This window comes from Pseudomonas sp. BNK-45 (assembly GCF_047456255.1).
GTDB lineage: Bacteria > Pseudomonadota > Gammaproteobacteria > Pseudomonadales > Pseudomonadaceae > Aquipseudomonas.
Genome location: NZ_CP179909.1, coordinates 1,529,189 through 1,644,531, shown reverse-complemented (window position 1 = coordinate 1,644,531; position 115,343 = coordinate 1,529,189). Strand labels below are relative to the sequence as shown.

The 115,343-nt window shown below is 60.8% G+C and carries 105 protein-coding genes, 6 tRNA genes, 3 rRNA genes and 1 pseudogene (2 of these 115 running past the window's edge); 34 read left to right on the top strand and 81 right to left on the bottom strand.

Going from position 1 to position 115,343, the window contains the following annotated elements:
- The 6 genes in view from ACMGG8_RS07600 to ACMGG8_RS07575 are tightly spaced (at most 37 nt apart) and all read right to left on the bottom strand, a layout consistent with a single transcriptional unit that may run on beyond the window.
- On the bottom strand, window positions 1–517 hold the 5' portion of the coding sequence (locus ACMGG8_RS07600) for a YfaP family protein (protein ID WP_060841283.1). Its footprint begins 302 nt before the window's first position; 517 of the gene's 819 nt are visible here — the first part of the coding sequence; its start codon is at window positions 515–517; its stop codon lies beyond the left edge, outside the window.
- A gap of 3 nt (window positions 518–520) precedes the next feature.
- Entirely contained in the window at window positions 521–2,164 is a 1,644-nt protein-coding gene (locus tag ACMGG8_RS07595; RefSeq protein WP_060841284.1) for a DUF2300 domain-containing protein, read from the bottom strand.
- A gap of 1 nt (window position 2,165) precedes the next feature.
- Window positions 2,166–6,743 carry an alpha-2-macroglobulin family protein gene (locus ACMGG8_RS07590; protein WP_281063661.1) on the bottom strand — a complete coding sequence of 1,526 codons (4,578 nt, stop codon included), beginning with the start codon at window positions 6,741–6,743 and terminating at the stop codon, window positions 2,166–2,168.
- Complete coding sequence (locus tag ACMGG8_RS07585) at window positions 6,740–7,399, bottom strand: DUF1175 domain-containing protein (protein ID WP_060841286.1); 660 nt, start codon at window positions 7,397–7,399, stop codon at window positions 6,740–6,742. Before ACMGG8_RS07585 ends, ACMGG8_RS07590 begins: the two co-directional genes overlap by 4 nt.
- The gene (locus tag ACMGG8_RS07580; protein ID WP_414159387.1) at window positions 7,384–9,096 is read right to left on the bottom strand and encodes a DUF2138 domain-containing protein; all 1,713 of its coding nucleotides are present in this window, start codon (window positions 9,094–9,096) and stop codon (window positions 7,384–7,386) included. Before ACMGG8_RS07580 ends, ACMGG8_RS07585 begins: the two co-directional genes overlap by 16 nt.
- Window positions 9,097–9,133: 37 nt before the next feature.
- Window positions 9,134–9,925, bottom strand: a complete 792-nt coding sequence (locus ACMGG8_RS07575) for a YfaP family protein (protein ID WP_060844747.1) — start codon at window positions 9,923–9,925, stop codon at window positions 9,134–9,136.
- Window positions 9,926–10,522: 597 nt separating this feature from the next.
- Here ACMGG8_RS07575 and ACMGG8_RS07570 point away from each other — a divergent pair.
- The 9 genes from ACMGG8_RS07570 (at window position 10,523) to ACMGG8_RS07530 (ending at window position 22,967) form a co-directional block, all read left to right on the top strand.
- Window positions 10,523–12,094, top strand: coding sequence for a BCCT family transporter (locus ACMGG8_RS07570; protein ID WP_414159386.1), 1,572 nt, complete (start codon window positions 10,523–10,525; stop codon window positions 12,092–12,094).
- Window positions 12,091–13,392 carry an OprD family outer membrane porin gene (locus ACMGG8_RS07565; protein ID WP_060841291.1) on the top strand — a complete coding sequence of 434 codons (1,302 nt, stop codon included), beginning with the start codon at window positions 12,091–12,093 and terminating at the stop codon, window positions 13,390–13,392. The genes ACMGG8_RS07570 and ACMGG8_RS07565 overlap by 4 nt, the downstream gene beginning before the upstream one ends.
- 49 nt (window positions 13,393–13,441) lie before the next feature.
- Complete coding sequence (locus tag ACMGG8_RS07560; protein ID WP_414159385.1) at window positions 13,442–15,448, top strand: CocE/NonD family hydrolase; 2,007 nt, start codon at window positions 13,442–13,444, stop codon at window positions 15,446–15,448.
- Window positions 15,449–15,526: 78 nt separating this feature from the next.
- Window positions 15,527–16,465: a LysR substrate-binding domain-containing protein gene (locus ACMGG8_RS07555; protein WP_060844752.1), complete on the top strand. Its 939-nt coding sequence runs from the start codon at window positions 15,527–15,529 to the stop codon at window positions 16,463–16,465.
- Window positions 16,466–16,486: 21 nt separating this feature from the next.
- Window positions 16,487–17,656: an MFS transporter gene (locus tag ACMGG8_RS07550; protein ID WP_414159384.1), complete on the top strand. Its 1,170-nt coding sequence runs from the start codon at window positions 16,487–16,489 to the stop codon at window positions 17,654–17,656.
- A 190-nt stretch (window positions 17,657–17,846) separates the two neighbouring features.
- Window positions 17,847–18,089 (top strand): exodeoxyribonuclease VII small subunit, encoded by a 243-nt coding sequence (locus ACMGG8_RS07545; protein WP_011063724.1) that lies wholly within the window; start codon window positions 17,847–17,849, stop codon window positions 18,087–18,089.
- Window positions 18,086–18,973, top strand: a complete 888-nt coding sequence (gene ispA / locus ACMGG8_RS07540; protein WP_414159383.1) for a (2E,6E)-farnesyl diphosphate synthase — start codon at window positions 18,086–18,088, stop codon at window positions 18,971–18,973. Before ACMGG8_RS07545 ends, ispA begins: the two co-directional genes overlap by 4 nt.
- A 101-nt stretch (window positions 18,974–19,074) precedes the next feature.
- Window positions 19,075–20,973: a 1-deoxy-D-xylulose-5-phosphate synthase gene (gene dxs, locus ACMGG8_RS07535; protein ID WP_414159382.1), complete on the top strand. Its 1,899-nt coding sequence runs from the start codon at window positions 19,075–19,077 to the stop codon at window positions 20,971–20,973.
- Window positions 20,974–21,074: 101 nt separating this feature from the next.
- The gene (locus ACMGG8_RS07530; RefSeq protein WP_414159381.1) at window positions 21,075–22,967 is read left to right on the top strand and encodes a TonB-dependent receptor plug domain-containing protein; all 1,893 of its coding nucleotides are present in this window, start codon (window positions 21,075–21,077) and stop codon (window positions 22,965–22,967) included.
- Window positions 22,968–23,034: 67 nt separating this feature from the next.
- On the opposite strand, the gene ACMGG8_RS07525 is transcribed toward ACMGG8_RS07530, so the two are convergent.
- From ACMGG8_RS07525 to nrdR, 12 genes are all read right to left on the bottom strand, one after another.
- The gene (locus ACMGG8_RS07525) at window positions 23,035–23,832 is read right to left on the bottom strand and encodes a cobalamin-binding protein (protein ID WP_060844754.1); all 798 of its coding nucleotides are present in this window, start codon (window positions 23,830–23,832) and stop codon (window positions 23,035–23,037) included.
- Window positions 23,832–24,251, bottom strand: coding sequence for a hypothetical protein (locus ACMGG8_RS07520; protein ID WP_047306283.1), 420 nt, complete (start codon window positions 24,249–24,251; stop codon window positions 23,832–23,834). The genes ACMGG8_RS07525 and ACMGG8_RS07520 overlap by 1 nt, the downstream gene beginning before the upstream one ends.
- On the bottom strand, window positions 24,248–24,865 hold the full coding sequence (gene ribA / locus ACMGG8_RS07515; protein ID WP_060841299.1) for a GTP cyclohydrolase II: 618 nt from the start codon (window positions 24,863–24,865) through the stop codon (window positions 24,248–24,250). Before ribA ends, ACMGG8_RS07520 begins: the two co-directional genes overlap by 4 nt.
- A 113-nt stretch (window positions 24,866–24,978) precedes the next feature.
- Complete coding sequence (locus ACMGG8_RS07510; protein WP_108546144.1) at window positions 24,979–25,734, bottom strand: substrate-binding periplasmic protein; 756 nt, start codon at window positions 25,732–25,734, stop codon at window positions 24,979–24,981.
- Between the two features lie 10 nt (window positions 25,735–25,744).
- Window positions 25,745–26,248, bottom strand: a complete 504-nt coding sequence (locus ACMGG8_RS07505) for a phosphatidylglycerophosphatase A (RefSeq protein WP_060841301.1) — start codon at window positions 26,246–26,248, stop codon at window positions 25,745–25,747.
- Window positions 26,245–27,210 (bottom strand): thiamine-phosphate kinase, encoded by a 966-nt coding sequence (gene thiL, locus ACMGG8_RS07500; RefSeq protein ID WP_060841302.1) that lies wholly within the window; start codon window positions 27,208–27,210, stop codon window positions 26,245–26,247. Before thiL ends, ACMGG8_RS07505 begins: the two co-directional genes overlap by 4 nt.
- Before the next feature lie 18 nt (window positions 27,211–27,228).
- A complete protein-coding gene (nusB, locus tag ACMGG8_RS07495) occupies window positions 27,229–27,729 on the bottom strand; it encodes a transcription antitermination factor NusB (RefSeq protein ID WP_047306286.1) in 501 nt (166 codons plus the stop codon).
- The gene (ribE, locus tag ACMGG8_RS07490; RefSeq protein WP_016968455.1) at window positions 27,726–28,202 is read right to left on the bottom strand and encodes a 6,7-dimethyl-8-ribityllumazine synthase; all 477 of its coding nucleotides are present in this window, start codon (window positions 28,200–28,202) and stop codon (window positions 27,726–27,728) included. Before ribE ends, nusB begins: the two co-directional genes overlap by 4 nt.
- A gap of 91 nt (window positions 28,203–28,293) precedes the next feature.
- Entirely contained in the window at window positions 28,294–29,385 is a 1,092-nt protein-coding gene (gene ribBA, locus ACMGG8_RS07485) for a bifunctional 3,4-dihydroxy-2-butanone-4-phosphate synthase/GTP cyclohydrolase II (RefSeq protein ID WP_060841303.1), read from the bottom strand.
- Between the two features lie 16 nt (window positions 29,386–29,401).
- Window positions 29,402–30,064 carry a riboflavin synthase gene (locus tag ACMGG8_RS07480; RefSeq protein WP_060841304.1) on the bottom strand — a complete coding sequence of 221 codons (663 nt, stop codon included), beginning with the start codon at window positions 30,062–30,064 and terminating at the stop codon, window positions 29,402–29,404.
- 46 nt (window positions 30,065–30,110) lie between these two features.
- Complete coding sequence (gene ribD / locus ACMGG8_RS07475) at window positions 30,111–31,244, bottom strand: bifunctional diaminohydroxyphosphoribosylaminopyrimidine deaminase/5-amino-6-(5-phosphoribosylamino)uracil reductase RibD (protein ID WP_129406566.1); 1,134 nt, start codon at window positions 31,242–31,244, stop codon at window positions 30,111–30,113.
- Window positions 31,241–31,705, bottom strand: coding sequence for a transcriptional regulator NrdR (nrdR, locus tag ACMGG8_RS07470; RefSeq protein ID WP_060841306.1), 465 nt, complete (start codon window positions 31,703–31,705; stop codon window positions 31,241–31,243). The genes ribD and nrdR overlap by 4 nt, the downstream gene beginning before the upstream one ends.
- 129 nt (window positions 31,706–31,834) lie before the next feature.
- Here nrdR and ACMGG8_RS07465 point away from each other — a divergent pair, with 129 nt between their 5' ends.
- The 3 genes from ACMGG8_RS07465 to trxA are packed head-to-tail and all read left to right on the top strand — an operon-like array spanning window position 31,835 to window position 33,904.
- The gene (locus ACMGG8_RS07465; RefSeq protein ID WP_060841307.1) at window positions 31,835–32,293 is read left to right on the top strand and encodes a hypothetical protein; all 459 of its coding nucleotides are present in this window, start codon (window positions 31,835–31,837) and stop codon (window positions 32,291–32,293) included.
- Window positions 32,290–33,000: a class I SAM-dependent methyltransferase gene (locus ACMGG8_RS07460; protein WP_414159380.1), complete on the top strand. Its 711-nt coding sequence runs from the start codon at window positions 32,290–32,292 to the stop codon at window positions 32,998–33,000. Before ACMGG8_RS07465 ends, ACMGG8_RS07460 begins: the two co-directional genes overlap by 4 nt.
- A 31-nt stretch (window positions 33,001–33,031) precedes the next feature.
- Window positions 33,032–33,904: a thioredoxin gene (gene trxA, locus ACMGG8_RS07455; RefSeq protein ID WP_414159379.1), complete on the top strand. Its 873-nt coding sequence runs from the start codon at window positions 33,032–33,034 to the stop codon at window positions 33,902–33,904.
- A 92-nt stretch (window positions 33,905–33,996) separates the two neighbouring features.
- On the opposite strand, the gene ACMGG8_RS07450 is transcribed toward trxA, so the two are convergent.
- Window positions 33,997–34,344, bottom strand: coding sequence for a hypothetical protein (locus ACMGG8_RS07450; protein ID WP_414159378.1), 348 nt, complete (start codon window positions 34,342–34,344; stop codon window positions 33,997–33,999).
- Between the two features lie 134 nt (window positions 34,345–34,478).
- Here ACMGG8_RS07450 and ACMGG8_RS07445 point away from each other — a divergent pair, with 134 nt between their 5' ends.
- From ACMGG8_RS07445 to ACMGG8_RS07425, 5 genes are all read left to right on the top strand, one after another.
- Entirely contained in the window at window positions 34,479–35,087 is a 609-nt protein-coding gene (locus ACMGG8_RS07445; RefSeq protein WP_414159377.1) for a DUF2796 domain-containing protein, read from the top strand.
- A 61-nt stretch (window positions 35,088–35,148) separates the two neighbouring features.
- Window positions 35,149–35,859 (top strand): ABC transporter ATP-binding protein, encoded by a 711-nt coding sequence (locus ACMGG8_RS07440; protein ID WP_060841312.1) that lies wholly within the window; start codon window positions 35,149–35,151, stop codon window positions 35,857–35,859.
- 1 nt (window position 35,860) lies between these two features.
- Window positions 35,861–37,126, top strand: a complete 1,266-nt coding sequence (locus ACMGG8_RS07435; RefSeq protein WP_108546137.1) for an ABC transporter permease — start codon at window positions 35,861–35,863, stop codon at window positions 37,124–37,126.
- A gap of 25 nt (window positions 37,127–37,151) precedes the next feature.
- Window positions 37,152–37,670: a DUF3299 domain-containing protein gene (locus ACMGG8_RS07430; RefSeq protein WP_173655963.1), complete on the top strand. Its 519-nt coding sequence runs from the start codon at window positions 37,152–37,154 to the stop codon at window positions 37,668–37,670.
- Between the two features lie 186 nt (window positions 37,671–37,856).
- Window positions 37,857–38,555, top strand: coding sequence for an OmpW/AlkL family protein (locus tag ACMGG8_RS07425; RefSeq protein WP_060841315.1), 699 nt, complete (start codon window positions 37,857–37,859; stop codon window positions 38,553–38,555).
- A 60-nt stretch (window positions 38,556–38,615) separates the two neighbouring features.
- On the opposite strand, the gene ACMGG8_RS07420 is transcribed toward ACMGG8_RS07425, so the two are convergent.
- Window positions 38,616–39,545: an NAD-dependent epimerase/dehydratase family protein gene (locus ACMGG8_RS07420; RefSeq protein WP_060841316.1), complete on the bottom strand. Its 930-nt coding sequence runs from the start codon at window positions 39,543–39,545 to the stop codon at window positions 38,616–38,618.
- Complete coding sequence (locus ACMGG8_RS07415; protein ID WP_060841317.1) at window positions 39,538–40,422, bottom strand: sugar nucleotide-binding protein; 885 nt, start codon at window positions 40,420–40,422, stop codon at window positions 39,538–39,540. Before ACMGG8_RS07415 ends, ACMGG8_RS07420 begins: the two co-directional genes overlap by 8 nt.
- Window positions 40,423–40,665: 243 nt before the next feature.
- Between ACMGG8_RS07415 and ACMGG8_RS07410 the strand changes: the two genes are divergently transcribed.
- Window positions 40,666–44,949 (top strand): DEAD/DEAH box helicase, encoded by a 4,284-nt coding sequence (locus ACMGG8_RS07410; RefSeq protein ID WP_414159376.1) that lies wholly within the window; start codon window positions 40,666–40,668, stop codon window positions 44,947–44,949.
- A 101-nt stretch (window positions 44,950–45,050) separates the two neighbouring features.
- Here the strand turns inward: ACMGG8_RS07410 and ACMGG8_RS07405 are convergent, their stop codons facing one another.
- Window positions 45,051–45,989: a GlxA family transcriptional regulator gene (locus tag ACMGG8_RS07405; protein WP_414159922.1), complete on the bottom strand. Its 939-nt coding sequence runs from the start codon at window positions 45,987–45,989 to the stop codon at window positions 45,051–45,053.
- Window positions 45,990–46,148: 159 nt separating this feature from the next.
- On the opposite strand from ACMGG8_RS07405, the gene ACMGG8_RS07400 reads away from it, so the two are divergent.
- From ACMGG8_RS07400 to ACMGG8_RS07340, 13 genes are all read left to right on the top strand, one after another.
- A complete protein-coding gene (locus ACMGG8_RS07400) occupies window positions 46,149–46,697 on the top strand; it encodes a cysteine hydrolase family protein (protein WP_060841320.1) in 549 nt (182 codons plus the stop codon).
- 699 nt (window positions 46,698–47,396) lie between these two features.
- Window positions 47,397–49,280: a 3-dehydroquinate synthase gene (locus ACMGG8_RS07395; protein WP_060844762.1), complete on the top strand. Its 1,884-nt coding sequence runs from the start codon at window positions 47,397–47,399 to the stop codon at window positions 49,278–49,280.
- Window positions 49,277–50,161, top strand: a complete 885-nt coding sequence (locus ACMGG8_RS07390; RefSeq protein ID WP_060841322.1) for a UbiA family prenyltransferase — start codon at window positions 49,277–49,279, stop codon at window positions 50,159–50,161. The genes ACMGG8_RS07395 and ACMGG8_RS07390 overlap by 4 nt, the downstream gene beginning before the upstream one ends.
- Window positions 50,158–50,925 carry an EboA domain-containing protein gene (locus ACMGG8_RS07385; RefSeq protein WP_414159375.1) on the top strand — a complete coding sequence of 256 codons (768 nt, stop codon included), beginning with the start codon at window positions 50,158–50,160 and terminating at the stop codon, window positions 50,923–50,925. The genes ACMGG8_RS07390 and ACMGG8_RS07385 overlap by 4 nt, the downstream gene beginning before the upstream one ends.
- Window positions 50,926–50,978: 53 nt before the next feature.
- Entirely contained in the window at window positions 50,979–51,863 is an 885-nt protein-coding gene (locus tag ACMGG8_RS07380; RefSeq protein ID WP_060841324.1) for a TatD family hydrolase, read from the top strand.
- Window positions 51,860–53,098 carry a metabolite traffic protein EboE gene (gene eboE, locus ACMGG8_RS07375; protein WP_414159374.1) on the top strand — a complete coding sequence of 413 codons (1,239 nt, stop codon included), beginning with the start codon at window positions 51,860–51,862 and terminating at the stop codon, window positions 53,096–53,098. The genes ACMGG8_RS07380 and eboE overlap by 4 nt, the downstream gene beginning before the upstream one ends.
- A complete protein-coding gene (locus tag ACMGG8_RS07370) occupies window positions 53,088–54,533 on the top strand; it encodes an alkaline phosphatase family protein (protein WP_060841326.1) in 1,446 nt (481 codons plus the stop codon). Before eboE ends, ACMGG8_RS07370 begins: the two co-directional genes overlap by 11 nt.
- Window positions 54,512–55,699, top strand: a complete 1,188-nt coding sequence (locus tag ACMGG8_RS07365; RefSeq protein ID WP_414159373.1) for a hypothetical protein — start codon at window positions 54,512–54,514, stop codon at window positions 55,697–55,699. The genes ACMGG8_RS07370 and ACMGG8_RS07365 overlap by 22 nt, the downstream gene beginning before the upstream one ends.
- A gap of 11 nt (window positions 55,700–55,710) precedes the next feature.
- Window positions 55,711–58,140, top strand: coding sequence for a hypothetical protein (locus ACMGG8_RS07360; protein WP_060841328.1), 2,430 nt, complete (start codon window positions 55,711–55,713; stop codon window positions 58,138–58,140).
- Window positions 58,141–58,206: 66 nt separating this feature from the next.
- On the top strand, window positions 58,207–59,148 hold the full coding sequence (locus tag ACMGG8_RS07355; RefSeq protein WP_414159372.1) for a hypothetical protein: 942 nt from the start codon (window positions 58,207–58,209) through the stop codon (window positions 59,146–59,148).
- Between the two features lie 13 nt (window positions 59,149–59,161).
- On the top strand, window positions 59,162–60,448 hold the full coding sequence (locus tag ACMGG8_RS07350) for a hypothetical protein (protein WP_108546128.1): 1,287 nt from the start codon (window positions 59,162–59,164) through the stop codon (window positions 60,446–60,448).
- Between the two features lie 3 nt (window positions 60,449–60,451).
- The gene (locus ACMGG8_RS07345; protein ID WP_060844768.1) at window positions 60,452–62,278 is read left to right on the top strand and encodes a hypothetical protein; all 1,827 of its coding nucleotides are present in this window, start codon (window positions 60,452–60,454) and stop codon (window positions 62,276–62,278) included.
- 14 nt (window positions 62,279–62,292) lie between these two features.
- Complete coding sequence (locus tag ACMGG8_RS07340; RefSeq protein WP_414159371.1) at window positions 62,293–63,345, top strand: hypothetical protein; 1,053 nt, start codon at window positions 62,293–62,295, stop codon at window positions 63,343–63,345.
- Window positions 63,346–63,428: 83 nt separating this feature from the next.
- Here ACMGG8_RS07340 and ACMGG8_RS07335 read toward each other — a convergent pair whose 3' ends face one another.
- The gene (locus tag ACMGG8_RS07335; RefSeq protein ID WP_011063767.1) at window positions 63,429–63,938 is read right to left on the bottom strand and encodes a single-stranded DNA-binding protein; all 510 of its coding nucleotides are present in this window, start codon (window positions 63,936–63,938) and stop codon (window positions 63,429–63,431) included.
- A gap of 9 nt (window positions 63,939–63,947) precedes the next feature.
- Window positions 63,948–65,342 carry an MFS transporter gene (locus ACMGG8_RS07330; RefSeq protein WP_060841333.1) on the bottom strand — a complete coding sequence of 465 codons (1,395 nt, stop codon included), beginning with the start codon at window positions 65,340–65,342 and terminating at the stop codon, window positions 63,948–63,950.
- Between the two features lie 178 nt (window positions 65,343–65,520).
- On the opposite strand from ACMGG8_RS07330, the pseudogene uvrA reads away from it, so the two are divergent.
- Window positions 65,521–68,354: pseudogene (uvrA, locus tag ACMGG8_RS07325) on the top strand (excinuclease ABC subunit UvrA).
- A 117-nt stretch (window positions 68,355–68,471) separates the two neighbouring features.
- Here uvrA and bfr read toward each other — a convergent pair.
- The 55 genes from bfr to tyrS form a co-directional block, all read right to left on the bottom strand.
- Window positions 68,472–68,936 (bottom strand): bacterioferritin, encoded by a 465-nt coding sequence (gene bfr / locus ACMGG8_RS07320; protein WP_060841335.1) that lies wholly within the window; start codon window positions 68,934–68,936, stop codon window positions 68,472–68,474.
- A 155-nt stretch (window positions 68,937–69,091) separates the two neighbouring features.
- The gene (locus ACMGG8_RS07315) at window positions 69,092–70,540 is read right to left on the bottom strand and encodes a catalase (RefSeq protein ID WP_016966732.1); all 1,449 of its coding nucleotides are present in this window, start codon (window positions 70,538–70,540) and stop codon (window positions 69,092–69,094) included.
- A 176-nt stretch (window positions 70,541–70,716) separates the two neighbouring features.
- Window positions 70,717–71,103, bottom strand: a complete 387-nt coding sequence (gene rplQ / locus ACMGG8_RS07310; protein ID WP_007924175.1) for a 50S ribosomal protein L17 — start codon at window positions 71,101–71,103, stop codon at window positions 70,717–70,719.
- Window positions 71,104–71,145: 42 nt separating this feature from the next.
- Window positions 71,146–72,147 carry a DNA-directed RNA polymerase subunit alpha gene (locus ACMGG8_RS07305; RefSeq protein WP_007970428.1) on the bottom strand — a complete coding sequence of 334 codons (1,002 nt, stop codon included), beginning with the start codon at window positions 72,145–72,147 and terminating at the stop codon, window positions 71,146–71,148.
- A gap of 22 nt (window positions 72,148–72,169) precedes the next feature.
- The gene (gene rpsD / locus ACMGG8_RS07300) at window positions 72,170–72,790 is read right to left on the bottom strand and encodes a 30S ribosomal protein S4 (protein WP_011063772.1); all 621 of its coding nucleotides are present in this window, start codon (window positions 72,788–72,790) and stop codon (window positions 72,170–72,172) included.
- A gap of 18 nt (window positions 72,791–72,808) precedes the next feature.
- Complete coding sequence (rpsK, locus tag ACMGG8_RS07295) at window positions 72,809–73,198, bottom strand: 30S ribosomal protein S11 (RefSeq protein ID WP_007924177.1); 390 nt, start codon at window positions 73,196–73,198, stop codon at window positions 72,809–72,811.
- Window positions 73,199–73,228: 30 nt separating this feature from the next.
- Complete coding sequence (gene rpsM / locus ACMGG8_RS07290) at window positions 73,229–73,585, bottom strand: 30S ribosomal protein S13 (RefSeq protein WP_003186020.1); 357 nt, start codon at window positions 73,583–73,585, stop codon at window positions 73,229–73,231.
- Window positions 73,586–73,715: 130 nt separating this feature from the next.
- A complete protein-coding gene (gene rpmJ / locus ACMGG8_RS07285) occupies window positions 73,716–73,832 on the bottom strand; it encodes a 50S ribosomal protein L36 (protein WP_002555468.1) in 117 nt (38 codons plus the stop codon).
- A gap of 24 nt (window positions 73,833–73,856) precedes the next feature.
- Entirely contained in the window at window positions 73,857–75,185 is a 1,329-nt protein-coding gene (secY, locus tag ACMGG8_RS07280; protein ID WP_007924182.1) for a preprotein translocase subunit SecY, read from the bottom strand.
- On the bottom strand, window positions 75,186–75,620 hold the full coding sequence (gene rplO / locus ACMGG8_RS07275; RefSeq protein ID WP_007924183.1) for a 50S ribosomal protein L15: 435 nt from the start codon (window positions 75,618–75,620) through the stop codon (window positions 75,186–75,188). It abuts the gene before it with no gap.
- A gap of 3 nt (window positions 75,621–75,623) precedes the next feature.
- Window positions 75,624–75,800: a 50S ribosomal protein L30 gene (rpmD, locus tag ACMGG8_RS07270; RefSeq protein WP_003176408.1), complete on the bottom strand. Its 177-nt coding sequence runs from the start codon at window positions 75,798–75,800 to the stop codon at window positions 75,624–75,626.
- 2 nt (window positions 75,801–75,802) lie between these two features.
- Window positions 75,803–76,303, bottom strand: a complete 501-nt coding sequence (gene rpsE / locus ACMGG8_RS07265) for a 30S ribosomal protein S5 (protein WP_007924184.1) — start codon at window positions 76,301–76,303, stop codon at window positions 75,803–75,805.
- Window positions 76,304–76,306: 3 nt separating this feature from the next.
- The gene (gene rplR, locus ACMGG8_RS07260) at window positions 76,307–76,657 is read right to left on the bottom strand and encodes a 50S ribosomal protein L18 (RefSeq protein WP_003186037.1); all 351 of its coding nucleotides are present in this window, start codon (window positions 76,655–76,657) and stop codon (window positions 76,307–76,309) included.
- A gap of 10 nt (window positions 76,658–76,667) precedes the next feature.
- Window positions 76,668–77,201 (bottom strand): 50S ribosomal protein L6, encoded by a 534-nt coding sequence (rplF, locus tag ACMGG8_RS07255; protein ID WP_016966733.1) that lies wholly within the window; start codon window positions 77,199–77,201, stop codon window positions 76,668–76,670.
- Between the two features lie 12 nt (window positions 77,202–77,213).
- Window positions 77,214–77,606 carry a 30S ribosomal protein S8 gene (gene rpsH / locus ACMGG8_RS07250; RefSeq protein WP_011063773.1) on the bottom strand — a complete coding sequence of 131 codons (393 nt, stop codon included), beginning with the start codon at window positions 77,604–77,606 and terminating at the stop codon, window positions 77,214–77,216.
- A gap of 207 nt (window positions 77,607–77,813) precedes the next feature.
- Entirely contained in the window at window positions 77,814–78,119 is a 306-nt protein-coding gene (rpsN, locus tag ACMGG8_RS07245) for a 30S ribosomal protein S14 (protein ID WP_003228726.1), read from the bottom strand.
- Between the two features lie 13 nt (window positions 78,120–78,132).
- Complete coding sequence (gene rplE / locus ACMGG8_RS07240) at window positions 78,133–78,672, bottom strand: 50S ribosomal protein L5 (protein ID WP_003210069.1); 540 nt, start codon at window positions 78,670–78,672, stop codon at window positions 78,133–78,135.
- A gap of 20 nt (window positions 78,673–78,692) precedes the next feature.
- Window positions 78,693–79,007: a 50S ribosomal protein L24 gene (gene rplX, locus ACMGG8_RS07235; RefSeq protein WP_007896770.1), complete on the bottom strand. Its 315-nt coding sequence runs from the start codon at window positions 79,005–79,007 to the stop codon at window positions 78,693–78,695.
- A gap of 11 nt (window positions 79,008–79,018) precedes the next feature.
- Complete coding sequence (gene rplN / locus ACMGG8_RS07230) at window positions 79,019–79,387, bottom strand: 50S ribosomal protein L14 (RefSeq protein WP_002555479.1); 369 nt, start codon at window positions 79,385–79,387, stop codon at window positions 79,019–79,021.
- Window positions 79,388–79,410: 23 nt separating this feature from the next.
- Window positions 79,411–79,677 (bottom strand): 30S ribosomal protein S17, encoded by a 267-nt coding sequence (gene rpsQ, locus ACMGG8_RS07225; RefSeq protein WP_003194644.1) that lies wholly within the window; start codon window positions 79,675–79,677, stop codon window positions 79,411–79,413.
- 2 nt (window positions 79,678–79,679) lie between these two features.
- Window positions 79,680–79,871 carry a 50S ribosomal protein L29 gene (gene rpmC, locus ACMGG8_RS07220; RefSeq protein WP_002555481.1) on the bottom strand — a complete coding sequence of 64 codons (192 nt, stop codon included), beginning with the start codon at window positions 79,869–79,871 and terminating at the stop codon, window positions 79,680–79,682.
- Window positions 79,871–80,284, bottom strand: a complete 414-nt coding sequence (gene rplP / locus ACMGG8_RS07215; protein WP_003228729.1) for a 50S ribosomal protein L16 — start codon at window positions 80,282–80,284, stop codon at window positions 79,871–79,873. The genes rpmC and rplP overlap by 1 nt, the downstream gene beginning before the upstream one ends.
- Before the next feature lie 12 nt (window positions 80,285–80,296).
- The gene (rpsC, locus tag ACMGG8_RS07210; protein WP_007924192.1) at window positions 80,297–80,983 is read right to left on the bottom strand and encodes a 30S ribosomal protein S3; all 687 of its coding nucleotides are present in this window, start codon (window positions 80,981–80,983) and stop codon (window positions 80,297–80,299) included.
- 13 nt (window positions 80,984–80,996) lie between these two features.
- Window positions 80,997–81,329: a 50S ribosomal protein L22 gene (rplV, locus tag ACMGG8_RS07205; protein ID WP_003103908.1), complete on the bottom strand. Its 333-nt coding sequence runs from the start codon at window positions 81,327–81,329 to the stop codon at window positions 80,997–80,999.
- Window positions 81,330–81,342: 13 nt separating this feature from the next.
- Window positions 81,343–81,618, bottom strand: coding sequence for a 30S ribosomal protein S19 (gene rpsS, locus ACMGG8_RS07200; protein ID WP_002555486.1), 276 nt, complete (start codon window positions 81,616–81,618; stop codon window positions 81,343–81,345).
- Between the two features lie 16 nt (window positions 81,619–81,634).
- A complete protein-coding gene (gene rplB / locus ACMGG8_RS07195) occupies window positions 81,635–82,459 on the bottom strand; it encodes a 50S ribosomal protein L2 (protein ID WP_011063775.1) in 825 nt (274 codons plus the stop codon).
- Between the two features lie 14 nt (window positions 82,460–82,473).
- Entirely contained in the window at window positions 82,474–82,773 is a 300-nt protein-coding gene (gene rplW, locus ACMGG8_RS07190) for a 50S ribosomal protein L23 (RefSeq protein ID WP_002555488.1), read from the bottom strand.
- Window positions 82,770–83,372 carry a 50S ribosomal protein L4 gene (gene rplD, locus ACMGG8_RS07185; RefSeq protein WP_007924200.1) on the bottom strand — a complete coding sequence of 201 codons (603 nt, stop codon included), beginning with the start codon at window positions 83,370–83,372 and terminating at the stop codon, window positions 82,770–82,772. Before rplD ends, rplW begins: the two co-directional genes overlap by 4 nt.
- A 12-nt stretch (window positions 83,373–83,384) precedes the next feature.
- Complete coding sequence (gene rplC / locus ACMGG8_RS07180) at window positions 83,385–84,020, bottom strand: 50S ribosomal protein L3 (protein WP_007924205.1); 636 nt, start codon at window positions 84,018–84,020, stop codon at window positions 83,385–83,387.
- Window positions 84,021–84,100: 80 nt separating this feature from the next.
- Window positions 84,101–84,412, bottom strand: coding sequence for a 30S ribosomal protein S10 (gene rpsJ, locus ACMGG8_RS07175; RefSeq protein WP_003186070.1), 312 nt, complete (start codon window positions 84,410–84,412; stop codon window positions 84,101–84,103).
- A 140-nt stretch (window positions 84,413–84,552) separates the two neighbouring features.
- Entirely contained in the window at window positions 84,553–85,746 is a 1,194-nt protein-coding gene (gene tuf, locus ACMGG8_RS07170; protein WP_060841339.1) for an elongation factor Tu, read from the bottom strand.
- A gap of 34 nt (window positions 85,747–85,780) precedes the next feature.
- On the bottom strand, window positions 85,781–87,928 hold the full coding sequence (gene fusA / locus ACMGG8_RS07165) for an elongation factor G (RefSeq protein WP_060841340.1): 2,148 nt from the start codon (window positions 87,926–87,928) through the stop codon (window positions 85,781–85,783).
- A gap of 30 nt (window positions 87,929–87,958) precedes the next feature.
- Complete coding sequence (gene rpsG, locus ACMGG8_RS07160) at window positions 87,959–88,429, bottom strand: 30S ribosomal protein S7 (protein WP_007925959.1); 471 nt, start codon at window positions 88,427–88,429, stop codon at window positions 87,959–87,961.
- 111 nt (window positions 88,430–88,540) lie between these two features.
- Entirely contained in the window at window positions 88,541–88,912 is a 372-nt protein-coding gene (gene rpsL / locus ACMGG8_RS07155) for a 30S ribosomal protein S12 (RefSeq protein WP_003186084.1), read from the bottom strand.
- A 200-nt stretch (window positions 88,913–89,112) separates the two neighbouring features.
- Window positions 89,113–93,312: a DNA-directed RNA polymerase subunit beta' gene (rpoC, locus tag ACMGG8_RS07150; RefSeq protein WP_060841341.1), complete on the bottom strand. Its 4,200-nt coding sequence runs from the start codon at window positions 93,310–93,312 to the stop codon at window positions 89,113–89,115.
- Between the two features lie 64 nt (window positions 93,313–93,376).
- A complete protein-coding gene (gene rpoB / locus ACMGG8_RS07145) occupies window positions 93,377–97,450 on the bottom strand; it encodes a DNA-directed RNA polymerase subunit beta (RefSeq protein WP_016968678.1) in 4,074 nt (1,357 codons plus the stop codon).
- Window positions 97,451–97,671: 221 nt separating this feature from the next.
- Window positions 97,672–98,037 carry a 50S ribosomal protein L7/L12 gene (gene rplL / locus ACMGG8_RS07140; RefSeq protein WP_060841342.1) on the bottom strand — a complete coding sequence of 122 codons (366 nt, stop codon included), beginning with the start codon at window positions 98,035–98,037 and terminating at the stop codon, window positions 97,672–97,674.
- Window positions 98,038–98,117: 80 nt separating this feature from the next.
- Entirely contained in the window at window positions 98,118–98,618 is a 501-nt protein-coding gene (gene rplJ / locus ACMGG8_RS07135) for a 50S ribosomal protein L10 (protein ID WP_016968679.1), read from the bottom strand.
- Window positions 98,619–98,816: 198 nt separating this feature from the next.
- Window positions 98,817–99,512: a 50S ribosomal protein L1 gene (gene rplA, locus ACMGG8_RS07130; RefSeq protein ID WP_011063782.1), complete on the bottom strand. Its 696-nt coding sequence runs from the start codon at window positions 99,510–99,512 to the stop codon at window positions 98,817–98,819.
- Window positions 99,512–99,943 (bottom strand): 50S ribosomal protein L11, encoded by a 432-nt coding sequence (gene rplK, locus ACMGG8_RS07125; protein WP_003176435.1) that lies wholly within the window; start codon window positions 99,941–99,943, stop codon window positions 99,512–99,514. Before rplK ends, rplA begins: the two co-directional genes overlap by 1 nt.
- Window positions 99,944–100,061: 118 nt before the next feature.
- Window positions 100,062–100,595, bottom strand: a complete 534-nt coding sequence (nusG, locus tag ACMGG8_RS07120; RefSeq protein ID WP_002555501.1) for a transcription termination/antitermination protein NusG — start codon at window positions 100,593–100,595, stop codon at window positions 100,062–100,064.
- Between the two features lie 9 nt (window positions 100,596–100,604).
- Window positions 100,605–100,973: a preprotein translocase subunit SecE gene (gene secE, locus ACMGG8_RS07115; RefSeq protein ID WP_016968680.1), complete on the bottom strand. Its 369-nt coding sequence runs from the start codon at window positions 100,971–100,973 to the stop codon at window positions 100,605–100,607.
- Window positions 100,974–101,018: 45 nt separating this feature from the next.
- Window positions 101,019–101,094 (bottom strand) — tRNA-Trp (locus ACMGG8_RS07110).
- A gap of 54 nt (window positions 101,095–101,148) precedes the next feature.
- The gene (gene tuf / locus ACMGG8_RS07105) at window positions 101,149–102,342 is read right to left on the bottom strand and encodes an elongation factor Tu (RefSeq protein WP_060841339.1); all 1,194 of its coding nucleotides are present in this window, start codon (window positions 102,340–102,342) and stop codon (window positions 101,149–101,151) included.
- 84 nt (window positions 102,343–102,426) lie between these two features.
- Window positions 102,427–102,502: transfer RNA gene (locus ACMGG8_RS07100), tRNA-Thr, on the bottom strand.
- 26 nt (window positions 102,503–102,528) lie between these two features.
- Window positions 102,529–102,602, bottom strand: a tRNA-Gly gene (locus ACMGG8_RS07095).
- 24 nt (window positions 102,603–102,626) lie between these two features.
- Window positions 102,627–102,711: transfer RNA gene (locus tag ACMGG8_RS07090), tRNA-Tyr, on the bottom strand.
- A gap of 142 nt (window positions 102,712–102,853) precedes the next feature.
- Entirely contained in the window at window positions 102,854–103,300 is a 447-nt protein-coding gene (locus ACMGG8_RS07085; protein ID WP_060841344.1) for a hypothetical protein, read from the bottom strand.
- 56 nt (window positions 103,301–103,356) lie between these two features.
- The gene (gene birA / locus ACMGG8_RS07080) at window positions 103,357–104,316 is read right to left on the bottom strand and encodes a bifunctional biotin--[acetyl-CoA-carboxylase] ligase/biotin operon repressor BirA (RefSeq protein ID WP_414159370.1); all 960 of its coding nucleotides are present in this window, start codon (window positions 104,314–104,316) and stop codon (window positions 103,357–103,359) included.
- Between the two features lie 205 nt (window positions 104,317–104,521).
- Window positions 104,522–104,637 (bottom strand): 5S ribosomal RNA (rrf, locus tag ACMGG8_RS07075).
- Between the two features lie 138 nt (window positions 104,638–104,775).
- Window positions 104,776–107,667 (bottom strand): 23S ribosomal RNA (locus ACMGG8_RS07070).
- Between the two features lie 221 nt (window positions 107,668–107,888).
- A tRNA-Ala gene (locus tag ACMGG8_RS07065) sits at window positions 107,889–107,964 on the bottom strand.
- A 10-nt stretch (window positions 107,965–107,974) separates the two neighbouring features.
- Window positions 107,975–108,051, bottom strand: a tRNA-Ile gene (locus ACMGG8_RS07060).
- A 123-nt stretch (window positions 108,052–108,174) separates the two neighbouring features.
- Window positions 108,175–109,713: ribosomal RNA gene (locus ACMGG8_RS07055) — 16S ribosomal RNA — on the bottom strand.
- The 16S, 23S and 5S rRNA genes sit together here with 2 tRNA genes alongside, the layout of an rRNA operon.
- A 552-nt stretch (window positions 109,714–110,265) precedes the next feature.
- Complete coding sequence (gene tyrS / locus ACMGG8_RS07050) at window positions 110,266–111,465, bottom strand: tyrosine--tRNA ligase (protein ID WP_414159369.1); 1,200 nt, start codon at window positions 111,463–111,465, stop codon at window positions 110,266–110,268.
- A gap of 209 nt (window positions 111,466–111,674) precedes the next feature.
- Here tyrS and ACMGG8_RS07045 point away from each other — a divergent pair, with 209 nt between their 5' ends.
- Complete coding sequence (locus ACMGG8_RS07045; RefSeq protein WP_060841347.1) at window positions 111,675–113,096, top strand: peptidoglycan DD-metalloendopeptidase family protein; 1,422 nt, start codon at window positions 111,675–111,677, stop codon at window positions 113,094–113,096.
- Between the two features lie 3 nt (window positions 113,097–113,099).
- Entirely contained in the window at window positions 113,100–114,191 is a 1,092-nt protein-coding gene (locus ACMGG8_RS07040) for an anhydro-N-acetylmuramic acid kinase (RefSeq protein ID WP_414159368.1), read from the top strand.
- Window positions 114,192–114,261: 70 nt separating this feature from the next.
- Here the strand turns inward: ACMGG8_RS07040 and erpA are convergent, their stop codons facing one another.
- Both erpA and argC read right to left on the bottom strand, forming a co-directional pair.
- A complete protein-coding gene (gene erpA, locus ACMGG8_RS07035) occupies window positions 114,262–114,612 on the bottom strand; it encodes an iron-sulfur cluster insertion protein ErpA (protein WP_011063789.1) in 351 nt (116 codons plus the stop codon).
- Window positions 114,613–114,781: 169 nt separating this feature from the next.
- On the bottom strand, window positions 114,782–115,343 hold the 3' portion of the coding sequence (argC, locus tag ACMGG8_RS07030; protein ID WP_108545156.1) for an N-acetyl-gamma-glutamyl-phosphate reductase. Its footprint extends 473 nt past the window's final position; the window shows 562 of its 1,035 coding nt (coding positions 474–1,035); its start codon lies beyond the right edge, outside the window; the stop codon is at window positions 114,782–114,784.

Here is a 115,343-nt window from a genome sequence, read left to right as displayed (position 1 = left end):
GATCGCCGTACCAGATGTGCGCGCCATCGGGGGTCACCAGGTGCAGGTCGAGGTCGGTGTTGTCGCTGTCCCAGGACAGCAGCACGCGCAACTTGGGCGGGGTCACGCCACCACCGGTATTGAGGAACTGCACGCGCTTGCGCTGCTGACCGTCGGGGCTGCGCACCTCCACGCTGTTGCTGCCGTTGGGGAAGGCGTAAGGCCGGTCGAAACCGCCTTGTTCATCGAACTTGAGCGGCATGCTGACGCCGTTGACGATCAGCTTGCCTGGCGCCTTGTTGGCCTTCGGCGCGCCTTTTATCTGCCCGCTGATGCGCGCGCTATCGGCCTGGCCCTGGGGCGTGTTCACCGAGGAGGCCGGGTAATTGACCTCCTGCATGTATTGCTCGCCATCGACGGCGCGGGTCCGCCAGCCGCCTTTGGGCGTGTCGAGCCGAATGCCGCTGTCGGCCAGAGCCATGGGCAGGCTGAACATTCCACAAAGGAACAGGAGGACCGGGGGAGCAGGAAGTTTCATGGCCTATTCCAATAAAAGATGACGGGCGAGCCCTTCGATGTAGGTTTCATCCTGGCCGTTGGGATGAGCTTCAAAGGCCAGGTGCAGGTATTCGTGAGTCAGGTCGAGGCGGTCTTGCAGCGAGAGCACGCCACGCACGTAGATGCGCTGCCGTTCACGGTCGACGTAGGGCCGGCCGAAGCTCAGGCGGCACACCGCGAACTGGCTGATTTCGTTGTAGCCGACCTCCTGTTCCAGGGGCTGGCGCCAGCGCCGACGCTGGTTCAGCAGCCAGTCCTGAGCGGCCGGCAAGGGCTCACAGGAAGCCTGTGGATTGTCCCAGCGACTGAGGCTGGCCCGCGGGTAAGCGTGGAGCAGGATCGCGTCGTAGCCCTGGCCGGCCCGGGCCTGTTCCACCGCCTGTTGCCACGACAGTTTGTCCGGCGCCTGCAGATCCGAATGGTAGGTGACCTGGGTTCCGGCCAGCACCAGATCGGCAGTCCAGGCGGCGATGGCCCGCGCCTCGGCGGTGGCCGGACGCGGGGCGACCCGCTGGCGGTTGCTGCTGTCATCGATGCTCAGGCATTCACCACTGCGCCCGGCGTTCTGCAACAGATAGGTACGTATGGCCACAGCCAGGGCCTTGGCGGCTTCCCGGGGTTCGCTGGAGGCCTCGCGCTGCAGCACCCGGGCCACGTATTCCTCGCGGTCCAGGCGGGCCACCAGTTGCAGGGCCGAGGCGTCAGCTTGCAGGAAAAGCTCGCCGCCACTGTGGATATCCAATTGATTGCCATTGGCGAATTCCACCTGGTAATCCCCTTGCAGGGCACCTGGCCTGGCGGCCCGGGCATTCTGGCTGACGCTTTTGAGCGGATAGCGGGAGAACAGGCTGACCTCCACGCAACGGCCTTTGTCCAGGGCCGGACGCTGCGGCAGTACCTGGTCCAGAACCTGGGCGTAATCCTTCAACACCCGCTGACTGGTGCCTCGTCCCCCCACCCACAGGGGTGTGCCGTCCACCAGCCAACCGGCAAAACCGCCCTGGCGCGACTGCGGGTCCTGGTCCGCCAGCCAGCTCCAGGTCTTGACCCGCAGGCGCCCGCCCAAGGCTCCCAACACCGCGCCATCGGAGGCGTTGAGCACCACATCCAGCAGCACCCGGCGTGCCGTCTCCTGAGCCGGCAACTGCGCCAGCACCTGCAACAGCTCCGCCACCGGCACCCGGGTCTGCGGCTGCAGGCGGTCGAGATCGCGCAACCACTCGGGCGCATGGCGGGCTTGCCAGTACTGGCGCCAGTCGGCGCTGGACAGCTGCAAGCGTTGCGGCTCGAAGTACAACCCGCAGGAACGGACCAGGGCCTGATCCCGGGCGATGCTGCCACCGGCCGTGCAGCAATAGACCTCGTCCTTGGATTTGCCCTGGCAGGCATAGGCCGGCTCTTGCGCGCCGGTGTCCGCCAACCAGGCATAGACAAAGAGCTTCCAGACACTGCCCAGGGGTGCCTGCAGGTCCTGGGGCAACGGCTCGCGAGCCAGCACCTGGGTCTTGCTCAGGCTCACCAGCTCGCTGTCCGGGGCGGTTTTCCAGGCCAGGCGCAGAGGCTCGTCCTGGGCTGTCACCAGCCCAGGGAGTAGACACAGGCACAACCAGGCCCAACACCGCGTCATGTTATTTGACCGTGACCTGACCCAGTGCCGGCGTGCGCTCCCGAGCCTGATGCTCCGGCGCGTAGACCTGATAGAAACGTGCCGCAGGCAGGTTGAACTGGCCCTTCTGGGAGAAGCGGATCAAGTGCCGCAGACGCACTTCGCTGCTGTCGTTCAAGGCATCCAGCGGCACCGCGTAGCTCATCTGCCCGGGTTCGAAGCGGGCCTTCTCCAGGGACGCCGCTTCCGTGCCCGCAGGACCGGCCAGCTTGATCCCCCAGGTGGTGCGCTCGACATCGGCACCCGGCGGCAGCGGCACTTCCAGCATGCCGTACAGCAGCGGCCGCTTGCTCTCGTTGGCGATGATCACTTCGTCCAGGTACAGGCCGTCACTGGCGATCGGCTTGTTGCCCACCGGTTCCAGCTTGAAGGTGAACGCCTCGTCGCCCGGCACCAGGCGCAACAGACGACGGGTGATGTTCACCGGCAAGGGCGTACCCGCCTCCAGTTGGCTCTGGTAGCTGAGCGACGCACGCAACGGCCGCTCCGGCAACGGGTCCAGGGTCAGCACCGCAGGCACCTGCGGCCCCTGCCACAGCCAGTAGCGTTCGCCGCTGGCGCCTTGCTGCTGTTGCCAGCCCTGCCCCGGGTTCAGGGCCACGGCCGGTGCGGCCTGAGCCACGCTGCGCTGCAGCCAGGTCAGGGCCAGGGCCCGGTCCAGGGTCGGTTGCGATGGCAGCAGGCGTTGCAGCAGGGCGCGCGCCGTCGCTTGATCGAAAGGCTTCAAGGACAGGTTGAGGGCCTGAGCGAACGGCTGCGAACTGAGGTCGAGCTGTTGCTGGGCCGCGTCCAACTGCGCCACGAAGGCCGGTGGCGGGGTGACCTTGGCGTCCCGCGCCAGGGCCGCGGTCAACACCCGGGCAGCGGCCAGACCGAGGGCCGAATCCGCATCCGCCATCACCAGGCTGTCGCTGCTGCCAGCGTCCACGCTGTCAGCCGGACCGCTACCGACCTTGGCCAGATCATCCATCAGGCCCCTGACCAGCGTCGCGATCGGCAGGTTCATCTCACGGGCGAAGGACAGGATCAGCGCCCGTTGCAGCAACGGCGTATTGCCGGCCTGCTTGGCGTAGACCTCCAGCACCCGCTGCCAGTGCTCCGGCGGCAGGTTCAGGTCCATGACCTTGCTGGCATGCCAATCGGCGTAATAGGCGTAAGCAGTGAGGAAGGCATCGGCATCGGCGTCTTCACCCCACCAGGTGAACGCCGCTTCCGGCCCGGCCATGTGCACCAGGCGCAGGCGACTGTTCTGCATGATCAGGCGCAAGCGATCGCGAATCTGCGGGTTGCTGGCCAGCGCCGGGTAGGCAACGCTCAACGGCAGCAGTTGGCTGGCGGTCTGTTCGACGCCGCCATAAGGGTATTCCAGCAGGTCGTCCAGGGCCGAACGGAACAGCGCTTGCGGGCTGTCGTCCAGGCGCAGGCGGATCTGCGCGGCATCGGCCGGCAGGCCCAACGGCGTGCTGGTGCCGGCCACGTCCAGGCTCTGGGTCTGCACCGTCTGCCAACCGGCGGCACTGCTGAGCAGGCGCACGGCCAGGGCATCCACGGTCTTGCCGCCTTGCACCAGCTCGGCGCTCCACTCGCCGTTGCCCGGGGCAATGGCCGGCAGGGCCACGTAGTTGATACCGCTGTTGAGGGTCAGCGGCAGACGCTGGGACTCCCCGGCATAACGAACCACCAGCTCGGCCTTGGCCGTCTGCTCGGACTGGCTGAAGACAAACACCCCCAGCTCCGGCTTGTCGCCACTGCGGAAGCGGGTCGGGCCGCTCCACTTCAGGTACAGGGCTTTTTCCGAGCGCACGAACTGCTTCTTCTGCCCCACCTGGCCGTCATCGGCGATGGCCCGGGCAGTGATGCGCCAGCGGGTCAGGGAGTCGGGCATGCGGAAGGTGAAACGCGCCTTGCCGCTGCCATCGGTCACCAGCTCCGGCTGCCAGGCAGCGGTGTCAACGTCTTCGCGCCGTGGTCGCTCCAGCACCTTGACCCCGCGTTCGCTGCGGTTGGCCTTGCCTGGTGCGGTGGGGCTGCCCGGCAGGGCCACGTCGTAGCTGATGAACGACAGGCTGGCGCTGGTGCGCACATTGTTGCGCCGTGGGTGATAGAAGAACTGGTCGATGCTTGGCGCCACTTCCGGTTGCAGGGCGTAGACCATTTCGTCCACCACGCTGACTGTCAGGTGCGCCGGCACCGGCTTGCCGGCGAACTGGGTGGACAGGTCCACGGTGACCAGGTCACCCGGCTGGTACTTGTCCTTGTCGGTGTGGATGGCCACATCGATCTGCGGCGTCAGCACCTTGATCCCGGCATTCTGGAAGCTGTATTCCCCGCCCTTGGTGTAGAGCACGGAGAAGGTCAGGTTCGGCGCGAAACTGTCCTTCACCGGGACCCGCACGCGGTATTGGGTGGGGCTGAGTTTTTCCACCTTCAGCCAGTCACCGCCCTTGGACAGCAGCGCCGTGGCCTCGACCTTGTCGCGCTCCAGCGACAGCAGCGCATCGTTGATCGGCTCGGGGAAGGTGATCAGCGCCAGGGCTTCGTCACCGGCCTGGTACTCGGGCTTGTCGAGAACGATTTCCACGGTGCCCGGCACCGCTTTCACCCCTTCGCCGGTGACCGAGTGGCTGGTGCCGCCCAGGACCCGATCATGTTCGTCCTTCAGGGTCAGGTTGTAGGTGCCGGGACGCTCGAAGGCCAGGGCAAAGCCCTTGTCGGCCTCGCCCAGCTTGCCCTCGCCGGTGGACTGGTCTTCCAGGCGCACCCAACTGTAGCGGCTGGGGGAAACCTTCTGGCTCTGCTCGCCGGTGTTCTGGTTGACGTAGCTGAACTGCACCTTGTCGCCGGCGGCGCTGAAGCGCTGTGGCGCACTCAGGCTGAAGCTTGCAGCGCCGCGCTCGATGAGGATTTCCTTGGTGGTCTTGACCCGGTAGGCCGCGCCGTCACTGGCGAACACGGTGAGCATGTAGCGGCTCGGCTTGCTGGCCGCGGGCAGATCGAGGGTGGCACTGCCCTTGGAGTCAGAAGTCAGCTCGGCGCTGGTCAGTTCCACCGGGAACTGGCCCATGTACTGCAACTCGTTGTCCACCATCGACAGTTGCTGGGCCCGCAGGCTCAGCTGCAGGCGCGCATTGGCCACCGGCTTGCCGTCCGGATAGAGCAGCACCAGATTGCCCTTCACCGGCTCGCCGGTCTTGAAATCCGGCTTGGCCAGGCTCAGGGAAATCTCGAAATGCGGCTTGATGTATTCGGCCACGCGAAAGGCACTGCTGTAGACCTGGTCCTTGTAGGCAAAACGCAGCTCATAACCACCGGCCACGGCATTTTCCGGCAGTTGGAAGCGGCCTTGGGTACCGGATTTGGCATCCAGGTTCAGGGTCAGGTTCTGCAGCGCGGTGCCGGCGGCATCCAGCACGCTGACATTCACCGTGCCGGCCCCCGGCTGCACCGAATCCCGGGCATTCTTGAATTCGCGGCCGACGATTTTCAGCGATACCCAGTCCCCCGGGCGATACAGCGGCCGGTCGGTAAAGGCATAGAGCTTGGTGTCGTAGATTTCGCTGTCGTAATAGAAGTTCTCGGAGACGAATACCCCGCCTTCCTGGTCCTCGCCGATCACGTAGGAGCGCTCGGGGCTGACGTGTTTCAGGCGCACCAGGCCCTGTTCGTCGGTGGCGCCGCTGTTCATCACGCCCAGGCCGTCGGTCCACAGCACGTTGACCTTGGACACCGAGTTGCCTTCATGCTTGCCCGCGGCCCAGACCAGCAGTTCATCACCGGCGATCTTGCTCACCGCCACGGTATTGGAAACAAAGACCATGGTGGTGGCGCGGTACTTGCCCACCAAGGCTTCCACCAGGTACAGGCCCGGCTTGAGTTGCCCCAGCGGGATATAGACGTTGCCCGGCGCGACGTTGATGAACTGGCTGGAGGAGCCGGACAGGTCAACCCCGGCCGGCGGCTGGATCGGCTTGGCCTGCCACAGCGGATAACGGAACTGGGTCACCAGCGGCAGCCCGGGGATCAGGGCGAATTGCGGCTGGGCGTCATAGGGGGTGGGCGCCAGCAGGGAGTTGCCGACCTTCAGTTCCGGCACCTCCTCGGTCACCTGCTTGCGCGACTCGTAGGAGAACGCCCGCTGCATCACCCGACGGGATTTGCGATACCAGTTGTCCCACAGGTAGGCCAGGGTGTTGGACAGGCCCTCGCCCTTGAACTGACCGTCACTGACTACCCGGTGCAGGTTCTTCTGGCGCTTGAGAAAGTCCAGCGGCTGGTTGATCCGGTACACCCGGATGTCGGCGCCGCCGTAGGGCTCCATGCGAAAGCGCCGGTAATCCCGACCCGGGGCCTCAAGGCGCACCATGGCCTGCTCGTCGCTGGCAAAGCTGCTGTCGGCCAGCAGGAAGAAACTCTCGCCGGAGACCGCCGCGTAATCGCTGGACGGCACCGAGTCTTCGGCATTGACCAGGCTCGCGGGGGCCGCGAGGGTCAGAACAACAGTCAGTCGAAACAGAAAACGCCACATACGCGATTCGCTCATTGGGTGAGGAAGTTCAGTCGATAGATGCCGATGAAGTTGGGGTTGGCGGGGTCGGGTATCCATCGGGTGTCCTTCCATGTCATCAGTTGCTGCACGCTGGCCGAGCGCATGCCGTTGTCGGTGGGGGTGGTGGTGCCGGTGTGATAGGCGATGTTGCGGCCCATCCAGATCATCAGGTGCTGGTCGTCGCCCTGGTCGAAGAACAGCAGGTCGCCGGGGCGCGCCTGACCCAGGTCACGGCTGACCAGGTGGCTGTTGAACTGGATCAGCTTGATTGCATTGACGTAGGGCCCGGTCTGGCCGCCGCCCTGCTGCCACTGCTGGGCCAGGCCACGCTGGCCTTCGCTCAATTGCAGCTCCGGCGGCAGGTAGCGATTGGACAAGCCGTTGGCCCGCAGCCACTTGCTGTCGTGGACCTTGAGCGCTTCGTTGGCGGCAAAGCGCACCAGCCCGGCGCAGTCCTGCTGATACCAGCGCGGACTGGGCCCCTGGCTCAGTTGCTCCTGGGCAATGCGCACGAACCAGGCACGGAACACCTGGGACTGCTGCACGTCCAGCGGCGGCACCTGGGTCGCGCCCACGGCATTGCTCAGCAACAGGGCCAACAGGCCGAGGCTGGACAGACTCTTGCGCCATGCACTCACAGCGCGCGCCATTGCAGGGGCAGCCATTGCCAGTGGCCGTTGGGCTCACTGCCTTCAGGCAGGGTCAGGGCGTACTTGCCATAACCGCCGAGGGTGCGCAGCTTGGGCACCAGGTAGGTTTGCGCGGCGTTGTTGAACACCGGCTCCATGTCCTGGGGCAGGCTGTCGAAGGTTTCCTGCTGGATCAGCTGCGCCAGGGACTGCGGGCCCAGGTACACCGGCATCAGCGCATCCTTGGGCACCACGTCGGCCAGGGGCGGGAAGCGCTTGTCCAGGGTGCCCAGGGCCTTGGTCACCAGCTTGTCGTCCAGGGAGAACACCAGGGTCGAACCGTGGCGGGCCAGGCTGACCTGCATGAAGGCGCGGCCGGTGATGGCTTGCGGGTCCTTGGCCTCCTTGGCCGAGTACTGGCCGAAGTTGGAGCTGACCTGGCGCTGCCACTGGTGCACCTCGCCATTGTGTTGCTCGACCACCGGGAACAGGCGCTCCGGCACCTTGCTTTCCCGGGCCCCGACCATGGAGCCGAACAGCTTGCCCAGTTCTCCATCGAGCCGGGTGTTGTCCTTGTCCTTGAGGCTGGCCACCAACAGCGGCGTGTACAGCCGGGAATCGGCGTACCAGCACAGCCCGGCGGTGCCGGCCATGTGCTCGGTCAGGGTCGTGGCCATCGCTTCTTCGGCACCGAGCTTGACCAGCAAGGGCTTCTGCTGCTCCGCCGCCAGAGGCAGCGCCACGCAGGCACTGGCGCCCATGGGCATGGCCTGCCAGATCGGCTTGAAGTCGAAGTCCGGCTGGTTGTCCTGCTCCTGCAGGGCCAGATAGCTGTGCCAGCCCTTGTCGTCCATGTCGAAACGCAGACCGGCGAAGTTGGGGATGAACCGCTGGTAACCCATGGCCAGGACACCGGCGTTGACCGCCAACCGCTGCTGCACCTCGGGCTTGCGCGCCTCCAGGCCGAACGCCTCGGGGAACAGCTTGTCACCGTTGAGCAGCGCCTCCAGGGACGCCGTGGAGACGGCGCCGTGTTGATCGTCGGCACCTTGGCTCAGGTCGTACAGTTTGCTCGGGTTGGACAACACCACCAGCTTGTCGCCGTGGGAGGCGAACGCCAGGGATTTGCCGGCGTTGTAGTTCAGTTGGTACAGCGTCACCGCATCGCCACCGACCTTGAGCTCGGCCAGCTTGCTCAGTTGCGTGTCGTCCAGGGCGACCTTGGCCAGAGGCTCCAGCAGCTTGGCCAGGCCGCCGCGGTCCATCACCAGCAGGAAGTCCTTGAGGCGCCCGTCGGCACCGCGCCACAACGCCACGTCCGCCGGCTGGTCGAACAGTTGTTCGATCAGGTTGTCCTGCAGTTTCAGGTCATGCTCGTAGATGATCCGCCGCAGACTGCCGATCAGCCCCAGGCGGTCGGCATGGGCCTGGTAGTAGAAGACGAAGTCCTCGGTCAGGGTTTCCTTGAGGAAAGGCACCGCCAGCAGGTCCTTGGGCAGTTGCGTCAGGGAATGGGTTTCCAGCAGCCCGTCAGGACGACTCAGGCCCAGCTTGTCGCCGGCCAGATCGGCCTGCGGGGTCTTGGGCTTGCAGCCCACGCCCGCGATGGCGGCCGCCACCAGGCACAGGCCCGCGACCAGAGCCGGCCAGCGCCGTTTGCTGCCGGATTGTTCAGGGCCGGGCACGCCGGCCACCGGGGATGCGGTGTTTTCGCTCATGATTCACAAAGCCCAATTCATCCGTGGTGCGGGATGTTCAATAGTTGAAAGACTTGACCAGCAACAGGTCGCCGATGGCCCGCATGGGCACGATAAAGGTCTCGCGTTTCTCATCGACGGTGTTTTCGTTAAGGATCAGGTTGATCTGCGAGGTGATCACCTCGTTCTGATTGCTGCCTTCGTCGAAGTTGTACCCGCCACTGCCGAAGTTGCCCCAGTAGTTGACGTAGATCAGATAGGTGCCCCGCAGCGGCGCGGTCATGGTGAACATCTCCGGGCCCGGGCCGTCGACGCCGTCCGGGTCCAGGCCGCCGCCATTGGTCAGGCCGGGATGGCCGAAGAAGGCGTGCTGGCCGTCGGGGGTGATGATGTGCATGTCCAGCTCGGCCTTGGGATCGTCCCAGCCCAGCACCACGCGGATCCGCGGCGGGGTCTTGTTCGGGTTGGCCTCGTAGAACTGCACGCGCTTGAGGGACTTGCCCTCTGAGCTGCGCACTTCGACGCTGTTGGAGCCGGCGCCAAACGCATAAGGGCGGGCGAAGCGGCCCTGTTCGTCGGTGTACAGATTCAGCGGATTGCCGTTGACCGACAGACTGTGGGGCTGGCGCAAATGGCCGATGGCCTTGAGCTGGCCCTCGATCAGGGTGCGATTGCGCTGGACGCCGCGGTCGATAGGTGGCGTCGGGTAGGCCACCCGGTCCTGCTCGGTACGGTCCAGCAAGCCGGAATAGCGCCAGCCGGCCAGGGGTTCCTGCAGCTCGGCGGAAGGCTCGGCGAGGGCCGTGCCGGCCAGCAGCAAGGTCAGCAGAAGGGAGGAGAAAACGCGCATGTAATGCGTCCTGCCATGCATGGGGAAACCCTGGCGCCAGATCCTCGGCGCGGCTGCAAATATTCACAATGGGAGCGCCCGGCGACAACGGGCGTTGGAAAGGCCGCAGATTAGCGATTTGGTGCCTGTTACACAATTGGCGAAAAGGGATTTTGCAGGGCAATCGACACCCCGCCGAATTCCGCCCCGCAAGTGCCATTACGGCGACATCACACCCCTGCAGAAAGGTGGCTTTAAGCCATTATTTGCCCGCCTCACAGGCCACCAAGCCCCGCCCTTAGTTCAAGTACGAATCTGCCCCGGAGCGTCCGCCTCTTCAGCACCCGCAGGCGTCCGGCCATCAACCACCGACGGCTTGCCGCTGGCCCCTGCGGCAAGCGCTCTGGAATGCCTGTTGCGCCCATCGACCCGGCCATCGCCCCTGGCAGCCGGGTGCCATCGCCCATTCCCTCAAGGAATGACCCCATACCCATTAGTCGATTGCCACCGCGCACCGCTCAACGCTTATCTAGGACCGTCGCAGCGCTGCACGGCGGCGCCCTGCAACTGCGGCCTCGCCTGGCCATAAAAAAGATAAGCAACGGGAGTGCCTCACTGATGAAGTATCCGTTAAGAGCCTGGGTCTTCTGGCCCACCTTCCTGATTCTGTTGGCAGCGGTGATTGCCAGTCACCTTGATCTGCAGGGTTTCCTGGCGGTGAGCAGGCAGCTCAACCGGATCATCCTCGACAACTTTTCCTGGCTGTTCAGTGCCGGCAGCTTCTTCCTCCTGGTACTGACTGCCATCGTCTACTTTTCGCCCCTGGGGCGGGTGCGCATCGGTGGCGAAGACGCCAAGCCCCTGCTGAGCAAGCCGCGCTGGTTCATGGTGGCCCTGTGCACCACCCTGGCGGTCGGCGTGCTGTTCTGGACCACCGCCGAGCCGCTCTATCACCTGTATGGCCCGCCCCCGAGCCTGAACATCGAAGCCGGCAGCAGCGAAGCCAAGCACTTCGCCATGTCCAGCATGTTCCTGCACTGGACCCTGACGCCCTACGCCATCTATCTGGTGCCCTCACTGGTGTTCGCCCTGGTTTTCTACAACCTGCGCGGCCACTTCTCCATCGGCGCCATGCTGCAGCCCCTGCTCGGCCAGGCATGGGTCAAGCGCCATGCCGGGCTGATCGACACCCTGGCGATGTTCGCCCTGGTGGCGGGCATGGCCTCTTCCCTGGGCACCGGCGCCCTGACCCTGTCCGGTGGCCTGAGCCAGTACATCGGCGGAGAAACCACACCGCTGCGCCTGGGACTGATCATCGCGGTGATCGTCGCCACCTTCGTGTTCTCCGCCGCCAGCGGCTTGCAGAAGGGCATCGTCAAGTTCTCCACCTTCAATACCTGGATCATGCTGGCCCTGGGGCTGTTCGTTCTGGTCTGCGGGCCGACCCTGTACATCTTCAGCCTCGGCATCGAGTCCTTCGGCACCTACCTGCAGACCTTCTTCGGCCGCAGCCTGTTCACCGGCGCGGCCAGTGGCGATAACTGGCCCCAGAGCTGGACGGTGTTCTACTGGTCGGTGTGGTTCGCCTGGGCCCCGGTGAGCGCCATGTTCCTCGGCAAGATCGGCCGTGGTTACACCGTGCGCGAGTTCATCCACATCTCCATGCTCTACCCAGCGCTGTTCACCGCCCTGTGGATCTGCATCTTCTCCGGCAGCAGCCTGTACTTCGACGCCCAGGGTGATGGGGTACTCAACCGCGTGCTCAACGAGCAAGGGGTGGAGCACGTGCTGTACCAGGTGTTCCAGCAGTTGCCGGCGAGCGGACTGATCATTGCCTTCCTGCTGTTCATTGCCTTCATTTCCTTCGTCACCGCTGCCGACTCCAGCACCGACGTCATCGGCAATCTATGCAGTCGCGGGGTCACTGCCGATTCCGATCTGGACGGCAGCCCGCTGCTCAAGGTGATCTGGGGCGCGATCATCGGCTGCGTGTCCTGGGTGATGGTGGCCTACGTCGGCATCGACGGGGTCAAGATGCTCTCCAACCTGGGCGGGCTGCCGGGCATGCTGATCGTCCTGCTCTCCAGCAGCGCACTGATCATCTGGATGAAAAACCCATCCTTGCTGACGCCGCCGCTGCCGGCGGACGAGCTCGGGGAAAGCCACTCGCCACGAGGGCCTACCCCATGAACGTCCGTCTCCTGATCCTGGGTGGCCTGGGCCTGACGCTGCTCTGCCCGGCGCTGGCCCACGCCAGTCAGGCGCAATCCCGGGGCTTTGTCGAAGACAGCCGAATCAACGGCCTGGTGCGCAACAACTACCGCAACAACGACCATCGTCAGTTGGACCTGGATGCCCGCGAATGGGGCCAGGGCCTGCAGCTGGACTACGCCTCCGGCTACACCCAAGGCACCCTGGGCTGGGGCCTGGATGCCCATGCCTATTTCGCCACCCGACTCGACAGCGGCGGCGGCCGGGCGCGCACCATGATGCTGGTCAGCGACAGCGACGGTAGCAGCCGCCGGGAATCGGCCACCGCCGGGGCCGCGCTGAAAATGCGCCTGTCCAATACCGAGCTCAAGTACGGCGACCTGCGGCCACAGACCCCGGTGCTGGCCCTGGCCGACAACCGGCTGATGCCGGCGACCGCCACCGGCCTGGCTTTCAGCAGCCGCGAGGTGGAAGGCCTGTTGCTGGAGGGCGGACACTTCACCGCCTCCCGGGACTTCAACCAGACCGGTCATCGGGGCGGTTTCCACGCCGGTTACGCCAGGGTCGAGGGCGGCGACGCCAGCTATCTGGGCGGCACCTACCAGTTGCATCCCCAGGTCGAACTGGGGCTCTACAGCTCGCGCTACCAGGATCTGTGGCGCCAGCATTACCTCAACCTCAACCTCGACCAGCCCCTGGACGCCGAGGATCGGCGCAGCCTGAACCTGGACTTGCGGCTCTATCGCTCCCTGGACGATGGCAAGGCCCTGGCCGGAGACATCGCGGTAACGGCCTGGTCGGCGGCGCTGGCCCTGAAGGAGGGTCCGCACACCGTGACCCTGGCCCACCAACGCATCCATGGCCAGCAGCCCTTCGACTACCTGGCCCTGAGTGGCGGCGGCTTCCACGGCTCGATCTACCTGGCCAACGCCTCGCTGATCGCCGACTTCAACGGCCCCGGCGAGCGCTCCTGGAGCCTGGGCTACCGACTCGACCTGGAGCACCTGGGCCTGCCCGGCCTGTCCTTGGGCACCCGCTACATCCGCGGCAGCCATGTCGACGGCCGGCGGATCCCCCGGGACAGCCCCTACCGCTACTACGCCGACAAGGAGCGCCAATGGGAGCGGGACATCGACCTGAGCTACCGGGTGCAGAGCGGCATCGCCAGGGACCTGTCCCTGAGCCTGCGCCAGGGCACCTACCGCATCCACGGAACCTCGAACGGCGATGTCGACCACATCCGCCTGGTCACCGAATACCCCTTCAGCCTGCTGTGATCCACCGCGCTCGGCCCGGTGCCGGCCCCTTTTTCGACTGGAGTAGCCCATGGACGTCATCCGCGACTTTCCCCATCCGATCCGCGAGATCGAGCACTGCCTGATCCCTCTGCGTGACGGCACCCAACTGGCCGCGCGTATCTGGCTGCCGGCCGATGCCGGCACCCGGCGTTACCCGGCGATCCTCGAATACCTGCCCTACCGCAAGCGCGACGGCACCGCCGTGCGCGATGCCCTGACCCACCCCTGGATGGCGGGCCAGGGTTACGCCTGCGTGCGCGTGGACATGCGTGGCAACGGCGAATCCCAAGGCTTGATGGCCGACGAGTACCTGCCGCAGGAACAACAGGACGCCCTGGAAGTGCTCGACTGGCTCTGCGCCCAACCCTGGTGCGACGGCAACCTGGGAATGATGGGCATCTCCTGGGGCGGCTTCAACGGCCTGCAGGTGGCCGCCCATCAACCCCCAGCGCTGAAAGCCATCATTACCCTGTGCTCCACCGACGACCGCTACGCCGACGACATTCATTACAAGGGCGGCAACCTGTTGATGGAGAACCAGGGCTGGGCCGCCACCATGCTCAACTTCAGCGCAGCCGTACCCGATCCGCTGCTGGTACCGGACTGGCAGGCGCAATGGCAGCAACGCCTGGACGCCATGCCGCTGCTGGCGGAAACCTGGCTGCAGCATCAGACCCGTGACGACTACTGGCGCCAGGGCTCGGTGTGCGAGGACTACGCGGCGATCAAGGCCGCGGTGTACTGCATCGGCGGCTGGGGCGATGCCTACAAGAACAGCGTGCCGCGCCTGATGCAGCACCTGAATGGCCCGAAGAAAGCCCTGCTCGGGCCCTGGATCCACAAGTACCCGCACTTTGCCGTGCCCAACCCGGCCATTGGTTTTCTCCAGGAGGCCAAGCGCTGGTGGGACCACTGGCTCAAGGGCATCGACAACGGGGTGATGGACGAGCCCGCCTGCACCTTCTACCTGCAGGACGCCGTGCCGCCCAAGGCCAGCTACGCCGAACGCCCGGGCGTCTGGGTCCGAACTGCCGGCTGGCCCGATCCACAGATCCAGTGGCAGAGCTTCAGCCTCAGCGTCAGCGGGCTCAGCGCAGGAGAGCAAGCGCTGAGCGAAAGACGCAGCATCTGCTCGCCCCTGACCACCGGCCTGCATCAGGGCGAGTACTGCGCCATCTGGTTCGGCCCGGACGGCCCCACCGACCAGCGCCGGGACGACGCCCACTCGCTGTGCTTCGACAGCCAGCCCTTGAGCGAGCCCCTGGCCTTGCTGGGTGATGTGCGCCTGGATCTGCGCCTGACCTCGGACCGGCCTTGCGGGCAGATCGTCGCCCGGCTCAATGCCGTGGCCCCGGACGGTCAGGTGGCGCAGATCTCCTACGGCACCCTGAACCTGTCGCTGCGCGACGACTTCGCCGTGGCCAGCCCACCCGAGCCCGGCGCGCCCCTGCAGGTGCGCTTCAACCTCGACCATGTCGGTTATCGCCTGCCGGCCGGCTATCGCCTGCGCCTGGCGTTGAGCACCGCCAGTTTCCCCTTGCTGTGGCCAGCCCGGGAGCTGACCACCCTGACCCTGCTGCCCGAGCTGCAGAGCGTGCAATTGCCGGTGTTCATCGGCAAACCCGTGGCGTGTTCGTTCGAAGCCCCGCAAAGCGCCCCGCCGGCCAACCTGGAAATCATCCGCGCCGCCGCCCCCAAGCGCACCCTCAGCGAAGACGTGGCCAGCGGCGAAGTCTGCGTGCGTATCGATGACGATCTGGGCGCCATGCGCTTGCTCGATCACGGCCTGTGGGTCGACCAGCGCTGCACCGAGCAATACCGCACCCTGCCCTGGGACCCGCTGTCGACCCGGGCCGACATCCAATGGCACTACCGGGCCGGCCGCGGCACCTGGTCGGTGGAGGTGGACAGCACCCTGGGCCTGCACGCCGACGCGCAATGGTTCTACCTGCGCGCCACCCAGGTTGCGCGACTCGATGGCCGGCAGATCCATCAACGCCAGTGGCACAAACGGATCGCCCGATCCACGCTGTAAAGCGTGGCAGGATGCCCAATCTCCGAGACACGGCGGGACGCTGGACACAGCGCCCGCCCCCTGCAGACTGGTACCCGCATGTCGCATCGAAACGTCGATCTGCCCCCTCTCAACTGCCTGCAGCCTTTCGAGGCCGTGGCCCGTCATTTGAGCTTTACCCGGGCCGCCCAGGAACTGAACCTGACCCAGAGCGCGGTCAGCCGCCAGATCAAGCGGCTGGAGGAAAACCTCGCCCGGCCGCTGTTCCACCGCCACAACCTGGGCATCAGCCTGACCCCGGCGGGCGAGCGCTACTTTCGCACCATCCAGCGCCTGCTGCGCGAGCTGGACCGCGAGTCCGCGGAACTGCGCCGCCGCGGCGCCGAGCGCCAACTGACCCTGGCCAGCACCCCGACCATCAGCTCGATCTGGCTGGCGCGCCTGCTGCCGGCGTTCCAGAGCCTGTATCCGGAGCTGGACATCCGCATCCTCTGCAGTGAAAGCCCCTTGCACCTGGATGTCAGCGAGTACGACCTGGGACTGTTCTATCACCTGGACGAGTTGCCGGCGCCCCTGGGCCTGGAGCTGACCCCGGTCTTTGCCGGGGAGCAGGTGATCTGCGTCTGCAGCCCGGACTACCTGAGCCGCAAGGGGCCGATTCGCGACCCGCAACACCTGCTGCAGGAGCACCGGCTGCTGATCGTCGAGGACCACTATCACGACTGGCTGACCTGGTCCGACTGGTTCAGCGCCGTGGGCGCGACCTATCACTCCCCGCAACACGCCCTGCGCACCAACAGCTACCAGTTGCTGATGCAGTCGGCGGTGATGGGCCAGGGCGTGGCCCTGGGCTGGGAAAGCCTGTTGCAGGACGAACTCGCCGCCGGACGCCTGCAACGCGCGCTACCGCAGCGCATGCCCAGCCGCGGGCGCCTGAACCTGATGCAACCGCACCACCGCAATCCGCCCACCGCCGTGCGCCGCTTTCGCCAATGGCTGCTGGAGCATGCCCAACTGGCCCACGAAACCGGTCCTTGACCGCCCAGACCTGACGACTTCATGAACCTGACCCTGCTGACATTTCCCGCGCTGTACTGCGCCACCCTCCTGATGCTCACCGGCAACGGGCTGTTCTTCAGCTATATCGGCCTGCGCCTGACCGGCGACGGGGTTGGTGAACTGTGGATCGGCGGCCTGACTGCGGCCTACTACGCCGGCATGGTCGGCGGCGCCAAGTTCGGCCATCGGATGATCGCCGCGGTTGGCCACATCCGTTCCTACGTCGCCTGCGCAGGTGCCGCGACCATGATCGTGCTCCTGCACATGCTGTTCGAGGCGCTGTGGCTGTGGCTGGCGCTGCGCTTCATCACCGGCCTGGTGATGATGAACCAGTACATGGTGATCGAAAGCTGGCTCAACGAGCAGGCAGGCAACCAGCAGCGTGGCGCGGTATTCGCCGGCTACATGGTGGCGGTGTCCCTGGGCCTGATCCTCGGCCAGGGGGTGCTGATCTGGCGCCCCGAGCTGGACTTCAAGCCGCTACTGATCGTCGCCCTGTGTTTCGCCGCCTGCCTGTTGCCCGTCGCCCTGACCCGGCGCCTGCACCCGGCCAGACTGGAGGCGGCGCCGCTGCACATCGGTTTTTTCTGGCAGCGGGTGCCGCAAGCCCTGAGCACGGTATTTGTCACCGGGCTGCTGGTGGGTTCGTTCTATGCCCTGGCACCGGTGTTCATCACCTTGAGCGGCCTGGACACGGCCCAGGCCGGCACCTTTGTCGCCGTGACGATTCTCGCCGGCCTGTGCGGCCAGTGGCCGCTCGGCTGGCTTTCGGATCGCCTCGACCGCGCGCGGCTGATCCGCGCCTGCGCACTGCTGCTGTGCCTGGTGAGCGTGCCTTTGTGGGGGCTGTTCAGCCTGTCGTTCACCTGGATGTTGCTGTTCGCCTGCCTCAGCGGCCTGCTGCTGTTCAGCCTCTACCCACTGGCGGTCGCCCTGGCCAACGAGCACATCGAACAATCCCGACGCGTGGCCCTGAGCGCCATGCTCCTGGCCACCCACGGTGTTGGCGCCTGCCTGGGCCCCTTGCTCAGCGGCGCCCTGATGGACCTCTACGGGCACCACGTTTTCTACCTGATGTTTTCGGCGTTCGCCCTGCTGCTGGCCTGGCGGGTACAACCGAGCAAGGTCAGCGAGGAATTTCGGGGCGAGGCCGATACCGGTTCCCCCTGATACCGCCGCGGTGCAAGTGAAGGTCAAGCCGGATCGCTCGCCAAAGCCCCTCCAAAACGCCTCCTTGCACCGGCCCGCAGGGCGCCTGACGCCACCCGGGTCCGGGTGTGCCAGCGAGCGCTTCTCATTTGCCCGAAACCCCGGTGTCTGCTAGTGTCGCGCCGGTTTAACGTCAACCGGGATAGCCGCCATGGCCCGCAAAAAAGCTGCCTTAGATTTCGAACAATCCCTCGCCGACCTGCAAACCCTGGTCGAGCGTCTGGAGAACGGCGAGCTGTCGCTGGAAGACTCGTTGACCGCCTTTGAACAAGGCATCGGCCTGACCCGTGATTGCCAGGCCGCCCTGGCCCAGGCCGAGCAGAAGGTGCAGATCCTGCTGGAACGCGACGGCGAACTGGCCGAACAACCCTTCGATGCGGAACAGCCAGAATGATTGCCGCTTATCAGGCCGCCAGCCAGGCCCGCGTCGACGCTGCAATGCACACCCTGTTCACCGCTCCCAGCCCCGAACTTGCCCGTCTTTATGAAGCCATGCGCTACAGCGTGATGAATGGCGGCAAGCGCGTGCGCCCGCTGCTGGCCTATGCCGCCTGCGAGGCCCTGGGCGGCCGGCCCGAACAAGCCAACGGCGCGGCCTGCGCGGTGGAACTGATTCACGCCTACTCCCTGGTCCACGACGACCTGCCGGCCATGGACGATGACGATCTGCGGCGCGGCCAGCCCACCACCCACAAAGCCTTCGACGAAGCCTGCGCGATCCTCGCCGGCGACGGCCTGCAGAGCCTGGCGTTCAGTGCCCTGCTGGACCCGAGCCTGAGCGACGCCAGCGCCGAGATCCGGCTGCGCATGGTCACCACCCTGGCTCAGGCCGCAGGCCCGGCGGGCATGGTGGGCGGTCAGGCCATCGACCTGGGCTCGGTAGGCCTCAAGCTCGATCAGCAAGCCCTGGAATACATGCATCGGCACAAGACCGGCGCGCTGATCGAAGCCAGCGTGATCCTCGGCGCCCTGGCCAGCGGCCGGGCCGAGAAAGACGAGCTCAAATCCCTGCAGACCTACGCTCAGGCTGTCGGCCTGGCGTTCCAGGTGCAGGACGACATCCTCGACGTCGAAAGCGATACCGCCACCCTGGGCAAGCGCCAGGGCGCCGACATCGCCCGGGACAAACCGACCTACCCGGCACTGCTGGGGCTGGCCGCGGCCAAGGAATACGCCCTGGAGCTGCGGGACCAGGCGCTGCATGCGCTGCGTCCGTTTGACGCAGCGGCCGAGCCCCTGCGCGAGCTGGCGCGGTATATCGTCGAGCGCCGCCACTGATCGACGCGCCGCATATCGGCCAAGTTCGGCGCTCTGCGTGGGCAGCTTGCGATGCATAAGGTAAACTGCCGCCTCTTTCTATACCTATAACGATTCGCCTGATGCCCACGACGTTTCATGAGATTCCCCGCAAACGCCCGACCACGCCGCTGCTCGACCGTGCCCAGACGCCGGACGGCCTGCGCCGGTTAGGTGAAGCCGAGCTGGAAACCCTGGCCGATGAATTGCGCCTGGAATTGCTCTACACGGTCGGCCAGACCGGCGGGCACTTCGGTGCCGGCCTCGGCGTCATCGAGCTGACCATCGCGTTGCATTACGTGTTCGACACCCCGGACGACCGGCTGGTGTGGGACGTGGGTCACCAGGCGTATCCGCACAAGATCCTCACCGGTCGTCGCGAACAGATGGCCACCCTGCGCCAGAAAGACGGCCTGGCGGCCTTCCCGCGGCGCTCCGAGAGCGAGTACGACACCTTCGGCGTCGGCCACTCCAGCACCTCCATCAGTGCCGCGCTGGGCATGGCCATCGCCGCCCGCCTGCAGCACAGCGAGCGCAAGGCCATCGCGGTGATCGGCGACGGCGCCCTGACCGCGGGCATGGCCTTCGAGGCGCTGAACCACGCGCCGGAAGTGGACGCCAACATGCTGGTGATCCTCAACGACAACGACATGTCGATCTCGCGCAATGTCGGCGGGCTGTCCAACTACCTGGCCAAGATTCTCTCCAGCCGCACCTACGCCAGCATGCGCGAAGGCAGCAAGAAAGTGCTGTCGCGCCTGCCCGGTGCCTGGGAAATCGCCCGCCGCACCGAAGAATACGCCAAGGGCATGCTGGTGCCCGGCACCCTGTTCGAAGAGCTGGGCTGGAACTACATCGGCCCCATCGACGGCCACGACCTGCCGACCCTGATCGCCACCCTGCGCAACATGCGCGACCTCAAGGGCCCGCAGTTCCTGCATGTGGTGACCAAGAAGGGCAAGGGCTTCGCCCCGGCGGAAGTCGACCCGATCGGCTACCACGCCATCACCAAGCTGGAACCCCTGGATGCTCCGGCGGCCGCGCCGAAAAAGGCCGGCGGTCCGAAGTACTCCGGCGTGTTTGGCGAGTGGCTGTGCGACATGGCCGCCGCCGACCCGCGCCTGGTGGGCATCACCCCGGCAATGAAGGAAGGCTCGGACCTGGTGGCCTTCAGCGAGCGTTTCCCGCTGCGCTATTTCGACGTGGCGATTGCCGAGCAGCATGCGGTGACCCTGGCGGCCGGCATGGCCTGCGAAGGCGCCAAGCCGGTGGTGGCGATCTACTCCACCTTCCTGCAGCGCGGCTATGACCAACTGATCCACGACGTGGCGGTGCAGAACCTCGACGTGCTGTTCGCCATCGACCGCGCCGGACTGGTGGGCGAAGACGGCCCGACCCACGCCGGCAGCTTCGACCTGTCTTACCTGCGCTGCATCCCCGGCATGCTGGTGATGACGCCGAGCGACGAGAACGAGTTGCGCAAGATGCTCAGCACCGGGCACCTGTACAACGGCCCCGCCGCCGTGCGCTACCCGCGCGGCACCGGCCCCAACGCGCCGATCGACAAGGACCTGGAACCGATCCAGATCGGCAAGGGCGTGATCCGTCGCCAGGGCAAACAGGTCGCGTTGCTGGTGTTCGGCGTGCAACTGGCCGAAGCCCTGCAAGTGGCCGAGAAGCTCGACGCCACCGTGGTCGACATGCGTTTCGTCAAACCCCTGGATGAAGCCCTGGTGCGCGAGATCGCCGGCAGCCATGAACTGCTGGTGACCATCGAAGAGAACGCCATCATGGGCGGCGCCGGTGGCGCGGTCAGCGAGTTTTTGGCCCGCGAAAGCATCCTCAAGCCGATCCTGCACCTGGGCTTGCCCGACGCCTACGTCGAGCACGCCAAACCGGCGCAGATGCTTGCCGAATGCGGGCTCGACGAAGCCGGCATCGAAGCCTCGGTGCGCCAGCGCCTGGAGTTGCTGGGCCTGTAATCGCCACACGCGACTGCGGACGCCCGCCACGCAGGCGTCCGCTGCACGACCTGCCCTTTCGCTGCCCGCGGCCAAGGCCGCAGTGCGCTAATGGAATAGCCATGCAACTTGCTCGCTTTGCCCTGCCCCTTTGCCTCCTGCCTTGTACCGAACTTCTGGCCGAGCCCCTTGAGCGCGACCAGGCCCTGAAACTGCCCGAGATGCTGATCAGTGCCAACCGACAGGTGGATGCTCGCAACGACAGCAGCGCGGCGAACACGGTATTCACCCGGGAAGATATCGACCGCCTGCAACCCACCAGCCTGACCGACCTGCTGCAACGGGTGCCCGGGGTGCAGGTTGCCCAGAGCGGCGGACGCGGCAACCTGCCGAACATCTTCATTCGCGGCACCAACTCGGCCCAGAGCCTGGTGCTGGTGGATGGCCAGCGCATCAGCAGTTCATCCTCCGGCGACAGCAACCTGCAATTCATCAGCGTCGAGCAGATCGAGCGGGTGGAAGTGCTGCGCGGCTCGCGCTCGGTGATCTACGGCAGCGATGCCATTGGCGGGGTAATCCAGATCTTCACCCGGCGCGGCGCCGACTCGGGACTGCACGGGCGCATGCGCATCGCCGCCGGCAGCAACCAGACCTGGGAGCGCAGCCTGGGACTGTCCGGCGGCGACGCCCAGACCCGATTCAGCCTCGGCGCCAACCTGGATGAAAGTGCCGGCATCGACTGGACTCGCCCGTCGTTTCCCAGCGATGCCGACCACGATGGCTATCGCAACAGGTCCCTGAGCCTGACCCTCAGCCACGCCTTGAGCGATGACCTGGAGCTGGGTTTCAACCTGCTGGATAACCGTGGTCGCAGCCGCTATGACAACCCTTTCGGACGCTACGACTCCAACTACAACGTCTTCGCCCAAGACCCTTACACCGACTTCAGTGTCAGCAGCCTCAGCGGCTATCTCGACGCGAACATCCATGACAACTGGCAATCGCGGGTGGAGCTCGGACACAGCGAAAACCGTGACCTCAAGCGCGACAAGCTCAGTGATGAGCGCAGCGTGTTCAATACCTACCGCGACTCGCTGAACTGGCAGAACGATCTGCGCCTGGATGAAGACAACAGCCTGATCTTGGGGGCGGACTGGTACGAGGATCGACTCAACACCAGCCCGGTCCGCTTTGCCGAAGGCCGCCGCTGGAACCGCGCCGCCTTTATTCAGCATCGTTTTCACGGCGACAGTTTTTCCACCGAACTGGGTCTGCGCCGCGACCAGAACCAGCAGTACGGCAGCCAGAACACCTGGAGCGGCACCTTCACTCTGCCGCTGAATCCGGACAACGACCTGCTGCTGTCCTACAGCGAAGGCTTTCGGGCGCCGAATTTCAGCGACCTGTATTACCCGGGTTTCAGCAACCCGGCCCTCAAGCCGGAACACTCAAAGAGCTATGAGTTGCAGTGGCGCAGCCAGCTGACGCCAGACAGCCGCCTGGAAGCCTCGATCTACCGTACCGATATCAAGGACGCGATTATTTATGACCGCGTCGCCCAGCGCCCGGAAAACGTCGGCGCCGCGAGGATCAACGGTTTCGAGGCAACCCTGAAACAAACACTGTTCGGCTGGCAAAGCAGCCTCGGTGCCGCGTTCATCGACCCGCGCAATCGTCAGGATGGCCATCAACTGCCACGTCGAGCCCGCCGTACCTTGAATCTGGATCTGGACCGGCAATTCGGCGACCTGGCGTTCGGCGCCAGCTGGCAATTGGTGAGCAGGAGTTATGAAGACCTGAGCGTGAAGAAACAGGTGCCTGTGGGCGGCTATGGCGTGTTCGGGCTGCGCGGTAGCTGGGCAGTCAATCAGGAACTCAAGCTGGACCTGAAGCTCGACAACCTCTTCGACAAGGCCTATAGCCGCGCGCTCTACGAGTACGACGGCAACGATTATGGCTACCGCACCGAAAGCCGCGCCTGGATGTTCGGCGTGACCTGGTCGCCCGAGTTGTAACCCCCCGCCCTCGCCCACACACCGGCTCCTGCAGAACCCGTAGGAGCCGGCTTGCCGGCGAAGGGGCTCAGCGCTCAGGCGCGATCAACGCACAGAGCTTGGCCGTCGCCGCGATCATCTGCCCGCTGGGTCGCTCCAGCCCCTTGTCCCTCACCAACAACAGCCGCCCCTGCTGCACCGCCGCAATCTGCGGCCAGGCTTTCCAGGCATCCAGCTGCCCTTGCGCGGTGGCCAGGATTGCCTGCGGGTTGCGCTGCAACACCGATTCGATGCTGACCTGGGGGGCCGGCAACGACTGGTCGGCAAACACATTGCGGGCGCCACAGACGCTCAGGGCTTCGCTGATGATCTGGCCACCGCCCACGGTATACAGCGGCCGGTCCCAGACCTGGTAGAACACCGGCAACGCCGGTTCGCGGTGATAGCGTGCACGCAAACCGGCCAGTTGCCCGTCCAACTCGGCGGCCAGTTTACGAGCGGCCGCCGAGCGCCCCAGACGCTCGCCGATTTCGGCGATCTGCGCCGTCAGTTGCTTGAAATCATGAGGCTCGGCGACATAAGTGGGGATCCCCAGGCGCGCCAGTTGATCGCGCTGGGCCGGGCCGACGCTGCCCGGCCAGAGCAATAGCAAATCCGGTCGAAGGCTCAGCAGACGCTCGATATCCAACTGGCCATAACGCCCTACCGAAGGCAGGTCCTTGAGCGGTGCCGGCCGCTCACCGGCATCCAGCACGCCCACCAGCAAGTCGGAAGCCCCCAGCTCGACGACGATTTCCGAGAGCGACGGCGCCAGGCTGACCACCCGCTGCGCCGCCAGTGCCGGTGTGCCGACCAGCAGGCACAGGACCGCCAGCCAGCGCCACATCAGCCGAGCTGACGAGGAATACGGTAGAGGTAGAACAGCACGGCGGTGGACAGGGCCAGGAGCATCAGCGGCACCGCTTCCAGGCCGACGAACACCGCCAGGGCACCGATCCAGGCTGGCAAGGATGCCGCCAGGAAGGCGGCACGACGACGGGCCGCCAGGGTGATCCAGGCGGCAGGCTCCTCAGGGGTATCCAGGGCCTTGCCGGCGGCGATCAAGGCATGTTTATAGCCGTTGAAAAAACGCAGGCTGACGAACATCGAGGCCGTACCGGCGATAAAGAATGGCATCGCCAGCACCGGCATCAGGGCCTCGCCCTGGCCAAACACCAGGTTGATCACAAACAGCGGCAGCAAGGCCAGGGCCAGGTACTGCCACCAACTGACGGCCAGGCGCCGCTTGACTTGGCCCCGAGTCACGCGCGGTCGACCTCGCCCTGATGCTCATTGCCCATCATGTGGTCGAGCTTGCTGGCCTTGGTCGCCAGGTACAGCTTGTTGTGGGGGTTGTGCCCGGTGTGCAGCGGCACCCGCTCGGCAACCTGGATGCCCATGTCGGTCAACGCCTTGACCTTGCGCGGGTTGTTGGTCATCAGCCGCAGGGACTTGACCCCCAGATGCTCGAGCATCGGCAGGCACATGGCGTAGTCACGCTGGTCCGCGGCAAAGCCCAGACGCTCGTTGGCTTCCACGGTATCGGCGCCGCCATCTTGCAGCTCGTAGGCGCGGATCTTGTTCAGCAGGCCAATGCCGCGACCTTCCTGACGCAGGTACAGCAGCACCCCGCGACCTTCCCGGGCGATGGCCCGCAGCGCGGCTTCCAGTTGCGAGCCGCAATCGCAACGCTGGCTGAACAAGGCGTCGCCGGTCAGGCATTCGGAGTGCAGGCGGCCGAGAACCGGCGCGCCATCGGCGATGTCCCCCAGGCTGAGCACCACGTGCTCGCGACCGGTGGCTTCATCAAGAAAACCATGCATGGTGAATTGCGCAAAAGGCGTAGGCAGCTTGGAAGCGGCAACAAAAACGACGGGCACTGTTGTGCTCCTGATCTGTATGAGGACTGGAGATTCGCAGAGGCGGCATTGTAACAGCAGCCTCTACTGCACGCTTAGGCTGAATTATCGGAGATAAAGATCGATAAGTTTGATCAACGGACCGCCGGCTGCCGGCTCTCGTCAAAGGGATAAGGCTGCTTCCAACGCTGGAAGATCGGGCGCAGGACCCCGTCTTTCACCAACTGCTCCATGCGCCGGTCATACAGGGCCAGCAGGGTACGACCGCGGGGGTTGTCGGCAAAGCCCAGGTACAGGGGCAGCTCGGCCAGGTGGCTGATCTTGAACTGACTCGGGTCCTGGGCTTGCGCGAGCACGTAGCTGATCTCGGTCTGGGCGTCGATGTAATAGTCGGCCCGGCCGTACTGCAACATCGGCAGGATGCCGATGCGCCGGCGAATCTCGTTGTAGCGCCGGGCATTGGGCAGGTAGTCCTGGTACTTGTAGCCACGCACCCAGACCAGACGGTAACTGCCGAGGTTGGCCAGGGTCAGCTCGGGATGGCTGGCCAGCCCCAGGGAGTAGATGTGGTCGGTGTCGTAGTTCCAGCGCGGGTAAAGCAACCCGGGAGATTCGTCGCGATAGGCGCCCACTTGCGCATCCGCTTCACCACGCTGCACCAGGCCCACCGAGCGGGTGTAAGGCACGCTGCTGCGCTCGATGCGCACCCCTTGGGGCTCGAACACTTCCCGCAGAATGTCCCAGGCCAGGCCTTCGCCATTGGCTTCGGTGTACTGGCTCCATTCTTCACTGGCGATGCGGATCTGCTGGGGTTGCGCCTGCAACTCATTGGCCCGGACGCCGCAGCTCCAGACAACCAGCAATACCAGCAGCACGCGGCGCACATCCATGCCTAACCTCTCAGCTGAAACACCACACCAACCCCTGCATCGCCAGCCAGGCGAACACACCGGCCAGCACATCGTCGAGCATGATGCCGACACCGCCGTGCACATGCCGGTCGACCCAGCGAATCGGCCATGGCTTGAGAATGTCGAAGAAGCGGAACATCAGGAAACCCGCCAGCAGCCAGTACCAGCCTTCAGGCACCAGCCACAGGGTGATCCACATGCCGACCATTTCGTCCCAGACGATGCCTTCGTGGTCATGCACCCGCAGATCATCGGCCACCTTGCCGCACAGCCAGAAGCCAAACAGCATGGTGATGCCGAGCATCAGCCAGTAGCCCCAGTCCGGCAGCATCTGCCACAGCGGGATAAAGGGTAGCGCAACCAGCGAGCCCCAGGTGCCGGGCGCCTTGGGCAAGGTGCCGGAGCCGAAGCCGAAAGCCAGGAAGTGCCAGGGATTGCGCCAGACCGACGGCGGGACGAACTCCGCCGGGACCTGCTTGGGATGATCTGTCACGGTGTCTCCGGAAAGTGTTGATAACCCCGGATACCGGGGGTGATGTCCTGGCCGCCGGCATCCAGCAGGGTCACCCCCTGCCCCGCCAGCACTCGCCCCACCACGTGCACCGGCCACCCCGCCGCCCGCAGCGGCGCCAGTTCGGCAGGCGGCAGGGTGAAGGCCAGGACATAGTCGTCGCCCCCGCTCAGGGCGGCAGCGCGAGCACCTTCCAGCCCCAGGAAGCTGAGCAGCGCCGGAGACAGGGGCAGTTTTTCCAGGTCCAGTTGCACGGCAACCGCCGAGGCGGCCGCGATATGCCCGCAATCGGCCAGCAGGCCATCGGAAATGTCCAGGGCGGCGCTGGCCTTGCCTCTCAGGGCCTGACCCAGGGCCAACTGCGGTCGGGGCGACCAGTAGTGGGCCAGCAACGGCTCGGCCACCGCCGCCTCGGCGCGGCGCTGCCCCAGTACCAGCGGCAAGGCGCCGGCCGCATTGCCCAACTCGCCACCGACACACAGCAGGTCGCCGGCACGGGCGCCGCTGCGGGTCAGGGCCTGGCCGCCGGGAACCCGTCCGAACACGGTCAGGGTCAAGGTCAGCGGACCGCGGGTGGTGTCGCCGCCGATCAGGCGCACGCCACAGTCCTGGGCCATGAGGTTCAAGCCGCGGGCATAGGCCTGCAGCCAATCGGTGCTCACCGTCGGCAGGGTCAGGGCCAGGGTAAAGGCCAGCGGCGTGGCACCCATGGCGGCCAGGTCGCTGACAGCCACCGCCAGAGAGCGTTGGCCTAGAAGAAAGGGCTCGCAGGGATCGGCGAAATGCACACCCGCCACCAGGGTGTCGGTGGAAATCGCCAACTGCTCGCCAGGTGCAACCGCCAGCAAGGCGCAGTCATCGCCAATCCCCAGGGCAATACCCTCGCCGCCTTGCGCACAGGGCGCGGCAGCGAAGTAATGACGGATCAGCTCAAACTCGCCCATGGCAGCTGCAAGCGCGGATCAGCGCTTGAACGCCTTCACTTCAGCTTCGCGCAGGCGCGGTGCCAGCTTGTCGAGAACACCATTGACGAACTTGTGGCCATCGGTGGAACCGAAGACCTTGGCCAGTTCGATACCTTCGTTGATCACAACGCGGTAAGGCACGTCGACGCGCTTGAGCAGTTCCCAGGTGGAAAGGCGCAGAACCGCCAGTTCAACCGGATCCAGCTCATCGATGGCGAGGTCCAGGCAAGGCACGAGCGCGGTGTCGATCTCGTTCTTGTTGGCCGGAACCCCGTGCAGGATCTCCCGGAAGTAGGCGCCGTCGATATCAGTGAAATCGTTGTCGACCCGAAACTGCGCTTCGATCTCGTTCAGCGAATGCTTGGCCATGTGCCATTGGTACAGCGCCTGGGTCGCGAGCTGACGGGCTTCGCGACGCTTGGCGCTCTTGGATGGCTTGCCGGCGTTGGCAGGCTTGGGATCGCGCGGGTTGAAACGATCGCTTTCGTCGCTAATCACTTGGCCTCCAACTGCGCCAGCAGGCTGACCATTTCCAGGGCGGACAGGGCAGCTTCAGCACCTTTGTTGCCGGCCTTGGTGCCGGAACGCTCGATGGCTTGTTCGATCGAATCAACGGTCAGCACGCCGAAGGCCACTGGCACGCCGAACTCCATGGACACCTGGGCCAGGCCCTTGGTGCATTCGCCGGCCACGTATTCGAAGTGCGGAGTGCCGCCACGAATGACCGCGCCCAGGGCGACGATCGCCGCATATTCACCCTTCTGTGCGACTTTCTGCGCAACCAACGGAATTTCGAAGGCGCCAGGGGCACGGATGATGGTGATGTCGCTTTCGCTCACGCCATGGCGAACCAGGGCGTCAACCGCGCCACTGACCAGGCTTTCGACGACGAAGCTGTTGAAACGGCCGACCACCAGGGCATAGCGGCCTTTAGGGGCGATGAAGGTACCTTCGATGGTCTTCAGGGTCATTCGACAAATCTCTTAAAGAGCCAGAGCGTGTCTAGCACACGCTCTTCAGTGATATTTGAACCGCGAATTTCAAGCCGCAAACGACCGGCTGTTATTCGGAGGGCACGTATTCTACAACTTCCAGGTCGAAACCGGATATCGCATTAAACTTCATCGGCGCACTCATCAGACGCATTTTGCGGACGCCCAGGTCGCGGAGGATCTGCGAACCGGCACCCACGATGCTGTAGGTGGTGGGTTTCTTCACCGGCTGGTGTTCCGCAGTTTCACGGATGTGCGCCAGCAGTACATCGCCATCCAGCGGGTGCCCCAGCAACAGCACCACACCACTGCCGGCTTCGGCCACGGTGGCCATGGCCGCGCGCAGGCTCCAGCGGCCCGGCTGCTTGACCATCAGCAGGTCGCGCAGCGGGTCCATGTTGTGCACCCGCACCAGGGTCGGTTCCTCTGCGCAAATGTCCCCCAGGGTCAGGGCCATGTGCACGTCGCCTTCCACGGAATCACGATAGGTCACCAGGTTGAACTGGCCCAGTTCGCTGTCCAGGGGCTGCTCGGCAATCCGCTGAACGGTACGTTCGTGGATCATCCGGTAGTGAATCAGGTCGGCGATGGTGCCGATCTTGATGTTGTGCTCGGCGGCGAAGGCTTCCAGCTCGGTGCGACGGGACATGGTGCCGTCGTCGTTCATCACCTCGCAGATCACCCCGCTTGGCTCGAAACCGGCCATGCGCGCCAGGTCGCAGGCGGCTTCGGTGTGGCCGGCACGGGCCAGGGTTCCACCGGGCTGCGCCATCAGCGGGAAGATGTGGCCCGGGCTGACGATGTCCTCGGGCTTGGCGTCCTTGGCGGCCGCCGCTTGCACGGTGCGCGCACGGTCGGCGGCCGAGATGCCGGTGGTCACGCCTTCGGTGGCCTCGATGGAGACGGTGAACTTGGTGCCGAAGCCGGAACCGTTGCGCGGCGCCATCAGCGGCAGCTTGAGCAACTCGCAACGCTCGCGGCTCATGGGCATGCAGATCAGGCCACGGGCGTGCTTGGCCATGAAGTTGATGTGCTCGGCCTTGCAGCACTCGGCGGCCATGATCAGGTCGCCTTCGTTCTCGCGGTCTTCGTCATCCATGAGGATGACCATCTTGCCTTGGCGGATGTCTTCAACCAGTTCTTCGATGCTGTTGAGCGCCACGCGGCACCCCCTTGAGTCAGGATTTGAGATAGCCGTTAGCGGCCAGAAAACTTTCGGTAATGGTGCCGCCAGTGGCCTCGGCCGCCTTGTCGCCCAGCAGCAGGCGCTCCAGGTAGCGCGCCAGCAGGTCGACCTCGAGGTTGACCTGCCGACCCGGCCGGTAGTCGGCCATGATGGTTTCCGCCAGGGTGTGGGGCACGATGGTCAGCTCGAACTCGGCGCCATTCACCGCGTTGACCGTCAGGCTGGTGCCGTCGACGGTGATCGAGCCTTTATGGGCGATGTACTTGGCCAGCTCCTTCGGCGCACGGATACGGAACTGAATGGCCCGGGCATTTTCCTCCCGCGCCACCACTTCACCGACGCCGTCGACGTGACCACTGACCAGGTGACCGCCCAGGCGGGTGGTCGGGGTCAGGGCTTTCTCCAGGTTGACCCGGCTGCCGGTTTTCAACTGATGGAAGGCGGTGCAATCCAGGGTCTCGCGGCTGACATCGGCCCAGAAACCATCGCCCGGCAGCTCGACCGCGGTCAGGCAGACGCCGTTCACCGCGATGCTGTCGCCCAGTTTGACGTCGGCCAGATCAAGCTTGCCGGTTTCTACATAGACCCGCACATCTCCGCCTTTTGGGGTCAATGCGCGAATGCTGCCGATGGATTCGATGATGCCGGTGAACATGGAGTCCTCCTCGAGAACGGGCCGCCGGGTAGGCGAAAGTCGGGAATTATACGCTCGCTGGTGGGGCCGGGATGGCAGTGACTCGCCAGTCATCGCCCACCGCGCGCATTTCGATGATCTTGAGCAAGGGCGCCTGGCTCATCCGCGCCAGCGGCCAGTCCAGCAGCGGCCGCGCAGAGGAGCCGAGGAACTTGCCGGCGACGAAGATCTGGTACTCGTCCACCAGGCCCTGCTGGGCAAAGGCTCCGGCCAATCGCGGACCGGCTTCCACCAGCACCTCGTTGACACCTCGGGCGGCGAGCTCCAGCAACAGCCGACGCAGATCCACCAGGCCATCGGGGCCGGGCACGATCAGGCATTCCGGACCGTTGGCATACTGCTCCTCCACCGCCGCGCAGGTCGCTACCAGGGCGGGGCCGGCCTTGAAGAACGGTGCATCGAGGGGCACTCGCAGGCGACCATCGATCAACACCCGCAGCGGCGGCCGGCTCATGGCCAGGGCCGTCTGCTCGGCGTCCAGGCCCAGTTCGGCAGCGCGCACGGTCAGCCGCGCATCATCGGCCAGCACCGTATCGGCACCGGTCAGCACCACGGACGATTCGGCCCGCAGGCGCTGCACCGCAGAGCGCGCCGCAGGCCCGGTGATCCACTGGCTTTCACCACTGGCCATCGCTGTTCGACCATCAAGGCTCATGGCCAGCTTGACCCGCACATAAGGCAGGCCGTGTTCCATGCGCTTGAGAAAACCCTTGTTGATCGCCCGGGCCTCGGCCTCCAGTACACCGCTGTGGGTGTCGATACCGGCCTGGGCCAGGCGCTGCAAGCCACGCCCGGCGACTTCCGGGTTCGGGTCCTGCATCGCCGCGACCACCCGCGCCACTCCGGCATTGACCAGGGCATCGGCACAAGGCGGCGTGCGCCCGTGATGACTGCAAGGCTCCAGGGTCACATAGGCCGTGGCGCCACGGGCCTGGTCAGCGGCCGCGCGCAGGGCGTGGACTTCGGCGTGGGGTTCGCCGGCCCGTACATGCCAGCCCTCACCCACCACCTGGCCGTCGCGCACGATGACGCAACCGACCCGGGGATTGGGATGGGTGGAGTAGCGCCCCTTGCGCGCCAGTTCCAGAGCGCGGGCCATGTAGTGCGCGTCGAGCACCGCTTGCTCCGGGGACTGGCTCATGGCTTGACCGGCTCGCGGGCGAGGCGGTCGATCTCTTCGCGGAATTCGTTGAGGTCCTGGAAGCGCCGGTACACCGACGCGAAACGGATATAGGCGACTTCATCGAGCTTCTGCAGCTCGGTCATCACCAGTTCACCCACGACCAGGGATTTGACTTCACGCTCGCCGGTGGCCCGCAGCTTGTGCTTGATGTGCACCAGCGCCGCTTCCAGGCGCTCGACACTCACCGGGCGTTTTTCCAGGGCGCGCTGCATGCCGGCGCGTAGTTTTTCTTCGTCGAAGGGCTGACGGCTGCCGTCAGTCTTGATCAGGCGCGGCATCACCAGTTCGGCGGTTTCGAAGGTGGTGAAACGCTCACCACAGGCCAGGCATTCACGCCGGCGGCGCACCTGTTCGCCCTCGGCGACCAGACGCGAGTCGATGACCTTGGTGTCGTTGGCACCGCAGAAGGGACAGTGCATGGTGGCAGGCAACAAAAAAAGGGAGGGCCATGTTAGCGCATCCCACTGGCAAGACAAGCCATAGCCTTTACGGTATACAGACCGACTATTATGTTTCGCACACGGAAATTCGCCTTGTTGGAGCTTCAGATGCCGCTCAGACCGCTCGTTTTGCTCAGTCTTGTCAGCCTGCTGGTCGCCTGCAGCAGCGATGCCCCGAAACCTGCGGCCCCCGTCTCCTCCTCGCCACAGACGGTGAAAAAAAATCAGCAACCTGTCGATCTCGGCCCCTTGCCGGCCTATCAGCGCGAACTGAGCGGCACCCTTGAGGGCGTGCCGGCCGGCGCCGACGTGGAACTGGCCCTGCTGGTGATCGATGAACGCAGTCGCCCGCAACGCCTTTTGGCCAGCAGCAACCTCAACGGCACCAGTCAGGCTCTGCCGTTTCGCCTGCGTTTCGCCGCCGAGGCGTTCCCGAGCGGAGCCCGGGTCGAACTGCGTGGCCGCGCCAGCCAATCCGGCCAGTTGATCCTGCACCTGCCGGCGGTACGCATCGACCAACCCACCACCCAGGCTCTGGGACCACTGCAATTCGTCAAAGCCCCATGAACCCACCGCTCGACCTGCAAGACGCCCTCAGCGAACTGCTGGGGGACGCACAACTGGTGGCCTGCGAGCTGCCCGATACCCAGCTGAAACTCTGGCTGATCGACGCCCGGAACATGGACCGCGCCTTCACCCCGGAAGAAACCCGGCGCATTCTCCACGAGCCGCCTTACTGGAGTTTCTGCTGGGCCAGCGGCCTGGCCCTGGCCCGCTACCTGGCCGAACACCCGCACTGGGTGCAAGGCAAGCGGGTGCTGGATTTCGGCGCCGGCTCCGGGGTGGCGGCGATTGCCGCAGCCAGGGCCGGAGCCCTGGAAGTGGTGGCTTGCGACCTCGACCCGCTGGCCATTGCCGCCTGCCGGGCCAACGCCGAACTCAACGGCGTCGAGCTCAGTTATTCCACGGACTTTTTCGCCGAGGCTGATCGCTTCGACCTGATCCTGGTGGCGGATGTGCTCTATGACCGGGCCAACCTGCCGCTACTGGACAAGTTTCTCAGCCGTGGCCGCCAGGCCCTGGTGGCGGACTCCCGGGTCAGGGACTTCCAGCACCCGCTGTATCAGCGCCTGGAAACACTCAATGCCCTGACCCTGCCGGACCTGGCCGAGCCTTGGGAGTTTCGCAAGGTGAGCCTGTATCACGCGCAGCGGCCATTGGCCGGCAAACCGGCGCCCGCAGGCGATAGCGATCTGTCCCGGGCAACTTTATAGTGCTTCCATTCCCGCTTATTCGAGATACCCAATGAGTCAGGACACGCCGTATATCTTCGACGCCCGCACCGCCGACTTCGACCAGTCGGTCATCGAGAACTCCTTCCACAAGCCGGTCCTGGTGGACTTCTGGGCCGAATGGTGCGCGCCCTGCAAGGCGCTGATGCCGATGCTGCAACAGATCGCCGAGAGCTATCAGGGCGAGCTGCTGCTGGCCAAGGTCAACTGTGATGTCGAGCAGGACATCGTCGCCCGCTTCGGCATCCGCAGCCTGCCCACCGTGGTGCTGTTCAAGGACGGCCAGCCGGTGGACGGCTTTGCCGGCGCGCAGCCGGAATCCGCGGTGCGGGCCATGCTCGAACCCCATGTGCAGATGCCGCCACCGCCCGCTGCCGACCCGCTGGAACAGGCCGAAGCACTGTTTGGCGAAGGCCGTATCGGCGACGCCGAAGCCCTCCTCAAAGTGCTGCTGGGTGAAGACAACAGCAACGCCAGGGCGCTGATTCTCTATGCCCGCTGCCTGGCCGAACGCGGCGAACTGGGTGAAGCCCAGACCGTGCTCGACGCGGTCAAGAGCGATGAGCATAAGGCCGCCCTGGCCGGCGCCAAGGCGCAGATCACCTTCCTCAAGCAGGCCGCGGATCTGCCGGATGCCGCCGACCTCAAGGCGCGGCTGGCCAAGGACCCGCTGGACGACGAGGCAACGTACCAGCTGTCGATCCAGCAACTGGCTCGTCAGCAATACGAAGCGGCGCTGGAGGCTTTGCTCAAACTCTTCATGCGCAACCGCAGCTACAACGAAGGCATTGCCCACAAGACCCTGCTGCAGGTGTTCGACCTGCTGGGCAACGATCATCCGCTGGTAACCGCCTACCGCCGCAAACTGTTCGCCGCCCTGTACTGAGCAGGATGTGCCGGCGTGTGTAGGAGCTGGCTTGCCAGCGAAAGCGTTCTGACAGACCTAACGCGTTCGCCAGCAAGCTGGCTCCTACAGGCTCACTGCACCCAGCTGTAGATCGGCGTATCGGCGCCGCTGACCACCTTGACCTCGGTGCAGTGGCGCAAGCGCACCAGCAGGCGCTTGCCCGCCGCCGCGCTGCCGGTCAGCCCCTCCAACTGCTCCAGCAACTCGGGCCCGCTAATCTGGCCCGCCTTGCGCAACAGATCCTTGGCGGTCTGCCACAAGGCATCGTCCTGGCTGGCCGGCTTGCTCACCGGCGTCGGTGCCGCCGCTTCAGGCCTGGCCGCCTGCAACTGCGCGCCCAGTTGCGCCCAATCGCCCTCGTCCAGCTCCAGGGTCAAATCCACCGGCCAGTCGCCGATGCTTCCACGAATTCGCAACATCGCTGCACTCCCGATTTTTTCTGACGAGCATGCTCCCACGCGTCTTGCGCAACGCCAAGCAGACGGTCAAACTCTGCGGCCCATTGTTATAAGATTACATAACATTTTTTTCATCCTCGCCCTGGAGACTTGCTATGCGCCGTCTGCTCCTCGCCTTGCCGTTTGCCCTGTTGCCACTGGCTGTTGCTCAGGCCGTGCAAGCCCATGAACACGAGCATGAACACGGCAGCCTCGGCACCCATGAACATGGGGTCGCCCGCCTGAACGCGGTGCTCGACGGCCAAGCCCTGGAGCTGGAGCTGGAAAGCCCGGCGATGAACCTGGTGGGCTTCGAGCACGCACCCAGCACCGACGCCGACAAGGCCAAGGTAGCGGCCGCCCGCGCCCAGCTGGAACAACCCCTGGTGCTGTTCAGCCTGCCCAAGGCGGCCGCGTGCGTGGTAGCCAAGCAGGAACTGCAGAGCCCGCTGTTCGGTGACAAGCCCGATGCCGATGATCACGATGACGACGACCACGACGAAGAGGCCAAGGACGCCAACGGCCATGAGCATCACCATGAGCACAGCGAGATCCACGCTCACTACCAGTTCACCTGCGCCAAGCCGGACGCCCTGAAGAGCCTCGACCTGGGGCAGATCTTCAAGACCTTCCCCGCCACCCAGAAAATTCAGGTACAACTGATTTCGCCAAGCGGCCAGCAAGGTGTCGAAGCCACGGCCAAGGCTGCCACCCTGAAGTTTTGAGCGCTGCACCTGTAGCCGCCCGCGGTGGCGGCTACACCACTCACTGCATGATCGGCCCAACATGACCCAAGCACTTATCGAACTGTCCGACCTGACTTTCAGCTGGCCCGGCCACCCTCAGTTGCTGGACATCCCGGCCTTCCGCCTGGAAGCCGGCGAGACGCTGTTCCTCAAGGGCCCCAGCGGCAGTGGCAAGACCACCCTGCTGGGCCTGCTCGGCGGGGTACAAAAACCCAGTCACGGCAGCATCCGCCTGCTGGGCCAGGAACTGACCGAGCTGTCCGCCGGGGCCCGCGATCGCTTTCGTGTCGATCACACCGGCTACATCTTCCAGCAGTTCAACCTGCTGCCATTTCTCTCGGTGCGCGAGAACGTCGAACTGCCCTGCCACTTCTCCAAACTGCGGGCCAGTCGCGCCCTGCAGCGCCACGGCAGCGTCGATCAGGCCGCGTCCACCCTGCTGGCCCACCTGGGCCTGAAAGACCCCGATCTGCTCGGCCGTCGCGCCGACTCTTTGTCCATCGGCCAACAGCAACGGGTCGCCGCGGCCAGGGCGCTGATCGGCCAGCCGGAGCTGGTGATCGCCGACGAGCCGACCTCGGCGCTGGACTACGACGCCCGCGAAGCCTTCATCCAACTGCTCTTCGCCGAATGCCGCGAGGCCGGGGCCAGCCTGCTGTTCGTCAGCCACGACCAGAGCCTGGCGCCGCTGTTCGATCGCAACCTGTCGCTGGCCGAACTCAATCGCGCCGCCAAGCCTGCAGAGGTCTGAGATGTATCTGTTCCGTCTAGCCATGGCCAGCCTGGCTAACCGCCGCTTCACCGCGATCCTCACCGCCTTTGCCATCGCCCTTTCGGTCTGCCTGCTGCTGGCGGTGGAACGGGTACGCACCGAAGCCCGAGCCAGCTTCGCCAGCACCATCAGCGGCACCGACCTGATCGTCGGCGCCCGTTCCGGCTCGGTGAATCTGCTGCTGTACTCGGTGTTCCGCATCGGCAACGCCACCAACAACATCCGCTGGGACAGCTTCGAGCATTTCGCCAGCAACCCGAAGGTGAAGTGGGCGATCCCGATTTCCCTGGGCGACTCCCACCGCGGCTATCGGGTCATGGGCACCACCGAGGCCTACTTCCAGCACTACCAGTACGGTCATCAGCAAAGCCTGCAACTGGCCGTGGGCCGGGCTTTCGCCAGCGACCCTTTCGAGGTGGTACTGGGTGCCGAAGTCGCCGACGCCCTGCACTACAAGCTGGGGGACCAGCTGGTGCTGGCCCATGGCGTTGCGGCCATCAGCCTGGTCAAGCATGACGACAAGCCCTTCACCGTGGTCGGCATCCTCAAGCGCACCGGCACTCCGGTGGACCGCACGCTGCACATCAGCCTGGGCGGCATGGAAGCGATCCACATCGACTGGCACAACGGCGTGCCGGCCCGTGGCGATGGCCGTATCAGTGCCGATCAGGCGCGCAACATGGACCTGACGCCCCAGGCGATCACCGCCTTCATGCTCGGCCTCAACAGCAAGATCTCGACCTTCGCCCTGCAGCGCGAGATCAACGAGTTCCGCGGCGAGCCGATGCTGGCGATCCTGCCCGGCGTGGCCCTGCAGGAGCTCTGGAGCCTGATGGGCACCGCCGAGAAGGCCCTGTTCGTGGTGTCGTTGTTCGTGGTGCTCACCGGCCTGATCGGCATGCTCACGGCGATCCTCACCAGCCTCAACGAGCGCCGTCGGGAGATGGCCATTCTGCGTTCGGTGGGGGCCCGGCCCTGGCATATTGCAACCCTGCTGGTACTGGAGGCGTTCGCCCTGGCGCTGACCGGGGTTCTGGCCGGGCTTGGCCTGCTGTACCTGGGCATCGCCCTGGCCCAGGGCTATGTGCAATCGAACTACGGCCTGTACCTGCCGTTGTCCTGGCCCAGCCAATATGAGTGGACGCTGCTGGGCGGTATCCTGATCGCCGCCTTGCTGATGGGCAGCGTGCCGGCCTGGCGCGCCTACCGGCAATCCCTGGCCGACGGCCTGTCGATTCGTTTATGAGCCCTGCCTTATGAAGACCCAACGCTTGCTGCGCTCCCTGCTTGCCCTGTCGCTGCTGTTCAGCTCGCCGCTGTGGGCGGCGGCGCCGAAGGATCTGACCTGGTCGGAAATGATCCCGCCGGACGCGCCGCCGGAAGTGCCGAACATGAAGCCGCTGCACGACCTGTCGCAGATGAGCGATGCACTGGCCGCCGAATCGGCCCCCGCCGCCAAGCAGGACCTGCCCAATGCGCCGGTGGTGAAGAGCCTGGACGGCCAGTCGGTGCGCCTGCCCGGCTACATCGTGCCCCTGGAAGTGAACGAGGACGGCCGCACCACCGAGTTTCTCCTGGTGCCCTACTTCGGCGCCTGCATCCACGTGCCGCCACCGCCGTCGAACCAGATCGTCCACGTCACCAGCGAGCTGGGGGTCAAGCTCGACGAGCTGTATCAGCCTTACTGGATCGAGGGCGACATGCAGGTCAAGCCCTCTAGCAGCGAGCTGGCGGACGCCGGCTACCAGATGGCGGCGCAGAAGATCTATGTCTACGAGTTGCAGGAGTGAAGGCGGCAGCGGCGCCGGCGAGTCGGCGCCGACAGGGCCTGGGCACGAGGCCAAAAGAGTGCAGAACAAAAGAATAGTTCAGCCCTGCCACCGGGGTTTGTCATTTCATTGAGCTGAGTCAAGGCGGTCAACTTGACGATCCTTACCATTGGACATAGCCAATTTGAATCGTCCTTTGGAGCTCCCATGCACAAGTCTCTGCTTAGCGCTTCCCTGATCGCGCTCGCCATCGCCGCCCCGATTGCCAACGCCCACGAAGCGGGCGACATTCTCGTCCGCGCCGGTGCCATCACCGTCAATCCGAAAGCCGACAGCGGCAGCGTCAAAGTGGACCGCGGCCCGGCAGAAGGCACCAACCTGGGTGGCAAGGCCACCATGAGCAGCGACACTCAGCTGGGTCTGAACTTCGCCTACATGCTCACCAACAACATCGGTATCGAACTGCTGGCCGCCACTCCGTTCGAACACGATGTGAAGCTCAAGGACACCTCCCTGGCCGCGGCCAACGGCAAGCTCGGTACCCTCAAGCACCTGCCGCCAACCCTGAGCGTGGTCTACTACCCGCTGGACTCCAAGTCGGTGTTCCAACCCTATGTCGGCGCCGGTATCAACTACACCTGGATCTACGACGAACACGTCGGCAGCCGTGCCAACGCAGCCGGTTTCGACAACTTCCGCGCCAAGAACTCCTGGGGCCTGGCCTGGCAGGTGGGTGCTGACTACATGCTGACCGACAAGCTGATGCTCAACGCCCAAGTGCGTTACATCGACATCAACACCACCGCCTACGTGGACAACAACAGCGTGGCTCCCGGCACTCGCGCCAAGGTCAACGTTGACGTCGACCCGATGGTCTACATGGTGGGTCTGGGCTACAAGTTCTAAGCCCGTCAGTCATGAAAAAAGGCGCCTTGCAAGGCGCCTTTTTCATGTCTGCAATGCCCCTCAACGCCCCATCAGGCGCGCCAGGCCGACACTCATCGGCGTGGGTTCGGGGAACCTGAAGCGCTGCAGCAGCCGCTGATTGCTGGCCCGGGAATGACGGATATCGCCGGCACGGGCCGGACCGTAGCTGATGGGCGGCAACTCGCCGACCACCTCGGCCAGGGCCGCAAGCATCTGCTTGAGGGTGGTGGCCTGGTTCAGGCCGACGTTGACCGCCCCCACTTCCAGCTGCGGCGCTTGGATGGCCTGTACCAGCACCTCCACCAGATCACCGACGTAGACGAAGTCCCGAGTCTGCTCGCCATCGCCGAACACGGTGATGGGCAGCCCCTGCTGGGCCCGCTCGCTGAAGATGCTGATCACCCCGGAATAGGGCGACGACGGGTCCTGGCGTGGACCGAAGATGTTGAAGAACCGGAAGATCGCCGGTTCCAGGCCGTGCTGACGCCGGTAGAAATCGAAGTAGTGCTCGCTGGCCAGCTTGTCCGAGGCATAAGGGGTCAACGGCGCCTTGGCCGTGTCCTCATCGATCGACTGGCCTTCGCCGTTGTTGCCGTACACCGCTGCACTGGACGCGAACAGCACCCGTTTGACGCCATGCAGGCGCATGGCCTCGCAGACATTCAGGGTGCCGATGAAGTTGCTCTGGTGGGTCTGCACCGGGTCGTCCACCGAAGCCTGCACCGAAGCCACCGCCGCCAGGTGCGCCACCGCGCTGCAGCCTTGCATGACACGGTTCACCAGCGCCGCATCGGCGACATCGCCCTCGATCAGCTCCAGCCGCGGGTTATCCAGTGGCAGGTTGCTCGGCTTGCCGGTGGACAAGTCGTCCAGCACCCGCACCGAGTAGCCCTGGGCAAGCAGCGCATCGGTCAGGTGCGAGCCAATAAATCCGGCACCGCCGGTGATCAGTACAGGGCCATCAGCCATGACGATAAAACCTATCCAGTAAGGCCGGGAGCGCGGCACGCCAGGCGCGCGGCTTGATCCCGAAGGTGTGAAGGATCTTCTTGCAGGCCAGTACCGCGTGCTGCGGTTCTTCGGCGGCATCGGCACAGGCCGCGTGGGCCTGGGCGGTGGGGGCCTCGATGGCCAGCGGGTGCAGTTGCCGGGCCTCGCTGAGCACCGCCTGCCCCAGGGCCAGGGGGGTGGTCGCTTCCTGGCCGGCATAGTGGTAGGTGCCCCACAGCGGCGCGGCGCAATCGAGCTGCTTGAGCACCGAGATGATCACTCGCGCGGCGTCGTCTACTGGGGTCGGGTTGCCCCGACGATCGTCCGCCATCAACAGCTCTTCGGCAGACTCGGCCCGGGCGAGGAAACGCCCGAGAATGCCCTCGGCGCTGTCGTCCAGCAACCAGCCGAAACGCAGCAGCACGTGTTGAGGGCAAGTGGCGCGAACGCTCTGTTCGATCCGCCACAGCGCCTGGCCGCGCAGCCCCAGAGGCACCGGCTCGTCTTTCTCGCTGTAGGCGGTGGCTCGAGAGCCGTCGAACACTCGGTAGCTCGAAGGCTGCAGGAGAATGATGTTGTGATGCTGGCAAAGCTCCGCCAGGCGCTCGACCGCACGTTCCTGGCCGCTCAAGCGGGTCTCGCCCACCGTCTCCGCCTGAAACCAGTCGAAGTAGTAAGCCAGATTGATCAAGGCATCCGGACGGGTGTCATCAAGCAGTTGCGTGAGGCTCGCGGCGTCCCAACCGTCTTGCGGGGGACGGGGAGCGAGGAAACCGATGTCTTCCTCCGCACCCAGGCGAATCAGCGCCTGCCCAAGGGCATTTCCGCCGCCCAGTAACATAAGGCGCATTCGCATAGAGTCAGCAGGCCCAGTCTGTTCAGAACGATGGTTTGGATCGGCCAATCCCGTGGTTTCGACCGTCGAGAATTGCCGGAATCGTTGCATTTTGCGGGTTTGTGGCGCAACCGTCACTGAGAAAGTGTCGGTGCGCGCCGATGCATCCCCTGCCTCAACTCTAGTTGCTGTCCACGGCGACGGCAGCGGCGGCAAGGCGCGCGGTACTTGCAAGTTGGCCGCAGCGGCCGCATAAAACCTTCCATGAACCTTGCCGAATCCGTGAGCCCGGGCCTGGACGGTTTTCACCCCGCCGTCAGCGCCTGGTTCAAGCGCACCTTTGCCGCCGTGACCACGGCCCAGGCCCGCGCCTGGCCGTTGATCGCCCAGCGCCGCTCGACCCTGATCGCCGCCCCCACAGGTTCAGGCAAGACCCTCACCGCCTTTCTCGCCGTGATCGATGATCTGGTCCGCCAGGGCCTGGCCGCCGGGGGGCGATTGCCGGACGCCACCCTGGTGGTCTACGTCTCGCCGCTCAAGGCCCTGAGCAACGATATCCAGATCAACCTGCAGCAGCCGCTGCTCGGCATCACCGAGCAGCTGCGCCGGATGGGTTTGCCGGACCTGTCCATCAGCACCGCAGTGCGGACCGGCGACACCCCGCAAAAAGACCGCAACGCCATGCGCAAGCGTGCGCCGCAGATTCTCGTCACCACGCCGGAATCCCTCTATGTGCTGCTGGGTTCGGACTCCGGCCGCAGCATGCTGGCCAGCACCCGCACGGTGATCGTCGACGAGATCCACGCCCTGGCCGGCAGCAAGCGCGGCAGCCACCTGGCCCTGAGCCTGGAACGCTTGCAGGCCCTGTGCAGCGAGCCTCTGCTGCGCATCGGCCTGTCCGCCACACAGAAACCCATCGAGGCCGTGTCGCGGTTCCTGGTAGGCCATGAGCGGCCCTGTGCAATTGTCGACATCGGCCATGCCCGCCCGCGGGATCTGGACATCGAAGTACCGCCCGTGCCGCTGTCGGCGGTCATGGCCAACGATGTCTGGGAACTGCTGTACGAACGCCTCGCCGAACTGGTTCGCGAGCACCGCACCACGCTGATATTCGTCAACACCCGGCGCCTGGCCGAACGCCTGGCCCGGCACCTGAGCGAACGCCTGGGCAAGCCGGCGGTGGCCGCGCATCACGGCAGCCTGGCCAAGGAACAGCGCCTGGACGCCGAGCAACGACTCAAGGCCGGCGAGCTGCAAGTGCTGATCGCCACGGCGTCCCTGGAACTGGGAATCGATATCGGCGATGTCGACCTGGTGTGCCAGATCGGTTCGCCCCGTTCGATCTCGGCCTTTTTGCAGCGGGTCGGGCGCTCCGGCCATCAGGTGGGCGGCACGCCGAAAGGCCGGCTGTTCGCCCTGAGCCGGGACGACCTGATCGAATGCGCCGCCCTGCTGGACTGCGTGCGCCGCGGCGAGCTGGACAGCCTGCTGATCCCCCATGCGCCACTGGATGTGCTGGCCCAGCAGATCGTCGCCGAGGTCAGTTGCCAGGAGTGGTCGGAAGCCGCCCTGCTGAGCCTGCTGCGCCGGGCCACGCCTTACGCCGATCTGGATCAGGCCCACTATCAGGCCCTGCTGCAGATGCTTGCCGAAGGGTTCAACGGCCGTCAGGGCCTGCGCAGCGCCTATCTGCATCGCGACGCCCTGACCCGCACCCTGCGCGGCCGTCGCGGGGCCAGGCTGACGGCGGTCACCAGCGGCGGGACCATCCCCGACAACGCCGACTACAGCGTGCTGCTCGAACCCCAAGGCCTGAACATCGGCAGCGTCAACGAAGACTTCGCCGTGGAAAGCATTGCCGGCGACGTGTTCCAGCTGGGCAACACGTCCTATCGCATCCTGCGGGTGGAAACCGGCAAGGTGCGGGTCGAGGATGCCCAGGGCCAGCCGCCGAACATCCCCTTCTGGCTCGGCGAGGCCCCGGGCCGCAGCGCCGAGCTGTCCAGCGCAGTGGCGCGCCTGCTGGCCCAACTGGACGAGCTGCTTGGCGCCACGCCCGGGCACCTGCAACCGGCCATCCACTGGCTGCATCACGAACTGGGGCTGAACCCGGCCAGCGCCGAGCAACTGGTGGACTACCTGGCGCCGGCGCGCCTGGCCCTGGGCGCGCTGCCGTCCCAGGACACGCTGATCATGGAGCGCTTTTTCGACGAGTCCGGCGGCACCCAGCTGGTGATCCACAGCCCCTTCGGCAGCCGCATCAACCGCGCCTGGGGCCTGGCCCTGCGCAAACGCTTCTGCCGCACCTTCAATTTCGAACTGCAGGCCGCCGCCAGCGAAGACGCCATCGTCCTGTCGCTGTCCACCAGCCACAGCTTTGCCCTGGACGAAGTCTGGCGCTACCTGCACAGCCAGAGTGCCGAACACATCCTGATCCAGGCCCTGCTGGACGCTCCGCTGTTCGGCGTGCGCTGGCGCTGGAACGCCGGAGTGGCACTGGCCCTGCCGCGCTACAGCGGCGGACGCAAAGTGGCGCCGCAGATCCAGCGGATGAAAAGCGAAGACTTGATCGCCAGCGTGTTCCCCGATCAGATCGCCTGCCTGGAAAACCTCGCCGGCGAGCGCGAGATTCCCGACCACCCCCTGGTGCAGCAGACCCTCGATGACTGCCTGCACCAGGCCATGGACAGCGAAGGCTGGCTGCACCTGCTGCGGCGCATGGAACAGGGGCAGGTGCGCCTGCTCAGCCGCGACCTGCCCGCGCCCTCGCCACTGGCTGCGGAGATTCTCAGCGCCAAGCCCTACACCTTTCTCGATGACGCGCCCCTGGAAGAGCGCCGCACCCAGGCGGTACTGGCGCGACGCTGGAGCGACCCACAAGCCAGCGACGACCTCGCGGCCCTGGACGCGGACGCCATAACCGCGGTGGCCGAAGAAGCCTGGCCCAACCCGTCCAGCGCCGATGAAATGCACGAGGCGCTGATGAGCCTCGCCGCCATCAACGAGGACGAAGCCCGGGCCGATCCCCGCTGGCCCCAATGGCTCGACACCCTGGCCACCCAGGGCCGCGCCTGCCGCTTGCACAGCGCGGCCGGCGATCTGTGGCTGGCCCTGGAGCGCATCACCTGCCTGCGCGCGCTGTACCCCGAGGCCCCCTTGCGACCGGCCTTGCAGCCGGTGCCCGGCTTCGACCAGGCCTGGGACGCGGAATCGGCGCAGGTGGAGCTGATCCGCGCCCGCCTCAGCGGCTTCGGCCCCCAGACCCTGACGCAGATCGCCGCGCCCCTGGCGCTGCCCGGCGCCCAGGTCAGCCAGGCCCTGGTTCAGCTGGAAAGCCAAGGCTACGTGCTGCGCGGCCACTTCACCCCCGGCGCCAGCGAAGAACAGTGGTGCGAACGCCACCTGCTGGCGCGGATTCATCGCTACACGGTCAAGCGCCTGCGCCGGGAAATCGAGCCGGTGGCGCTGCAGGACTTCATGCGCTTCCTGTTCGACTGGCAGCACCTGTCACCCGCCACCCAGGGCCGGGGCAGCGCCATGCTCGCCGAAGTGGTCGGCCAACTCGAAGGCTACCCGGCCGCGGCTTCGGCCTGGGACAGCGACCTGCTGCCAGCACGGATCAAGGACTACTCCGCCAGCTGGCTGGATGAACTGTGCCGCAGCGGCAAGGTGGTCTGGAGTCGGATCAACAGCACCGGCAAGGCCGCCAGCAGTGCCTTGCGCAGCACACCGATCGTGCTGCTGCCACGTGCCCGGGTGGCGCTCTGGAGCGCCTTGACCTGTCCGGTCGAGCGGCACGAACTCTCGCCCAAGGCCCAGAAGGTCCACGCCGTACTGAGCCAGCAGGGCGCCTTGTTTTTCGATGAGCTGTTGCATGAAACCCACCTGCTGCGCAGCGAGCTGGAAAGCGTCCTGCAGGAGCTGGTGGGGGCCGGGCTGGTCAACGCCGACAGCTTCGCCGGCTTGCGCGCCCTGATCACCCCGGCGAGCAAACGTCAGAACCGCAGCAGCCGGCGCGGCCGTGGCGCCTTCGTCGGCGGCATGGACGACGCCGGACGCTGGGCCCTGCTGCGGCGCGCCACGCCCGAGGATCCGGCCGCCACCCTGGAACAGGTGGCCATGACCTTGCTGCGGCGTTACGGCGTAGTGTTCTGGCGCCTGCTGGAGCGCGAGGCGGACTGGCTGCCCAACTGGCGCGATCTGCTGCGCACCTTCCATCGCCTGGAGGCCCGGGGGGACATCCGCGGTGGACGCTTTGTCAGCGGCCTGGCCGGCGAACAGTTCGCCTTGCCGGAGGCCATCCCCTTGCTGCGGGAAGTCCGCCGGCGTCCCCATGACGGCAGCCTGGTCGCCGTGTGCGGAGTCGATCCGCTGAACCTGGCGGGCACGCTGCTGCCCGGGCCCAAGGTGGCGGCCCTCAGCGGCAATCGCTTGGTGTATCGCGACGGCCTGCCCGCCGCCGCCGAGATCGCCGGCACCCAGCAGCTGTGGATGGAACTGGCGCCCCATGAAGCCCAAGCCTTGCGCAACAAGCTGGTACAGCGCTGAGTCCTGCTGCCACTCTCATTGCCGGCCGATGGCCTCCCGAGCCCGGTGCAAGGTCCAGGGCCCGGGCGGTGTGAAAACTGCTGCGTTAAACGCAGCCCGCACTAGCTGCGGCTGCTGGCACCGGGCGCCGCGCCAAAGCGACTGCGGTATTCGCTGGGCGCCAGACCGGTGATTTTCCGGAACAGGCTGCGAAAGGTCGCCGGGTCCTGATAACCCACGGTCCAGGCGATGTGATCGATGGTGCCCTTGGTGAATTCGAGCAACTCCCGGGCCTTGCCCACCCGCAGGTGCTGGCAGTACTGAGTCGGCTTGAGGCCTGTGGCCGCGCGGAACCGCCGCAACAGGGTGCGCTCCTCCAGCCCCGCCTGTTGCGCCATCACCGGCAGCGACACATCCACCGCGCCATTGGCCTGCAACCAGTGCTGCAACTTGAGGATCGCGCTGTCGCCATGGTTGAGGATCGGCGCGAAATTGCTGCCGCACTGGCTGGCACTGGCGCTGTGCTCCATCACCAGAAAGCGCGCGGTGGCGCTGGCAATGCTCGGCCCCAGCATGCGGTCCACCAGGCGCAGCCCCAGTTCGGCCCAGGCCATCAATCCGGCGGTGGTAATCAGGTCGCCGTCATCGACGATGGGCTGGTCGGCTTCCAGCCGCACCTGGGGATAACGCGCGGCAAAAGCCCGGGCCGAGGTCCAGTGGGTGGTCGCGCTGCGGCCGTCGAGCAGGCCGCTTTCGGCCAGCAGGATCGAACCCACGCACACGCCGCCGAGGGTGGCGCCGGCGGCATGCTGCTGGCGCAGCCAGGTCACCAGGGCGGCAGACGCCTGACTGGCGGAAAATCCCGCCAGCGACGGGGGTATCACCACGGCCTGCAGGCCGTTGTCCGGCCCTGGCAGGCTGTCATGGACCCGCCTCGGCGCGTGCAGGTCGTCGCCCTGCCAATGGCTCACGCGCAAGCGCGGCAGCGCGGCCTGCGGCTGCTCTGCGGCGATCCGGTTGGCCACCTCGAACAGATCGGTCAGGCCGTGCACCGCCGCCATCTGCACCCCGGGATACAGCAGTACGCCAAGCTCAACGACCGTGCCTTGAATGCCCACTGTCAGTTTTCCCCCCGTTAATGTCGTTGCGGCCAATCCTCCAAGGGACCGCGGGTGCCGATACTGGCTCCCACAGCAAACACTCACTTGGAGGCAACACCCATGGCCAAACAGGCGCTCATCGTAATCGATATCCAGAACGACTACTTCGCTGGCGGCAAGTGGCCGCTGGTCGGTGTCGACGCGGCGGCGGACAACGCCGCCCGGCTGATCCAGGCCTTTCGCCGGAACGCCGATCCGGTGGTGCATGTCCGCCATGAATTCACCTCCGACAGCGCACCGTTCTTCACGCCGGGCTCCGAGGGCGCACGCCTGCACCCCAAGGTGCTGAACCAGGGCGACGAGCCGGTGGTGCTCAAGCACTTCGTCAATTCATTCCGCGACACCGAACTGCAGTCGATCCTGGAGCAGCAGGGCATCGCGGAGCTGGTGATCGTCGGCAACATGAGCCACATGTGTGTCGAGGGCACCGCCCGTGCCGCAGCCGACCTGGGCTACCCGGTGAAGGTGATCCACGATGCCTGCGCCACTCTCGACCTGGAATTCAATGGTCAGCGCGTGGCCGCGGCGCAAGTGCAGAGCGCGGTGATGGCGGCCCTGGCCTTCGCCTACGCCAGCGTGTTGTCCACTGACGAGTTTCTGGCGGCGTAACGGATGGCTTGAAGCCCTTCGGCCTGGCGGTGGGCGCGCCCCACCGCAATCACTCACGGCATGACGCGGCAAGTACCACAACTGCGAATAGTTACGAATGATTCTGATTAACTTTTAAATCATTACTTGTTGCAACAGTGCCCATCAAACAACCCATGAGAACCCAATAACCGACGTCACTAACAAGCCGACTACTCAATAGCTGACTAATAAAAACAATTAACCCGCGCATTATCTGGAATACTGCCCAAGACTTTTAACCTTGCACTTTCGTCCCATAACAACTGCATAAAAGCCACCCCACTTACTTCCATGAGTTACTTGAATCACATATAACAAAAAGAAATAAACCATATAGCAAGCAGGAACATGTTGTTGCCGCAGGACCCCGTATTTGTTGAGGAAAAGGCCTCGCAAAGACAACCACGCTCCCCCGTAGCAGCTGGTTTTCCAGGCTGTTTACCCATCTAGTCCAGACTTTCTCAACGAGCCATATATTTTCCTTGCAGGCCACTTCTTTGAGCCTGCTTGCAAATCCGGTGGCCTTGACTAAGTTGATAGCTACTCGCCACACAAGTGCGCTTCTGCTGCCAGAAGACCAATAAGAACCGCCGAGGAATTGAATAACCGGACACCCTCCCTGCCTGACCCAGCTGACACTGACACGGAATTAGTCATATTAATCAAGAGGGACGCTTGATGAAGCGCAGCTCATTGCCTCGTGCTTTCTCACTGAAGGGTACGGCGGAAAACTACTGGCTTTCCTTATTGCTGTTTTCGACCCTGGTGGTTGCCAGCTTCCTGCTGTTCGAGCAACAGATCCAGCAACTGCTGAATCACCTCGGCGGCTTTCTCCCGACCGATCCCGTGCAACGCACCAGTCTGGCCCTGCTGTTGATCACCCTGTTGGCGCTGGATGTGCTGTTGCCGGTGCCTTCGAGCCTGGTCGCGCTGCTGGCCGTGGCCGCCCTGGGCGCCATCGGCGGCTATCTGGTGATCTTTATCGGGCTGTGCCTGGGGGCCGCCCTGGGCTACTGGCTGGGGGCCGGTTACTTTCGCCTGTTGTCCACCTGGCTGGGACTCAGAAGCTGGCAACCCGGACAACTGGCCTATCGCCTCAGCACCCTGTCCCTGATCTGCCTGCGTGGCGTGCCGGTGCTGGCGGAAACCTCGGTGCTGGCCGCCGGCATGCAGCGCTATCCACTGCGCCAGTTCCTGCTGGTCACCACCCTGGCCAATGCCGGACTGGCCCTGGCCTATGCGGCCATCGGCAGCCTGCTGGTGGAACAGAACGCCTTGCTGGCGACGATTCTCGCCAGCATGGTCCTGCCGGGGCTGTTCCTCGGCGCCCGCAGCCTGCTCAAGCCACGCGAGGCCCCGGCACGGAGCGATCAGGCACAGGCCCTGGAAGGCCGCTTCGAGGTGAGCTACCACTACCCGGTGCTGTTCACCGATCACGTCTTCCAGGTCGACAACCCCTGCCTGCACCAGCAACTGGCCCAGCCGCGGGCGGGGCGCACCACAGTGCTGGTCTTCGTCGATGAACAACTGCTGCAGTGCTCCCCGCAGTTGCCGCAACAGATCGACGCCTACTTCACCGCCCATGCCGCCGACCTGCACCTGCAGGCCGCGCCGATCCCGGTGCCGGCAGGCGAGCTGAGCAAGACCCCCGAGGTCTTGCAGCAGTTGTACGCCCAGATGCTCGAACACGGCCTGGACCGCCACTGCTATGTGCTGGCCCTGGGCGGCGGCGCGCTGCTGGACGCGGTGGGCTACGCCTGCGCCACCTTCCATCGGGGCATGCGCCTGATCCGCATCCCGACCACTGTGCTGGCCCAGAACGACGCCGGCATCGGGGTCAAGAACGGCATCAACGCCTTTGCCCAGAAAAACCTGCTGGGGGCCTTCTACCCGGCCACGGCGGTGATCAACGACTTCCAGTGGCTGCTCAGCCTGTCGCCCCGGGACCAGATCGCCGGGCTGGCCGAAGCGGTGAAGGTGGCGGTGATCAAGGACGCCGCGTTCTTCCAATGGATGGAGCAGCAAGCCCAGGCCCTGGCCACCTTCGAACACAGCGCCAGCCGCTACGCCATCCACCGCTGTGCCGAACTGCACCTGGCGCACATCACCGGCGCCGGCGACCCCTTCGAGCGGGGCAATGGCCGGCCCCTGGACTACGGACACTGGGCAGCGCACAAGCTGGAGAACCTCAGCCGGCATCGTCTGCGCCATGGCGAGGCAGTGGCGGTGGGCATGGCCCTGGACGCGCTCTATGCCAATGCCAGCGGCCTGCTGAGCGACACCGAGACCCAGCGCCTGCTGCAACTGCTGGAGCGGCTCGGCTTCAACCTGTGCCCACCGGAGCTCGGCCTGAAGGATGCCCAGGGCCGCTCCCTGGTCCTGATCGGCCTGGAAGAGTTCCGCCAGCACCTGGGCGGCCAGCTGTCGATCCCGATGCTCAACCGCCTCGGACACTCCATCGATGTGCATCACATCGACATGCCACTGATGGAACAGGCGCTGTTGCGCCTGGCCAGTTTCGGCGGCCCGGACTTCGCCTGGACCGAGGACTGCGCCCGATGAGCCATTCCTCATTGACCACCTGGCTGACCCTGGGCCGAGTCTCCAACCTGCCGACGGTGTGGACCAACGCCCTGGCCGCCGCCCTGCTGGCCAGCAGCGCCACCACCCAGGCGCCACCTTCACCGCTGGTCTGGACCCTGCTGCTGGTAGCGCTCTCGGCGCTGTACCTGGCCGGCATGCTGCTCAACGACCTGCTGGATGCCGACTGGGACCTGCGGCATCAGAACCCGCGGCCGATTGTTCTCGGCCTGGTCACTCGCACCCAGGTCAGCCTGGCCACCGCCGCGCTGTTGCTGCTGGCGAGCCTGGCGGTGCTGGGCCTGAGCCAGCTGATCGCCCAGCCCCACTGGCTGCTGGCCAGTGCCGGATTGCTGCTGCTGTTCATCCTCGCCTACAACCTGCTGCACAAGAACTATCCCCACAGCGTGTGGCTGATGGGCGGCTGCCGCTCGGCCCTGTACCTGACCGCCGCCGCCTGCCTGGCGCTGCCACCGCAACCGCTGTGGCTGTGCGCCGCGTTGCTGGGCACCTACATCGCCGGCCTGACCTACCTGGCCCGGCTGGAGCACCGCAACCAGCTGCTCAGCCGCCTGCCGCTGCTGCTGATGCTCAGCCCGCTGGTGCTGGCCTTCTACGCCGACAACGGCGTGTTCTGGCTGGTCCTGCTGCTGTGGCTGGGCTGGCTGGGCTGGCACTACCGGCGCCACCTGGCCAACCCACGGCAGCGGCAGATCCGCGCCTTCATCGGTGCGGGCCTCGCGGCCCTGCCGCTGTTCGACGCCCTGGTGCTGGCCCTGGCCAATCAGCCCCTGGGCAGTCTGTTGTGCGTACTGGTGTTCTTCCTGCTTCCCCACCTTCAACGTTGGATCAAGCCGACATGAACCTGGACGTCATTTCCCCGCTCTCACCTGCGCTTGCCCTGCGCCATGCAGCTTTTGCCGAACGCCGCCGGCAACTCGAACGACAGCTCGACGACCCGAGCCGGCACTGGTGGCACGCGGCCCAGGAACAACTGGCGCAGCAGCCCTCGGCCAATACCCTGGTGCTGCTCAGCAGCCAGTGCAAACGCCGGCTTGGCCAGCCGGCGCCGCTCACCGCCCCGGGCAACGAGCGCATTCAGCTGGCCCGGGCCCTGCTCCTGGCGCAGTTGCTGGAGCAACAGGCCGGCAGCGACCAACTGGCCTTGCTGCGCCAACTGTTTCTCTGGGGGGACGACCAGGAGAAGAGCGTGCTGCTCAAGGTTCTGGATGACCTGGACAGCGAAGGCCGCAGCCTGGAGCTGGCGCTGCAGGCCGGGCGTACCAACAACCGCGAAGTGTTCGCCGCCATCGCCCTGGACAACCCCTTCCCCGCCCGCCACTACCCCGAGCGGGCCTTCCACCAGTTGGTGCTCAAGACCCTGGGCATGGGCCTGGACACTGGACGCATCGTCGGCCTGGCCCAGCGCCGCAGCGTCGACCTCAACCAGCTGGCCCTGGAACACATGGAAGAGCAGTTGGCCGCGTTCCGCAGCGTCAGCGACACGCTGCCTCAGGCCATCGCCTTTGAACTCTTGAGCCAGGCCCAGTGCCAGCGCCTGCGCGGCTTGTGCCAGCAGCGCCGGCTGCCCGCGCACTGGCTCGAACACGTGCCGCCCGGCGCCTGAAACACCCCGGGACAGGCCGCACCGATTTTTCACCACTGCATCAGGAACTCACCATGCCGAAGTACTTTGACCCGCATATCCATATGGTCAGCCGCACCACCGACGACTATCAGAACATGGCCGCCGCCGGTATCACCGGAGTCATCGAACCGGCCTTCTGGCAAGGTCAGGCGCGCACCAGCGTCGGCAGCTTCATCGATTACTTCGACACCCTGCTGGGCTGGGAACGCTTTCGCGCCAGCATGTTCGGCATTCACCATTTCTGCACCATTGGCCTGAACCCCAAGGAGGCCAATGACCTGTCGGTGGCCAACGAGGTGCTGGAGATTCTCCCGCGCTACCTGGTCAAGGACGGCGTGGTGGCCGTCGGCGAGATCGGCTACGACGACATCACCCCCGAGGAAGACCGTTTTCTCGCCGCGCAGCTGGAACTGGCCAGGCAGTTCAACCTGCCGGTACTGGTGCACACCCCGCACCGGGACAAGATCGGCGGCACCAAGCGCACCCTGGCGGTGATCCGCGAGGTGGGCATCGCCGAGCACCTGGTGATCATCGACCACCTCAATGAACTGACCCTGCCCCTGGTGCTGGACAGCGATTGCTGGCGCGGGCATTCGATCTACCCCAACACCAAGATGTCGGAACAGCGCATGGTGGCCCTGCTCCAGCAGTACGGCACCGAGAAAATGGTGGTCAACAGCGCCGCCGACTGGGGCATCAGTGATCCGCTCAAGGTGCCCAAGACCGGCCAGGCCATGCTCGCCGCCGGGTTCAACGAGGCCCAGGTGGAACAGGTGCTGTTCCACAACCCGGTGGATTTCTTCGCCCAGAGCGGGCAGTTGGACAAACAGCTGGTGAGCACCCCGCTGCCCATCGACCAGCGCCGCCAGTGGCAGGACAACTCGGCCCTGCGCGGTCAGGAACCGGTGGTCAAATGAGCGCCCGGGCCGGTTGGAGCGCCGCGCAGGTCGGCTACTGCAGCAACGTGCACCCGGCCCGGAGCGTGGCCGATCTGCAGGCGTCGATCCAGCAGCACTTCCAGGGCGTGCGCCGCCAGCGCGGGCTGGCGGTGCAGGACAGCGGCCTGTGGATCAGCGCCCAGGCGGCCGGCGAATTGCAACAGCCCGCAGCGCGCGAGGCGTTCCTCGGCTTGCTCCACGACTGCGGGCTGCGCCTGACCTCCCTCAACGGCTTTCCTTATGGCCAATTCCATCAGGGCGCGGTCAAGGCCGAGGTCTATCGGCCGACCTGGGCCGAGCCGCAGCGCCTGGAATACAGCCTGCAACTGGCGGAACTGCTGGCTGCCGCCCTGCCCCTGGACTGTCCCCAGGGGGTGATTTCCAGCGTGCCCCTGGGTTATGCCGCGCAGTGGGACGCTGCCCAGCAGCAACAGGCCGAGGCTCAGCTGTTGCAGTTGACCGCCGGGCTGGCCAGCCTGCATCGGCGCAGCGGCAAGAAGATCCTCCTGTGCCTGGAAATGGAGCCGGACTGCGTCCTGGAAAACACCGATCAGGCCATCGCCTTCTTTCAACGCTGGAAAACCTGCGACCCGCACCATCAGTACCTGGCGCTGTGTTTCGACGTCTGCCACCAGGCGGTGGTCTTCGAAGACTGCTACCAGTCGCTGCAACGCTTGCTGCAGGCGCGCATACCGGTGGGCAAGATCCAGTTGTCCAATGCGCTGATCTGCCACTTGCCCGAGGGCGACCCGCAACGCCGCCAGCAGGTGCTGCAGGCCTTGGGCAGCTTCGTCGAAGCCACCTACCTGCATCAGGTCAAGGCCCGGGACCGCGCGGGGCAACTGCTGGCCTGGGCCGACCTGCCCAAGGTGCTGCAGGCGGCGCAGCCGCAGCAGGGGCACTGCCCGGAGCTGCGGATCCACTTCCATGTGCCCCTGTTCAGCCAGCAGTTCCTGCTGCCGGAGCTCCATGGCAGCCAGCAGGCACTGATGCGCACCTTCGACTTTCTAGCCGCCCACCCACAATTCCAGCCGGTGCTGGAGGTCGAGACCTACAGCTGGAACGTACTGCCCGGCGCCTTGCGCCCGGACACCGAGCAGGCCCTGCTCCACGGCATCGCCGCGGAACTGCAATGGGTCGAGGAACAACTGCGCCAACGGCACTTGCTGCACGGGCAAGCGTCGCTCATGGAGACCCCCACCCATGCCCTCTGAAACCCTGCGCCAGCCCTTGCTGCTGATCAATGTGGTGGGCCTGACGCCGAGCCTGCTGGGCCCGGCCACGCCGCGCATCAACGCCCTGTTGCAACGGGCGCGGATGGCCAGACTGCAACCGGTGTTCCCGGCCGTGACCTCGACGGTGCAGGCCTCGATCCTCACCGGCTTGCCGCCCTCGGAGCACGGCATCGTCGGCAACGGCTGGTACTGGCGCGATCAGGCCGAAGTGCGTTTCTGGCTGCAGCCCAACGGGCTGATTCAGGGCGAGAAGATCTGGCAGAGCCTGCAGCGGCAGATCCCCGACCTGCGCTGCAGCCAGCTGTTCTGGTGGTTCAACATGCATGCCCAGGTGAACGCGGCCATCACTCCGCGGCCACATTACCCGGCTGACGGGCGCAAAGTGTTCGGCCTCTATTCGTCACCGCCCGGACTGCACGAGCGCATTGAACAGCAGATCGGCGAGTTTCCCTTTCCCGGCTTCTGGGGCCCGGCGGCGGGGATTGCTTCCAGCCGCTGGATCGTCGACTGCGCCATCGCCGAGTTCCAGATCAACCGGCCGCACCTGCAGCTGATCTACCTGCCGCACCTGGACTACAGCCTGCAGCGCCTGGGCCCCGAGCATCCGTCCATCAGCGATGAAGTGCGGGCCATCGACCACGAAGTCGGACGCCTGCTGGATTTTGCCCGGCAGCAGGGCGCGGCAGTGATGCTGGTGTCCGAATACGGCATCGAAGCGGTACAGCAGTCGATCTCCATCAACCGCGTGCTGCGTGAACAGGGCCTGTTGCAGGTGCGTCGCTCCCTGAGCTGGGAGTTGCTCGATCCCGGCGCCAGCGCCGCCTTTGCCGTGGCCGATCACCAGATCGCCCACATCTATGTGCGCGAGCCCAAGGACATCGCCCGGGTCAAGGCGCTGTTGCAGCGCCAGCCCGGCATCGAACAGGTGCTGGACAAGACCGAGCAGCGGGCCTGGCAGCTGGATCACCCGCGCAGCGGCGAGCTGGTGGCGGTGGCCGCCGCGGGCTTCTGGTTCGATTACTACTACTGGTTCGACGATCGCCTGGCCCCGGACTTCGCCCGCACCGTGGATATCCACCGCAAGCCGGGCTACGACCCGCTGGAGTTGTTCATCGACCCGGCGATCCGCTTTCCCAAGCTACGGGTAGCGCGGCGCCTGCTGCAGAAGAAGCTCGGCTTTCGCTACTACATGGACCTGATTCCACTGGACACCTCACTGATTCGCGGCAGCCACGGACGCTTGCCGAGCACCCCCGAGGTGGGCCCCCTGCTGATCACCGACTGCGATTTACCACTGCCGGACCACCTGCCGGCCACCGCGGTAAAGCACCTGCTCCTAGAGCATTTCCTAGGGCGCCCCAATGACGATACGGCTCAGGCCAAGGAGATTCCATGCGGCGAACCATCCCTATAGTCGTGCTGAGTGTGTTGAGCGGCCTAGCCCAGGCCCAGACCACCAGCCCGTTCAACTGCAACAACTTCCTCACCTTCAACGGTGATCAGAGCACAACCCTGAGCACCTTCAGGCAGAGCCCGGAAACCATGGCCTGGAACTGGTTCGTCTGCCTCAACCAGGCCGACGGCAGCAACGGCGGCCTCCGGGTCTGGGAGACCTTCAAGCCTTCCGATCAGGTCTACCGGTTGAAGGGCGCCGAGCCCCTGCCTTACTCCGAGCGCGAGAATCTGCCGAGCGAGGTGCCGGAGCTGGCGCAAAAGCAGGGCATGGACCCCAAGGGGCTGTTCCAGTTCCTGGGCAACGACACCGCTGGCAGCCCGCAGAACGGCGTTCAGCAGGTCGATGGCCTGGCCTTGAAAATGCGCAGCGGTGCCCCGGTCCCGCCCTCGAAGCACGAACAACTGGTGCGTTTCCACCTGATGATGGGCAAGGACACCTTCAACTACATCGTGGCCAACAAGGTCTATAACCGCGATGGCCTTGCCAAGCTGACCAGCAACCTGGATTTCCCGGCCACCGCCTGGGAGCTGAAGACCTCCTGGTTCTGGATCGGCACCGACCAGGGCTTCAAGACCCTGCTGGCCGAAGATGGCTACTACATCTCCCAGGCCTACTACGTGGACAGCACCGGCCAGTATCAGGTGGGCTACGCCGCCCTGAGCGGCATGCATGTGATCAACAAGCTGACCCCGGACTGGGTCTGGACCACCTTCGAGAATCGCAACAATCCCAAGTACACCGTCACCAATGACACCCCACCCAAGCCGATGACCAACATCACCGGCCCCACCGATGCCGCCAAACCGGTGAACATCAGCTTCCAGCAGCAGTATTCGAACCTGGCCCAGTACGAACTGATCGGCGTGCAATACGACCAGCACCAGGCCGAACCCAAGCTGCTGGCCAACTCCCAGCTGGAATCGGCCTTCCAGGGCAGCTCTTCGTGCCTGGCTTGCCACAGCACCGCGGCCTACTCGACACAGAAGAACAACTTCTTCTCGTTCAACATCGACCACACAGGCGGAATCCTCTACCCCACCAGCGTACTGCCGGACAAAGACTTCGTCGGTTATCAAAAACTGGACTACGTCTGGTCGCTCAAACGCGCCCAGTGGAAACGCTAAGGAGAGCCACCATGAGCGTCTTGAACTTTCCCCGGATCTACCTCAACGGTTTCATGTTCTGGAACCCGCCGACCTTCAACAACAACGATGTGCTGCCGCTGTACGACGCGGTGAAGATGCAGATGAACTGGCGTTTCTTGAGCGAGTACGGGATCAACGACAAGAATGCCCCGCAGACGCTGATGCCCTGGGGCATCACCCCGCTGGCCTACCAGAATGTCCCGGACTATGTGCTGCAGGTGCCGACCAACGGCGATCCCAACAGTTACCCGATGATTCCCGCCGAGTGGGACCTGTTCGGCGACAACGCTTGCGGCACCGTGGATTATCAACAGTTTCGCTCGGTGATCATCGGCGGGGAATCCAAGGTCGACAGCTACATCGACAACGATCCGCTGATCAACAAGTCCTACCAACTGCTGGGCAATTCCTTCGGTAACCCGAGCCCGACCGCGGCACGTTTTGTCGACATCAGCCCCTGGCAGAACACCTTCACCGCGCTGTACTTCGACAAGATCACCCTGGGCGATACCACCTGCGGAGTGACCCTGAAACAGGGCTGCCGCATGCTCAACCGCTTCCTGGATTTCAATTGGGGGGCATTCGGCGGCCTGGTCTACGTGACCTGTACCTGGCAGACCTGCTTTACCAAAGACCAGGTGGACTGGTTCCTCGGCGGTTCGCAACTGCTGCAGAACCTGAAGGATGAAATGGAGCAGAACAAGGACGCCCAGGGCCTGATGCTCAGGTTCACCACCTACCTGACCGTCTACGACAAGAACGGCCTGTTCAACGACTTCAAGATCGTCAACAGCCACTCCCAGGCGCCCTGGGACATGTCCAGGTTGCAGATGCTCTATCAAATAGGCCTGGACAACCCGACCGAAACCTTCTTCAACCCGGCCTACAGCCGCACCGCCGGCACCCTGGGCCTGTGGCTCAACAACGAGTTCCCCACCGCCCCGGCCGGCCAGCGCCTGACGCCCCTGACCCCGGTGGACTTCTACAAGAAGGTTCCGGGCGACACGGTGATCCACAAGCCGGAGCAGGTGGTCAACCTGGGCGTGCTCAGCGCCCAGCTCAACGGCAGTACGCTGTCGCTGGACCTGGGCAATACCTTTCCGAGCTACCCGGCTGTCCATGACCTTCCGGCCGCCCCTGACCTGGATGGCCGCAACAACGCTATTCCGGTCGCCGCCAAGTTCCATGTCGGCGACTATGAGTTGGGGGTCCAGCAGGGCGGCAACTTCGAGCCCCTGACCGGCATCAGCTTCGACCAGTATCAGCAATCGAACTTTGACAAGCGTTCCGGCCTGTTGGACCTGCCCCTCGACGCCGGCGCCCAGGCCCTGCTGAAAAACGGCAACCTGGCGCTGCGGCTCAAGGGCACCGACACCATCGCCGCTCAACAGCAGATGTGGACCGCGGAAGTCATCGAGAGCGGCAGTTTCATCGACGTCGGTGACAGCCGGACGCTGAACATCATGGTGCAGTACAACGGCAAGCCCGCGCCGGCCGGCACCACCTTGTGGGTCGCCGAGTACAACAACGCCTTCATGCTGACCACCAGCAACTACTACCTGGCGTTCAGCAACCCGGCGGATTTCGTGCTGATCAAAGACCTTCCCGACATGCGAGCGAAGAACGAGCCGGGCATGCCCCAGTTCGTCGACAGTTCGCAGCATCCGAGCCTGTTCAGGGAGGGCAGCGGCAGGCGCCTGAGCGCCATGATCGTCAAGGCTACCGCGTGCGATGAGCCGGTAAGCACCCCCATCACCTATCAGGAGTTCCTGAAAACACCGGCCGCCGTCGACCTGAGGCCGTGCCTGAAGTTCGACAAGCCACAGCCGATGACCGGGAAGCTGGACAATGACGCCGGCCTGGGCGCCACCGTGAACTACAGCCTGACCAGCATCAAGACCAATGCCGACGGCATCGCCCAGTTGACGGTGCAAGCCGTGGCGCCGGGCTTCCCCACCCTGCGCTTTTTCATTCAGGACGATCCGACGGGCATTCCGTTCAGCTTCTCCTACACCGACGCCTTCACCGACTTCCTCTCGCCGTTGCGGGTGCTGCCGCAAGAGCCGCAGATGCTCAAGGACTTCATCGACTGCTGGAACCGGGTGTACCAGTTCGACGACGCCAATGTGCGGATCTGGAAAGAGTTCATCTTTCCGCAAATCCTGCAGCCCTTCTATTACCTCTACCCGATCATGAACAAGTACATGCCGCTCAACTCCCTGCAGCGCATCGAGGGCGCGATCGAGCAGTTCATCACCCTGATCAGCAAGGAGTACCAGGAGGCCAGCACCCTGGCCATGCCCATCACCCGGGACCTGCCCCAGAGCCGGCGCCAGGTGCTGGAGATCTGGGCCAAGGATCTGGTGAGCACGGGCTACCCACCGACCCCGCTCGACCTCAACGCCTATCAGCAAGGTTGAGCCGCAACGCTCAGGCACTGGAACACCGGGCGACCCGAGTCGCCCGGCTTTGCAAAGGAGAGTCAGATGAACGCCAATCCACTCAAGCGCCTGCTGCTGGCCGCCACCCTGCTGTGCGCCAGCCAGGCATCCTGGGCCCAGGACTACCCCGATAACGTCTACTTCAACATGGGCGTGCACAACAACAAGGGCTGCGACGCCAAGACCAACAACTGCATCGCCAAGCGCCACCCGGGCGATCCGGCCGATCCGCTCTACCCGGCGACCTGGGTCAGCGACTGGACCATGTACCGGGTCACCGCCCACTACAAGAACAACCCGCCGCCCTACAGCAGCCCGCCCAGCACCCTCAAGCCTGCCGACTACACCGTGTCCCAGGGCACCAGCTACTACGACAACGACTATGTGCCGGCCGACGGCGACGGTTCCGGGGCGATGATGGAGCACTACGAGAAGTACTGCCTGCCGATCTTCCCGATCAAGAACAACAACTACACCTGCTCCTTTGTCTCCCTGGGCAACAAGGCCTACTTCCTCACCTACCCCGAGGATCGGCCCAAGGACATGCCGGCCTGCTGCATGTTCTCGCCGATGAACCACCCGCCACGCCGCGACTTCATCAAGCACCTGCCCTACAGCGCCGCCCGCAGCCAGCACCTGGACGGCAGCGTGCAGGCCTACGCCCTGGAGATTCCGGTCAAGCCGAGTCCGATTCTGTTCGGCTACGCCTTCTACAAGCAGGCCACCAGCGACGGCCAGGGCCAGCCGCCCTATCAGCATCCGCAGTCGTTCTACTTCTCCGGCGATGCCAGCGTCGCCAATGCGCCGATCGTCAGCCAGAACTATCGCAACTGGCGCAACGAGAAGCCGGACCCGGCCAAGACCTGGGACCAGGTGGCGAAGATGTGCCCGGCCAACCCACCGGACTGCCAGCTCTTCAACCCGCCACCCTCGTTGAAAAACGGTGCCCGGCCGCAGTGGAACCAACTCTCGCCCACCCCGCAGTGACAGGAGCCGCGCCATGAACCATTGGAACCGTTGCACCGCCCTGTTGCTGCTCGGCCTCGGCAGCCTGCCGGCCCATGCCCTGCAGCCCAGCGCGCCCGGACCGCAGACCACTTGCCCACCCAGCGCCGTGGTGCCCGCGGCCGGCGCCTCGCAAGCAGCCTTCGATCAATACAGCTGGCAGATGTTCATCAACCTGAACTGGCCGGCCAAGGCCGGGCAGCGCGGGGTGGCCGATTGCAGCAAGTCCCTGGGCAGCCCGGGCAATACCGTGTGGCAGACCTACAAGAGCGTCAGCGAAACCTTTCTGCCCGGGGCCAAGAACCCGGGCCCCTGGAACTCGCAACTGCCGCGCAGGAACCTCAGCCTGATCAACATCGCCGCGCTCAAGAACACCCAGGTGGTGCAGTCGGACAACCAGGCCGTGGGCGGCTGGCTGATCGATCAGCGCGGCAACCCGACCTACTACGACATCGCCGCCAACGAGGTGTCCTACAACTACATCGTCGCCAACGACTTCTACAACGCGGCGATCGTCGATGCCGCGCAGAACATCAACTTTCCCAGCAACGCCAGCGAGATCAAGGCCAGCTGGCGCATCCTCACCAGCGCCGACGACAGCCGCCGCTACCTGACGATGAAAGCCCTGGTGACGAAGTTCGACAGCCAGGGACGGCCCAACGGCACCAAGACCGCCAACCTGGGGCTGGTGGGGCTGCACATCATCAGCAAGGTGGAGGGCTTCCCGCAGTGGATCTGGTCGACCTTCGAGCAGGTCGACAACGTGCCTCCCAAGGCCAGGATCGAGGGCAAGTGGGTGGACCAGCCGGTCTCGGGGATTTTCTACTCCTACTTCAACGCCAAGGCCCCCGCCGACCGCCTCAACCAATCCCCCTGCCTGTGGCAACAGCAGGCCGGGAAAATGGTCTGCACGCCCAAACCCGGCACCAGCTTCAGCACCCCGGACCCGCTGAACCGGGTCACCCCGATCGCCGACGCGACCCAGCAGATCAATACCCAGTACCAGGGCAATCCGCAGGTACAGCAGAGCGTGTTCAAGTACTACCAGTTGATCACCACCCAACGCCCCCAGTCGCCGGACAATCCGGGCAACCCGCTGGGGCAGCCAACGCCATCGCTGTCGGCCAACGTCACCATGGAGAGCTACATCCAGCCCAACAGCAGTTGCATGAACTGTCACTCCATGGCGACACCGCTCAACAGCCAGTACAAGAGCGACTTCTCCTTCCTGTTCAGATTCGCCCATGCCCCCGTCACCAGCGTCGCCAAGGATAAGGAATAGACCATGAGCATATTGAACGGACCCCGACTGAACTTCTGGGGCGGCATCTCCACCGACGTCAGCGTGCCGAACAACTCGCCAACCCTGCCCGATGGCATCGAATCGTCCCTGGACCTGTTCGACCTCACCACCTCCACCGTGGCGGAACAGGCCCGGACCTACAGCGATGACAAGCTGTTTGAATTGATCAACGCCCCGGACCCCAGGATCGATTCCGACAGCCGCTACACCGCCGGCGGCTGGAACCACTACGGCGACCACGTGGTGACCCTGCACAACGCACTGATCAGTTCCCAGGGCACCCCGGGGCACATTGCGCTGGAAGGGGATCTGGTGGGCCAGCCGGTGTACCTGCTGGGATCGGTGACGCCAGGCACCGGACAAGGTCCGTATTCCGGCCCGATGATGGTCGACCTGGATCCCACGGCAACCACCACCACCCAGATCTTTGTCGGTGGCTTGCAGATCGGCGGCAGCGACAGTCCGCAACTGTTGATCCGCTGGAACGCGGTCTGCAGCAGTTTTGATGTCAACACCCGAGTCCTGGAGCCCGGGAAGATGGATTCCCCCGGCTCCTTTCACGGCAGCGGCACCTTTCAACTGACGTTCCCCCTGAGCAGCATCGTCAGCTACAACAAGGACAGCGCCGGGCTCAAGGCCCTGATCGAAGCGCCCAACGCCACCGGGATCGTGCTGCGTTTCGTGATGTTCGAAATGTGCCCGACCCTGACCACCGAGCAACTGAACGCGGATTACGCCGCCAACCAGTTCAGCCCCAACCCGAGCATCGGCCGGGTCATCGGCACCCTGGCCACGGCCTACGCCGATGAGCCGCAGATCTGCCCGCCGGGCCGCCAGATCATCAACGCCGACGAGGACCTGAACATCACCAGCGTCGCCTACGCCGAGGTGGCCAACGGGCTATTGAGCATCGACATGGTCAACCTGATCCCCAAGCAGAGGTTCAGGGCCGTGCGTGACGATATCACCAGCCCCATCGGCCCCAACGCCGACTACGGGACCGTCACCATCGCCGCGGGCACGAGCGCCCTGGCGAGCTTCGAGCCCAGCGCCCCGATCCTGCAGGACTACTACCGCTACGGCGGCATCATCGACGTGCCCCTGGACACCGCCCAGACCCAACTGGTGCAGAGCACGCCCCTGTGCATCAGCGCTCCCGGGAGTGCCCGCAATCCAGCCCTATCGGCCCCGGAGTGCCCGTACCGGGTCTACAGCGATCAGCGCAACACCTACCTCGACCCGGACAGCCCCGGCGTGCAGGTCACCTTGCAAGTCCGTTACCTGGGAGCCCCGGTGCAGCAGGATACGCTGATCCGCATTCAGGCCTCGGCGACCTCGGTCTATCAGGCCCTGCGCTACTGGGACTTCCTGGAGCTGCCGAGCGCGATCACCGTGACCGCCGGCCAGCCTTCGGCGAGCTTCAGCGTCGTCCCCGTCGCCGGGTCCAGGACTCAGGCCGGCTTCACCACCCTGACCTACAGCATCGGCGGCAATCCCCTGACCCAAAGCTTCAGCAACTTTCGCAAATATGCCTGGAGCGACTTCGGCATTCCCGCCGGCAGCATCGTCACCTGGGAACAGGCGTATCAAAACGTGCTGCGCTTCCATTACCTGGCCTTCCCCGCCATGTCGCGCTACATCCAGCTCAACCAGCCCGACGCGGTCATGGGCTACAAGCAGGCGATCCTGGCCCGGATATCGCCCGAGTATCAGAACACCACCTTGTACATGTCGGTGGTGCGCTCGATGTCGCCGAGCCAGCGCGCCCTGCTGACGGCCTATCTCAATGGCACCCCCTGGCAGCCTTGAACAAGGAGACGATCATGCCCGTTGCTTTACTCATTCCCGCCCAACCGCAACGGCTGTCGTGCCCAAGCAGCATCATCGCCGAGGGGCTGTTGAACCCTCGCGGTATCTGCGTGGAAGACGATGGCAGCCTGCTGCTGGTGGAGGCAGGCTCAGGCCTGCCGGACCAGGCATTCAGTGGTCGCATCAGTCGCCTGCGACCTGATCCCCAGGCCCCCGGCGCCTACTTGCCGCCCGAGGTCCTGGCCGAGGGCTTTCGCTCGATGAACATGCAGGCGCGGATGCTGCGCGACGAGATCATGGGGTTGTCGGACATCGCCTTCGGTGCCGGCCGCTACCTGGCCAGCCAGACCGATTACGTGGCCGGCTCCAAACTGCTGGACCTGCAATACCGCCCGCCCGAGCCGGTGTTTCACAGCCGCGGCAACCTCAATTCGTTGTGCTATCACCCCTCGCGTCACAGCTGGCTGGCGGTCAAGCCCGATACCAACCAGCTGGTGGAGTTCACCGAGGACGGCGAACAGGTGCTGGCCCAGTTGCCCGACCTGGATCAGGGCCAGGAAGCGGTTCCCGTGACCCTGGCCCACGAAGCGCAGACCGATGCGGTGCTGATCAGCCTGTTCTCCGGAGAATTGCATCGCGATCCGGCGCGCAAGGGCATCGACTTCGCCGACAAGGCCGGCCAGGTGATTCGGGTCTGGCCCGCCAGCGGCAGGATCGAGGTGCTGATTCGCGGGCTGCAACTGCCCACCGGACTGGCGCTGGACCCGCAGGGACGGATTCTGGTACTGGAACTGTGCGACCGGCTGTTGCAACCCCTGCAGCCCGACTGGTCCGGCGAGACCTTGCACGGCGGCTTTGCCCGATTCAGCGGACGCCTGCTGCGCTGCGACCTGCAGCAACGCTCGGTGCAGGTACTGGCCCAGGGCCTGGATACGCCGTCCAACCTGTGCTGCGTGGCGAATGCCGTGCTGGTGAGCGAAGGCATGGGCCTGAGCGGACGCCCGATTCCCACGGCGGATCAGCAGGTGGTGGCCCTGAGCGGGCGCTTGCGCCGGGTGCAGCTATGAGCCTGCGCCTGATCAGCCAGGCATAAAAAAGGGGCCCTGCAGGGCCCCTTTTTCATCGGTGCTGAACGCTGAAAAGCGGTGGTTCAGAACGGAATATCGTCATCGAAGCTGTCGAAGTCCGGTGCCGGCTGCGGAGCGGCCTGCTGTGGTGCCGGACGCGACTCACGCTGCGGTTGCGGCGCAGGACGGGACTGCTGAGGACGCGGTGCCGAGTTGGACATGCCGCCCTGGCCCTGCTGGTCGCCCTGTGGACGGCCGCCCAGCAGCTGCATGGTGCCCTGCATGTCGACGATGATCTCGGTGGTGTAGCGCTTGATACCGTCTTTTTCCCACTCGCGGGTCTGCAGCTTGCCTTCGATGTAGACCTGCGAACCTTTGCGCAGGTACTCGCCGGCGATCTCGGCCACCTTGCCGAACATCGACACACGGTGCCATTCGGTGCGCTCGACCTTCTGACCGGTCTGCTTGTCGGTCCACTGCTCGCTGGTGGCCAGACTCAGGTTGGTCACGGCGTTACCGTTGGGCAGGTAGCGAACTTCGGGATCCTGGCCGCAAGTGCCGACCAATATGACTTTGTTAACCCCACGGGCCATAACGTTCTCCTAGGCTTCGCGCGCCGACGGCGCTGGATTGACCAGCTGCTCGAGGGTCGTGCGATCCAATAATTCGGTGTCCAATTTGATGTAAATGGCGGCTTCTTCGGCCACCACTACGGCATCTGTTACCCCAACAACGGCCTTCAGGCGCTCGACCAGGCCGGCTTCGCGGATCGCTTCGGGCGATAACGGCAAGCGCAGGCTCGTCACATACGGGGGCTCGCGCATGGTAACAGCAAAGGCCAGCCAGAGTGCAGCCAGACCTGCCCCTCCAAGGAACACAACCGACAAACCGCCATGCTGGAACAACCAGCCGCCGAGGATGCCACCCAGTGCCGAACCGAGGAACTGGCTGGTGGAATACACCCCCATCGCCGTGCCCTTGCCGCCTGCCGGCGACACCTTGCTGATCAGCGACGGCAAGGACGCTTCCAGCAGGTTGAAGGCCGTGAAGAACACCACGGTGCCGATCACCAACGCCCGCAAACTGTCGCCGAACTCCCAGAAGAATAGCTCGGTGAGCAGCAGCGTACTGACCGCGCCCAACAGAACTCGTTTCATTTTGCGTTTCTTCTCGCCGTAAATGATGAACGGGATCATGGCGAAGAAGGAGATCAGCAGTGCGGTGAGGTACACCCACCAATGCTGGTCTTTGGGCAAGCCGGCTTTTTCCACCAGCGCCAGGGGCAAGGCAACGAAGCTCGACATGAGCATCGCGTGCAACACGAAGATACCCAGGTCCAGGCGCAGCAGGTCCGGATGCTTGAGGGTGGGAATCAGCGCCTGACGCGCCACTCCGGACTCGCGGTGCTGCAGGGGCCCGGTGGCGCGCGGCACCATGAAGGCAATGATCAGGATCCCCACCAGGGCCATGCCACCGGTGGCCAGGAACAGCCCGGACAAGCCGAAGCTGCGGGTCAGCAGCGGGCCGACCACCATGGCGACGGCAAAGGAGACGCCGATGGTCATGCCGATCATGGCCATGGCCTTGGTCCGATGCTGCTCCCGGGTCAAGTCCGAGAGCAACGCCATCACCGCTGCGGAAATCGCCCCGGCGCCCTGCAGGATCCGTCCGGCGATCACGCCCCAGATCGAGTCGGCATTAGCCGCCAGCACGCTGCCCAGGGCGAACACGATCAGCCCCAGGTAGATCACCGGGCGGCGCCCGATGCGATCGGAAATGATCCCGAAGGGAATCTGGAAAATCGCCTGGGTCAGGCCATAGGCACCAATGGCCAGGCCGATCAGGGCCGGGGTCGCTCCTGCGAGATCCATTCCATAGGTTGCCAGGACCGGCAGTACCATAAACATGCCAAGCATACGGAAGGCGAACACCAGGGCCAGGCCGCTTGCTGCGCGGGTCTCGCTGCCGCTCATGCGTTCGCTGTGGGGATCGTGCATGGAAAAACCTCGTGTGAACCGGCGGCGATTCTACCAGTCGGATCGGTAGAGGGGGTATATGGCGACGCTTTGCCGCGCAGCCCTGAGCGGCAACCGAAAAAGCCACGCACGATAGTGTGCATCCATCCAGTATTTGGTTTTATACTCCTGCCTTTACGCCCGCCGATCGAGGCCACTTTTGGACAAGATTCTGATTCGTGGGGCCCGCACCCACAACCTGAAGAACATCGACCTGACCCTGCCGCGGGACAAGTTGATCGTCATCACCGGGCTGTCTGGGTCCGGCAAGTCGTCCCTGGCTTTCGACACTTTGTATGCCGAAGGCCAGCGCCGCTATGTCGAGTCGCTGTCGGCCTATGCCCGACAGTTCCTGTCGATGATGGAAAAGCCCGATGTGGACACCATCGAAGGTCTGTCGCCGGCGATTTCCATCGAGCAGAAATCCACCTCCCACAACCCGCGCTCCACTGTCGGCACCATCACCGAAATCTACGACTACCTGCGCCTGCTCTATGCCCGCGTCGGTACTCCGCGCTGCCCCGATCACGACATCCCGCTGGAAGCCCAGACCGTCAGCCAGATGGTCGATCTGGTGCTGGCCCAGCCCGAAGGCAGCAAGCTGATGCTGTTGGCCCCGGTGATTCGCGAGCGCAAGGGTGAACACCTGTCGGTCTTCGAAGAGCTGCGAGCCCAGGGTTTTGTCCGCGCGCGGGTCAACGGCAAGCTGTTCGAGCTGGACGAATTGCCGAAGCTGGATAAACAGAAGAAGCATTCCATCGATGTGGTGGTCGACCGCTTCAAGGTGCGTGGCGATCTGCAGCAACGCCTGGCGGAATCCTTTGAGACCGCACTGAAGCTGGCGGACGGCATTGCCCTGGTGGCGCCGATGGACGACGAGCCGGGGAAGAAATGATCTTCTCCGCACGCTTTGCCTGTCCGATCTGCGGCCATGCCATCAGCGAGCTGGAACCCAAGCTGTTCTCCTTCAACAACCCGGCCGGCGCCTGCCCGACCTGCGATGGCCTGGGGGTCAAGCAGTTCTTCGACATCAAGCGTCTGGTCAATGGCGAACTGACCCTGGCCGAAGGCGCGATTCGCGGCTGGGACCGGCGCAACGTCTATTACTTCCAGATGCTCGGCTCGCTGGCTGCGCATTACGGGTTCAGCCTGGAGGTGCCGTTCAACCAGCTGCCGGCGGACCAGCAGAAAGTCATCCTGCAGGGCAGCGGTACGCAGAATGTCGACTTCAAGTACCTCAACGACCGCGGCGATATCGTCAAGCGCTCCCACCCGTTCGAGGGGATAGTGCCGAACCTGGAGCGACGCTACCGGGAAACCGAGTCGGCCACGGTGCGTGAGGAACTGGCCAAGTTCCTCAGCACCCAGCCCTGCCCGGACTGCCGCGGCACGCGCCTGCGCCGCGAGGCCCGTCATGTCTGGGTCGGCGAGAAAACCCTGCCGGCGGTCACCAGCCTGCCCATCGGCGATGCCACCGACTACTTCGGTACCTTGAAGCTCACCGGGCGACGCGGCGAAATCGCCGACAAGATCCTCAAGGAGATCCGCGAGCGCCTGCAGTTCCTGGTGAACGTGGGGCTCGACTATCTGACCCTGGATCGCAGCGCCGATACCTTATCCGGCGGCGAGGCCCAGCGTATCCGCCTGGCCAGCCAGATCGGTGCCGGCCTGGTGGGGGTGATGTACATCCTCGACGAGCCATCCATTGGGCTGCACCAGCGGGACAATGACCGACTGCTGGGCACCCTGAAGCACCTGCGGGATATCGGCAACACGGTCATCGTGGTCGAGCATGATGAAGACGCGATCCGCCTGGCCGACTACGTGGTGGACATCGGCCCGGGCGCCGGTGTGCATGGAGGCCGAATCGTTGCCGAAGGTACTGCGGCAGAAGTCATGGCGCACCCGGACTCCCTGACCGGCAAGTACCTGTCCGGCCGGGTGAAGATCGTGGTGCCGGCCAAGCGCACGCCGCGCAACAAGAAGCTTTCCCTGACCCTCAAGGGCGCGCGCGGCAACAACCTGCGCAATGTCGACCTGGAAATTCCGATTGGTCTGCTGACCTGCGTTACCGGGGTATCCGGCTCGGGCAAATCGACGCTGATCAACAACACCCTGTTCCCCCTGAGCGCCACAGCGCTCAACGGTGCCACCACTCTGGAAGCGGCACCGCACGACAGCATCAACGGCCTGCAGCACCTGGATAAGGTGGTGGACATCGATCAAAGCCCGATCGGTCGTACTCCGCGCTCCAACCCGGCGACTTACACCGGGCTGTTCACCCCGATTCGCGAGTTGTTTTCCGGCGTTCCGGAGTCCCGTTCCCGGGGCTATGGCCCTGGCCGCTTCTCCTTCAACGTCAAGGGTGGCCGCTGCGAGGCCTGTCAGGGTGATGGTCTGATCAAGGTGGAGATGCACTTCCTGCCGGACATCTACGTGCCCTGCGACGTGTGCAAGAGCAAGCGTTACAACCGCGAGACGCTGGAGATCAAGTACAAGGGCAAGAACATCCACGAAGTGCTGGAAATGACCATCGAGGAAGCGCGTGAATTCTTCGATCCGGTTCCGGCCCTGGCGCGCAAACTGCAAACACTGATGGATGTGGGCCTGTCCTACATCAAGCTTGGCCAGTCGGCGACCACCTTGTCCGGCGGCGAAGCCCAGCGGGTCAAGCTGTCCCGTGAGCTGTCCAAGCGCGACACCGGCAAGACCCTGTATATCCTCGACGAGCCGACCACTGGCCTGCACTTCGCGGATATCCAGCAACTGCTGGACGTGTTGCACCGCCTGCGCGATCACGGCAACACCGTGGTGGTGATCGAACACAACCTGGATGTGATCAAGACCGCCGACTGGCTGGTGGACCTGGGGCCGGAAGGCGGCTCCAAAGGCGGCCAGATCATCGCCGTCGGTACCCCGGAGCAGGTTGCGGAAATGCCCCAATCCCACACCGGGCATTACCTCAAGCCGTTGCTGACTCGCGACCGCGCCTGAGGCCCATGAAAAAGCCCCTGGCACTTCACAGTGCCAGGGGCTTTTTTGTCTCTATGGATTGCTGCGTTTCCCGTAGTAGCGAGCTCGCTCGCGAACAGGCAACCAAACCTCACGCAATCAGAACTGCGACTGCAGGTAGTTTTCCAGACCGATGGATTTGATCAGGCCCAACTGCTTCTCCAGCCAGTAGGTGTGATCTTCTTCGGTATCTGCCAACTGGATACGCAGAATGTCGCGGCTGACATAGTCCTGGTGCAGCTCGCACAGCTCGATGCCTTTGCACAGCGCGGCGCGGACCTTGTATTCCAGACGCAGGTCGCTGGCCAGCATCTCCGGCACCGTGGTTCCGGTATCGAGATCGTCGGGGCGCATGCGCGGTGTGCCTTCGAGCATCAGAATGCGGCGTATCAGGGCATCGGCGTGTTGCGCCTCTTCTTCCATTTCGTGGTTGATACGCTCGTAGAGCTTGGTGAAGCCCCAGTCCTCGTACATCCGCGAATGAATGAAATATTGGTCGCGTGCTGCCAGTTCGCCCGTCAGCAACGTGTTGAGGTAATCGATTACGTCCGGGTGACCTTGCATCGCCCTAAATCTCCCTGCTTGAAAGTGGGTAGTTTGAACCAAGCTGACTTGCAGGTCACTTAGAAAGAGCCATAAAAGTGAAGAATATCCGAGAAAACCAGTAGAAATAACGCAAAAACCGCCCTAATGAGGGCGGTTCTGCTTCTTATTTAGACTTACTTGAGCGATACGCCCAAGGCTTTGGCGATACCCTCGCCGTAAGCCGGGTCAGCCTTGTAGAAATGTTGCAACTGACGATCAACCACATCAGCCGTTACCCCGGTCATGGCACCGGCAATGTTGTTGATCAACAGAGCCTTCTGCTCATCGTTCATGAGGCGGAACAGAGCCCCTGCATGACTGTAATAGTCGGTGTCTTCACGATGATCGTAGCGGTCTGCCGCACCGCTAAGCGCCAAGGGCGGCTCTGCGTAGCGTGGAGCCTGCTTCGGGGCATCGCTGTAGCTATTGGGCTCGTAGTTCGGCGCAGCACCACCATTGCTTCCGAACGCCATGGAGCCGTCGCGCTGGTAGCTGTTTACCGGACTCAATGGAGCGTTCACCGGCAACTGCTGGTGGTTGGTGCCCACGCGGTAGCGGTGCGCATCGGCGTAAGCGAATACCCGGCCCTGCAGCATACGATCCGGCGAAAGCCCGACACCTGGCACCATGTTACTTGGGCCAAAGGTGGCCTGTTCGACCTCGGCAAAGTAGTTCAGCGGATTGCGGTTCAACTCCAACTCACCCACCTCAATCAACGGGAACTCCTTCTGCGACCAGGTCTTGGTCACATCAAACGGGTTCTCGTAGTGCGCCGCGGCTTGTGCCTCAGTCATGATCTGAATGCACACGCTCCACTTCGGAAAATCGCCGCGCTCGATCGCATTGAACAGGTCGCGCTGAGCGTAATCCGGGTCGGTACCGGCCAGGCGTGCCGCCTCTGCCGGCGCGAGGTTCTTGATGCCCTGCTTGGTCTTGTAGTGCCACTTGACCCAGTGCCGCTCTCCCTTGGCGTTGATCAGGCTGTAGGTGTGACTGCCAAAGCCGTGCATATGACGGTAGCCGTCTGGAATACCGCGATCGGAAAACAGGATGGTCACCTGGTGCAACGCCTCAGGCGAGTGCGACCAGAAATCCCACATCATCTGGGCACTTTTCAGATTGCTCTGGGGAAGGCGTTTCTGGGTGTGGATAAAGTCGGGAAACTTCAGTGGGTCGCGAATGAAGAATACCGGGGTGTTGTTGCCCACGATGTCCCAGTTGCCTTCCTCCGTGTAGAACTTGAGGGCGAAGCCGCGAGGGTCACGCTCGGTATCAGCCGATCCACGTTCACCGCCCACGGTGGAGAAACGCAGGAAGGTCGGAGTCTTCTTGCCAACTGCTTCAAACAGCTTCGCGCTGGTGTATTGGGTGATATCGCGAGAGACCGTGAAAGTGCCATAGGCACCCGAGCCCTTGGCGTGCACACGACGCTCAGGAATATTCTCACGGTTGAAATGGGCAAGCTTTTCGATCAGGTGAAAATCGTCGAGAAGCAACGGGCCCCGAGGGCCGGCGGAGCGGGAATTCTGGTTGTCAGCGACAGGAGCGCCACTAGCGGTTGTAAGAGTTTTGGTCTGGCTCATGCACAATCTTCCTCTGTCAGTCTGTAAAACTGCCGGCTAATCGGCTGACAAGGAGTATTGATCACCAGTGTTACAACATCCAATGCATTACACATTAGTTAACGATAGAAATATCTAATACACGCAGATACAAAAAACCGGGCGCTAGGCCCGGTTCCTTGTTTCAGACTGACGTCTTACTCAGCGGATACAGCTTCACCGCCGACAGCACGATCAACCAGTTCAACGTACGCCATAGGAGCGTTGTCGCCAGCGCGGAAACCGCACTTGAGGATGCGCAGGTAGCCACCCTCACGGGTAGCGTAACGCTTGCCCAGGTCGTTGAAGAGCTTACCAACGATAGCTTTCGAACGAGTACGGTCGAAAGCCAGACGGCGGTTAGCCAGGCTGTCTGTCTTGGCCAAAGTGATCAGCGGCTCGGCAACGCGGCGCAGTTCTTTAGCTTTCGGCAGTGTAGTTTTGATCAGCTCGTGCTCGAACAGCGACACCGCCATGTTCTGGAACATGGCCTTGCGGTGCGAGCTGGTGCGGCTCAGGTGACGCCCACTTTTACGATGACGCATGGTTCATTCCTTACCAAACACAACGTTCGGTGATTACGACGATCAGGCAGTCGCCTTGTCGTCCTTCTTAAGACTTGCAGGCGGCCAGTTGTCGAGGCGCATGCCGAGGGACAGACCGCGGGAGGCCAGAACGTCCTTGATTTCGGTCAAGGATTTCTTACCCAGGTTCGGAGTCTTCAACAGTTCTACTTCGGTACGCTGAATCAGGTCGCCGATGTAGTAAATGTTTTCCGCCTTAAGGCAGTTAGCCGAACGTACAGTCAGTTCCAGATCGTCAACCGGGCGAAGCAGGATCGGATCGATCTCGTCTTCCTGCTCGACTACCACTGGCTCACTGTCACCTTTGAGGTCGACGAACGCAGCCAACTGCTGTTGCAGGATGGTTGCAGCACGACGGATAGCCTCTTCAGGATCCAGAGTACCGTTGGTTTCCAGATCAATAACCAGCTTGTCCAGGTTAGTACGCTGCTCGACACGGGCGTTTTCCACCACGTATGCGATGCGGCGAACCGGGCTGAACGAAGAGTCGAGCTGCAAGCGACCAATGCTGCGGCTTTCGTCTTCATCGCTCTGACGCGAGTCGGCCGGTTCATAACCACGACCACGAGCTACTACGAGCTTCATGTTCAGGGCGCCGTTAGACGCCAGGTTAGCGATTACGTGATCGGGGTTAACGATCTCGACATCATGATCCAGCTGAATATCGGCAGCGGTAACCACCCCCGAACCCTTCTTCGACAAGGTCAGCGTAACTTCGTCACGGCCGTGCAGCTTGATAGCCAGACCTTTAAGGTTCAACAGGATTTCAATTACGTCTTCCTGTACACCTTCGATGGCGCTGTACTCGTGGAGCACACCGTCAATCTCGGCCTCGACTACTGCACAGCCGGGCATTGAGGACAACAGGATGCGGCGCAGCGCGTTGCCCAGGGTGTGGCCAAAGCCACGCTCGAGAGGCTCGAGAGTGATCTTGGCGCGGGTTGGACTGACAACCTGCACATCAATGTGGCGGGGTGTCAGGAACTCATTTACCGAAATCTGCATGGATGCACCTATTTTCTAGCCCTTACTTGGAGTAGAGCTCGACAATCAGGCTTTCGTTGATGTCGGCGGACAGATCACTGCGAGCTGGAACGTTCTTGAAAACGCCCGACTTCTTCTCAGTGTCTACTTCTACCCATTCTACGCGGCCACGTTGAGCACACAGATCGAGAGCTTGGACAATGCGAAGTTGATTTTTTGCTTTCTCGCGAACAGCGACCACGTCACCAGCACGAACCTGGTAGGACGGAACGTTAACGGTCTGACCGTTTACGCTGATCGACTTGTGCGATACCAGCTGACGGGACTCGGCACGAGTAGAACCGAAGCCCATGCGGTATACAACGTTGTCCAGACGGCATTCGAGCAGTTGCAACAGGTTTTCGCCGGTTGCGCCCTTCTTGCCAGCTGCTTGTTTGTAGTAGCCGCTGAATTGACGCTCGAGTACGCCGTAGATACGACGGACTTTTTGCTTTTCACGCAGCTGAGTACCGTAGTCGGACTGACGACCACGACGCTGGCCGTGGATGCCAGGAGCTGCTTCGATGTTGCACTTGGATTCGATAGCGCGCACGCCGCTCTTCAGGAAGAGATCGGTGCCTTCGCGACGAGCCAGTTTGCATTTTGGACCAATGTAACGAGCCATTCTTTACAATCTCCTGGATTACACGCGGCGCTTCTTCGGCGGACGGCACCCGTTGTGCGGGATTGGCGTCACGTCGGTGATGCTGGCGATCTTGTAGCCACAGCCGTTCAAAGCGCGGACTGCGGATTCACGACCTGGACCTGGGCCCTTGACGTTAACGTCGAGGTTCTTCAGGCCATATTCCAGCGCAGCTTGACCAGCACGTTCAGCAGCTACTTGAGCAGCAAACGGGGTGGACTTGCGAGAACCGCGGAAACCCGAACCACCGGAGGTTGCCCAGGAAAGAGCGTTACCTTGACGGTCGGTGATGGTCACGATGGTGTTGTTGAAAGACGCGTGGATGTGGGCGATGCCATCAACCACTGTCTTTTTAATCTTTTTACGAGGACGAGCAGCAGGTTTTGCCATGACTAAATTCCTGTCGATTCGCTGGTGCGATTACTTGCGGATCGGCTTACGCGGACCTTTGCGAGTACGCGCGTTGGTCTTGGTACGCTGACCGCGCACTGGAAGACCACGACGATGGCGCAGACCGCGGTAGCAGCCCAGATCCATCAAGCGTTTGATTTTCATGTTGATTTCGCGACGCAGGTCACCTTCAGTGGTGAACTTCGCCACTTCGCCACGCAGCTGTTCAATTTGCTCGTCGCTCAGATCCTTGATCTTCGCAGCTGGGTTGACCCCAGTCACCGCACAGATTTTCTGTGCAGTAGTGCGACCAACACCATAGATGTAGGTCAGCGAGATAACAGTATGCTTGTTATCTGGAATGTTAACGCCTGCAATACGGGCCATTCAGTGGGACTCCAATTGACAGCTACCTACGCCCCGGAAGCCAAGAAATAGGGCGCGAGATAATATCGCTGTAATAACAAATAATCAACCCGGCAGCGCACTAGCTGCCGGGCTTGAAGCACAATCACACTCAGCCTTGGCGCTGTTTGTGACGCGGTTCCGCGCTGCAAATTACTCGAACAACACCTTCGCGGCGAATAATCTTGCAGTTACGGCACAGCTTTTTCACCGATGCACGAACTTTCATCACCAACTCCTCGAACCTTATGGATTAGCGCAGCATTCCGCTGCCGTAACCCTTCAGGTTGGCTTTCTTCATCAGGGATTCGTACTGGTGGGAAACGAGGTGCGATTGTACTTGCGACATAAAGTCCATAACAACCACGACCACGATCAGCAACGAGGTCCCGCCAAGGTAGAACGGAACGTTTGCAGCAACCACCAGGAACTGGGGCAACAGGCACACGGCCGTCATATATAGAGCACCGAACATGGTCAAGCGGGTCAGTACGCCATCAATGTAGCGCGCCGACTGCTCGCCTGGACGGATGCCCGGAATAAAGGCACCGGACTTCTTCAGGTTTTCCGCTACGTCTTTCGGATTGAACATCAACGCCGTATAGAAGAAGCAGAAGAAAATAATCCCTGCACTAAACAGCAGAATATTCAACGGCTGACCAGGAGCGATCGACTGCGAGATGTCCTGCAACCAGCCCATACCTTCAGACTGACCGAACCAGGCACCCAACGAAGCCGGAAACAGCAAAATGCTGCTCGCGAAGATAGCAGGAATAACACCGGCCATATTCACTTTCAGCGGCAAGTGGCTGGTCTGCGCAGCAAACACCTTACGGCCCTGCTGACGCTTGGCGTAGTGAACAGCAATACGACGCTGGCCACGCTCAATGAACACCACGAAACCGATAATCGCTACTGCCAGCAAACCGATCGCAACCAGGGCAAAAATATTGATATCACCCTGACGTGCAGACTCGAAAGACTGCCCGATCGCTCTCGGAAGACCGGCGACGATACCTGCGAAAATCAACATCGAGATACCGTTGCCAACACCACGCTCAGTAATCTGCTCACCCAGCCACATCATGAACATCGCACCAGCCACAAAAGTGGATACCGCGACGAAATGGAAGCCAAAGTCACCAGTGAACGCAACGCCCTGCCCCGCCAGACCAACGGACATGCCGATGGCCTGAACCAGAGCTAGGACGACAGTGCCGTAGCGGGTGTACTGGCTGATCTTGCGACGGCCAGCTTCACCTTCCTTCTTCAACTGCTCCAGCTGCGGGCTGACGGCTGTCATCAGTTGCATGATGATCGATGCCGAGATATACGGCATGATCCCCAGCGCAAAGATGCTCATCCGCTCCAGCGCGCCGCCGGAAAACATGTTGAACAAGCTAAGAATGGTCCCCTCATTCTGTCGAAACAGGTCTGCGAGTCGGTCAGGGTTGATACCTGGTACCGGGATGTGTGCGCCTATTCGGTAGACGATAATCGCCAGGAACAGAAAACGCAGACGAGCCCAGAGTTCAGACATACCGCCTTTGCCGAGCGCAGAGAGAGCACCTTGCTTAGCCATTTATTCCTCGAACTTGCCGCCAGCTGCTTCGATAGCCGCGCGCGCACCTTTGGTGGCGGCGATACCCTTGATGGTCACAGCGCGAGTAACTTCGCCGGACAGCATGATTTTCACACGCTGAACGTTTTGGTTAATCACGTTGGCATCTTTCAGGGACTGCACAGTGACGATGTCGCCTTCCACTTTAGCCAGTTCGGACAGACGCACTTCTGCGCGGTCCATGGCTTTCAGGGAAACGAAACCGAACTTTGGCAGGCGACGATGCAGCGGCTGTTGACCGCCTTCAAAGCCTGGAGCAATGGTGCCACCGGAGCGGGAAGTCTGACCTTTGTGACCACGGCCACCAGTCTTACCCAAACCACTACCGATACCACGGCCCGGACGATGCTTTTCGCGACGGGAACCCGGCGCTGGACTCAGATCATTGAGTTTCATCGATTAACCCTCGACACGCAGCATGTAGTAAGCCTTGTTGATCATCCCGCGGTTCTCGGGAGTATCCTGGACTTCTACAGTGTGACCGATGCGACGCAGACCCAGACCCTTAACGCACAGTTTGTGGTTAGGGATACGGCCGGTCATGCTTTTGATCAGCGTTACTTTAACGGTAGCCATGATCAGATGATCTCCTGGACGCTTTTGCCACGCTTGGCGGCAATGGATTCAGGGGACTGCATTGCTTTCAAACCCTTGAAAGTGGCGTGAACCACGTTTACTGGGTTAGTCGAGCCATAGCACTTGGCCAGAACGTTCTGAACACCAGCAACCTCGAGAACAGCACGCATAGCGCCGCCAGCGATGATACCGGTACCTTCAGAAGCAGGCTGCATGTACACCTTGGAAGCGCCGTGAGCGGACTTCATAGCGTATTGCAGAGTGGTGCCGTTCAGATCAACTTGGATCATGTTGCGGCGAGCAGCTTCCATTGCCTTCTGGATCGCAGCAGGCACTTCACGCGACTTGCCACGGCCGAAGCCAACACGGCCCTTACCATCACCAACCACGGTCAACGCGGTGAAAGTGAAGATACGGCCGCCTTTAACGGTTTTGGCTACGCGGTTAACTTGAACCAGCTTCTCGATGTAGCCTTCGTCGCGCTTTTGGTCGTTATTTGACATAACTTAGAACTCCAGCCCAGCTTCACGAGCAGCATCAGCCAGCGCCTTGACGCGGCCGTGGTACTTGAAGCCAGAGCGGTCGAAAGCCACCTGCGAGACGCCAGCGGCTTTTGCACGCGTAGCGACCAGCTGGCCAACCTTAGTGGCCGCGTCGATGTTGCCAGTGGCGCCATCACGCAGTTCTTTATCCAAAGTCGAGGCACTTGCCAGGACTTTGTTGCCGTCGGCCGAAATGACCTGGGCGTAGATGTGCTGCGAAGAGCGGAACACGCAGAGACGCACGACTTCGAGTTCGTGCATTTTCAGGCGTGCTTTGCGAGCGCGACGCAGTCGAGTAACTTTTTTGTCGGTCATTTGCTATGCCCTACTTCTTCTTGGCTTCTTTACGACGGACGACTTCGTCCGCGTAGCGCACACCTTTACCTTTGTAAGGCTCTGGTGGACGGAAGTCGCGGATCTCAGCGGCCACTTGACCTACCAGCTGCTTATCGATGCCCCGGATCAGGATATCGGTCTGGCTAGGAGTCTCAGCGGTGATGCCTTCCGGCAGTTCGTAATCCACTGGATGCGAGAAGCCGAGGGCCAGGTTCAGCACTGTGCCTTTTGCTTGTGCCTTGTAACCAACACCGACCAGCTGGAGCTTGCGCTCGAAGCCTTGGCTTACGCCTTGGACCATGTTGTTTACCAGAGCACGAGTGGTACCGGCCATTGCACGAGTTTGTTGATCGCCATTGCGAGCAGCGAAACGCAGCTCACCAGCTTCCTCAACAATTTCAACGGACGAGTGAACGTTCAGTTCGAGAGTGCCCTTGGCACCCTTCACCGAAAGCTGTTGGCCGGCGAATTTAACTTCGACACCAGCTGGCAGCTTAACGGGGTTCTTAGCGACGCGAGACATGCTTATCCCCCCTTAGAACACAGTGCAAAGAACTTCGCCGCCGACACCGGCAGCGCGCGCAGCACGATCAGTCATCACACCTTTGTTGGTGGAGACGATAGACACGCCAAGACCGCCACGAACTTTCGGCAGCTCTTCAACGGACTTGTACTGACGCAGGCCTGGACGGCTAACGCGCTTCACTTCTTCGATGACCGGACGGCCTTCGAAGTACTTCAGCTCGATGGACAGCAGAGGCTTGATTTCGCTGCTGATCTGATAACCCGCGATGTAACCTTCGTCCTTCAGGACTTTTGCTACAGCCACCTTCAGCGTGGAAGACGGCATGCTTACGACGGACTTTTCAGCCATCTGGGCATTACGGATTCGAGTTAGCATGTCCGCTAACGGGTCCTGCATACTCATGGGCTAGATGCTCCTGATACAAAAAGAATTAGCCTTGCGGCTACAACTGTCGCCGAGAAATTCCGGGCAAAAAACACGGGCTCAGGCGAGCCGGTCATTCTAGACACACCCCAGAAATGAATCAAGCCCCAAAAGGGGCTTGATTCACGTTCAAGGCCACCGGTGATCGGGATCTTGCGAGCCCGAACACCGCGACTTCGATAGCTATTACCAACTGGCTTTAACCAGACCTGGTACGTCACCACGCATTGCAGCTTCACGCAGCTTGTTACGGCCCAGGCCGAACTTGCGGTAAACGCCGTGCGGACGACCAGTCAGGCGGCAGCGGTTACGCATGCGCGAGGCGCTGGCGTCACGTGGCTGCTTCTGCAGAGCTACGGTAGCTTCCCAACGAGCTTCTGGACTTGCGTTCAGATCCACGATGATAGCTTTCAGCGCTGCACGCTTGGTGGCGTACTTGGCAACGGTGAGCTGACGCTTCAGCTCACGGTTTTTCATGCTCTTCTTGGCCATTTTCCTACTCCAATCAGTTGCGGAACGGGAATTTGAAAGCACGCAGCAGAGCGCGGCCTTCGTCATCGTTCTTAGCAGTGGTGGTCAGGGTAATGTCCAGACCGCGGAGAGCATCGATCTTGTCGTAATCGATTTCCGGGAAAATGATCTGCTCTTTGACACCCATGCTGTAGTTGCCACGACCGTCGAAGGACTTGGCATTCAGGCCGCGGAAGTCGCGAACCCGAGGCAGGGAGATCGACAGCAGACGATCCAGGAACTCGTACATACGCTCACGGCGCAGGGTCACTTTGACGCCGATCGGCCATCCTTCGCGGACTTTGAAGCCAGCGATGGATTTACGAGCGTAGGTCACAACGACTTTCTGGCCGGTGATCTTTTCCAGGTCAGCAACAGCATGCTCGATGACTTTTTTGTCGCCGATCGCTTCGCCCAGACCCATGTTCAGGGTGATTTTGGTAACGCGCGGAACTTCCATCACGTTCGAAAGCTTAAGTTCTTCCTTAAGTTTCGGAGCGATTTCCTTCCGGTAAATCTCTTTTAGTCGTGCCATGGTCTTCTACCTAGCAGTGTTCAAGCATCAACCGCTTTTTGGGTCGACTTGAAGACACGAATTTTTTTGCCGTCTTCTACTTTGAAACCAACGCGGTCAGCCTTGTTGGTTTCGCCGTTGAAAATGGCGACGTTGGAAGCGTGCAGTGGCGCTTCTTTCTCGACGATACCGCCCTGTACGCCCGACATCGGGTTAGGCTTGGTATGACGCTTGACCAGGTTCAGGCCACCGACGACCAGACGGTCATCAGCCAGAACCTTAAGCACCTTACCGCGCTTACCTTTGTCTTTGCCGGCGATCACGATGATCTCGTCGTCACGACGAATCTTTTGCATGTCGGATCTCCTTACAGCACTTCTGGGGCGAGCGAGACGATCTTCATGAACTTCTCAGTACGAAGTTCACGGGTCACTGGCCCAAAGATACGGGTGCCGATCGGCTCTTGCTTGTTGTTCAACAGAACAGCAGCGTTGCCATCAAAGCGGATGATGGAGCCGTCTGCACGACGAACACCGTGGCGAGTGCGGACTACAACAGCAGTCATCACTTGGCCTTTCTTCACCTTACCGCGAGGAATTGCTTCCTTGACGGTCACTTTGATGATGTCACCGATACCAGCGTAACGACGATGGGAGCCACCCAGCACCTTGATGCACATAACGCGGCGAGCGCCGCTGTTATCGGCCACATCGAGCATGGATTGAGTCTGAATCATATAATTTCTCCGACCCCTAGCCCTTAGACTTCCACAGCGCGTTCGAGAACATCAACCAGGGCCCAAGACTTGGTCTTGGCCATCGGACGAGTTTCACGAATAGTGACTTTGTCGCCGATGTGGCACTGATTGGTTTCGTCGTGCGCGTGCAGCTTAGTCGAACGCTTAACGTATTTACCGTAGATAGGGTGCTTAACGCGACGCTCGATCAGAACGGTGATGGTCTTGTCCATCTTGTCGCTGACAACACGGCCAGTCAGCGTACGGACAGTTTTTTCGGCTTCAGCCATGATTACTTACCTGCCTGCTGGTTGAGCACAGTCTTCACGCGAGCGATGTCACGCTTAACTTGCGAGAGCAGATGAGACTGCCCCAACTGGCCAGTTGCTTTCTGCATACGCAGATTGAACTGGTCGCGCAGCAGGCCGAGCAGTTGCTCGTTCAGCTGCTGTGCGGATTTTTCACGAAGTTCATTCGCTTTCATCACATCACCGTCCGTTTAACAAAGGAGGTGGCGAGCGGCAGCTTTGCAGCAGCCAGGGCGAAAGCCTCACGCGCCAGCTCTTCAGAAACACCCTCGATTTCATACAGGACTTTGCCTGGCTGAATCTGGGCAACCCAGTATTCGACGTTACCCTTACCTTTACCCATCCGAACTTCGAGTGGTTTTTTGGAAATAGGCTTGTCCGGGAATACACGGATCCAGATCTTGCCACCACGTTTTACGTGACGGGTCAGAGCACGACGCGCTGACTCGATCTGACGAGCGGTGAGACGACCACGAGCAACAGACTTCAGCGCGAACTCGCCGAAGCTGACTTTGCTACCGCGCAATGCCAGACCACGGTTGTGGCCGGTCATTTGCTTGCGGAACTTCGTACGCTTTGGTTGCAACATTTGGCGTACCCCTTACTTAGCAGCTTTTTTACGAGGCGCAGGTGCTTGCGGCTTCAGCTCTTCTTGGCGACCACCAATTACTTCGCCTTTGAAGATCCAAACCTTCACACCGATCACACCGTAAGTGGTGTGAGCTTCGTAGGTGGCATAGTCGATATCGGCACGCAGGGTGTGCAGTGGCACACGACCTTCGCGATACCATTCAGTACGTGCGATTTCAGCACCGCCGAGACGACCGCTCACTTGGATTTTGATGCCTTTGGCACCAATACGCATGGCGTTCTGTACAGCGCGCTTCATAGCACGACGGAACATTACGCGACGCTCCAGCTGCTGAGCTACGCTCTGCGCAACCAGCATACCGTCGAGCTCCGGCTTGCGGATCTCTTCGATATTGATGTGCACAGGCACACCCATTTGCTTGGTCAGGTCCTGACGCAGCTTCTCAACATCTTCACCTTTCTTGCCGATCACGATGCCGGGACGAGCGGTGTGGATGGTGATGCGTGCAGTTTGAGCCGGACGATGGATATCGATACGGCTTACGGACGCGCTTTTTAGTTTGTCTTGGAGATACTCACGCACATTCAGATCTGCGAGCAAATAGTCCGCATAAGTCCGACCGTCTGCGTACCAGACGGAGGTGTGCTCCTTGACGATTCCCAGGCGAATGCCAATGGGATGTACTTTCTGACCCATCTCTTCGACTCCGTTACTTGTCAGCAACCTTGACAGTGATATGGCAAGACCGCTTGACGATGCGATCAGCACGGCCTTTGGCACGTGGCATGATGCGCTTCAGCGAACGCCCTTCGTTGACGAAAACGGTGGAGACCTTCAGGTCATCAACGTCTGCGCCTTCGTTATGCTCGGCGTTGGCTACGGCCGACTCCAGCACTTTCTTCATGATCTCGGCGGCTTTCTTACTGCTGAAAGCCAACAGGTTGAGCGCTTCGCCCACCTTCTTCCCGCGGATCTGGTCGGCGACCAAGCGGGCTTTCTGGGCGGAGATTCGAGCGCCCGACAACTTAGCGGCTACTTCCATCATTCCTTACCCCTTAACGCTTGGCTTTCTTGTCAGCCACGTGCCCGCGATATGTACGGGTACCGGCGAACTCGCCCAGTTTGTGGCCGACCATGTCTTCGTTCACGAGAACTGGAACATGTTGACGACCGTTATGCACAGCAATGGTCAGACCGACCATTTGTGGCAGGATCATGGAACGGCGCGACCAGGTCTTAACTGGTTTGCGATCGTTCTTTTCCGCCGCCACTTCGATCTTCTTCAGTAGGTGAAGATCAATAAAAGGACCTTTTTTCAGAGAACGTGGCACTGTCGTATCCCTCTATTTACTTGCGACGACGGACGATCATTTTGTCGGTACGCTTATTACCACGAGTCTTCGCGCCCTTAGTCGGGAAGCCCCATGGCGATACCGGATGACGACCACCAGAGGTACGACCTTCACCACCACCATGTGGGTGGTCAACCGGGTTCATGGCAACACCACGAACGGTTGGGCGAACGCCACGCCAGCGTTTGGCACCAGCTTTACCCAGCGAACGCAGGCTGTGCTCGGAGTTCGAGACTTCGCCCAGGGTCGCACGGCACTCAGCCAGCACTTTACGCATCTCACCAGAGCGCAGACGCAGGGTCACGTAGACACCTTCACGAGCGACCAGCTGAGCCGAAGCACCAGCCGAACGAGCGATTTGCGCGCCTTTACCTGGCTTCAGTTCGATGCCGTGTACGGTGCTACCAACTGGGATGTTGCGCAGTTGCAGAGCGTTGCCCGGCTTGATCGGCGCCAAAGCACCTGCGATCAGCTGGTCGCCAGCACTCACACCCTTAGGGGCGATGATGTAGCGACGCTCGCCATCTGCGTACAGCAGCAGAGCGATGTGAGCAGTACGGTTTGGATCGTATTCGATACGCTCGACAGTGGCAGCGATGCCATCTTTGTCGTTGCGACGGAAGTCGACCAGACGGTAATGCTGCTTATGACCACCACCAACGTGACGAGTGGTAATACGGCCATTGTTGTTACGACCACCAGACTTCGACTTCTTCTCGAGCAGCGGTGCGTGAGGAGCGCCTTTATGCAGCTCCTGGTTGACCACCTTGACCACAAAACGGCGGCCAGGGGAAGTCGGTTTGCATTTAACGATTGCCATGATGCACCCCTTCCTTACTCAGCACTGCTGCTGAAATCGAGATCTTGGCCTGGCTGAAGGGAGATAACTGCCTTCTTCCAGTCATTACGCTTGCCCAGACCGCGAGCGGTACGCTTACTCTTACCCAGAACATTCAGGGTAGTAACGCGCTCCACTTTCACGCTGAACAGGCTTTCGACGGCCTTCTTGATTTCCAGCTTGGTTGCATCAGTAGCAACCTTGAAAACGAACTGGCCTTTCTTGTCTGCCAGAACCGTAGCCTTCTCGGAAACGTGCGGGCCAAGCAGAACTTTAAATACGCGTTCCTGGTTCATCCCAGCAGCTCCTCGAATTTCTTCACGGCCGACACAGTGATCAACACTTTGTCGTATGCGATCAGACTAACTGGATCGGAACCTTGCACGTCACGTACATCAACGTGAGGCAGGTTACGAGCAGCCAGGTACAGGTTCTGATCAACAGCGTCCGACACGATCAGAACGTCGGTCAGGCTCATGTTGTTCAGTTTGCCCAGCAGATCTTTGGTCTTCGGAGTTTCAACAGCGAAATCCTGAACCACGACCAGACGATCAGTACGCACCAGCTCAGCAAGGATGGAACGCATTGCTGCGCGATACATCTTCTTGTTCAGCTTCTGGGAGTGATCCTGAGGACGAGCTGCAAAAGTGGTACCGCCGCCACGCCAGATTGGGCTACGGATAGTACCGGCACGAGCACGGCCAGTACCTTTCTGACGCCATGGGCGCTTGCCGCCACCGGAAACGTCGGAACGGGTCTTTTGCTGCTTGCTACCTTGACGGCCGCCGGCCATGTAGGCCACGACTGCTTGGTGAACCAGCGTCTCGTTGAATTCGCCGCCAAATGTCAGTTCGGAAACTTCGATCGCTTGAGCGTCATTTACATTTAATTGCATGTCAGCTTCCCCTTAACCGCGAGCCTTGGCCGCCGGACGTACAACCAGGTTGCCGCCAGTAGCGCCAGGAACAGCACCCTTGACCAACAACAGATTGCGTTCAGCGTCGACGCGCACTACTTCCAGGGACTGCACGGTCACGCGCTCAGCGCCCATATGACCGGACATTTTTTTGCCCTTGAATACACGACCAGGAGTCTGGCACTGGCCAATAGAGCCCGGGACGCGGTGGGAAACGGAGTTACCGTGGGTGTTATCTTGACCGCGGAAATTCCAACGCTTGATGGTACCGGCGAAGCCTTTACCTTTCGACTGACCGGTAACATCTACCAGTTGGCCAGCTGCGAAGATTTCTGCATTGATCAGATCGCCAGCTTGGTATTCGCCTTCTTCAAGACGGAATTCCCAAACGCCACGACCAGCAGCAACGTTCGCTTTAGCGAAGTGACCCGCTTGAGCAGCAGTCACGCGCGAAGCACGACGCTCACCTACAGTGACTTGCACTGCACGATAGCCATCGGTTTCTTCAGTTTTGAACTGGGTGACGCGATTCGGCTCGATCTCAATGACCGTGACCGGAATGGAGACACCTTCTTCGGTGAAAATACGGGTCATACCGCATTTACGACCGACTACACCAATAGTCATGTTGTAAACCTCATGAGTGTACGGGGCTTTCACCCGCTATGGCCGCCCATTTCAGAGCGTTACACGACTAAGACCGAGTCTTAGCCGAGGCTGATCTGCACTTCCACACCTGCCGCAAGATCAAGCTTCATAAGTGCGTCAACGGTTTTATCCGTTGGCTGGACGATGTCCAGGACACGCTTATGAGTACGGATCTCGTACTGGTCACGCGCGTCTTTGTTGACGTGCGGAGAGACCAGAACGGTGAACCGCTCTTTACGGGTAGGCAGTGGAATTGGACCACGCACTTGAGCACCAGTACGTTTCGCGGTTTCCACGATTTCCTGGGTGGATTGGTCGATCAGGCGATGGTCGAAAGCCTTCAACCTGATACGGATTTGCTGATTTTGCATTGGATTTCAGACTCCAGGCTGCTATTCCCACCGGGCGCAATACGCCCGTTAAAAGGAGGCGCAATTCTATAGACGGCCCCACAGAGTGTCAACCCAATAAAAAAGCCCCCGCAAGCGGGGGCTTCTTCATGAGTCGTCGATTACTCGATGACTTTGGCTACGACGCCGGCGCCGACGGTACGACCGCCTTCACGGATAGCGAAACGCAGACCATCTTCCATCGCGATGGTTTTGATCAGAGTGACAGTCATCTGGATGTTGTCACCTGGCATTACCATTTCAACGCCTTCTGGCAGCTCGCAGTTACCAGTCACGTCAGTAGTACGGAAGTAGAACTGTGGACGGTAGCCTTTGAAGAACGGAGTATGACGGCCGCCTTCTTCTTTGCTCAGAACGTAAACTTCAGCGGTGAACTTGGTGTGAGGCTTAACGGTGCCTGGCTTAACCAGAACCTGACCACGCTCAACGTCGTCACGCTTGGTACCACGCAGCAGAACGCCGCAGTTCTCACCAGCACGACCTTCGTCGAGCAGTTTGCGGAACATTTCAACGCCGGTGCAGGTAGTTTTCTGAGTATCGCGCAGACCAACGATCTCAACTTCTTCCTGGATGCGAACGATACCACGCTCAACACGGCCAGTTACCACGGTGCCACGACCGGAGATCGAGAATACGTCTTCGATTGGCATCAGGAACGGCTTGTCGATAGCACGCTCTGGCTCTGGGATGTAGGTGTCCAGAGTTTCTACCAGACGCTTAACGGCGGTGGTACCCATTTCGTTGTCGTCTTGGCCGTTCAGAGCCATCAGAGCCGAACCGATGATGATCGGAGTGTCGTCACCTGGGAAGTCGTAAGTGCTCAGCAGATCGCGCACTTCCATCTCAACCAGTTCCAGCAGCTCAGCGTCGTCAACCATGTCAGCCTTGTTCAGGAAGACAACGATGTACGGAACGCCTACCTGACGGGACAGCAGGATGTGCTCACGAGTTTGCGGCATCGGACCATCGGCAGCCGAGCAAACCAGGATCGCGCCGTCCATCTGGGCAGCACCGGTGATCATGTTTTTGACGTAGTCGGCGTGACCTGGGCAGTCAACGTGCGCGTAGTGACGAATGTGCGAATCGTACTCTACGTGAGCAGTGTTGATGGTGATACCACGAGCCTTTTCTTCTGGGGCGCTGTCGATCTTGTCGAAGTCAACACGAGCCGAACCGAAAACTTCGGAGCAAACGCGAGTCAGAGCAGCAGTCAGAGTGGTTTTACCGTGGTCAACGTGACCGATGGTGCCAACGTTGACGTGCGGTTTGTTACGTTCAAATTTTTCTTTAGCCACGACAATAAACTCCTAGCCTAAAGGGGAGACTGAATCAGCCTTGTTTTTTAACGAGAGCTTCGACGATGTTCGACGGAGCTTCGGCGTATTTGGAGAATTCCATGGAGTAGCTCGCGCGACCCTGAGACATGGAACGAACGTCAGTTGCATAACCGAACATTTCACCCAGTGGTACCTCGGCGCGGATCACCTTGCCGGACACCGAGTCATCCATACCCTGAATCAGACCACGACGACGGTTCAGGTCACCCATCACGTCACCCATGTAGTCCTCTGGGGTTACTACTTCAACCTTCATGATCGGCTCGAGCACAACACCGCCGCCCTTCTGGGCCAGCTGCTTGGTCGCCATGGAGGCCGCCACCTTGAACGCCATCTCGTTGGAGTCGACGTCGTGGTAGGAACCATCGAACACGGTAGCCTTCAGGCCGATCAGCGGATAGCCGGCAACGACGCCGTTCTTCATCTGCTCTTCGATACCCTTCTGGATAGCCGGGATGTATTCCTTAGGAACCACACCACCAACAACTTCGTTGGTGAAGACCAGACCTTCGGTGATGTTGCCGCTCGCGTCGACGTCCGGCTCCGAGAAACGGATCCAGCAGTGACCGAACTGACCACGACCACCCGATTGACGAACGAACTTGCCTTCGATCTCAACGTTGCTCTTGGTGATCTTCTCGCGGTACGAAACCTGCGGCTTGCCGATGTTGGCTTCGACGTTGAACTCACGCTTCATGCGGTCAACGAGGATATCCAGGTGCAGCTCACCCATACCGGAAATGATGGTCTGACCAGTCTCTTCGTCAGTCTTGACGCGGAACGACGGGTCTTCCTGAGCCAGTTTGCCCAGTGCAATACCCATCTTCTCCTGGTCCTGCTTGGTTTTCGGCTCTACTGCCACCGAAATTACAGGCTCAGGGAAGTCCATACGCTCAAGAATGATCTGCTTGTCGAGATCGCACAAAGTATCACCAGTGGTGACGTCCTTCATGCCGATCAGGGCAGCGATATCGCCTGCACGTACTTCCTTGATCTCTTCACGCTGGTTGGCGTGCATCTGCACCATACGACCAACGCGCTCTTTCTTGCCCTTGACCGAGTTGATCACGGAGTCGCCCGAGCTCAGGAAGCCCGAGTAAACGCGCACGAAAGTCAGAGTACCAACGAATGGGTCGGTAGCGATCTTGAATGCCAGAGCCGAGAACGGTTCAGCATCATCAGCGTGACGCTCGTCGTAATCCGCCTCTACCAGCTCATCCTTCGGCTTCTCGATGAGGTCCGGATGGATACCCTTGATCGCCGGGATCTCGGTAGGAGCAGGCAGGAAGTCGATAACGGCGTCGAGAACCAGGGGAACACCCTTGTTCTTGAACGAAGAACCACAGACAGCCGGAACGATCTCGCTCGCCAGGGTGCGCGCACGCAGGCCAGCCTTGATCTCTTCTGGAGTCAGGTCACCTTCTTCAAGGTACTTGTTCATCAGCTCTTCGTTGGCTTCAGCAGCGGCTTCAACCATGTTGGAGCGCCACTCGGTAGCCAGGTCCAGCATATCAGCAGGAATTTCTTCCTCGCGATAGGTAGTACCCTTGTCGTCGTCGTTCCAGTAGATAGCCTTCATCTTGATCAGATCAACCTGACCTTCGAAGTTATCTTCAGCGCCGATAGCCAGCTGAACCGGAACCGGGGTGTGGCCCAAGCGATTCTTGATCTGACCAACAACGCGCAGGAAGTTAGCACCAGCACGGTCCATCTTGTTCACGTAAACAACACGTGGGACGCCGTACTTGTTGGCCTGACGCCATACGGTTTCGGACTGAGGCTCAACACCGGAAGTACCGCAGAACACAACGACCGCGCCGTCGAGTACGCGCAGAGAGCGCTCTACTTCAATGGTGAAGTCTACGTGGCCTGGGGTATCGATAACGTTGACACGATAGTTATCGTATTGGCCGCGCGAACCTTTCCAGAAGGTAGTTACAGCAGCGGAGGTAATGGTGATACCACGCTCCTGCTCCTGCACCATCCAGTCGGTGGTAGCAGCGCCGTCATGCACCTCACCCATCTTGTGGCTGAGACCTGTGTAAAACAGGATCCGCTCGGTAGTGGTAGTCTTGCCCGCGTCAACGTGAGCACAGATACCGATGTTACGGTAGCGGTTGATTGCTGTAGTACGAGCCATAAAGCCCTCGCAAAATGAATGATGCTGAGATTAGAAGCGGTAGTGCGAGAAAGCCTTGTTGGCTTCAGCCATACGGTGAACGTCTTCACGCTTCTTAACTGCAGCACCTTTGCCTTCGGCAGCGTCCAGCAGTTCGCCAGCCAAACGCAGAGCCATAGACTTCTCGCCGCGCTTGCGGGCGAAGTCTACCAACCAGCGCATTGCCAGAGCGTTACGACGGGACGGACGAACTTCGACCGGAACCTGGTAAGTAGCACCGCCTACACGGCGCGACTTCACTTCGACCAGCGGAGCGATGGCGTCGAGAGCTTTCTCGAAGATTTCCAGGGGATCGCTGTTCTTGCGCTCTTTAACTTTTTCCAGCGCGCCATAAACGATACGCTCGGCAACGGCTTTCTTGCCGCTCTCCATTACGTGGTTCATGAACTTGGCGAGGATCTGGCTTCCGTATTTCGGATCGTCCAGAATCTCACGTTTGGCTGCTACGCGACGTCTTGGCATTGATAAGCCCTCAAACGGTCTTCAGGTTAGCTCGGGACAGTTGATCCAATGGACGCGTGCCCGACCTTACTCTTATCGACTCAATATAATTAAAAACTGCAAAACGGCCGATTACTTCGGACGCTTGGTACCGTACTTCGAACGACCTTGGTTACGACCTTTAACGCCGGAGGTATCCAGGGAGCCACGAACGGTGTGATAACGAACACCTGGCAAGTCTTTTACACGACCGCCGCGAATCAGAACGACGCTGTGCTCTTGCAGGTTGTGGCCTTCACCACCGATGTACGAGGAAACCTCGAAACCGTTGGTCAGACGCACACGGCATACTTTACGCAGTGCCGAGTTAGGTTTTTTCGGCGTAGTGGTATACACGCGAGTGCACACGCCACGACGTTGCGGGCAGTTCTGCAGCGCAGGCACGTCGGATTTCTCGACGATACGCTTACGCGGCTGACGTACCAGCTGGTTGATAGTTGCCATCTACTAGCTCCACTGTTGTCTTTCGACATAAACAAAATGGCAGAGCAGGAGCTCCACCAAATTTAGGGGTACAAGAGTCTAAAGAGGATCCCGTCCCCAGTCAAGGCAAGGCCCCGGCCTCTCCGATCAGTGAACCGCGACAAACATGTCTCGATTCTCAGTCGGAAAAACCGGGGCCTCATCTCAATCTACTGCAGACCTCAGTTACCGCTGGAGTTCAGCGCTTCAGTCAGTGCTGCTTCGACTTCGCTTGCGCTTACACGCAGTGGCTTGTCTGCATCACGACGGCGCTTACGCTCACTGTGGTAAGCCAGGCCGGTACCGGCCGGGATCAGACGACCCACGACCACGTTTTCCTTCAGGCCGCGCAGGTAGTCGCGCTTGCCGGTCACTGCTGCTTCGGTCAGAACACGAGTGGTCTCTTGGAAGGAGGCCGCCGAGATGAACGACTCAGTGGACAAGGACGCCTTAGTAATACCCAGCAGTACGCGGGTGAACTTGGAGATGAACTTGTCTTCAGCGCTCAGACGCTCGTTTTCTACCAGTACGTGGGTCAGTTCCATCTGGTCGCCCTTGATGAAGCTGGAGTCGCCGGATTCGGCAATCTCAACTTTACGCAGCATCTGACGCAGGATGGTCTCGATGTGCTTATCGTTGATCTTCACGCCCTGCAGACGATAAACGTCCTGGATCTCGTTAACGATGTACTTGGCCAGCGCACTCACACCCAGCAGACGCAGGATGTCGTGTGGATCGCTCGGACCGTCGGAAATAACTTCGCCGCGGTTCACTTGTTCGCCTTCGAAGACGTTCAGGTGACGCCACTTCGGAATCAGCTCCTCATACGGATCGCTACCGTCGTTCGGAGTGATGACCAGACGGCGCTTGCCCTTGGTCTCTTTACCGAACGCGATGGTGCCGCTGACTTCAGCCAGAATCGAGGCTTCCTTCGGACGACGAGCTTCGAACAAGTCGGCAACACGCGGCAGACCACCGGTGATGTCGCGGGTCTTCGAAGTTTCTTGCGGAATACGAGCGATAACATCACCGATCGCAATCTGCGCACCGTCGGCAACACCCACAAGGGCGTTAGCCGGCAGGAAGTACTGGGCCGGTACGTCGGTACCTGGCAGCAGCAGATCCTTGCCATCCATACCCACCATCTTCACGGCTGGACGAATGTCCTTACCGGCAGCTGGACGGTCTTTGACGTCAAGTACTTCAATGTTGGTCATACCGGTCAATTCGTCAGTCTGACGCTTGATCGTGATGCCTTCTTCCATGCCCACGTAGGTCACGGTACCTTTCATTTCGGTAACGATTGGGTGAGTGTGCGGATCCCACTTGGCCACGATGGCACCAGCGTCGACCTTATCGCCTTCCTTCACCGAAATCACAGCACCGTAAGGCAGCTTGTAGCGCTCGCGCTCACGACCGAAGTCGTCGGCAATTGCCAGCTCGCCCGAACGCGACACGGCAACCAGGTGACCATCCACCCGCTCAACGTGCTTCAGGTTATGCAGACGGACGGTACCGCCATTTTTCACCTGTACGCTGTCCGCTGCCGAGGTCCGGCTTGCCGCACCACCGATGTGGAACGTACGCATCGTCAACTGGGTGCCCGGCTCACCGATGGACTGGGCAGCGATTACGCCAACCGCTTCACCGATGTTCACCAGGTGACCACGAGCCAGGTCGCGACCGTAGCACTTGGCGCAGATGCCATAACGGGTTTCGCAGCTGATCGGCGAACGCACGATCACTTCGTCGATGCTGTTCAGCTCGATGAACTCAACCCACTTCTCGTCGACCAGAGTGCCCGCAGGAACGATGACGTCCTCGGTACCCGGCTTGAATACGTCACGGGCGATAACACGACCCAGAACGCGCTCACCCAGAGGCTCTACAACGTCACCGCCTTCAATGTGCGGAGTCATCAGCAGACCGTGCTCGGTGCCGCAATCGATCTCGGTTACAACCAGATCCTGCGCCACGTCTACCAGACGACGAGTCAGGTAACCGGAGTTCGCAGTTTTCAACGCGGTATCCGCCAGACCTTTACGAGCACCGTGAGTCGAGATGAAGTACTGGAGTACGCTCAGACCTTCACGGAAGTTCGCAGTAATCGGCGTTTCGATGATGGAGCCATCCGGCTTGGCCATCAGACCACGCATACCGGCCAACTGACGGATCTGTGCAGCGGAACCCCGCGCACCCGAGTCAGCCATCATGTACATCGAGTTGAACGACTCTTGCTCGACTTCTTCGCCGTGACGGTCAATGACCTTCTCTTTCGAGAGGTTGGCCATCATCGCCTTGGATACTTCGTCGTTAGCCTTCGACCAAAGGTCGATCACTTTGTTGTACTTCTCGCCCTGGGTTACCAGGCCGGAGGCGTACTGGCTCTCGATTTCCTTCACTTCGTCGGTGGCAGCACCGATGATGCGGGCTTTTTCATCCGGGATAACGAAGTCGTTAACGCCGATCGAAACGCCGGAAATGGTCGAGTAAGCAAAACCGGTGTACATCAACTGGTCAGCGAAGATCACGGTCTCTTTCAGACCCACCACGCGGTAGCACTGGTTGATCAGCTTGGAGATCGCTTTCTTCTTCATCGGCAAGTTGACGACGTCGAAAGACAGGCCTTTTGGCACAACCTGGAACAGCAGCGCACGGCCGACAGTAGTGTCGACAATACGGGTGGTGCTCACGCTGCCGCCATCGCGATCATTGACGGTTTCGTTGATACGAACCTTGATCTTGGCGTGCAGAGCAGCTTCGCCGGCGCGGAATACACGGTCGACTTCCTGCAGATCGGCGAACACACGACCTTCGCCTTTGGCGTTGATCGCTTCACGGGTCATGTAGTACAGACCCAATACAACGTCCTGCGACGGAACGATGATTGGCTCACCGTTGGCTGGCGACAGAATGTTGTTGGTCGACATCATCAACGCACGCGCTTCCAGCTGGGCTTCCAGCGTCAGCGGAACGTGCACGGCCATTTGGTCGCCGTCGAAGTCGGCGTTGTACGCCGCACAGACCAGAGGGTGCAGCTGGATAGCCTTACCTTCGATCAGTACCGGTTCAAACGCCTGGATGCCCAGACGGTGAAGGGTCGGTGCACGGTTGAGAAGCACTGGGTGTTCGCGAATCACTTCAGCGAGAACGTCCCAAACCTCTGGCAGCTCGCGCTCGACCATCTTCTTGGCAGCTTTAATGGTCGTGGCCAGGCCACGCATTTCCAGCTTGCCGAAAATGAACGGCTTGAACAGCTCGAGAGCCATCTTCTTCGGCAGACCGCACTGGTGCAGACGCAGGGTCGGACCTACGGTAATTACCGAACGACCGGAGTAGTCAACGCGCTTACCGAGCAAGTTCTGACGGAAACGACCTTGCTTACCCTTGATCATGTCAGCCAGGGATTTCAGAGGACGCTTGTTCGAACCGGTAATAGCGCGGCCACGACGACCGTTGTCGAGCAAGGCGTCGACGGCTTCCTGCAACATACGCTTTTCGTTGCGCACGATGATGTCCGGAGCGGACAGATCCAGCAGGCGCTTCAAACGGTTGTTACGGTTGATCACTCGACGATACAGGTCGTTGAGGTCGGAAGTCGCAAAGCGACCGCCATCCAGCGGAACCAGTGGACGCAGATCTGGCGGCAGAACCGGCAGAACGGTCAACACCATCCACTCTGGCAGGTTGCCGGAGCCTTGGAAGGCCTCCATCAACTTCAGACGCTTGGACAGCTTCTTGATCTTGGTTTCCGAGTTGGTTTGCGGAATCTCTTCACGCAGACGGCCAATCTCGTGCTCCAGGTCGATAGCGTGCAGCAGCTCGCGGACAGCCTCGGCACCCATGCGGGCGTCGAAGTCATCACCAAACTCTTCCAGCGCTTCGAAGTACTGCTCGTCGTTCAGCAGCTGACCCTTTTCCAGGGTGGTCATGCCTGGATCGATAACGACGTAGCTCTCGAAGTAGAGAACGCGCTCGATATCACGCAGGGTCATGTCCATCAGCAGGCCGATACGGGACGGCAGCGATTTCAGGAACCAGATGTGGGCAACCGGCGAGGCCAGCTCGATGTGCGCCATGCGCTCACGACGAACCTTGGCCAGTGCAACTTCAACGCCGCACTTCTCGCAGATCACGCCGCGATGCTTCAAGCGCTTGTACTTACCGCACAGGCACTCGTAATCCTTTACCGGGCCAAAGATCTTGGCGCAGAACAGGCCGTCACGCTCAGGCTTGAACGTACGGTAGTTGATGGTTTCCGGCTTTTTAACTTCACCGAACGACCACGAACGGATCATCTCAGGCGAAGCCAATCCGATACGGATGGCGTCGAACTCTTCGACTTGACCCTGGTTTTTCAGCAAATTCAGTAGGTCTTTCAAGGCCTTTCCTCCTGGCGGAGCAGAGAGCGGGCAATCCTGCCCCGCTCTCGATTCGCGTCACGTGTTATTCGGTTTCCAGATCGATATCGATGCCGAGGGAACGAATTTCTTTGATCAACACGTTGAAGGACTCGGGCATGCCCGGCTCCATACGGTGATCGCCGTCCACGATGTTTTTGTACATCTTGGTACGACCGTTCACATCGTCCGACTTCACTGTGAGCATTTCTTGCAGAGTGTATGCAGCACCGTATGCTTCCAGTGCCCAGACCTCCATCTCCCCGAAACGCTGACCACCGAACTGCGCCTTACCACCCAGCGGCTGCTGGGTAACCAGGCTGTACGAACCGGTAGAACGAGCGTGCATCTTGTCGTCTACCAAGTGGTTCAGTTTCAGCATGTACATGTAGCCAACGGTAACTGGACGCTCGAACTTGTTGCCGGTACGGCCGTCGGTCAGTTGCATCTGGCCGCTCTCTGGCAGGTCCGCCAGTTTCAGCATGGCCTTGATTTCGCTTTCCTTGGCGCCGTCGAACACCGGAGTGGCCATTGGCACACCGCCGCGCAGGTTGTTCGCCAGATCCAGAATCTCCTGATCGGAGAAGCTGTCCAGGTCTTCATTGCGACCGCCGATCTGGTTGTAGATTTCGTCCAGGAAAGTGCGCAGCTCCGCCACCTTACGCTGCTCTTCAACCATGCGGTTGATCTTCTCGCCCAAACCTTTGGCCGCGAGGCCCAGGTGAGTTTCGAGAATCTGACCAACGTTCATACGCGAAGGTACGCCCAGCGGGTTGAGGACGACGTCGACCGGGGTGCCATTGGCATCGTGCGGCATGTCTTCAACCGGCATGATCACGGAGACCACACCCTTGTTACCGTGACGACCGGCCATCTTGTCGCCCGGTTGGATGCGACGACGGATTGCCAGGTAGACCTTGACGATTTTCAGCACGCCTGGAGCCAGGTCATCGCCCTGCTGCAGTTTGCGCTTCTTGTCTTCGAACTTGTCGTCCAGCAGACGGCGGCGGTCAACGATGTAGGCCTGAGCCTTCTCGAGCTGCTCGTTCAGAGCATCTTCAGCCATGCGCAGTTTGAACCACTGGCCGTGCTCAAGACCGTCGAGAACTTCGTCGGTGATTTCCTGGCCTTTCTTCAGACCGGCGCCGCCTTCGGCTTTATGGCCGACCAGAGCGGAGCGCAGACGTTCGAAGGTCGCGCCTTCCACGATGCGGAACTCTTCGTTCAGATCCTTGCGGATCTCGTCGAGCTGGCTCTTCTCGATGGACAGAGCACGAGCGTCACGCTCAACGCCGTCACGAGTGAAGACCTGTACATCAATGACAGTACCCTTGGTACCGGTAGGCACACGCAGGGAGGTGTCTTTAACGTCGCTGGCTTTCTCACCGAAGATCGCACGCAGCAGCTTCTCTTCCGGAGTCAGTTGAGTCTCGCCTTTCGGAGTGACCTTACCGACCAGGATGTCGCCTGCGCCAACTTCAGCACCTACATAAACGATACCGGCTTCGTCCAGCTTGTTCAGTGCAGCCTCGCCCACGTTCGGGATGTCTGCAGTGATTTCCTCTGGGCCAAGCTTGGTGTCACGAGCCACGCAGGTCAGTTCCTGAATGTGGATCGTGGTGAAGCGGTCTTCCTGAACCACACGCTCGGACAGGCAGATGGAGTCTTCGAAGTTGAAGCCGTTCCATGCCATGAACGCGATACGCATGTTCTGACCCAGTGCCAGCTCACCCATGTCGGTGGACGGACCATCGGCCATGATGTCGCTGCGCTGTACCCGATCACCCTTTCTCACCAGCGGACGCTGGTTGATGCAGGTGTTCTGGTTGGAGCGGGTGTACTTGGTCAGGTTGTAGATATCAACACCGGCTTCGCCAGTCTCAACTTCGTCATCCGCAACACGAACCACGATACGGCTGGCATCGACCGAGTCGATCACGCCGCCACGACGAGCCACAACGCAAACACCGGAGTCACGGGCAACGTTGCGCTCCATGCCGGTACCTACCAGCGGCTTGTCGGCACGCAGTGTCGGTACAGCCTGGCGCTGCATGTTGGAACCCATCAATGCACGGTTGGCGTCGTCGTGCTCGAGGAACGGGATCAGCGACGCTGCAACCGAAACTACCTGCTTCGGCGAAACGTCCATCAAGGTGACATCTTCCGGCGCCTTGACAGTGAATTCGTTCAAGTGACGAACAGCTACCAGCTCATCGATCAGTTGACCTTTGTCGTTCATGGTCGCCGAAGCCTGGGCGATCACGTGATCGGCCTCTTCGATGGCGGACAGGAACACAATCTCGTCGGTAACCAGAGCGTCTTTCACCACACGGTACGGGCTCTCAAGGAAGCCATACTGGTTGGTGCGCGCATAGGCCGCCAGGGAGTTGATCAGACCGATGTTCGGACCTTCCGGCGTTTCGATCGGGCATACACGACCGTAGTGAGTCGGGTGTACGTCACGAACCTCAAAGCCTGCGCGCTCGCGCGTCAGACCACCTGGGCCGAGTGCAGAGACACGACGCTTGTGGGTGATCTCGGAGAGCGGGTTGTTCTGGTCCATGAACTGCGACAGCTGGCTGGAACCGAAGAACTCTTTCACTGCCGCCGCCACTGGCTTGGCATTGATCAGGTCTTGCGGCATCAGGCCTTCGCTTTCGGCCATCGACAGACGCTCTTTGACCGCACGCTCTACACGCACCAGGCCAACGCGGAACTGGTTCTCGGCCATTTCGCCTACGCAGCGAACACGACGGTTACCCAGGTGGTCGATGTCATCGACAATGCCTTTACCGTTACGGATGTCGACCAGAGTCTTCAGTACGGCAACGATGTCTTCTTTGCACAGCACGCCGGAACCTTCGATCTCGGTACGACCGATCCGACGGTTGAACTTCATCCGGCCAACGGCGGACAAGTCATAGCGCTCAGGGCTGAAGAACAGGTTGTTGAACAGCGTCTCGGCTGCATCTTTGGTCGGCGGCTCGCCAGGACGCATCATGCGATAGATCTCGACCAGCGCTTCCAATTGGTTGCTGGTGGAGTCGATCTTCAGAGTGTCGGAAACGAACGGACCGCAGTCGATGTCGTTGGTGTACAGAGTTTCGATGCGAACAACCTGAGCCTTGGCGATTTTTGCCAGAATTTCAGTGTTCAGCTCGGTGTTGCACTCTGCCAGGATTTCGCCGGTAGCCGGGTGCACGATAGCCTTGGCGGTGGTACGACCCAGGACATAGTCCAGAGGTACATCCAGCTCCTTGATACCGGCTTTTTCCAGCTGGTTGATGTGACGAGCGGTGATACGACGACCCTGCTCGACAATAACCTTGCCCTTGTCATCCTGGATGTCCAGAACGGCAATTTCACCACGCAGGCGCTGAGGCACCAGCTCCAGGCTCAGGCTCTCGCCTTTCACATGGAATACGTTGGTGGTGTAGAAAGCGTCCAGCACTTCTTCAGTGGTGTAACCCAGCGCGCGCAGCAGAACCGACGCAGGCAGCTTGCGGCGACGGTCAATACGGACGAACACGCAGTCTTTCGGGTCGAACTCGAAGTCCAGCCACGAACCGCGGTACGGAATGATCCGCGCAGAGTAAAGCAGCTTACCGGAGCTGTGCGTCTTGCCACGGTCGTGGTCGAAGAATACGCCAGGGGAACGGTGCAACTGGGAAACGATTACACGCTCGGTACCGTTGATTACGAAGGTACCGTTCTCAGTCATCAGGGGGATTTCACCCATGTAGACTTCTTGCTCTTTGATGTCCTTGATCGCTTTATTCGACGATTCTTTGTCGAAAATGATCAGACGGACTTTTACCCGCAAAGGTACGGCGTAAGTCACACCACGCAACACGCATTCTTTAACATCAAACGCCGGTTCGCCCAGGCGATAACCGACATACTCCAACGCAGCATTGCCGGAGTAGCTGATGATCGGGAAAACGGATTTGAAGGCCGCATGCAGGCCCACGTCGCGGAACTGATCTTTAGTCGCTCCCGCTTGCAAGAATTCACGATACGAATCCAGCTGGATGGCCAGGAGGTACGGCACATCCATGACGTCCGGCAACTTGCTAAAGTCCTTGCGGATACGTTTTTTCTCAGTATATGAGTAAGCCATCAGCGTTCCCCAGCTTGGTCACCTGCTTATTCGGCTTCTCCCGACGGGAGCAGCCAGAAAATCGTGCAAACCCTTTGGTTTGCGCCACCGCACAGGGTGGGTTACAGCACGTTAAAGGCACCGACCCAGTCGGTCGCCAATAACGGAAAAAGGCCGGTGGCAAAAGCCACCAGCCATCAGCCGTTCGCTTAACGCTTGGGCTGGAGACACAAAGTCGATGCTTACTTGAGCTCGACTTTAGCGCCTGCTTCTTCCAGAGCTGCTTTGGCTTTTTCAGCTGCTTCTTTAGCAACAGCTTCCAGAACCATGGCAGGAGCGCCGTCAACTACAGCCTTGGCTTCTTTCAGGCCCAGACCGGTCAGTTCACGTACAGCCTTGATCACGTTAACTTTCTTCTCGCCAGCTTCGGTCAGCATGACGTTGAATTCAGTTTGCTCTTCAACAACAGCGGCAGCAGCAGCTGGGCCAGCGGCGGCAACAGCAGCGGTAACGCCGAAGGTTTCTTCCATTGCCTTGATCAGCTCAACAACTTCCAGAACGGTTTTCTGGCCGATTGCTTCGATGATTTGCTCGTTAGTCAGAGACATGACTATAAATTCCTGTATTGGGGTGACAGCCTACGCAGCCATCAAATTAAACATATGATTTTGAAAGGGCTTGCGGTGCCTTAGGCAGCAGCAGCTTCTTTCTGGTCGCGAATAGCCGCCAGAGTACGAGCCAGCTTGCTGGTAGCGCCTTGAATCACGCTCATCAGCTTCGCAATAGCTTCGTCGCGAGTTGGCAGCGAAGCCAACACGTCGATCTCGTTTGCTGCGAGGTACTTGCCCTCGAACGCAGCTGCCTTGATCTCGAACTTGTCCTGACCCTTTGCGAACTCTTTGAAAATACGAGCGGCAGCGCCCGGATGTTCCTTGGAGAATGCAATCAGGGTAGGGCCGACGAACGCGTCGTTGAGCACGTCATATTGAGTGCCTTCAACAGCGCGCTTGAGCAGGGTGTTACGTACAACACGTACGTAAACACCAGCTTCGCGGGCCTCTTTACGGAGTCCGGTCATTGCGCCTACTGTCACGCCGCGGGCATCAGCCACAACAGCAGACAGAGCGACTTTGGCAGCCTCGTTGACTTCAGCGACGATGGCCTTCTTGTCTTCGAGTTTAATTGCCACGGGTTTAACTCCTGCTTGTTACCGTTTCATCCAACCGGAGCTGGATGTCGTTTTGGTGTCTGATTCGGTAAGGAACCGGGAGCACCATCTGCGTAGGCTTGAGGTTTAAGACTTGCGTCGCCTACGGTCTTGGATAGCCCCCGCCAGGCAGGGACCCCAATTTTTCAGCGGATGCAATCACTTGCATCCGCTTGTGTCTTATACGTCCAGCGAACCCTGGTCGATGACCAGACCTGGGCCCATAGTGGTGCTCAGGGTAACGCGCTTGACGTAGATGCCTTTCGAAGAAGCTGGCTTGATACGCTTCAGGTCAGCGATCAGGGCTTCAACGTTTTCCTTCAGCTTGACGGCGTCGAAGCCGACCTTGCCAACGGAAGTGTGGATGATGCCGTTTTTGTCGGTGCGGTAACGAACCTGACCAGCCTTGGCGTTCTTGACTGCCGAAGCTACGTCTGGAGTAACGGTACCGACTTTCGGGTTAGGCATCAGGCCACGAGGACCCAGAACCTGACCCAGCTGACCTACAACGCGCATTGCATCCGGGGAAGCAATAACTACGTCATAGTTCAGGTCGCCGCCTTTCATTTCGGCAGCCAGATCATCCATACCTACGCGGTCTGCACCGGCAGCCAGAGCAGCTTCAGCAGCTGGACCCTGGGTGAACACAGCTACACGTACAGTCTTGCCAGTGCCGTGCGGCAGCACAGTAGCGCTACGAACAACCTGGTCAGATTTACGTGGGTCTACGCCCAGGTTCACAGCAACGTCTACGGACTCGCTGAACTTAACGGTCGACAGCTCGGTCAGGAGAGCGGCGGCTTCTACGAAGTTGTAGGCCTTGCCTGCTTCAATCTTGCCGGCGATAGCCTTTTGGCGCTTGGTCAGCTTAGCCATTACACACCCTCCACGTTAAGGCCCATGCTACGAGCAGAACCGGCGATAGTACGCACGGCTGCATCCATATCAGCTGCAGTCAGATCCGCGTTTTTAGTTTTCGCGATCTCTTCCAACTGAGCACGGGTAACGGTGCCAACCTTAACGGTGTTCGGACGAGCGGAACCGCTGGTCAGACCAGCAGCTTTCTTCAGCAGAACCGAAGCAGGGGTGCTCTTAGTTTCGAAAGTGAAGCTGCGGTCACTGTAAACAGTGATGATCACAGGAGTCGGCAGACCTGGCTCAAGACCCTGAGTACGGGCGTTGAAAGCCTTGCAGAATTCCATGATGTTCACGCCGTGCTGACCCAGAGCTGGACCAACGGGCGGGCTTGGGTTGGCCTGAGCGGCCTTAACTTGCAGCTTGATGTAAGCAGTAATCTTCTTAGCCATGAGGCACTCCAATTACGGGTTCAGACGCCTAGAAAGGCTCCCCGGTTACTTGCGCGTTTATCCCAGTGACGACAAAACCCCACAGCCTAAGGCTGCGGGGTATGGGATTCTCGTCCAGTTATGCCTTCTCGACCTGACTGAACTCTAGCTCTACCGGAGTAGAGCGACCGAAAATGAGCACAGCCACCTGAATACGGCTCTTTTCGTAGTTAACTTCTTCTACCGTGCCATTAAAATCAGCGAATGGACCGTCAGTAACACGAACCACTTCACCCGGCTCAAACAGTGTCTTGGGCTTAGGCTTATCACTGCCGTCAGCGACGCGACGCAGAATCGCCTCCGCTTCCTTATCAGTAATAGGAGCCGGCTTATCGGCAGTACCACCGATAAAGCCCATCACACGAGGGGTGTCCTTGACCAAGTGCCAAGTACCCTCATTCATATCCATCTGAACCAGCACATAGCCTGGAAAGAATTTACGCTCGCTTTTGCGCTTCTGGCCGTTACGCATCTCAACCACTTCTTCAGTGGGAACCAGAATTTCGCCGAAGCCATCTTCCATGCCAGCCAGCTTCACACGCTCGATCAACGAGCGCATTACATGCTTCTCGTAACCCGAGTAAGCATGCACAACGTACCAACGCTTAGCCACGGGACACCCTTAGCCAACAATCAAGGAAACAAGCCAGCCGAGCAGGGAATCTAGCCCCCACAACAGCAACGCCATAACCAGAACCACAGCCACAACAATCAAAGTGGTTTGCGTGGTTTCTTGGCGAGTAGGCCATACGACTTTACGAATCTCAGTGCGCGCTTCCTTAACCAGCACAAAGAACGACTTGCCCTTTGCAGTTTGCAGACCAACAAAGGCAGCAACAGCAGCAATAGCAAGCAGCGCTAGGACACGGTACAGGATCGGCGAAGCAGAGTAGTACTGATTGCCAACAACACCAACAATCACCAAAGCGACCACAACGAGCCACTTGAGCAGATCGAAGCGAGAGCCTTGAGCTTCAGCTTTAGGAGTCATCTATGAAGATCCTGTGAAAAGAAAGCCAGACACATTGAGTGAATCTGGCAGGTCAGGAGGGAATCGAACCCCCAACCTACGGTTTTGGAGACCGTCGCTCTGCCAATTGAGCTACTGACCTAAAAACAAAATCAGGCCGACCATTATGTCGGCCCGATGGAGATATTTCAAGAGCTTATTCGATGACTTTGGCTACGACACCGGCGCCGACGGTACGACCGCCTTCACGGATAGCGAAACGCAGACCATCTTCCATCGCGATGGTTTTGATCAGAGTGACAGTCATCTGGATGTTGTCACCTGGCATTACCATTTCAACGCCTTCTGGCAGCTCGCAGTTACCAGTCACGTCAGTAGTACGGAAGTAGAACTGTGGACGGTAGCCTTTGAAGAACGGAGTATGACGGCCGCCTTCTTCTTTGCTCAGAACGTAAACTTCAGCGGTGAACTTGGTGTGAGGCTTAACAGTGCCTGGCTTAACCAGAACCTGACCACGCTCAACGTCGTCACGCTTGGTACCACGCAGCAGAACGCCGCAGTTCTCACCAGCACGACCTTCGTCGAGCAGTTTGCGGAACATTTCAACGCCGGTGCAGGTAGTTTTCTGAGTATCGCGCAGACCAACGATCTCAACTTCTTCCTGGATGCGAACGATACCACGCTCAACACGGCCAGTTACCACGGTGCCACGACCGGAGATCGAGAATACGTCTTCGATTGGCATCAGGAACGGCTTGTCGATAGCACGCTCTGGCTCTGGGATGTAGGTGTCCAGAGTTTCTACCAGACGCTTAACGGCGGTGGTACCCATTTCGTTGTCGTCTTGGCCGTTCAGAGCCATCAGAGCCGAACCGATGATGATCGGAGTGTCGTCACCTGGGAAGTCGTAAGTGCTCAGCAGATCGCGCACTTCCATCTCAACCAGTTCCAGCAGCTCAGCGTCGTCAACCATGTCAGCCTTGTTCAGGAAGACAACGATGTACGGAACGCCTACCTGACGGGACAGCAGGATGTGCTCACGAGTTTGCGGCATCGGACCATCGGCAGCCGAGCAAACCAGGATCGCGCCGTCCATCTGGGCAGCACCGGTGATCATGTTTTTGACGTAGTCGGCGTGACCTGGGCAGTCAACGTGCGCGTAGTGACGAATGTGCGAATCGTACTCTACGTGCGCAGTGTTGATGGTGATACCACGAGCCTTTTCTTCTGGGGCGCTGTCGATCTTGTCGAAGTCAACACGAGCCGAACCGAAAACTTCGGAGCAAACGCGAGTCAGAGCAGCAGTCAGAGTGGTTTTACCGTGGTCAACGTGACCGATAGTACCCACGTTAACGTGCGGCTTATTACGTTCGAACTTTTCCTTAGCCATCGAAATCACCCCTAGGAGAAGAATTAAGCAACTCACACAAGCCATTAAAACAAAGGCAGATATTTTCATATCTGCCTTGTTATATGGAGCTCTTGAGCGGATTTGAACCGCTGACCTCACCCTTACCAAGGGTGTGCTCTACCAACTGAGCTACAAGAGCAAAACACTTTGCAAAATCCGCAAACTTGGAGCGGGTAGCGGGAATCGAACCCGCATCATCAGCTTGGAAGGCTGAGGTTCTACCACTAAACTATACCCGCGGAGCCTGCAGCTCTCGCTAAATCTGGTGGAGGGGGAAGGATTCGAACCTTCGAAGTCGTAGACGTCAGATTTACAGTCTGATCCCTTTGGCCGCTCGGGAACCCCTCCTAAGCGAGGCAGCATTCTATACTATGCCACCCTTCTGTCAAGCATTTTCTCAATTAAATCTTGAGGTTAGCTGCGTTGACCTAACTCTTTAGCTTCAACCTCAAGAGGTCTTCACTGCGGAGCGGGCGCCATTCTATGCAACCTATTCGACAGTTGCAACCCCCTCACACGGCATTATTTTATGTTTTAACTCATTGAATTCCTTAGCAAGGCTCAGCAACTGAGGATCATCCACTAGATGCTTGCTTTCAGGAGATATGCGCAACCAAAAACCTGATGAACCAGGGGCATTCAAAGCCTGCAATTTGACCTCGACACCCAACTCACCGAGACGCCGCTCAAGCCCCTGAGCCGACTCTCGACGCACAAAGCCGCCCAGATACAGACAACCTGCCTCCGCATCCGCCACCCGCCCCTTATCACGTCGCTCGACCGCGTCAGTAGACTCGCTCAGCAGTCGAATATCCTGCTGGGATCCTCGATAAAGTGAGAGCGGCATCACTTCTTTTGCCCGAAGCGGGGCCTCCTGCTGATGCCAGACGTAGTAGAAAACATTGAGTACCAATAACAGCAGAAACAACCAACGCATAAACACCTCACGACAGCGGACGCGCCACAGCCAATCCAATTAGCGCTAGCCAGAGCTCAAGAGTCGTCGCGCAACCTCAAACTAAGCTCTCCACCGCTATATACCTTTTCCTCGCCCCCCACCTTAAGGCGCAGCCCTCCCTGGCGATCAACTCCCAGAACGACCCCATCAACTTTAGTTACACCTGCTATCAGAGACACTGCGCGCCCCTGCCATAGGTGGTTTTGCTCCCACTCATGCTGGATAGCTGAAAACCCCTGCAAGCGATGACGCTCCAGATAAGCAGCCAGAACCTCGCCCAGACGAGCGACAAGCTGATTTCGATCCATGATCTTGCCAGACTCGAGCCTTACCGAAGTCCATTCCTGATCGACCTCCTCAGAATCTTGCATGTTCACATTGATCCCAACACCAATGACGACATGACATACATCTGCAGGATCACCCACCAACTCAAGAAGTATTCCAGCAATCTTTTTCTGACCGACCAAGACATCATTTGGCCATTTCAGCCCCGCACCTGGAACGCCACAGCCTCGAAGAGCCTGCATCACAGCCAGGCCCACAACCAGACTGAGCCCCTCCAACTGCCGCATACCACCATCAACTCGCAACACAAGGCTGTAGTAAATGTTCTCAGCGAAGGGACTGACCCACTTACGACCGCGCCGACCGCGCCCCGCTGTTTGTCGCTCAGCTAGAACCAGGAAGGGAGCAACACATCCACGCTCGATCGAGCGCAGCGCCTCGGCGTTTGTCGAGTCCAGAAAATCAAAAACCTGGACCGCCCAGGGGGCATCGGGAGAAAGACGATTAATTTTCTCTGCGCTTAACAAAGTAATTGGGGAGGCCAGTCGGTAACCACGACCTCGCACCTTATGAATATCGAGCCCCAACTCCGCCTCAAGAAGCTGTAATTGCTTCCATATAGCACTACGAGTAACACCCAACGCACACCCAAGGGCTTGCCCTGAGTGAAATTGCCCATCCTTAAGAAGCTCTAACAACGTCGACATGCAAGCTCCGCCTTACAATGAGGCTGGAATGATAGCTATGCCCCAAGCCATTGCATAGAAATCACCGTAGGCAAAGGGCATCAGAGGGAGATCGAAGCACTGGCAGCCGCAGCCGAGCGGTCATGGCCGGCTGCAGCAGCGCAGCTTTTCTGCAGCGCAAAAACAAAACCCCAACTGCTTTCGCAATTGGGGTTTCGGAATTTAATCTTGACGATGACCTACTCTCACATGGGGAAACCCCACACTACCATCGGCGATGCATCGTTTCACTTCTGAGTTCGGGATGGGATCAGGTGGTTCCAACGCTCTATGGTCGTCAAGAAATTCGGTAGCCAGTCCGTTGCTTGTGCAACGTGCCAGCGAATGGGTATGTAATAGATTTGTGTGTTTGCAAACTTTCGGTTCGTTTCGTCTTCACACACCGCAACTCGCTTCTTAAGCAAATTGCTTGGGTGTTATATGGTCAAGCCTCACGGGCAATTAGTATTGGTTAGCTCAACGCCTCACAGCGCTTACACACCCAACCTATCAACGTCGTAGTCTTCGACGACCCTTTAGGGGATTCAAGATCCCAGTGAGATCTCATCTTGAGGCAAGTTTCCCGCTTAGATGCTTTCAGCGGTTATCTTTTCCGAACATAGCTACCCGGCAATGCCACTGGCGTGACAACCGGAACACCAGAGGTTCGTCCACTCCGGTCCTCTCGTACTAGGAGCAGCCCCTCTCAAATCTCAAACGTCCACGGCAGATAGGGACCGAACTGTCTCACGACGTTCTAAACCCAGCTCGCGTACCACTTTAAATGGCGAACAGCCATACCCTTGGGACCGGCTTCAGCCCCAGGATGTGATGAGCCGACATCGAGGTGCCAAACACCGCCGTCGATATGAACTCTTGGGCGGTATCAGCCTGTTATCCCCGGAGTACCTTTTATCCGTTGAGCGATGGCCCTTCCATACAGAACCACCGGATCACTAAGACCTACTTTCGTACCTGCTCGACGTGTCTGTCTCGCAGTCAAGCGCGCTTTTGCCTTTATACTCTACGACCGATTTCCGACCGGTCTGAGCGCACCTTCGTACTCCTCCGTTACTCTTTAGGAGGAGACCGCCCCAGTCAAACTACCCACCATACACTGTCCTCGATCCGGATAACGGACCTGAGTTAGAACCTCAAAGTTGCCAGGGTGGTATTTCAAGGATGGCTCCACGCAAACTGGCGTTCACGCTTCAAAGCCTCCCACCTATCCTACACAAGCAAATTCAAAGTCCAGTGCAAAGCTATAGTAAAGGTTCACGGGGTCTTTCCGTCTAGCCGCGGATACACTGCATCTTCACAGCGATTTCAATTTCACTGAGTCTCGGGTGGAGACAGCGCCGCCATCGTTACGCCATTCGTGCAGGTCGGAACTTACCCGACAAGGAATTTCGCTACCTTAGGACCGTTATAGTTACGGCCGCCGTTTACCGGGGCTTCGATCAAGAGCTTCGCGTTAGCTAACCCCATCAATTAACCTTCCGGCACCGGGCAGGCGTCACACCCTATACGTCCACTTTCGTGTTTGCAGAGTGCTGTGTTTTTAATAAACAGTCGCAGCGGCCTGGTATCTTCGACCGGCATGAGCTTACGGAGCAAGTCCTTCACCCTCACCGGCGCACCTTCTCCCGAAGTTACGGTGCCATTTTGCCTAGTTCCTTCACCCGAGTTCTCTCAAGCGCCTTGGTATTCTCTACCCAACCACCTGTGTCGGTTTGGGGTACGGTTCCTAGTTATCTGAAGCTTAGAAGCTTTTCTTGGAAGCATGGCATCAACCACTTCGTCACCTAAAAGGTAACTCGTCATCAGCTCTCGGCCTTAGAACCCCGGATTTACCTAAGATTCCAGCCTACCACCTTAAACTTGGACAACCAACGCCAAGCTGGCCTAGCCTTCTCCGTCCCTCCATCGCAATAACTAGAAGTACAGGAATATTAACCTGTTTTCCATCGACTACGCTTTTCAGCCTCGCCTTAGGGACCGACTAACCCTGCGTCGATTAACGTTGCGCAGGAAACCTTGGTCTTTCGGCGTGGGTGTTTTTCACACCCATTGTCGTTACTCATGTCAGCATTCGCACTTCTGATACCTCCAGCAAGCTTCTCAACTCACCTTCACAGGCTTACAGAACGCTCCTCTACCGCATCACTTACGTGATACCCGTAGCTTCGGTGTATGGTTTGAGCCCCGTTACATCTTCCGCGCAGGCCGACTCGACTAGTGAGCTATTACGCTTTCTTTAAAGGGTGGCTGCTTCTAAGCCAACCTCCTAGCTGTCTAAGCCTTCCCACATCGTTTCCCACTTAACCATAACTTTGGGACCTTAGCTGACGGTCTGGGTTGTTTCCCTTTTCACGACGGACGTTAGCACCCGCCGTGTGTCTCCCATGCTCGGCACTTGTAGGTATTCGGAGTTTGCATCGGTTTGGTAAGTCGGGATGACCCCCTAGCCGAAACAGTGCTCTACCCCCTACAGTGATACATGAGGCGCTACCTAAATAGCTTTCGAGGAGAACCAGCTATCTCCGAGCTTGATTAGCCTTTCACTCCGATCCACAGGTCATCCGCTAACTTTTCAACGGTAGTCGGTTCGGTCCTCCAGTCAGTGTTACCTAACCTTCAACCTGCCCATGGATAGATCGCCCGGTTTCGGGTCTATTCCCAGCGACTAGACGCCCTATTAAGACTCGCTTTCGCTACGCCTCCCCTATTCGGTTAAGCTCGCCACTGAAAATAAGTCGCTGACCCATTATACAAAAGGTACGCAGTCACAGAACAAAGTCTGCTCCCACTGCTTGTACGCATACGGTTTCAGGATCTATTTCACTCCCCTCTCCGGGGTTCTTTTCGCCTTTCCCTCACGGTACTAGTTCACTATCGGTCAGTCAGTAGTATTTAGCCTTGGAGGATGGTCCCCCCATATTCAGACAAGGTTTCTCGTGCCCCGTCCTACTCGATTTCATGACTAAGAGATTTTCGCGTACAGGGCTATCACCCACTATGGCCGCACTTTCCAGAGCGTTCCGCTAATCTCAAAGCCACTTAAGGGCTAGTCCCCGTTCGCTCGCCACTACTAAGGGAATCTCGGTTGATTTCTTTTCCTCAGGGTACTTAGATGTTTCAGTTCCCCTGGTTCGCCTCTTGCACCTATGTATTCAGTACAAGATAACCATCTTATGATGGCTGGGTTCCCCCATTCAGAGATCTCCGGATCAAAGTCTGTTTGCCGACTCCCCGAAGCTTATCGCAGGCTACCACGTCTTTCATCGCCTCTGACTGCCAAGGCATCCACCGTATGCGCTTCTTCACTTGACCATATAACCCCAAGCAATCTGGTTATACTATGAAGACGACATTCGCCGAAAATTTGCAATTTAACTCACAAATTTTACCTTAGCCTGATCCGTTACCAGTGAAAGTAACGTTCAGTCTATCTTTCTATCACATACCCAAATTTTTAAAGAACGATCTAATCAAAAGACTAGAAATCAACATTCAATGTGAATGCTCATTTCTAAGCTTTCAGAAGCAGTTTATGGTGGAGCCAAGCGGGATCGAACCGCTGACCTCCTGCGTGCAAGGCAGGCGCTCTCCCAGCTGAGCTATGGCCCCATAACAAAATTGGTGGGTCTGGGCAGATTCGAACTGCCGACCTCACCCTTATCAGGGGTGCGCTCTAACCAACTGAGCTACAGACCCAATTTCGAGCTTGTAACTGTTAGCTTGGAGCTATCAGCTTGGAGCTTAAAGCTGCTTCTATCGTCTTCTTCAATGAATCAAGCAATTCGTGTGGGAGCTTATGAAGCAGCTGATGTCGTCGATTAAGGAGGTGATCCAGCCGCAGGTTCCCCTACGGCTACCTTGTTACGACTTCACCCCAGTCATGAATCACACCGTGGTAACCGTCCCCCCGAAGGTTAGACTAGCTACTTCTGGTGCAACCCACTCCCATGGTGTGACGGGCGGTGTGTACAAGGCCCGGGAACGTATTCACCGCGACATTCTGATTCGCGATTACTAGCGATTCCGACTTCACGCAGTCGAGTTGCAGACTGCGATCCGGACTACGATCGGTTTTATGGGATTAGCTCCACCTCGCGGCTTGGCAACCCTTTGTACCGACCATTGTAGCACGTGTGTAGCCCAGGCCGTAAGGGCCATGATGACTTGACGTCATCCCCACCTTCCTCCGGTTTGTCACCGGCAGTCTCCTTAGAGTGCCCACCATAACGTGCTGGTAACTAAGGACAAGGGTTGCGCTCGTTACGGGACTTAACCCAACATCTCACGACACGAGCTGACGACAGCCATGCAGCACCTGTCTCAATGCTCCCGAAGGCACCAATCCATCTCTGGAAAGTTCATTGGATGTCAAGGCCTGGTAAGGTTCTTCGCGTTGCTTCGAATTAAACCACATGCTCCACCGCTTGTGCGGGCCCCCGTCAATTCATTTGAGTTTTAACCTTGCGGCCGTACTCCCCAGGCGGTCAACTTAATGCGTTAGCTGCGCCACTAAGAGCTCAAGGCTCCCAACGGCTAGTTGACATCGTTTACGGCGTGGACTACCAGGGTATCTAATCCTGTTTGCTCCCCACGCTTTCGCACCTCAGTGTCAGTATCAGTCCAGGTGGTCGCCTTCGCCACTGGTGTTCCTTCCTATATCTACGCATTTCACCGCTACACAGGAAATTCCACCACCCTCTACCATACTCTAGCTTGCCAGTTTTGGATGCAGTTCCCAGGTTGAGCCCGGGGCTTTCACATCCAACTTAACAAACCACCTACGCGCGCTTTACGCCCAGTAATTCCGATTAACGCTTGCACCCTCTGTATTACCGCGGCTGCTGGCACAGAGTTAGCCGGTGCTTATTCTGTCGGTAACGTCAAAATACTCACGTATTAGGTAAGTACCCTTCCTCCCAACTTAAAGTGCTTTACAATCCGAAGACCTTCTTCACACACGCGGCATGGCTGGATCAGGCTTTCGCCCATTGTCCAATATTCCCCACTGCTGCCTCCCGTAGGAGTCTGGACCGTGTCTCAGTTCCAGTGTGACTGATCATCCTCTCAGACCAGTTACGGATCGTAGCCTTGGTGAGCCATTACCTCACCAACTAGCTAATCCGACCTAGGCTCATCTGATAGCGTGAGGTCCGAAGATCCCCCACTTTCTCCCGTAGGACGTATGCGGTATTAGCGCCCGTTTCCGGACGTTATCCCCCACTACCAGGCAGATTCCTAGGCATTACTCACCCGTCCGCCGCTCGCCACCAGGTACAAGTACCCGTGCTGCCGCTCGACTTGCATGTGTTAGGCCTGCCGCCAGCGTTCAATCTGAGCCATGATCAAACTCTTCAGTTCAAACATCTTTGGGTTTTGAGAAAACCCTAAACTTGGCTCAGCAATCGTTGGTTACATCTTTGATTTCTCGCGGAGTAACTTGTGATGCTGATAATCTTTTTGACTATCAGTCTGACTCCACAAGCACCCACACGAATTGCTTGATTCAGTTGTTAAAGAGCGATTGGTTAAGATCTTTCGTCTCAACCGAGGCGCGCATTCTACAGCAGCCTCATTTACTGTCAAGCGATTTTTTAAGAAGCTTTTGAAGATTTCCTCAACAACTTCAACCACTTGCGCTTTCGATCTCTCGTTAGCGGGAGGCGAATTCTACAGCGTTACACGCTGCTGTCAACACCTCTTTTTAACCGCTTTCGATCGAGACGATCGAATCGTTAACAAGGCGAAAACACACTGCCTTACTAACTGCTTCTGGCTTCGATGAGCTGAAGCGTAACCGCTGCCGAAAACCGCGTAACTCGTTGAATCTCAAGGAGTTTTCCGTTTCGACTGCGCCGGAAGTGGGGCGAATTATAGAGACATATAACTCGCCGTCAACACCTATTTTCTGTTTTATTCGGATTTGAGCGTAATGCGCGCAAATACCTTCTTGCCGGCCTGACAAACATGCGTCGCGCCCAATACATATATAAAGGTGCGATCAACAACTTCGCCATCCACGCGCACACCACCAGAACCCAGAAGGTCACGCGCCACTGCTGCGTTCTTAACCAGCCCAGCTTTATTAAGGACAGCAGCAATCGGCATATCCTCAGTGGCCGTCAGCTCGATCTCTGGCAGATCCTCTGGCAGCTCGCCATCCTTCATGCGGTTGCCCGCAGCACGATGAGCACTTGCAGCCGCCTCCTCACCATGGAAGCGCGCAACAATTTCCTCAGCCAGCTTGATCTTGATGTCACGCGGATTCGCACCCGCCTCGACATCAGCGCGGAATGCATCGATTTCTTCCATCGAACGGAAGCTGAGCAGCTCGAAATAACGCCACATCAACGCATCAGGAATGGAAACCAACTTGCCATACATAACCCCTGGCGCTTCCTGGATACCCACGTAGTTGCCCAAGGACTTGGACATCTTCTTGACCCCATCCAACCCTTCAAGCAACGGCATGGTCAGGATGCATTGCGCCTCTTGACCATAACCGCGCTGCAGCTCACGCCCCATCAACAGGTTGAACTTCTGATCGGTACCACCCAGCTCGACATCAGCACGCAGCGCAACCGAGTCGTACCCCTGAACCAGCGGATACAAAAACTCATGGATAGCGATCGGCTGATTGGTCGAGTAGCGCTTATCGAAGTCATCGCGCTCGAGCATGCGCGCAACCGTGTATTGAGAAGTCAGACGAATGAAGTCCGCCGGCCCCATCTTGTCCATCCAAGTCGAGTTGAAAGCCACCTCAGTCTTGGCTGGATCAAGAATCTTGAAGACCTGGCTTTTATAGGTCTCGGCATTTTCCAGAACCTGCTCGCGAGTCAACGGCGGACGAGTGGCACTCTTGCCGCTTGGATCACCGATCATCCCGGTAAAGTCGCCAATCAGGAAGATCACTTGATGACCCAGATCCTGAAATTGACGCAGCTTATTGATAAGCACGGTATGCCCAAGGTGCAAATCCGGCGCAGTCGGATCGAAGCCGGCCTTGATACGCAGCGGCACGCCACGCTTGAGCTTCTCGATCAACTCGGACTCGACCAACAACTCTTCCGCACCACGCTTGATCAGCGCTAGCTGCTCTTCAACCGACTTCATAACAGACCCGCAAGGCTCAGATTCAAAAGGGAACCAACCATACAAGATCACGGACTAATTACAAGTTTTGCCCGGCGTACGGGTGCATTCAGAGAACAGAGTGTCCGCGCGCTTGCGTCACAGATGATTTGGTTATATTTTATACAGTTATTTCATCTTCATCATGTCATTCATCTTTTCCATTTCATCTTTTCAAAGTCAAATTACCTATGACCACCGAACCGTCTAAAGCGCCACCGCTTTATCCGAAGAGCCACCTGCTCGCCGCAAGCGGCATAGCAGCCCTTCTAAGTCTGGCTCTGCTGGTATTCCCTTCCAGTGATGTTGAAGCCAAAAAAACCACCTTGAGCCTTGATCTGGAAAGCCCGATCGAGCAACTCACACAAGATCAAGACGCTGCATCTACGGAACAAGCCACAACTGAAGCAGTAGCCTCACCTTTCGCACAGATCGAAAACACCCCGGAAGACACCACGGAAACCGCAGAAAGCAAGCCTGCGCCCGCCGTCGTGGAAGAAGCAAAAGCTCCAGGCCACAGAGAAGTAACAGTCACCAAGGGCGACACCCTGTCCACGCTGTTCGAGAAGGTTGGCCTGCCCGCCACCTCGGTGCACGAAATACTGGCTAGCGACAAGCAAGCCAAACAGTTTTCTCAGCTCAAACATGGCCAGAAGCTGGAGTTCGAACTGACTCCAGACGGCCAGTTGAACAACCTGCACACAAAAGTCAGCGACCTGGAAACCATCACGCTGACCAAGGGCCCCAAAGGCTTTACCTTCAACCGAGTGATCACCAAGCCAGTAGTGCGCTCAGCCTACGTTCACGGCGTGATCAACAGTTCGCTTTCACAGTCTGCAGCCCGTGCCGGCCTGTCCCATAGCCTGACCATGGATATGGCGAGCATTTTCGGCTACGACATCGACTTCGCTCAGGACATTCGCCAGGGTGACGAGTTTGACGTGATCTATGAGCAGAGGGTGGCCAACGGCAAAGTGGTCGGGACCGGCAATATCCTCTCCGCGCGTTTCACCAACCGTGGCAAAACCTACACCGCAGTGCGCTACACCAACAAACAAGGCTCAAGCAGCTACTACACCGCAGACGGCAACAGCATGCGCAAGGCGTTCATCCGCACGCCAGTGGACTTTGCCCGCATCAGCTCACGCTTCTCCATGGGGCGCAAGCATCCAATCCTGAACAAGATCCGCGCTCACAAGGGCGTCGACTATGCCGCTCCGCGGGGTACCCCCATCAAGGCCGCCGGCGACGGCAAGGTCCTGCTGGCAGGTCGCCGCGGCGGTTACGGTAACACCGTGATCATCCAGCACGGCAATACCTACCGCACGCTGTATGGCCACATGCAAGGCTTCGCCAAAGGTGTCAAGACCGGCGGCTCGGTGAAGCAGGGGCAGGTCATTGGCTATATCGGCACCACAGGCCTGTCCACCGGCCCACACTTGCATTACGAGTTTCAGGTCAATGGCGTCCACGTAGACCCGCTGGGCCAGAAACTGCCAATGGCCGACCCGATCGCCAAGGCAGAACGTGCTCGTTTCCTCCAGCAGAGCCAGCCTCTGATGGCTCGAATGGAGCAGGAAAAGGCCACGATGCTGGCCTCGAGCAAGCGCTGAACCATGGCGCGCTATATAGGAGTCATGTCCGGAACCAGCCTTGATGGCCTGGACATCGCCCTGATCGAGCAGGATCCGGCGATCAGACTGATCGCCACCCACTACATCCCCATGCCAGAGTCCCTGCGCGCCGAGCTGTTGAGCTTGTGCGCCAGCGGCCCAGACGAGATCGCCCGCTCCGCCATGGCCCAGCAGCATTGGGTCAAGCTGGCTGCCCAGGGCATCCATAGCCTTCTGCAACAGCAACAACTGCAAGCTGAGGACATTCGCGCCATTGGCAGTCACGGCCAGACAGTACGTCATGAACCGAGCCGCGGTTTTACTGTGCAGATTGGCAACCCGGCACTGCTTGCAGAGCTCACCGGCATTAGCGTCGTCAGTGACTTTCGCAGCCGCGATGTAGCCGCCGGCGGCCAAGGGGCGCCACTAGTCCCGGCCTTCCACGAAGCCCTGTTCGAACGGCGTACAGGAAACCGCGCAGTTCTGAACATTGGCGGCTTCAGCAACCTGAGCCTGATCGAGACGGACAAACCGGTGACCGGCTTCGATTGCGGCCCAGGCAATGTACTGCTCGACACCTGGATACAGGATCAACGCGCAGAAACCTTTGACCGCAACGGCCAGTGGGCAGCCAGCGGCCAGCTCGACCAGTCCTTATTGACAACCCTGCTCAGCGACCCGTTCTTCGCTACCCAGGGGCCGAAGAGCACAGGGCGCGAAGTATTCAATCTGCAGTGGCTGCAACGGCAGCTGGCACAGCACCCTCCGCTTCCCGCCGAAGATGTGCAAGCCACCCTGCTGGAACTGACCGCACTGACCATCGTTCACTCGCTGCAGGCGGCACAGAGCGACACCCAGGAGCTTCTGGTCTGTGGCGGCGGCGCCCACAACAATGCCCTGATGCAGCGCCTCGCGGCCCTGCTGCCCGGGACACGGGTGAGCAGCACCGCTGTATATGGCGTGGATCCCGACTGGGTCGAGGCCATGGCCTTCGCCTGGCTGGCCCATTGCTGCATGGAAGGCATTGCCGCCAACCGCCCCAGCGTTACCGGCGCCCGCGGCCTGCGGATACTGGGCGCTATCTACCCTGCTTGAACACCAGACAGCAAAACGCCGCAGGATCGTCAGACCCTGCGGCGCTAGGCGAATGGCTTTGAGCGATCGATCAGATCGAAAACGATGACCCGCAACCACAGGTAGTGGTGGCATTGGGGTTTTTGATCACGAAACGCGAACCTTCCAGGCCTTCCTGGTAGTCCACCTCAGCACCGGCCAAGTACTGGAAACTCATGGGGTCTACCACCAGGCTCACACCCTCGCGCTCAACGATGGTGTCATCCTCGGCCACTTCCTCATCAAAAGTGAAACCGTACTGAAACCCCGAACAACCGCCGCCCGTAACGAATACGCGCAGCTTCAAGCGATCATTACCCTCTTCGTCGACCAGGGTCTTCACCTTGTGCGCTGCACCTTGAGTGAATTGCAAAGCCGTGGGGGTGAAGGATTCAACGCTCATGCTGACTATCTCCCGGCGTTAAGCCGCCATACTGCGTAATGACGCGCATTATCCGCTTCTCCTAGAAAAGCGGTCAACTATTGTTACGGTATATCAATAGTCGTACAGCTACCCGCATAACGCACAAAGGCCCGTCAGACGGGCCTTTGTGTTCAACGCTAAAACGGCCTTAAGGCAGCATGCCCGCGTGGGACAGCCCCAGACGCTCATCCAGGCCAAAGAGGATGTTGAGGTTTTGCACCGCCTGGCCCGAAGCGCCCTTGACCAGGTTGTCGATGACCGACAGCACCACCACCAGATCACCGTCCTGCGGACGATGCACCGCGATCCGGCACACGTTGGCGCCACGCACGCTACGGGTTTCAGGATGACTGCCCGCTGGCATCACATCGACAAAGGGTTCGTTGGCATAGCGCTTCTCGAACAACGCCTGCAAATCAACCGAACGGTCAACCACCGTCGAGTAGAGCGTGGAGTGAATACCGCGAATCATCGGCGTCAAATGCGGAACGAAGGTCAGACCTACATCCTTGCCCGCCGCCCGACGCAAGCCCTGGCGGATTTCCGGCAAGTGACGATGCCCTTTGACCGCGTAGGCCTTCATGCTCTCAGAGGTTTCCGAGTACAGCGAACCCACGCTGGCGCCACGGCCGGCGCCGCTGACACCCGACTTGCAGTCGGCGATCAGACGCGACGCATCAGCCAGCCCCGCTTCCAGCAGCGGCAGGAAG

Bases quoted from the DNA above. Each gene is read 5' to 3' on its own strand.
- rpsQ (WP_003194644.1), bottom strand. From the start codon at position 79,677: ATGGCTGAAGCCGAAAAAACTGTCCGTACGCTGACTGGCCGTGTTGTC.
- rpsJ (WP_003186070.1), bottom strand. From the start codon at position 84,412: ATGCAAAATCAGCAAATCCGTATCAGGTTGAAGGCTTTCGACCATCGC.
- ACMGG8_RS07450 (WP_414159378.1), bottom strand. From the start codon at position 34,344: ATGTTGCGAATTCGTGGAAGCATCGGCGACTGGCCGGTGGATTTGACC.
- ACMGG8_RS07410 (WP_414159376.1), top strand. From the start codon at position 40,666: ATGAACCTTGCCGAATCCGTGAGCCCGGGCCTGGACGGTTTTCACCCC.
- ACMGG8_RS07460 (WP_414159380.1), top strand. From the start codon at position 32,290: ATGAACCCACCGCTCGACCTGCAAGACGCCCTCAGCGAACTGCTGGGG.
- rpsE (WP_007924184.1), bottom strand. From the start codon at position 76,303: ATGTCAAATAACGACCAAAAGCGCGACGAAGGCTACATCGAGAAGCTG.
- ACMGG8_RS07415 (WP_060841317.1), bottom strand. From the start codon at position 40,422: ATGCGAATGCGCCTTATGTTACTGGGCGGCGGAAATGCCCTTGGGCAG.
- ACMGG8_RS07350 (WP_108546128.1), top strand. From the start codon at position 59,162: ATGAACCATTGGAACCGTTGCACCGCCCTGTTGCTGCTCGGCCTCGGC.
- ACMGG8_RS07385 (WP_414159375.1), top strand. From the start codon at position 50,158: ATGAACCTGGACGTCATTTCCCCGCTCTCACCTGCGCTTGCCCTGCGC.
- rplW (WP_002555488.1), bottom strand. From the start codon at position 82,773: ATGAACCAGGAACGCGTATTTAAAGTTCTGCTTGGCCCGCACGTTTCC.
- ACMGG8_RS07595 (WP_060841284.1), bottom strand. From the start codon at position 2,164: ATGACGCGGTGTTGGGCCTGGTTGTGCCTGTGTCTACTCCCTGGGCTG.
- ACMGG8_RS07405 (WP_414159922.1), bottom strand. From the start codon at position 45,989: ATGGCGGCGGTGCACGGCCTGACCGATCTGTTCGAGGTGGCCAACCGG.
- ACMGG8_RS07335 (WP_011063767.1), bottom strand. From the start codon at position 63,938: ATGGCCCGTGGGGTTAACAAAGTCATATTGGTCGGCACTTGCGGCCAG.
- ACMGG8_RS07390 (WP_060841322.1), top strand. From the start codon at position 49,277: ATGAGCCATTCCTCATTGACCACCTGGCTGACCCTGGGCCGAGTCTCC.
- rpmD (WP_003176408.1), bottom strand. From the start codon at position 75,800: ATGGCTACCGTTAAAGTAACGCTGATCAAAAGCATGACCGGCCGTATC.
- rplD (WP_007924200.1), bottom strand. From the start codon at position 83,372: ATGCAATTAAATGTAAATGACGCTCAAGCGATCGAAGTTTCCGAACTG.
- rplK (WP_003176435.1), bottom strand. From the start codon at position 99,943: ATGGCTAAGAAGATTACTGCTTACATCAAGCTGCAAGTTAAGGCCGCT.
- thiL (WP_060841302.1), bottom strand. From the start codon at position 27,210: ATGGGCGAGTTTGAGCTGATCCGTCATTACTTCGCTGCCGCGCCCTGT.
- eboE (WP_414159374.1), top strand. From the start codon at position 51,860: ATGAGCGCCCGGGCCGGTTGGAGCGCCGCGCAGGTCGGCTACTGCAGC.
- bfr (WP_060841335.1), bottom strand. From the start codon at position 68,936: ATGCAAGGTCACCCGGACGTAATCGATTACCTCAACACGTTGCTGACG.
- rpmJ (WP_002555468.1), bottom strand. From the start codon at position 73,832: ATGAAAGTTCGTGCATCGGTGAAAAAGCTGTGCCGTAACTGCAAGATT.
- ACMGG8_RS07370 (WP_060841326.1), top strand. From the start codon at position 53,088: ATGCCCTCTGAAACCCTGCGCCAGCCCTTGCTGCTGATCAATGTGGTG.
- ACMGG8_RS07445 (WP_414159377.1), top strand. From the start codon at position 34,479: ATGCGCCGTCTGCTCCTCGCCTTGCCGTTTGCCCTGTTGCCACTGGCT.
- ACMGG8_RS07575 (WP_060844747.1), bottom strand. From the start codon at position 9,925: ATGCGCGTTTTCTCCTCCCTTCTGCTGACCTTGCTGCTGGCCGGCACG.
- birA (WP_414159370.1), bottom strand. From the start codon at position 104,316: ATGTCGACGTTGTTAGAGCTTCTTAAGGATGGGCAATTTCACTCAGGG.
- ACMGG8_RS07440 (WP_060841312.1), top strand. From the start codon at position 35,149: ATGACCCAAGCACTTATCGAACTGTCCGACCTGACTTTCAGCTGGCCC.
- ACMGG8_RS07525 (WP_060844754.1), bottom strand. From the start codon at position 23,832: ATGTGGCGCTGGCTGGCGGTCCTGTGCCTGCTGGTCGGCACACCGGCA.
- rplE (WP_003210069.1), bottom strand. From the start codon at position 78,672: ATGGCACGACTAAAAGAGATTTACCGGAAGGAAATCGCTCCGAAACTT.
- rplV (WP_003103908.1), bottom strand. From the start codon at position 81,329: ATGGAAGTAGCCGCTAAGTTGTCGGGCGCTCGAATCTCCGCCCAGAAA.
- ACMGG8_RS07365 (WP_414159373.1), top strand. From the start codon at position 54,512: ATGCGGCGAACCATCCCTATAGTCGTGCTGAGTGTGTTGAGCGGCCTA.
- erpA (WP_011063789.1), bottom strand. From the start codon at position 114,612: ATGAGCGTTGAATCCTTCACCCCCACGGCTTTGCAATTCACTCAAGGT.
- rplN (WP_002555479.1), bottom strand. From the start codon at position 79,387: ATGATTCAGACTCAATCCATGCTCGATGTGGCCGATAACAGCGGCGCT.
- rplP (WP_003228729.1), bottom strand. From the start codon at position 80,284: ATGTTGCAACCAAAGCGTACGAAGTTCCGCAAGCAAATGACCGGCCAC.
- ACMGG8_RS07510 (WP_108546144.1), bottom strand. From the start codon at position 25,734: ATGGATGTGCGCCGCGTGCTGCTGGTATTGCTGGTTGTCTGGAGCTGC.
- ACMGG8_RS07425 (WP_060841315.1), top strand. From the start codon at position 37,857: ATGCACAAGTCTCTGCTTAGCGCTTCCCTGATCGCGCTCGCCATCGCC.
- ACMGG8_RS07345 (WP_060844768.1), top strand. From the start codon at position 60,452: ATGAGCATATTGAACGGACCCCGACTGAACTTCTGGGGCGGCATCTCC.
- ACMGG8_RS07550 (WP_414159384.1), top strand. From the start codon at position 16,487: ATGAACCTGACCCTGCTGACATTTCCCGCGCTGTACTGCGCCACCCTC.
- ACMGG8_RS07395 (WP_060844762.1), top strand. From the start codon at position 47,397: ATGAAGCGCAGCTCATTGCCTCGTGCTTTCTCACTGAAGGGTACGGCG.
- ACMGG8_RS07465 (WP_060841307.1), top strand. From the start codon at position 31,835: ATGCCGCTCAGACCGCTCGTTTTGCTCAGTCTTGTCAGCCTGCTGGTC.
- ACMGG8_RS07315 (WP_016966732.1), bottom strand. From the start codon at position 70,540: ATGAGCCAGACCAAAACTCTTACAACCGCTAGTGGCGCTCCTGTCGCT.
- ACMGG8_RS07435 (WP_108546137.1), top strand. From the start codon at position 35,861: ATGTATCTGTTCCGTCTAGCCATGGCCAGCCTGGCTAACCGCCGCTTC.
- ACMGG8_RS07480 (WP_060841304.1), bottom strand. From the start codon at position 30,064: ATGTTCACCGGCATCATCGAATCCATCGGCAGCATTCGCGCATTGACC.
- ACMGG8_RS07565 (WP_060841291.1), top strand. From the start codon at position 12,091: ATGAACGTCCGTCTCCTGATCCTGGGTGGCCTGGGCCTGACGCTGCTC.
- rpsG (WP_007925959.1), bottom strand. From the start codon at position 88,429: ATGCCAAGACGTCGCGTAGCAGCCAAACGTGAGATTCTGGACGATCCG.
- ACMGG8_RS07045 (WP_060841347.1), top strand. From the start codon at position 111,675: ATGACCACCGAACCGTCTAAAGCGCCACCGCTTTATCCGAAGAGCCAC.
- ispA (WP_414159383.1), top strand. From the start codon at position 18,086: ATGATTGCCGCTTATCAGGCCGCCAGCCAGGCCCGCGTCGACGCTGCA.
- rplF (WP_016966733.1), bottom strand. From the start codon at position 77,201: ATGTCTCGCGTCGCTAAGAACCCCGTTAAGCTGCCAGCTGGTGTCGAA.
- tuf (WP_060841339.1), bottom strand. From the start codon at position 102,342: ATGGCTAAGGAAAAGTTCGAACGTAATAAGCCGCACGTTAACGTGGGT.
- ACMGG8_RS07530 (WP_414159381.1), top strand. From the start codon at position 21,075: ATGCAACTTGCTCGCTTTGCCCTGCCCCTTTGCCTCCTGCCTTGTACC.
- ACMGG8_RS07330 (WP_060841333.1), bottom strand. From the start codon at position 65,342: ATGCACGATCCCCACAGCGAACGCATGAGCGGCAGCGAGACCCGCGCA.
- ACMGG8_RS07420 (WP_060841316.1), bottom strand. From the start codon at position 39,545: ATGGCTGATGGCCCTGTACTGATCACCGGCGGTGCCGGATTTATTGGC.
- ACMGG8_RS07360 (WP_060841328.1), top strand. From the start codon at position 55,711: ATGAGCGTCTTGAACTTTCCCCGGATCTACCTCAACGGTTTCATGTTC.
- ribE (WP_016968455.1), bottom strand. From the start codon at position 28,202: ATGACCCTGAAGACCATCGAAGGTACCTTCATCGCCCCTAAAGGCCGC.
- rpmC (WP_002555481.1), bottom strand. From the start codon at position 79,871: ATGAAAGCGAATGAACTTCGTGAAAAATCCGCACAGCAGCTGAACGAG.
- dxs (WP_414159382.1), top strand. From the start codon at position 19,075: ATGCCCACGACGTTTCATGAGATTCCCCGCAAACGCCCGACCACGCCG.
- rpsN (WP_003228726.1), bottom strand. From the start codon at position 78,119: ATGGCCAAGAAGAGCATGAAAAACCGTGAGCTGAAGCGTCAGCTCACC.
- rplL (WP_060841342.1), bottom strand. From the start codon at position 98,037: ATGTCTCTGACTAACGAGCAAATCATCGAAGCAATCGGCCAGAAAACC.
- ACMGG8_RS07380 (WP_060841324.1), top strand. From the start codon at position 50,979: ATGCCGAAGTACTTTGACCCGCATATCCATATGGTCAGCCGCACCACC.
- ACMGG8_RS07570 (WP_414159386.1), top strand. From the start codon at position 10,523: ATGAAGTATCCGTTAAGAGCCTGGGTCTTCTGGCCCACCTTCCTGATT.
- fusA (WP_060841340.1), bottom strand. From the start codon at position 87,928: ATGGCTCGTACTACAGCAATCAACCGCTACCGTAACATCGGTATCTGT.
- rpsC (WP_007924192.1), bottom strand. From the start codon at position 80,983: ATGGGTCAGAAAGTACATCCCATTGGCATTCGCCTGGGAATCGTCAAG.
- rpoB (WP_016968678.1), bottom strand. From the start codon at position 97,450: ATGGCTTACTCATATACTGAGAAAAAACGTATCCGCAAGGACTTTAGC.
- ribD (WP_129406566.1), bottom strand. From the start codon at position 31,244: ATGAGCCAGTCCCCGGAGCAAGCGGTGCTCGACGCGCACTACATGGCC.
- rpsM (WP_003186020.1), bottom strand. From the start codon at position 73,585: ATGGCCCGTATTGCAGGCGTTAACATTCCAGATAACAAGCATACTGTT.
- ACMGG8_RS07585 (WP_060841286.1), bottom strand. From the start codon at position 7,399: ATGGCGCGCGCTGTGAGTGCATGGCGCAAGAGTCTGTCCAGCCTCGGC.
- ACMGG8_RS07555 (WP_060844752.1), top strand. From the start codon at position 15,527: ATGTCGCATCGAAACGTCGATCTGCCCCCTCTCAACTGCCTGCAGCCT.
- rpsL (WP_003186084.1), bottom strand. From the start codon at position 88,912: ATGGCAACTATCAACCAGCTGGTACGTCAGCCGCGTAAGCGTATCGTC.
- ACMGG8_RS07085 (WP_060841344.1), bottom strand. From the start codon at position 103,300: ATGCGTTGGTTGTTTCTGCTGTTATTGGTACTCAATGTTTTCTACTAC.
- rplA (WP_011063782.1), bottom strand. From the start codon at position 99,512: ATGGCTAAGCTGACCAAGCGCCAAAAGGCTATCGCCGGCAAGATTGAA.
- tyrS (WP_414159369.1), bottom strand. From the start codon at position 111,465: ATGAAGTCGGTTGAAGAGCAGCTAGCGCTGATCAAGCGTGGTGCGGAA.
- rpsK (WP_007924177.1), bottom strand. From the start codon at position 73,198: ATGGCAAAACCTGCTGCTCGTCCTCGTAAAAAGATTAAAAAGACAGTG.
- ACMGG8_RS07340 (WP_414159371.1), top strand. From the start codon at position 62,293: ATGCCCGTTGCTTTACTCATTCCCGCCCAACCGCAACGGCTGTCGTGC.
- secY (WP_007924182.1), bottom strand. From the start codon at position 75,185: ATGGCTAAGCAAGGTGCTCTCTCTGCGCTCGGCAAAGGCGGTATGTCT.
- ACMGG8_RS07580 (WP_414159387.1), bottom strand. From the start codon at position 9,096: ATGAGCGAAAACACCGCATCCCCGGTGGCCGGCGTGCCCGGCCCTGAA.
- rplQ (WP_007924175.1), bottom strand. From the start codon at position 71,103: ATGCGTCATCGTAAAAGTGGGCGTCACCTGAGCCGCACCAGCTCGCAC.
- ACMGG8_RS07545 (WP_011063724.1), top strand. From the start codon at position 17,847: ATGGCCCGCAAAAAAGCTGCCTTAGATTTCGAACAATCCCTCGCCGAC.
- nrdR (WP_060841306.1), bottom strand. From the start codon at position 31,705: ATGCACTGTCCCTTCTGCGGTGCCAACGACACCAAGGTCATCGACTCG.
- ACMGG8_RS07590 (WP_281063661.1), bottom strand. From the start codon at position 6,743: ATGAGCGAATCGCGTATGTGGCGTTTTCTGTTTCGACTGACTGTTGTT.
- rpsD (WP_011063772.1), bottom strand. From the start codon at position 72,790: ATGGCTCGTTACATTGGTCCAAAATGCAAACTGGCTCGTCGCGAAGGC.
- rplR (WP_003186037.1), bottom strand. From the start codon at position 76,657: ATGACCGACAAAAAAGTTACTCGACTGCGTCGCGCTCGCAAAGCACGC.
- rplB (WP_011063775.1), bottom strand. From the start codon at position 82,459: ATGGCAATCGTTAAATGCAAACCGACTTCCCCTGGCCGCCGTTTTGTG.
- ACMGG8_RS07400 (WP_060841320.1), top strand. From the start codon at position 46,149: ATGGCCAAACAGGCGCTCATCGTAATCGATATCCAGAACGACTACTTC.
- rplC (WP_007924205.1), bottom strand. From the start codon at position 84,020: ATGACTATTGGTGTAGTCGGTCGTAAATGCGGTATGACCCGTATTTTC.
- rpsH (WP_011063773.1), bottom strand. From the start codon at position 77,606: ATGAGTATGCAGGACCCGTTAGCGGACATGCTAACTCGAATCCGTAAT.
- rplX (WP_007896770.1), bottom strand. From the start codon at position 79,007: ATGCAAAAGATTCGTCGTGACGACGAGATCATCGTGATCGCCGGCAAA.
- trxA (WP_414159379.1), top strand. From the start codon at position 33,032: ATGAGTCAGGACACGCCGTATATCTTCGACGCCCGCACCGCCGACTTC.
- rplO (WP_007924183.1), bottom strand. From the start codon at position 75,620: ATGAAACTCAATGATCTGAGTCCAGCGCCGGGTTCCCGTCGCGAAAAG.
- ACMGG8_RS07560 (WP_414159385.1), top strand. From the start codon at position 13,442: ATGGACGTCATCCGCGACTTTCCCCATCCGATCCGCGAGATCGAGCAC.
- ACMGG8_RS07305 (WP_007970428.1), bottom strand. From the start codon at position 72,147: ATGCAGATTTCGGTAAATGAGTTCCTGACACCCCGCCACATTGATGTG.
- ACMGG8_RS07040 (WP_414159368.1), top strand. From the start codon at position 113,100: ATGGCGCGCTATATAGGAGTCATGTCCGGAACCAGCCTTGATGGCCTG.
- ACMGG8_RS07355 (WP_414159372.1), top strand. From the start codon at position 58,207: ATGAACGCCAATCCACTCAAGCGCCTGCTGCTGGCCGCCACCCTGCTG.
- secE (WP_016968680.1), bottom strand. From the start codon at position 100,973: ATGACTCCTAAAGCTGAAGCTCAAGGCTCTCGCTTCGATCTGCTCAAG.